This is a genomic window from Streptomyces sp. ID05-26A (assembly GCF_033794685.1).
GTDB lineage: Bacteria > Actinomycetota > Actinomycetes > Mycobacteriales > Pseudonocardiaceae > Lentzea.
Genome location: NZ_JARAYZ010000005.1, coordinates 224,723 through 338,028 on the forward strand (window position 1 = coordinate 224,723; position 113,306 = coordinate 338,028).

Annotated in this window: 109 protein-coding genes and 1 tRNA gene (2 of these 110 running past the window's edge); 58 read left to right on the top strand and 52 right to left on the bottom strand. The window is 69.0% G+C overall.

Translation table 11 applies throughout. From position 1 onward, the window contains the following. Positions 1–1,030 carry the 3' portion of a non-hydrolyzing UDP-N-acetylglucosamine 2-epimerase gene (gene wecB / locus PV646_RS35730; protein WP_500346727.1) on the top strand. Its footprint begins 143 nt before the window's first position, so 1,030 of the gene's 1,173 nt are visible here — the last part of the coding sequence; the start codon falls outside the window, past its left edge; it ends in the stop codon at positions 1,028–1,030. 122 nt (positions 1,031–1,152) lie between these two features. Beyond that, positions 1,153–1,821 carry a hypothetical protein gene (locus PV646_RS35735; RefSeq protein ID WP_500346728.1) on the top strand — a complete coding sequence of 223 codons (669 nt, stop codon included), beginning with the start codon at positions 1,153–1,155 and terminating at the stop codon, positions 1,819–1,821. Between the two features lie 4 nt (positions 1,822–1,825). Here the strand turns inward: PV646_RS35735 and PV646_RS35740 are convergent, their stop codons facing one another. Then, positions 1,826–2,365 (bottom strand): isochorismatase family protein, encoded by a 540-nt coding sequence (locus tag PV646_RS35740; RefSeq protein ID WP_500346729.1) that lies wholly within the window; start codon positions 2,363–2,365, stop codon positions 1,826–1,828. A gap of 1 nt (position 2,366) precedes the next feature. Then, entirely contained in the window at positions 2,367–3,650 is a 1,284-nt protein-coding gene (locus PV646_RS35745) for a nicotinate phosphoribosyltransferase (RefSeq protein WP_500346730.1), read from the bottom strand. A gap of 70 nt (positions 3,651–3,720) precedes the next feature. On the opposite strand from PV646_RS35745, the gene clpS reads away from it, so the two are divergent. From clpS to PV646_RS35760, 3 genes are read left to right on the top strand one after another with little or no spacing between them, the layout of a single operon-like run. Further along, on the top strand, positions 3,721–4,029 hold the full coding sequence (clpS, locus tag PV646_RS35750) for an ATP-dependent Clp protease adapter ClpS (protein ID WP_500347067.1): 309 nt from the start codon (positions 3,721–3,723) through the stop codon (positions 4,027–4,029). Beyond that, positions 4,026–4,583: a DUF2017 domain-containing protein gene (locus tag PV646_RS35755; RefSeq protein ID WP_500346731.1), complete on the top strand. Its 558-nt coding sequence runs from the start codon at positions 4,026–4,028 to the stop codon at positions 4,581–4,583. The genes clpS and PV646_RS35755 overlap by 4 nt, the downstream gene beginning before the upstream one ends. After that, positions 4,580–5,491: a P1 family peptidase gene (locus PV646_RS35760; protein WP_500346732.1), complete on the top strand. Its 912-nt coding sequence runs from the start codon at positions 4,580–4,582 to the stop codon at positions 5,489–5,491. The genes PV646_RS35755 and PV646_RS35760 overlap by 4 nt, the downstream gene beginning before the upstream one ends. A 46-nt stretch (positions 5,492–5,537) precedes the next feature. Here PV646_RS35760 and PV646_RS35765 read toward each other — a convergent pair whose 3' ends face one another. After that, the gene (locus PV646_RS35765) at positions 5,538–5,957 is read right to left on the bottom strand and encodes an SRPBCC family protein (RefSeq protein WP_500346733.1); all 420 of its coding nucleotides are present in this window, start codon (positions 5,955–5,957) and stop codon (positions 5,538–5,540) included. A gap of 78 nt (positions 5,958–6,035) precedes the next feature. Between PV646_RS35765 and PV646_RS35770 the strand changes: the two genes are divergently transcribed. The 3 genes from PV646_RS35770 to PV646_RS35780 are packed head-to-tail and all read left to right on the top strand — an operon-like array spanning position 6,036 to position 7,709. Then, positions 6,036–6,446 (top strand): M67 family metallopeptidase, encoded by a 411-nt coding sequence (locus PV646_RS35770; protein ID WP_268241277.1) that lies wholly within the window; start codon positions 6,036–6,038, stop codon positions 6,444–6,446. Between the two features lie 31 nt (positions 6,447–6,477). Further along, positions 6,478–6,750, top strand: a complete 273-nt coding sequence (locus PV646_RS35775) for a MoaD/ThiS family protein (RefSeq protein ID WP_500346734.1) — start codon at positions 6,478–6,480, stop codon at positions 6,748–6,750. Between the two features lie 8 nt (positions 6,751–6,758). Beyond that, positions 6,759–7,709 (top strand): PLP-dependent cysteine synthase family protein, encoded by a 951-nt coding sequence (locus PV646_RS35780; protein WP_500346735.1) that lies wholly within the window; start codon positions 6,759–6,761, stop codon positions 7,707–7,709. 152 nt (positions 7,710–7,861) lie between these two features. Here PV646_RS35780 and PV646_RS35785 read toward each other — a convergent pair whose 3' ends face one another. Further along, positions 7,862–8,722, bottom strand: a complete 861-nt coding sequence (locus tag PV646_RS35785) for an SMP-30/gluconolactonase/LRE family protein (protein ID WP_500346736.1) — start codon at positions 8,720–8,722, stop codon at positions 7,862–7,864. A 33-nt stretch (positions 8,723–8,755) separates the two neighbouring features. Here PV646_RS35785 and PV646_RS35790 point away from each other — a divergent pair, with 33 nt between their 5' ends. From PV646_RS35790 to PV646_RS35805, 4 genes are read left to right on the top strand one after another with little or no spacing between them, the layout of a single operon-like run. After that, positions 8,756–9,367 (top strand): rhomboid family intramembrane serine protease, encoded by a 612-nt coding sequence (locus tag PV646_RS35790; RefSeq protein ID WP_500346737.1) that lies wholly within the window; start codon positions 8,756–8,758, stop codon positions 9,365–9,367. After that, positions 9,364–10,131 carry a glutamate racemase gene (murI, locus tag PV646_RS35795; RefSeq protein WP_500346738.1) on the top strand — a complete coding sequence of 256 codons (768 nt, stop codon included), beginning with the start codon at positions 9,364–9,366 and terminating at the stop codon, positions 10,129–10,131. The genes PV646_RS35790 and murI overlap by 4 nt, the downstream gene beginning before the upstream one ends. Position 10,132: 1 nt before the next feature. Then, positions 10,133–10,900 (top strand): MBL fold metallo-hydrolase, encoded by a 768-nt coding sequence (locus PV646_RS35800; protein ID WP_500346739.1) that lies wholly within the window; start codon positions 10,133–10,135, stop codon positions 10,898–10,900. Beyond that, positions 10,897–11,313 (top strand): OsmC family protein, encoded by a 417-nt coding sequence (locus PV646_RS35805; RefSeq protein ID WP_500346740.1) that lies wholly within the window; start codon positions 10,897–10,899, stop codon positions 11,311–11,313. Before PV646_RS35800 ends, PV646_RS35805 begins: the two co-directional genes overlap by 4 nt. Here PV646_RS35805 and PV646_RS35810 read toward each other — a convergent pair. Continuing rightward, complete coding sequence (locus PV646_RS35810; RefSeq protein ID WP_500346741.1) at positions 11,271–11,765, bottom strand: DUF2231 domain-containing protein; 495 nt, start codon at positions 11,763–11,765, stop codon at positions 11,271–11,273. The two genes, PV646_RS35805 and PV646_RS35810, sit on opposite strands and share 43 nt — an antisense overlap. Positions 11,766–11,814: 49 nt before the next feature. Here PV646_RS35810 and rph point away from each other — a divergent pair, with 49 nt between their 5' ends. Next, positions 11,815–12,579, top strand: a complete 765-nt coding sequence (gene rph / locus PV646_RS35815) for a ribonuclease PH (protein WP_500346742.1) — start codon at positions 11,815–11,817, stop codon at positions 12,577–12,579. Then, positions 12,576–13,175 (top strand): RdgB/HAM1 family non-canonical purine NTP pyrophosphatase, encoded by a 600-nt coding sequence (gene rdgB, locus PV646_RS35820; protein ID WP_500346743.1) that lies wholly within the window; start codon positions 12,576–12,578, stop codon positions 13,173–13,175. Before rph ends, rdgB begins: the two co-directional genes overlap by 4 nt. Before the next feature lie 54 nt (positions 13,176–13,229). On the opposite strand, the gene PV646_RS35825 is transcribed toward rdgB, so the two are convergent. The 5 genes from PV646_RS35825 to PV646_RS35845 form a co-directional block, all read right to left on the bottom strand. Continuing rightward, positions 13,230–13,568, bottom strand: coding sequence for a DMT family transporter (locus tag PV646_RS35825; RefSeq protein WP_500346744.1), 339 nt, complete (start codon positions 13,566–13,568; stop codon positions 13,230–13,232). Positions 13,569–13,850: 282 nt separating this feature from the next. Beyond that, a complete protein-coding gene (gene bcp, locus PV646_RS35830; protein ID WP_360040176.1) occupies positions 13,851–14,318 on the bottom strand; it encodes a thioredoxin-dependent thiol peroxidase in 468 nt (155 codons plus the stop codon). Between the two features lie 21 nt (positions 14,319–14,339). Further along, positions 14,340–14,867 carry a hypothetical protein gene (locus PV646_RS35835; protein WP_500346745.1) on the bottom strand — a complete coding sequence of 176 codons (528 nt, stop codon included), beginning with the start codon at positions 14,865–14,867 and terminating at the stop codon, positions 14,340–14,342. A 337-nt stretch (positions 14,868–15,204) separates the two neighbouring features. After that, the gene (locus PV646_RS35840; RefSeq protein ID WP_500346746.1) at positions 15,205–16,233 is read right to left on the bottom strand and encodes an LLM class flavin-dependent oxidoreductase; all 1,029 of its coding nucleotides are present in this window, start codon (positions 16,231–16,233) and stop codon (positions 15,205–15,207) included. Positions 16,234–16,240: 7 nt separating this feature from the next. Beyond that, positions 16,241–16,993 carry a hypothetical protein gene (locus tag PV646_RS35845; RefSeq protein WP_500346747.1) on the bottom strand — a complete coding sequence of 251 codons (753 nt, stop codon included), beginning with the start codon at positions 16,991–16,993 and terminating at the stop codon, positions 16,241–16,243. Positions 16,994–17,087: 94 nt separating this feature from the next. Here PV646_RS35845 and PV646_RS35850 point away from each other — a divergent pair, with 94 nt between their 5' ends. Next, positions 17,088–18,134, top strand: a complete 1,047-nt coding sequence (locus tag PV646_RS35850; protein WP_500346748.1) for an FAD-dependent oxidoreductase — start codon at positions 17,088–17,090, stop codon at positions 18,132–18,134. 792 nt (positions 18,135–18,926) lie between these two features. Here PV646_RS35850 and PV646_RS35855 read toward each other — a convergent pair. Beyond that, on the bottom strand, positions 18,927–19,541 hold the full coding sequence (locus PV646_RS35855) for a DedA family protein (protein WP_500346749.1): 615 nt from the start codon (positions 19,539–19,541) through the stop codon (positions 18,927–18,929). Between the two features lie 349 nt (positions 19,542–19,890). Here PV646_RS35855 and PV646_RS35860 point away from each other — a divergent pair, with 349 nt between their 5' ends. Then, a complete protein-coding gene (locus tag PV646_RS35860) occupies positions 19,891–20,979 on the top strand; it encodes an ATP-binding protein (RefSeq protein ID WP_500346750.1) in 1,089 nt (362 codons plus the stop codon). Positions 20,980–20,990: 11 nt separating this feature from the next. Here the strand turns inward: PV646_RS35860 and PV646_RS35865 are convergent. Next, a tRNA-Leu gene (locus tag PV646_RS35865) sits at positions 20,991–21,064 on the bottom strand. Between the two features lie 109 nt (positions 21,065–21,173). Here PV646_RS35865 and PV646_RS35870 point away from each other — a divergent pair. After that, positions 21,174–21,395, top strand: a complete 222-nt coding sequence (locus PV646_RS35870; RefSeq protein ID WP_030469566.1) for a DUF3618 domain-containing protein — start codon at positions 21,174–21,176, stop codon at positions 21,393–21,395. Here the strand turns inward: PV646_RS35870 and PV646_RS35875 are convergent. Further along, positions 21,392–22,006, bottom strand: a complete 615-nt coding sequence (locus PV646_RS35875) for a TetR/AcrR family transcriptional regulator (protein ID WP_500346751.1) — start codon at positions 22,004–22,006, stop codon at positions 21,392–21,394. The two genes, PV646_RS35870 and PV646_RS35875, sit on opposite strands and share 4 nt — an antisense overlap. A 321-nt stretch (positions 22,007–22,327) precedes the next feature. Here PV646_RS35875 and PV646_RS35880 point away from each other — a divergent pair, with 321 nt between their 5' ends. Beyond that, positions 22,328–22,888 carry a hypothetical protein gene (locus tag PV646_RS35880; RefSeq protein WP_500346752.1) on the top strand — a complete coding sequence of 187 codons (561 nt, stop codon included), beginning with the start codon at positions 22,328–22,330 and terminating at the stop codon, positions 22,886–22,888. On the opposite strand, the gene PV646_RS35885 is transcribed toward PV646_RS35880, so the two are convergent. Then, positions 22,860–23,618 carry a class I SAM-dependent methyltransferase gene (locus PV646_RS35885; protein WP_500346753.1) on the bottom strand — a complete coding sequence of 253 codons (759 nt, stop codon included), beginning with the start codon at positions 23,616–23,618 and terminating at the stop codon, positions 22,860–22,862. The genes PV646_RS35880 and PV646_RS35885 overlap by 29 nt on opposite strands. After that, on the bottom strand, positions 23,615–24,751 hold the full coding sequence (locus PV646_RS35890) for a carboxylesterase family protein (protein ID WP_500346754.1): 1,137 nt from the start codon (positions 24,749–24,751) through the stop codon (positions 23,615–23,617). The genes PV646_RS35885 and PV646_RS35890 overlap by 4 nt, the downstream gene beginning before the upstream one ends. A gap of 110 nt (positions 24,752–24,861) precedes the next feature. On the opposite strand from PV646_RS35890, the gene PV646_RS35895 reads away from it, so the two are divergent. Then, positions 24,862–25,896 carry a zinc-dependent alcohol dehydrogenase family protein gene (locus tag PV646_RS35895; RefSeq protein WP_500346755.1) on the top strand — a complete coding sequence of 345 codons (1,035 nt, stop codon included), beginning with the start codon at positions 24,862–24,864 and terminating at the stop codon, positions 25,894–25,896. Here the strand turns inward: PV646_RS35895 and PV646_RS35900 are convergent. After that, positions 25,880–27,349, bottom strand: coding sequence for a flavin-containing monooxygenase (locus PV646_RS35900; protein WP_500346756.1), 1,470 nt, complete (start codon positions 27,347–27,349; stop codon positions 25,880–25,882). The genes PV646_RS35895 and PV646_RS35900 overlap by 17 nt on opposite strands. Positions 27,350–27,425: 76 nt before the next feature. On the opposite strand from PV646_RS35900, the gene PV646_RS35905 reads away from it, so the two are divergent. Then, entirely contained in the window at positions 27,426–28,040 is a 615-nt protein-coding gene (locus PV646_RS35905; protein WP_500346757.1) for a TetR/AcrR family transcriptional regulator, read from the top strand. On the opposite strand, the gene PV646_RS35910 is transcribed toward PV646_RS35905, so the two are convergent. The 4 genes from PV646_RS35910 to PV646_RS35925 form a co-directional block, all read right to left on the bottom strand. Next, positions 28,006–28,713: a type 1 glutamine amidotransferase gene (locus tag PV646_RS35910; protein ID WP_500346758.1), complete on the bottom strand. Its 708-nt coding sequence runs from the start codon at positions 28,711–28,713 to the stop codon at positions 28,006–28,008. The genes PV646_RS35905 and PV646_RS35910 overlap by 35 nt on opposite strands. After that, positions 28,706–29,953, bottom strand: a complete 1,248-nt coding sequence (locus PV646_RS35915) for a MurT ligase domain-containing protein (protein ID WP_500346759.1) — start codon at positions 29,951–29,953, stop codon at positions 28,706–28,708. The genes PV646_RS35910 and PV646_RS35915 overlap by 8 nt, the downstream gene beginning before the upstream one ends. A 179-nt stretch (positions 29,954–30,132) precedes the next feature. Next, the gene (locus PV646_RS35920) at positions 30,133–30,618 is read right to left on the bottom strand and encodes a helix-turn-helix domain-containing protein (protein ID WP_500346760.1); all 486 of its coding nucleotides are present in this window, start codon (positions 30,616–30,618) and stop codon (positions 30,133–30,135) included. Positions 30,619–30,733: 115 nt separating this feature from the next. Further along, positions 30,734–32,605 carry an LCP family protein gene (locus tag PV646_RS35925; protein WP_500346761.1) on the bottom strand — a complete coding sequence of 624 codons (1,872 nt, stop codon included), beginning with the start codon at positions 32,603–32,605 and terminating at the stop codon, positions 30,734–30,736. Between the two features lie 152 nt (positions 32,606–32,757). On the opposite strand from PV646_RS35925, the gene PV646_RS35930 reads away from it, so the two are divergent. Continuing rightward, positions 32,758–35,688, top strand: coding sequence for a glycine--tRNA ligase (locus PV646_RS35930; protein ID WP_500347068.1), 2,931 nt, complete (start codon positions 32,758–32,760; stop codon positions 35,686–35,688). A 57-nt stretch (positions 35,689–35,745) separates the two neighbouring features. Here PV646_RS35930 and PV646_RS35935 read toward each other — a convergent pair whose 3' ends face one another. The 6 genes from PV646_RS35935 to PV646_RS35960 form a co-directional block, all read right to left on the bottom strand. Continuing rightward, positions 35,746–36,516 (bottom strand): chitosanase, encoded by a 771-nt coding sequence (locus PV646_RS35935; RefSeq protein ID WP_500347069.1) that lies wholly within the window; start codon positions 36,514–36,516, stop codon positions 35,746–35,748. 247 nt (positions 36,517–36,763) lie between these two features. After that, positions 36,764–37,618, bottom strand: a complete 855-nt coding sequence (locus tag PV646_RS35940; RefSeq protein WP_500346762.1) for a chitosanase — start codon at positions 37,616–37,618, stop codon at positions 36,764–36,766. A 109-nt stretch (positions 37,619–37,727) separates the two neighbouring features. After that, entirely contained in the window at positions 37,728–38,513 is a 786-nt protein-coding gene (locus PV646_RS35945) for a chitosanase (protein WP_500346763.1), read from the bottom strand. A gap of 111 nt (positions 38,514–38,624) precedes the next feature. Further along, a complete protein-coding gene (locus tag PV646_RS35950) occupies positions 38,625–40,085 on the bottom strand; it encodes an alpha/beta hydrolase (protein WP_500346764.1) in 1,461 nt (486 codons plus the stop codon). Between the two features lie 55 nt (positions 40,086–40,140). Beyond that, positions 40,141–40,857 carry a helix-turn-helix domain-containing protein gene (locus PV646_RS35955; RefSeq protein WP_500346765.1) on the bottom strand — a complete coding sequence of 239 codons (717 nt, stop codon included), beginning with the start codon at positions 40,855–40,857 and terminating at the stop codon, positions 40,141–40,143. A 168-nt stretch (positions 40,858–41,025) separates the two neighbouring features. Then, positions 41,026–42,750 (bottom strand): S8 family serine peptidase, encoded by a 1,725-nt coding sequence (locus PV646_RS35960; protein WP_500346766.1) that lies wholly within the window; start codon positions 42,748–42,750, stop codon positions 41,026–41,028. Between the two features lie 223 nt (positions 42,751–42,973). Between PV646_RS35960 and PV646_RS35965 the strand changes: the two genes are divergently transcribed. Continuing rightward, the gene (locus PV646_RS35965) at positions 42,974–44,056 is read left to right on the top strand and encodes a sugar ABC transporter substrate-binding protein (protein ID WP_500346767.1); all 1,083 of its coding nucleotides are present in this window, start codon (positions 42,974–42,976) and stop codon (positions 44,054–44,056) included. A gap of 7 nt (positions 44,057–44,063) precedes the next feature. Here PV646_RS35965 and PV646_RS35970 read toward each other — a convergent pair whose 3' ends face one another. Beyond that, positions 44,064–44,768 (bottom strand): hypothetical protein, encoded by a 705-nt coding sequence (locus tag PV646_RS35970; protein ID WP_500346768.1) that lies wholly within the window; start codon positions 44,766–44,768, stop codon positions 44,064–44,066. A 75-nt stretch (positions 44,769–44,843) separates the two neighbouring features. Next, on the bottom strand, positions 44,844–45,104 hold the full coding sequence (locus PV646_RS35975) for a hypothetical protein (protein WP_500346769.1): 261 nt from the start codon (positions 45,102–45,104) through the stop codon (positions 44,844–44,846). A 204-nt stretch (positions 45,105–45,308) separates the two neighbouring features. Between PV646_RS35975 and PV646_RS35980 the strand changes: the two genes are divergently transcribed. The 5 genes from PV646_RS35980 to PV646_RS36000 all read left to right on the top strand — a co-directional run bounded on the left by PV646_RS35980 (position 45,309) and on the right by PV646_RS36000 (position 48,762). Further along, entirely contained in the window at positions 45,309–45,515 is a 207-nt protein-coding gene (locus PV646_RS35980; RefSeq protein ID WP_030479190.1) for a cold-shock protein, read from the top strand. Positions 45,516–45,625: 110 nt separating this feature from the next. Continuing rightward, complete coding sequence (locus tag PV646_RS35985) at positions 45,626–46,504, top strand: glutamate ABC transporter substrate-binding protein (protein WP_500346770.1); 879 nt, start codon at positions 45,626–45,628, stop codon at positions 46,502–46,504. Beyond that, positions 46,501–47,115: an amino acid ABC transporter permease gene (locus PV646_RS35990; RefSeq protein WP_500346771.1), complete on the top strand. Its 615-nt coding sequence runs from the start codon at positions 46,501–46,503 to the stop codon at positions 47,113–47,115. Before PV646_RS35985 ends, PV646_RS35990 begins: the two co-directional genes overlap by 4 nt. After that, the gene (locus tag PV646_RS35995) at positions 47,115–47,882 is read left to right on the top strand and encodes an amino acid ABC transporter permease (protein WP_500346772.1); all 768 of its coding nucleotides are present in this window, start codon (positions 47,115–47,117) and stop codon (positions 47,880–47,882) included. Before PV646_RS35990 ends, PV646_RS35995 begins: the two co-directional genes overlap by 1 nt. Next, positions 47,863–48,762, top strand: coding sequence for an asparaginase (locus tag PV646_RS36000; RefSeq protein WP_500346773.1), 900 nt, complete (start codon positions 47,863–47,865; stop codon positions 48,760–48,762). Before PV646_RS35995 ends, PV646_RS36000 begins: the two co-directional genes overlap by 20 nt. Here the strand turns inward: PV646_RS36000 and PV646_RS36005 are convergent. Next, complete coding sequence (locus PV646_RS36005) at positions 48,759–49,199, bottom strand: ester cyclase (RefSeq protein ID WP_500346774.1); 441 nt, start codon at positions 49,197–49,199, stop codon at positions 48,759–48,761. The two genes, PV646_RS36000 and PV646_RS36005, sit on opposite strands and share 4 nt — an antisense overlap. Positions 49,200–49,267: 68 nt before the next feature. Between PV646_RS36005 and PV646_RS36010 the strand changes: the two genes are divergently transcribed. After that, the gene (locus tag PV646_RS36010; RefSeq protein WP_500346775.1) at positions 49,268–49,897 is read left to right on the top strand and encodes a TetR/AcrR family transcriptional regulator; all 630 of its coding nucleotides are present in this window, start codon (positions 49,268–49,270) and stop codon (positions 49,895–49,897) included. Here the strand turns inward: PV646_RS36010 and PV646_RS36015 are convergent. After that, a complete protein-coding gene (locus tag PV646_RS36015) occupies positions 49,894–51,582 on the bottom strand; it encodes an acyl-CoA dehydrogenase family protein (protein WP_500346776.1) in 1,689 nt (562 codons plus the stop codon). The two genes, PV646_RS36010 and PV646_RS36015, sit on opposite strands and share 4 nt — an antisense overlap. A 149-nt stretch (positions 51,583–51,731) precedes the next feature. Between PV646_RS36015 and PV646_RS36020 the strand changes: the two genes are divergently transcribed. Both PV646_RS36020 and PV646_RS36025 read left to right on the top strand, forming a co-directional pair. Further along, positions 51,732–52,811: a WD40/YVTN/BNR-like repeat-containing protein gene (locus PV646_RS36020; protein ID WP_500346777.1), complete on the top strand. Its 1,080-nt coding sequence runs from the start codon at positions 51,732–51,734 to the stop codon at positions 52,809–52,811. Further along, positions 52,808–53,092 carry a MoaD/ThiS family protein gene (locus PV646_RS36025; protein ID WP_500346778.1) on the top strand — a complete coding sequence of 95 codons (285 nt, stop codon included), beginning with the start codon at positions 52,808–52,810 and terminating at the stop codon, positions 53,090–53,092. Before PV646_RS36020 ends, PV646_RS36025 begins: the two co-directional genes overlap by 4 nt. Positions 53,093–53,637: 545 nt before the next feature. On the opposite strand, the gene PV646_RS36030 is transcribed toward PV646_RS36025, so the two are convergent. Both PV646_RS36030 and PV646_RS36035 read right to left on the bottom strand, forming a co-directional pair. Beyond that, entirely contained in the window at positions 53,638–54,597 is a 960-nt protein-coding gene (locus PV646_RS36030) for a zinc-binding dehydrogenase (RefSeq protein WP_500346779.1), read from the bottom strand. Between the two features lie 77 nt (positions 54,598–54,674). Further along, the gene (locus PV646_RS36035) at positions 54,675–56,141 is read right to left on the bottom strand and encodes an aromatic amino acid ammonia-lyase (protein ID WP_500346780.1); all 1,467 of its coding nucleotides are present in this window, start codon (positions 56,139–56,141) and stop codon (positions 54,675–54,677) included. 30 nt (positions 56,142–56,171) lie between these two features. Between PV646_RS36035 and PV646_RS36040 the strand changes: the two genes are divergently transcribed. Beyond that, positions 56,172–59,150, top strand: a complete 2,979-nt coding sequence (locus tag PV646_RS36040) for a DEAD/DEAH box helicase (RefSeq protein WP_500346781.1) — start codon at positions 56,172–56,174, stop codon at positions 59,148–59,150. After that, entirely contained in the window at positions 59,143–59,970 is an 828-nt protein-coding gene (locus PV646_RS36045) for an SWIM zinc finger family protein (RefSeq protein WP_500346782.1), read from the top strand. The genes PV646_RS36040 and PV646_RS36045 overlap by 8 nt, the downstream gene beginning before the upstream one ends. Positions 59,971–60,577: 607 nt before the next feature. Here the strand turns inward: PV646_RS36045 and PV646_RS36050 are convergent. From PV646_RS36050 to PV646_RS36060, 3 genes are all read right to left on the bottom strand, one after another. Further along, a complete protein-coding gene (locus tag PV646_RS36050) occupies positions 60,578–60,850 on the bottom strand; it encodes a GlsB/YeaQ/YmgE family stress response membrane protein (RefSeq protein ID WP_500346783.1) in 273 nt (90 codons plus the stop codon). A gap of 63 nt (positions 60,851–60,913) precedes the next feature. Further along, on the bottom strand, positions 60,914–61,396 hold the full coding sequence (locus PV646_RS36055) for a hypothetical protein (RefSeq protein WP_500346784.1): 483 nt from the start codon (positions 61,394–61,396) through the stop codon (positions 60,914–60,916). A gap of 111 nt (positions 61,397–61,507) precedes the next feature. Continuing rightward, positions 61,508–62,572, bottom strand: a complete 1,065-nt coding sequence (locus PV646_RS36060; RefSeq protein ID WP_500346785.1) for a DUF2786 domain-containing protein — start codon at positions 62,570–62,572, stop codon at positions 61,508–61,510. Between the two features lie 116 nt (positions 62,573–62,688). Here PV646_RS36060 and folP point away from each other — a divergent pair, with 116 nt between their 5' ends. The 3 genes from folP to PV646_RS36075 are packed head-to-tail and all read left to right on the top strand — an operon-like array spanning position 62,689 to position 64,745. Next, on the top strand, positions 62,689–63,459 hold the full coding sequence (folP, locus tag PV646_RS36065) for a dihydropteroate synthase (RefSeq protein WP_500347070.1): 771 nt from the start codon (positions 62,689–62,691) through the stop codon (positions 63,457–63,459). Positions 63,460–63,473: 14 nt separating this feature from the next. Beyond that, positions 63,474–64,412, top strand: a complete 939-nt coding sequence (locus PV646_RS36070; protein ID WP_500346786.1) for a hypothetical protein — start codon at positions 63,474–63,476, stop codon at positions 64,410–64,412. Between the two features lie 48 nt (positions 64,413–64,460). Beyond that, positions 64,461–64,745 (top strand): hypothetical protein, encoded by a 285-nt coding sequence (locus PV646_RS36075; protein ID WP_084401906.1) that lies wholly within the window; start codon positions 64,461–64,463, stop codon positions 64,743–64,745. Here PV646_RS36075 and PV646_RS36080 read toward each other — a convergent pair. After that, the gene (locus PV646_RS36080) at positions 64,702–65,754 is read right to left on the bottom strand and encodes a cytochrome P450 family protein (protein WP_500346787.1); all 1,053 of its coding nucleotides are present in this window, start codon (positions 65,752–65,754) and stop codon (positions 64,702–64,704) included. The genes PV646_RS36075 and PV646_RS36080 overlap by 44 nt on opposite strands. 84 nt (positions 65,755–65,838) lie before the next feature. Between PV646_RS36080 and PV646_RS36085 the strand changes: the two genes are divergently transcribed. Together PV646_RS36085 and PV646_RS36090 are read left to right on the top strand one after the other, a co-directional pair. After that, positions 65,839–68,121: a LuxR C-terminal-related transcriptional regulator gene (locus PV646_RS36085; protein WP_500346788.1), complete on the top strand. Its 2,283-nt coding sequence runs from the start codon at positions 65,839–65,841 to the stop codon at positions 68,119–68,121. 32 nt (positions 68,122–68,153) lie between these two features. Then, positions 68,154–69,302: an exonuclease domain-containing protein gene (locus tag PV646_RS36090; protein ID WP_500346789.1), complete on the top strand. Its 1,149-nt coding sequence runs from the start codon at positions 68,154–68,156 to the stop codon at positions 69,300–69,302. Between the two features lie 20 nt (positions 69,303–69,322). Here the strand turns inward: PV646_RS36090 and PV646_RS36095 are convergent, their stop codons facing one another. The 9 genes from PV646_RS36095 to PV646_RS36135 all read right to left on the bottom strand — a co-directional run bounded on the left by PV646_RS36095 (position 69,323) and on the right by PV646_RS36135 (position 82,697). Continuing rightward, positions 69,323–73,096: a TIGR02680 family protein gene (locus tag PV646_RS36095; RefSeq protein ID WP_500346790.1), complete on the bottom strand. Its 3,774-nt coding sequence runs from the start codon at positions 73,094–73,096 to the stop codon at positions 69,323–69,325. Further along, a complete protein-coding gene (locus tag PV646_RS36100) occupies positions 73,089–74,162 on the bottom strand; it encodes a TIGR02678 family protein (protein WP_500346791.1) in 1,074 nt (357 codons plus the stop codon). The genes PV646_RS36095 and PV646_RS36100 overlap by 8 nt, the downstream gene beginning before the upstream one ends. Next, complete coding sequence (locus PV646_RS36105; protein ID WP_500346792.1) at positions 74,159–75,565, bottom strand: TIGR02677 family protein; 1,407 nt, start codon at positions 75,563–75,565, stop codon at positions 74,159–74,161. The genes PV646_RS36100 and PV646_RS36105 overlap by 4 nt, the downstream gene beginning before the upstream one ends. Before the next feature lie 79 nt (positions 75,566–75,644). Then, a complete protein-coding gene (locus tag PV646_RS36110) occupies positions 75,645–77,534 on the bottom strand; it encodes a DNA/RNA helicase domain-containing protein (protein WP_500346793.1) in 1,890 nt (629 codons plus the stop codon). A gap of 124 nt (positions 77,535–77,658) precedes the next feature. Continuing rightward, complete coding sequence (locus PV646_RS36115) at positions 77,659–79,527, bottom strand: DNA/RNA helicase domain-containing protein (RefSeq protein WP_500346794.1); 1,869 nt, start codon at positions 79,525–79,527, stop codon at positions 77,659–77,661. Between the two features lie 164 nt (positions 79,528–79,691). Next, positions 79,692–80,630, bottom strand: coding sequence for a DUF6346 domain-containing protein (locus PV646_RS36120; protein ID WP_500346795.1), 939 nt, complete (start codon positions 80,628–80,630; stop codon positions 79,692–79,694). After that, positions 80,627–81,946 carry a WXG100 family type VII secretion target gene (locus PV646_RS36125; RefSeq protein WP_500346796.1) on the bottom strand — a complete coding sequence of 440 codons (1,320 nt, stop codon included), beginning with the start codon at positions 81,944–81,946 and terminating at the stop codon, positions 80,627–80,629. Before PV646_RS36125 ends, PV646_RS36120 begins: the two co-directional genes overlap by 4 nt. After that, on the bottom strand, positions 81,943–82,251 hold the full coding sequence (locus PV646_RS36130; protein WP_500346797.1) for a hypothetical protein: 309 nt from the start codon (positions 82,249–82,251) through the stop codon (positions 81,943–81,945). Before PV646_RS36130 ends, PV646_RS36125 begins: the two co-directional genes overlap by 4 nt. Continuing rightward, complete coding sequence (locus tag PV646_RS36135) at positions 82,248–82,697, bottom strand: YbaB/EbfC family nucleoid-associated protein (RefSeq protein ID WP_500346798.1); 450 nt, start codon at positions 82,695–82,697, stop codon at positions 82,248–82,250. The genes PV646_RS36130 and PV646_RS36135 overlap by 4 nt, the downstream gene beginning before the upstream one ends. Positions 82,698–82,825: 128 nt before the next feature. On the opposite strand from PV646_RS36135, the gene PV646_RS36140 reads away from it, so the two are divergent. The 6 genes from PV646_RS36140 (at position 82,826) to PV646_RS36165 (ending at position 89,575) form a co-directional block, all read left to right on the top strand. Further along, entirely contained in the window at positions 82,826–83,314 is a 489-nt protein-coding gene (locus PV646_RS36140; RefSeq protein ID WP_500346799.1) for a hypothetical protein, read from the top strand. An 83-nt stretch (positions 83,315–83,397) separates the two neighbouring features. Next, on the top strand, positions 83,398–84,009 hold the full coding sequence (locus PV646_RS36145) for a hypothetical protein (RefSeq protein WP_500346800.1): 612 nt from the start codon (positions 83,398–83,400) through the stop codon (positions 84,007–84,009). Between the two features lie 184 nt (positions 84,010–84,193). After that, the gene (locus PV646_RS36150) at positions 84,194–85,444 is read left to right on the top strand and encodes a purine-cytosine permease family protein (RefSeq protein WP_500346801.1); all 1,251 of its coding nucleotides are present in this window, start codon (positions 84,194–84,196) and stop codon (positions 85,442–85,444) included. A gap of 9 nt (positions 85,445–85,453) precedes the next feature. Then, positions 85,454–86,983 (top strand): hydantoinase/oxoprolinase N-terminal domain-containing protein, encoded by a 1,530-nt coding sequence (locus PV646_RS36155; RefSeq protein WP_500346802.1) that lies wholly within the window; start codon positions 85,454–85,456, stop codon positions 86,981–86,983. A gap of 10 nt (positions 86,984–86,993) precedes the next feature. Continuing rightward, complete coding sequence (locus PV646_RS36160; RefSeq protein WP_500346803.1) at positions 86,994–88,055, top strand: S-methyl thiohydantoin desulfurase family protein; 1,062 nt, start codon at positions 86,994–86,996, stop codon at positions 88,053–88,055. Next, entirely contained in the window at positions 88,052–89,575 is a 1,524-nt protein-coding gene (locus PV646_RS36165) for a helix-turn-helix domain-containing protein (RefSeq protein ID WP_500346804.1), read from the top strand. The genes PV646_RS36160 and PV646_RS36165 overlap by 4 nt, the downstream gene beginning before the upstream one ends. Here the strand turns inward: PV646_RS36165 and PV646_RS36170 are convergent. The 4 genes from PV646_RS36170 to PV646_RS36185 form a co-directional block, all read right to left on the bottom strand. Continuing rightward, entirely contained in the window at positions 89,536–91,635 is a 2,100-nt protein-coding gene (locus PV646_RS36170; protein WP_500346805.1) for an NACHT domain-containing protein, read from the bottom strand. The two genes, PV646_RS36165 and PV646_RS36170, sit on opposite strands and share 40 nt — an antisense overlap. Before the next feature lie 69 nt (positions 91,636–91,704). After that, positions 91,705–92,451: a sensor histidine kinase gene (locus PV646_RS36175; protein WP_500346806.1), complete on the bottom strand. Its 747-nt coding sequence runs from the start codon at positions 92,449–92,451 to the stop codon at positions 91,705–91,707. Between the two features lie 116 nt (positions 92,452–92,567). Then, the gene (locus tag PV646_RS36180) at positions 92,568–93,254 is read right to left on the bottom strand and encodes a class I SAM-dependent methyltransferase (protein WP_500346807.1); all 687 of its coding nucleotides are present in this window, start codon (positions 93,252–93,254) and stop codon (positions 92,568–92,570) included. A gap of 46 nt (positions 93,255–93,300) precedes the next feature. Continuing rightward, positions 93,301–94,257 (bottom strand): hypothetical protein, encoded by a 957-nt coding sequence (locus PV646_RS36185; protein ID WP_500346808.1) that lies wholly within the window; start codon positions 94,255–94,257, stop codon positions 93,301–93,303. A 125-nt stretch (positions 94,258–94,382) separates the two neighbouring features. Between PV646_RS36185 and PV646_RS36190 the strand changes: the two genes are divergently transcribed. The 14 genes from PV646_RS36190 (at position 94,383) to PV646_RS36255 (ending at position 108,545) form a co-directional block, all read left to right on the top strand. Further along, positions 94,383–95,516: an ROK family transcriptional regulator gene (locus tag PV646_RS36190; RefSeq protein WP_500346809.1), complete on the top strand. Its 1,134-nt coding sequence runs from the start codon at positions 94,383–94,385 to the stop codon at positions 95,514–95,516. 61 nt (positions 95,517–95,577) lie between these two features. Then, positions 95,578–97,164 carry an endo-1,4-beta-xylanase gene (locus PV646_RS36195; RefSeq protein WP_500346810.1) on the top strand — a complete coding sequence of 529 codons (1,587 nt, stop codon included), beginning with the start codon at positions 95,578–95,580 and terminating at the stop codon, positions 97,162–97,164. Between the two features lie 110 nt (positions 97,165–97,274). Next, the gene (locus PV646_RS36200; protein WP_500347071.1) at positions 97,275–97,712 is read left to right on the top strand and encodes a MarR family winged helix-turn-helix transcriptional regulator; all 438 of its coding nucleotides are present in this window, start codon (positions 97,275–97,277) and stop codon (positions 97,710–97,712) included. A gap of 118 nt (positions 97,713–97,830) precedes the next feature. Continuing rightward, positions 97,831–100,044, top strand: coding sequence for a xanthine dehydrogenase family protein molybdopterin-binding subunit (locus PV646_RS36205; RefSeq protein WP_500346811.1), 2,214 nt, complete (start codon positions 97,831–97,833; stop codon positions 100,042–100,044). A 28-nt stretch (positions 100,045–100,072) separates the two neighbouring features. Continuing rightward, complete coding sequence (locus PV646_RS36210; RefSeq protein ID WP_500347072.1) at positions 100,073–100,516, top strand: (2Fe-2S)-binding protein; 444 nt, start codon at positions 100,073–100,075, stop codon at positions 100,514–100,516. A 31-nt stretch (positions 100,517–100,547) separates the two neighbouring features. Then, the gene (locus PV646_RS36215) at positions 100,548–101,789 is read left to right on the top strand and encodes an SLC13 family permease (RefSeq protein WP_500346812.1); all 1,242 of its coding nucleotides are present in this window, start codon (positions 100,548–100,550) and stop codon (positions 101,787–101,789) included. 2 nt (positions 101,790–101,791) lie between these two features. Next, positions 101,792–102,217: a universal stress protein gene (locus PV646_RS36220; RefSeq protein ID WP_500346813.1), complete on the top strand. Its 426-nt coding sequence runs from the start codon at positions 101,792–101,794 to the stop codon at positions 102,215–102,217. A 53-nt stretch (positions 102,218–102,270) separates the two neighbouring features. Continuing rightward, a complete protein-coding gene (locus tag PV646_RS36225; protein WP_500346814.1) occupies positions 102,271–103,257 on the top strand; it encodes a glycoside hydrolase family 113 protein in 987 nt (328 codons plus the stop codon). A gap of 43 nt (positions 103,258–103,300) precedes the next feature. After that, positions 103,301–104,086, top strand: a complete 786-nt coding sequence (locus PV646_RS36230; protein WP_500346815.1) for a TIGR02452 family protein — start codon at positions 103,301–103,303, stop codon at positions 104,084–104,086. 89 nt (positions 104,087–104,175) lie between these two features. Beyond that, complete coding sequence (locus PV646_RS36235; protein ID WP_500346816.1) at positions 104,176–104,697, top strand: ribbon-helix-helix protein, CopG family; 522 nt, start codon at positions 104,176–104,178, stop codon at positions 104,695–104,697. Between the two features lie 68 nt (positions 104,698–104,765). Beyond that, on the top strand, positions 104,766–105,608 hold the full coding sequence (locus PV646_RS36240) for a DUF4097 family beta strand repeat-containing protein (protein ID WP_500346817.1): 843 nt from the start codon (positions 104,766–104,768) through the stop codon (positions 105,606–105,608). A 10-nt stretch (positions 105,609–105,618) separates the two neighbouring features. After that, a complete protein-coding gene (locus PV646_RS36245) occupies positions 105,619–106,554 on the top strand; it encodes an ATP-binding cassette domain-containing protein (RefSeq protein ID WP_500346818.1) in 936 nt (311 codons plus the stop codon). Beyond that, a complete protein-coding gene (locus PV646_RS36250) occupies positions 106,551–107,333 on the top strand; it encodes an ABC transporter permease (RefSeq protein ID WP_500346819.1) in 783 nt (260 codons plus the stop codon). The genes PV646_RS36245 and PV646_RS36250 overlap by 4 nt, the downstream gene beginning before the upstream one ends. A 15-nt stretch (positions 107,334–107,348) precedes the next feature. Next, positions 107,349–108,545: a cytochrome P450 gene (locus PV646_RS36255; protein WP_500346820.1), complete on the top strand. Its 1,197-nt coding sequence runs from the start codon at positions 107,349–107,351 to the stop codon at positions 108,543–108,545. A 3-nt stretch (positions 108,546–108,548) separates the two neighbouring features. Here PV646_RS36255 and PV646_RS36260 read toward each other — a convergent pair whose 3' ends face one another. Genes PV646_RS36260 through PV646_RS36270 form a run of 3 tightly spaced genes read right to left on the bottom strand, consistent with a single transcriptional unit; the run spans position 108,549 to position 112,213 of the window. Beyond that, positions 108,549–109,250 carry a 3-oxoacyl-ACP reductase family protein gene (locus PV646_RS36260; RefSeq protein WP_500346821.1) on the bottom strand — a complete coding sequence of 234 codons (702 nt, stop codon included), beginning with the start codon at positions 109,248–109,250 and terminating at the stop codon, positions 108,549–108,551. A gap of 51 nt (positions 109,251–109,301) precedes the next feature. After that, complete coding sequence (locus tag PV646_RS36265) at positions 109,302–111,158, bottom strand: hypothetical protein (protein ID WP_500346822.1); 1,857 nt, start codon at positions 111,156–111,158, stop codon at positions 109,302–109,304. A gap of 50 nt (positions 111,159–111,208) precedes the next feature. Then, entirely contained in the window at positions 111,209–112,213 is a 1,005-nt protein-coding gene (locus PV646_RS36270; protein ID WP_500346823.1) for a fatty acid desaturase family protein, read from the bottom strand. Positions 112,214–112,419: 206 nt separating this feature from the next. On the opposite strand from PV646_RS36270, the gene PV646_RS36275 reads away from it, so the two are divergent. Then, positions 112,420–113,306: the 5' portion of a 4-hydroxybenzoate 3-monooxygenase gene (locus PV646_RS36275; RefSeq protein WP_500346824.1), read on the top strand. Its footprint extends 262 nt past the window's final position; 887 of the gene's 1,149 nt are visible here — the first part of the coding sequence; its start codon is at positions 112,420–112,422; the stop codon falls past the right edge of the window.

Genomic DNA, 113,306 nt, shown 5'->3' on the forward strand with positions numbered 1-113,306 from the left:
CCTCGCGGCCTTCGACCTGGTGCCGGACCTGCGGCTGGACGTCCCCCGCACCACCGGTACGCAGGCCGAACTGGTCTCCCGGTTGCTGCCCGAGTTCGACGCCGTGCTGGAGGAGCGCGCCCCGGCGGTCACCCTCGTGCAGGGCGACACCACGACGACCCTGGCCGCGGCGCTCGCCTCGTTCTGGCGCGGCATCCCCGTGGCGCACCTCGAAGCCGGTCTGCGGACCGGTGACCTGTACGGCCCGTTCCCCGAGGAGGGGAACCGGCAGATGATCTCCCGCATCACCTCGCTGCACCTCGCGCCGACCGACGACGCCGCGAACGCGCTGAACTCCGAGTCGTTGCCGGACAGCCACATCGTCGTCACCGGCAACACCGTCGTCGACGCCGTGCAGCGCGTCGCGGCGGCCAACCTGCCCGCGTCCAGCCCGGACGTCGTGGCCCTCGAACGGACCCTGGACGCCACCGGCGGCCGGCTCATGCTCGTCACCGTGCACCGCCGTGAGTCGTGGGGCAGGCCTTTGATGCGCGTGCTCAACGCCGTGCGCTCCATCGCCGACCGCCACCCCGACCTGCACGTGCTGATCCCCGCGCACCCGAACCCCGGTGTGCGCGAACAGGTCGTGTCGCTGCTGGGCGGCCACGAACGCGTCGTCATCACCGACCCGCTCGACTACCCGGACCTGGTGCGCGTGCTGCGGCGCTCGTCCCTCGTGCTGACCGACTCCGGTGGCATCCAGGAGGAGGCGCCCACGTTCGGCGTGCCGGTCCTGGTGCTGCGCGAGACCACCGAACGCATGCTCGCCGTCGACGCCGGGTGCGCCTGGCTCGTCGGCACCGACACCACCCGCATCCTCGCCGAGGCGGGCTGGGTGCTCGGCTCCCGGCTGCGGCTTCCCCTGGGGCGCAACCCGTTCGGCGACGGGCGTGCCGCCGTGCGGGTGTGCACCGCACTGGAAAGGCTGGCCGGCCTGCCCACTGCCCTGCCGCGCCGGGAGCCGTTCGCCACGCTCGCCGGGGTGCGCTGACGAAGTCCCGTCACTCGGTCGGGTAATTGCGTTCACGAACGGGTGACATGAGGCGCCGAGCCGTTATCAGCGCCGCGCATCACAACCATTATCGGGCGGTGGGAATCCAGGCAATGCGAAAAATGCGCAATATCTCGATCGCAGGCGCTGTGGTCGCGTTGACGTTCGCGACCGCGGCCCCCGCACTCGCGGCCAATCCGCCCGGCACCGCGTCGTCGGGAGCCGCGGACTTCGCGAAGGCGGGCCAGACGTTCAAGGTCGCGCCGCTCGCGGTGTGCGACGTGAACCCGGACGTGGCGGGCACCGTCACCGGCTCCAGCCCGGCCGTGAGCCGGACCGGGCTGAAGATCGGCGAGACCAGCTCCGCCTGCACGACCGAGGCGGTGAACCCGGCCGAGTTCCTCACCAGGACGAAGTCGGTCGCGAAGGGCACGGGCTTCGACCTGTCCGCGCTCGCCGGCCTGTCCGGTGGGCAGAAGGGACCGCGGCTCAAGATCGCCTCGTGGTCGATCAACTGCGACGCCGACGAGAAGGGCACGTCGGCCGGCTGGGAGCTCAAGGGCATGTCCGGGTGGACCGGGCTGCCGCAGGACATCCCGTCCGGCTACGTGCACGACGTCAAGGCGAGCAACGGAAACGTGCTCGCCAAGGTCAAGTTCACCGACACGGTGTTCCCGGTGCCGAACGACGGCAGCATCGCGATGACGCTGTTGAAGATCACCTTCGAACCGTCGTCCGGCTACACCGGCAGCATCACCGTCGGCACGGTGGCCTGCTCACCGACCCCGTAGGCCCTCAGGAGACGACGACACCCGCGGCGAGCAGCTCTTCAACGGCGGCGTCGCGGGTCGTCTGCGCCACGGCGGCGGTGAGGTCGACGAGCACCCTCGTGCGGAAGCCGTTGCGGTGCGCGTCGAGGGCCGTGGCGCGCACGCAGTGGTCCGTCGCGATGCCGACGACGTCCACTTCGGTCACACCCTTGCCGGTCAGCCAGCCCGCGAGGTCGTTCTCGGCCTCGAAACCCGAGTAGGCGGCGGCGAAGCGGCCCTTCGAGAAGACCTGCTCGATCCCCGACACGTCGAGCTCCGGGTGGAACGACGCCCCGGGCGAGCCCGCCACGCAGTGCACGGGCCACGAGTCGATGAAGTCCGGCGTCAGCGAGAAGTGCTCGCCGGGGTCCACGTGGTAGTCCCGCGTCGCCACGACGTGGTCGTACGCCGAGGTGGCGATGTGCTGCGAGATGGCCGCGGCGACGGCCGCGCCACCGGCGACGGCCAGCGAGCCGCCCTCGCAGAAGTCGTTCTGGACGTCGACGACGATCAGTGCCTTGGTCATGTCAGCTCTCCAGGTAGATCGTCGGGATCGCGGGCTCGCCGCGCGAGAGCTTGAGGCCCTCCCACGGCACGCTCACCAGCGCCGCACGCAGGCGTTCGCGGTTCTGCTCCAGCGTGGGTACCTCGTCGGTGACCTTGCCACTCCGCATCAGCGGGATCTGCACGAGCCTGTCGTGCGGGCCGAGTTCGGGCTGCGCCGAGGCCTGGAACACGACCTCCTCCAGCGCCGTGCCCGTGTCCTTGTGGCGCCGCAACGCCTTCTTCCAGCCGCCGCGCGACTGCTTCGACGTGCTGCGCTTCTCGACGTGCCTGCCGTCGACCTCGACCAGCTTGTAAACCATGCCCGCGGTCGGTGAGCCGGACCCGACCACGACCGACGTGCCGACGCCGTACGCGTCCACCGGCTCGGCGCGCAGGGCGGCGATCGAGTACTCGTCCAGGTCGCCGGACACGACGATCCGGGTGGTGCGGGCGCCCAGCGAGTCGAGCTGGTCGCGGGCCTGGCGGGCGAGCACACCCAGGTCGCCCGAGTCGATCCGGATCGCGCCGAGGTCGGGGCCGGCGACCTTGACGGCCGTCTTGATGCCCTCGGTGATGTCGTAGGTGTCGACCAGCAACGTCGTGCCGGCGCCGAGTGCCTCGACCTGGCTGCGGAACGCCTCTTCCTCGGTGTCGTGCAGCAACGTGAACGCGTGCGCGCACGTGCCGGCCGTGGGGATGCCGTGCCTGCGCCCGGCTTCCAGGTTGGACGTCGCCGTGAAGCCCGCCAGATAAGACGCACGGGCGCACGCCACGGCGGCTTCCTCGTGCGTGCGGCGCGAGCCCATCTCGATCATGCGACGGCCGTTCGCGGCGGTCACCATGCGAGCGGCGGCGGACGCGATCGCGCTGTCGTGGTTGAGGATCGAGAGCGCGAGCGTCTCCAGCACGACGCCCTCGGCGAACGACGCGCGGACCGTCAGCACCGGCGAACCGGGGAAGTACAGCTCGCCCTCGGGGTAGCCGTCGATCTCCCCGGAGAAGCGGTAGTCCGCCAGCCATTCCAAGGTGGAATCGTCGACCACGGCGTTGCGGCGCAGCTGGTCGATCTCCTCCTCACCGAAGCGGAAGTCCGCGATCGCGTCGAGCAGCCGGTTCGTTCCCGCGACGACGCCGTAGCGCCGTTCGTTGGGCAACCGGCGCGCGAAGAGTTCGAACACGCACGGACGGTCACCAGTACCGTCACGCAGCGCGGCCGCGAGCATGGTGAGCTCGTAGTGGTCCGTCAGCAACGCCGTCGAGTTCATGGTCGCCAACCCTAAGGTCGCATCCGGTTTACCCGCACGCGGTCTCCGTCACTGCGGCGAACATGACACCATTGGCGGTATGACCACGCCCGTCGAACAGGAACGGACGCAGCCGGAGGCCGTCGGTGAGGAAGTCGCCGCCGAGGACCGACCCTGGCAGACCGTGGTCTGGAACGACCCGGTAAACCTGATGTCCTACGTGACGTACGTGTTCCAGAAGCTGTTCGGGTTCAGCAGGGACCATGCGACCAAGCTGATGCTCGACGTGCACCACAAGGGCAAGGCGATCGTGACATCGGGCACCAAGGACAAGGTGGAGGCCGACGTGGCGAAACTCCACGCGGCAGGGCTCTGGGCGACCATGCAGCGGGCCTCGTGAAGAGGTGGATCCGCGACGGCGACGTCGTCGTCGGCAGGCTTGATCGGCAGGAGGCCGCGGTCGTCCGCGGTCTGGTCAGCCAGATCCAGGACATGCTGCTGGCGCGCGCCGAGGAAGCACCCCAGGACGAGTTGGCGGAGCTGACCGGCATCAGGACGGGCTCGTCGGAGGCTCCTGACGATCCGATCCTCGGCAGGCTGCTGCCCGACTTCCACCGCCTCGACGACGACGCGCCCGACCCGGACGAGGTCAACTCGGCGGCGGCGCTGCGCTCGTTGCACGAGCCGGAGCTTCTGGACCACAAGACGGGCGCGGCCGAGACCGTGCTGCAGACGTGCTCGCCCGACGGCGGTGAGATCCGGCTGACCATCGCGCAGGCCGAGGCCTGGATGGCGTCGCTCAACGACGTGCGTCTGGCCCTCGGGACGGCGCTGGACGTCACCGAGGACATGCCGGACGAGCTGCCGCCGGAGGACCCGAGGTCACCGCACCTCGGCGTCTACCACTGGCTGACCTGGGTGCAGGACACCCTGGTCGAGGCGATGCTGCCGTGATTCCCGGTGTCCTCGTCGGCCACCACCACCGCGTCGAACCGGGCTGGGCGACGGGCACGACCGTCGTGCTGGTGCCCACGGGCGCGGTCGGTGCCGTCGACGGACGCGGTGGTGCGCCCGGCACTCGCGAGACCGACCTGCTGGACCCGTCGAACCTGGTCCAGCAGGTGCACGCGATCTGCCTGTCCGGCGGGTCGGCGTACGGGCTCGCGGCCGCCGACGGCGTCATGAGCTGGCTCTCGGAACGCTCGATCGGCTTCCGGGTCGGCGCGCAACCGCACCACGTCGTGCCGATCGTTCCCGGCGCGGTGATCTTCGACCTGCCGATGTCGGAGTGGGGCAACCGGCCGGACGCCTCGTTCGGCCGCGCGGCCTGCGAGGCTGCCTCGGAGACCTTCGACCTGGGCTGCGTCGGTGCGGGCGCCGGTGCGCGGGTCGGTTCTCTGAAGGGTGGCATCGGTGCCGCGTCGGCCACGGTCGGTGCGCACCGGATCGGCGCGCTCGCCGTGGTGAACGCGTCCGGCGAGGTCGTCGACCGCGCGTCCGGTCTGCCGTGGCTGCCGTCGCTCGGGACGTCCCCGGTGGCGCTGCCCGAAGCCAAGCCCCAGGGCCTCAACACCACGATCGGCGTGGTCGCGGTGGACGCGGAGCTGTCCAAAGCGGAGTGTCAGCGGCTCGCGATGGCCGCGCAGGACGGCCTGGCGCGCGCCGTGCGTCCCGCGCACTCGATGTTCGACGGCGACACGGTGTTCGCGCTGGCCACGGGTGCCGTGCCGCTCGCGGAACCGCGTGCGTTCGCTTTGGACGCGTTGTGCACCGCCGCCGCCGAGATGTTCGCCGAGGCCGTGGTGTCCGGTGTGCGCGAGGCGACGACGTCGAACGGCGTGACGGCGTTCCGCGACCTCTGAGTCGGGTGTCCGGCTGACATGGCCGATGGCACCGTCGTGGTGGTGCTCAGCCGGCGTCGATGAACGCCTTGAAGTTGCCGACGTTGCGTTCGACCTGCTCGCGCAGTGACTTCTCCAGCACCCTGCGGCCGAGCCTGAGCAGGCCGGACAGCTGGAACTCGTTCTCGCACACCAGGAGAGTGCGCCGGTCGTCGAGCACCGAGTAGCGGTTGGCGATCGTGTGGACCATGCCGCGCGTCTCGTAGCGGGAGATCCGTTCGTAGGCGTTCGCGGTCAGCACGGTCTCTTCGAGCTTGAACCTGCGGTAGGTCAGCGTCGCCGTGGAGCCCGCCGCGCCCGGCGTCTGGCCGTGCTGGGTGATGCTGACCAGGTCCGGCTGCCAGCGGTGCAGGTGGGCGGGGTCGGACGTGAGCACCCGCACCCGTTCGATCGGCTGGTCGAGCACGATCTCCTTCGTGAAGCGCATCCGGCCAGGTTAAACCAGGTACACCTGCTGTTATCTCGCATACCGAGACAACTTTCGCCAGCCCGTAGGATTGAGCGCGTGCTGGTGATTCGCCGTGACCTGGTGGACGCGATGGTGGCCCACGCGCGCCGCGACCATCCCGACGAGGCGTGCGGGGTGATCGCCGGGCCGTACGGGTCCGATCGCCCTGAGCGCTTCATCGAGATGGAGAACGCGGAGCGGTCGCCGACGTTCTACCGGTTCGACGCGGCCGAGCAGCTCAAGGTGTGGCGCGGGATGGACGCGAACGACGAGGTGCCGGTGGTCATCTACCACTCGCACACCGCGACGGAGGCGTACCCGTCCCGCACCGACATCTCGTTCGCGGGCGAGCCGGAAGCCCATTACGTGCTGGTCTCCACGCGTGACCCGATCGAGCACGAGCTGCGGTCGTACCGCATCGTCGACGGTGTCGTGACCGAGGAACCGGTCAAGATCATCGAATCCTGAGTTGCACCCGTTTCCCGGAGGTAGAACCACCATGGCAGTCACCGTGTCGATCCCGACCATCCTGCGCACCCACACCGGGGGCGAGAAGTCGGTGTCCGCTGCCGGTACGACGCTCGCCGAGGTCATCGACGACCTGGAGAACAACCACGGCGGCCTCAAGGCCCGCCTGGTCAAGGAGGGTGTGCTGCACCGCTTCGTCAACGTCTACGTCAACGACGAGGACGTGCGCTTCTCCGGTGGCCTCGAGTCGGCGGTCAAGGACGGCGACAACGTCACCATCCTCCCGGCCGTCGCGGGCGGCTGATCTTCCCCATGGCCCGCTACGACTCGCTCCTGGACGCGCTCGGCGGCACGCCGCTGGTGGGCCTGCCCCGCCTGGCGCCGTCCGAGAACGTGCGCATCTGGGCGAAGCTCGAGGACCGCAACCCGACCGGCTCGATCAAGGACCGGCCCGCGCTGGCCATGATCGAGGCGGCGGAGCGGGACGGGATCCTTCGTCCCGGCGCGACGATCCTGGAGCCGACGTCCGGCAACACCGGCATCTCCCTGGCGATGGCCGCGAAGCTCAAGGGCTACGGCCTGGTGTGCGTGATGCCCGAGAACACCTCGACCGAGCGCAAGCAGCTGCTGCAGGCGTACGGCGCGCGCATCGTGTTCTCCCCGGCAGCCGGCGGGTCGAACCAGGCCGTCGCCACGGCCAAGGAACTGGCCAAGCAGAACCCGGACTGGATCATGCTCTACCAGTACGGCAACCCGGCGAACGCCGAGGCGCACTTCCGCGGCACCGGCCCGGAGATCCTGGCCGACCTGCCCACCATCACGCACTTCGTCGCCGGGCTCGGCACGACGGGCACGCTGGTGGGCGTCGGCCGGTTCCTGCGGGAGGCCAAGCCGGACGTGCAGATCATCGCCGCCGAACCCCGGTACGGCGAGCTGGTCTACGGCCTGCGGAACCTCGACGAGGGCTTCGTGCCCGAGCTGTACGACGAGTCGGTGCTGACCGGGCGGTACTCGGTCGGCTCGTACGACGCGTTGCGCCGCACCCGGCAGCTGCTCGAGACCGAGGGCATCTTCGCCGGCATCTCGACGGGGGCGATCCTGCACGCCGCGCTGGCCGTGGCGACCAAGGCCGAGGTGGCGGGGAAGTCCGCGGACATCGTGTTCGTGGTGGCGGACGCGGGCTGGAAGTACCTGTCCACCGGTGCTTACGCCGGGACGCTGGACGAGGCGGCGGCCAGGCTCGACGGCCACCTCTGGGCGTGAGTCAGCCCGCCGATCTTGTCGGTGGTGCCGAGTAGGTTGTGACGCAGGGGTTCCCAGCTCGGGGGGACGCCTGCGTCAGCCTGTCTCAGCAGGTTCCGGACCCGCTCCGGCTCTCGTGCCGGACCCGCCTCAGCCCTCGTCGCACACCCGGTTCAGCCGTTGAACGCGACGCTCGGCACGCCCTGGCCGACGCCCGGCAGCACCAGCACGGAGCCGTTCAACTGCCGCTCCATCAACGCCTGGTCGGACAACCCGACACGCGCGGACGTCACGTAGAGGTCCGTGAAGTCCGAACCGCCGAAGCAACACGCGGTCGGGTTGTCCACCGGCAGCTTGATCTCGCGGTCCAGCTCCCCGGCCGGCGTGTAGCGGCGCACCGCGTGCCCGCCCCACAGCGCGACCCAGATGCAGCCGTCGGCGTCCACGGTGAGTCCGTCCGGCCAGCCGTCGGTGTGGCCGACGTGGGTGAGCGGGCGGCGGTTCGCGACGGTGCCGGTGGCGTTGTCGAAGTCGAGGACGTCGATGCGGCGGGTCGGCGTGTCGATGAAGTACATGAGCTTCGCGTCCGGGCTCCAGCCGACGCCGTTGCTCGTGTTCACCTTGTCCACCATGACCTTCGCGGACCCGTCGCCGGTGATCCTGGCGAGCCAGCCCTCGTCCGCGGCCTGGTCGTAGCGCATCGTGCCGGCCCACAACCGGCCCGACGGGTCGATGCCCGCGTCGTTGCCGCGCACACCCTCGCGAGCCCAGTAGACGAGCCAGCTCTTGGCGCCGTCGCGGTCGATCAGCGCGATGCCGTCCCGCAGGTTGCAGACGATGCCGCCCTGCGCGCGCGGCTTGGCGGCGCCCACGTGCTGGGGCACCGGGAGCACCGCGTCGTCGTCGCGCGCGGGTGCGTACCGGTGCACCTCGGAGGCGAGGATGTCCACCCACAGCAACGTGGAACTGCCGTGATCCCACGTGGGGCCCTCGCCCAGTTGGGCTGACGCGCGTACCGCTACTTCGATCGACACCCAACCACCCTAATCTGCACGTACCCTGGACTTGTGGACCGCACCGCGCTCGCGAAACGGGTAATACCGCCGCATCCAGTGCTGTCGTTGCTCGTCGTGGCGGGGTTCGTCGGCTTCCTCTACGCCGTCGAAGCGTTCGACGTGGCGACCGGCGGCTCGCTGGAGGACGACGGCGTGCGGCCGCGTGACTTCGGCGAGTGGGACAACCTGCTCTGGATGCCGATGATCCACGGCGACTGGAGCCACCTCACCGGCAACGCCGTTCCGTTGCTGCTGCTGGGATTCCTCGCGAACTCCGGTGGACTCAAGCAGTTCTTCCAGGTCACCGCCGTCATCTGGCTGTCGTCCGCGCTGGGTGTGTGGGTGTTCGGCAGCCCCGGCAGCCACATCGGCGCGTCCGGACTGGTGTTCGGGTTCCTCGCCTTCCTGCTGGTGCGCGGGGTCTTCGCGCGCTCGTGGCTGCAACTGGTGATCGCGGTCGGCGTGTTCGCGCTCTACGGCGCCGCGCTGTGGGGCGTGCTGCCGGGCCAGCCGGGAGTGTCCTGGGAAGGCCACCTGTTCGGCGCAATCGGCGGCGTTTTGGCTGCGTGGGGTGTTTCCCGCGACAACCGGCGCACTACAACACCGGCTACATTCACGGCGTGACGATCGGGATCATGGATTCGGGCGTCGGCGGCCTCACGGTCGCCCGCGCGATCATGGACCAGTTGCCGGGCGAGTCGATCCACTACATCGGCGACACGGCTCATGGTCCCTACGGGCCGCTGCCGATCGCGCAGGCCCGCAAGCACGCGCTCGAGGTCTGCGACCGGCTCGTGGACGAGGGCGCGAAGATGCTCGTGATCGCGTGCAACACCGCGTCCGCCGCCTGCTTCCGCGACGCCCGTGAGCGGTACGACGTGCCGGTGGTCGAGGTGATCCTCCCAGCGGTGCGGCGGGCGGTGACGACCACCCGGTCCGGCCGCGTCGGTGTGATCGCGACCGTCGGCACGATCAACTCGCACGCCTACCAGGACTCGTTCCAGGCCGCGCGCGACGTGACGGTGACGGCGGCGGCGTGCCCGCGGTTCGTCGACTTCGTGGAGCGCGGCATCACCTCGGGGCGGCAGGTGCTCGGGCTGGCGCAGGCCTACCTGGAACCGTTGCAGCGCGCCGATGTCGACACGGTCGTGCTGGGCTGCACGCACTACCCGTTGCTGACCGGTGTGATCCAGATCGTCATGGGTCAGCACGTGACGCTGGTGTCGAGCGCCGAGGAGACCGTGAAGGACGTCGTGCGGCTGCTGACCGAGCGCGACGAGTTCGCCACCTCCGGCCCGGCCGTGCACCGGGTGACGTGCACCGGCCCGCCGGAACGGTTCGCGAAGCTCGCCTCCCGCTTCCTGCCGACCTTCGAACAGTGGGGCTGATGTGCTGCTGACCGTGCTCGGCTGCTCCGGCAGCATCCCCGGACCCGGCGCGGCGGCGTCGGGATACCTGGTGGAGGCGGAGGGGTTCACGCTCGCGCTGGAGTTCGGCAACGGGGTGCTCTCGCGGTTCCAGGAGGAGCGGGAACTGTTCTCGATGGACGCGCTGGTGCTCTCCCACCTGCACCCGGACCACTGCGTCGACGTGTCTTCCCTTTACGTGGCGCGGAAGTACCACCCGTCGCCGCCTTCTGGCCCGTTGCCGGTGCACGCGCCCGCAGAGGCGCACTCGCGGTTCATCGCGTCCTACGCGCCGAACGCCGCCGAGCGCTCGTCGCTCGACTTCAGCGACGTGTTCTCGTTCCACGGCTTGGGTTCGCGCGTGGAGATCGGACCGTTCACAGTGGACTCCGCCGTGGTGGCTCATCCCTGCGAGGCCTACGGGTTCCGGATCTCCTACGGCGGCGCGACGCTGGTCTACACGGGGGACAGCGGGCCGTGCGCCGCCCTGGACGAGCTGGCCGCGGGCGCCGACGTGCTGCTGAGCGAGGCGAGCTGGACGCACGCCCCGGACCGGCAGCCCGACCTGCACCTGTCCGGACGCGAGGCGGGTGAGCTGGCCGGCAGGGCCGGGGCGGGGCGGCTGCTGATCACGCACGTCCCGCCGTGGACGTCGCGCGAGGACGTGCTGGGGGAGGCCCGGTCGGCGTTCGCCGGGCCCAGTGAGCTGGTCGTGCAGGGCGGCCGGTACGAGGTGGGGGAGCGGACATGATCAACCTGGAGCGCGTCGGCGAGCACGAGTTCGTCGCCACCAACGGGCGCGGTGCGTCGGTGAAGATCGGCCGCAAGGGCCAGGAGGGCTCGTTCAGCCCGGTCGAACTGCTGGTCGCGGCCGCCGCCGGGTGCGCCATGGTCACGTCGGAGACGTTGATCCTGCGCCGGACGGGCAGCGACCGGCTGACAGCCGAGGCGGACGCGGTCCAGTCCGAGAGCGGCAACGAGGTGATCTCCATCCCCGTGACGCTCTCGTACGACCTGTCCGCCGTGGAGGACGTCGAGGCGCTGGAAACCGTCGTCCGGCGTGCCGTGGAGCAGTTCTGCACGGTCACGCGGACGTTGAAGCAGTCGGCGACGGCGCCGCTTCAGCTCCCGACGCCGCTCCAGACGGCACCCGACCCGCTGTGACCGGCGCGCACGGTCTGCACCGTCGTCCCGATCGCGAGCAGCACCACCAGCACCGACACCACGACTGAGATCACCCGCCACGTCTTCGTGGTGGGTGCCTCCGCCTGGCGTTCGCGGTCCGCGAGCCGGCCCGCGACCAGCAGCGCGATCACCGCGACGCCGAACCCGAGCGCGATGGGCAGCAGCATGGTGCCGAGGTCCGCGTGCGTCTGGATGGCGGGGTTCTGCACGCCGTTGCTCGCCAGTGCCGCCTGGAGGTCCTCACCGGCCTGCTTGGCCACCGGAACCGCCGCGACACCGGCCAGCGTGACCCCCAGAACCGGCCACGCGTACTTGCGCCGCCAGCCCGGGACCAGCGCGATCGCCACCGAGCCGAGGGCCGCGAGAGGGAGCAGGACGACCACCGCGTGCACCAGCAACGGGTGGATCGGAATACCGTCGATCGTCAGCATGTCTCTCCCTACGCCATGGCGCTCCGCAGGGTTCATTAGGGTAGGCGCCGTGGTGCGAAGCGACGGCCGAAACGACGACGTGTTGCGTGACATCCGGATCACGCGTGGATATCAGACCTGGCCCGCGGGCTCGGTCCTGATCGAGTTCGGGAACACCCGCGTGCTGTGCGCCGCGAGTGTCACCGAAGGCGTCCCCCGGTGGCGCCAGGGTTCCGGCCTCGGCTGGGTGACCGCTGAGTACGCGATGCTCCCCTCAGCCACGCACAGCCGCAGCGACCGCGAGTCCGTGAAGGGCCGCATCGGCGGCCGGACGCACGAGATCTCGCGCCTGATCGGCCGTTCTCTTCGTGCCTGCATCGACCTCGCGGCTCTGGGTGAGAACACCATCGTCATCGACTGCGACGTCATCCAGGCCGACGGCGGCACCCGCACGGCCGCGATCACCGGCGCCTACGTGGCACTGGCCGACGCGGTGACGTACCTCGGTGCGGCAGGCCGCCTGGCCGACCCGTCGCCGCTGTCGTGCGCGGTCTCCGCCATCTCGGTCGGTGTCGTGGACGGCCGGGTCCGGCTGGACCTGCCCTACGAGGAGGACTCGCGCGCCGAGGTCGACATGAACGTCGTCGCCACCGACGCGGGCACGTTGATCGAGGTCCAGGGCACCGGCGAGGGCGCGACGTTCGCCCGGTCCACTTTGGATCGCATGCTGGACATCGCCCTGCAGGGCTGTGCGGAGCTGAACCGCCTCCAGGCCGAGGCGCTCTCCGCGCCGTATCCCGGCATCCTGCCGGAGCCCAAGGCGAGCAAGCGATGAAGCTGCTCCTGGCTTCCCGCAACGCGAAGAAGCTTCGCGAACTCCAGCGCATCGTGGTGTCGGAATCGCTGGACGGCATCGAGGTGCTGTCGCTCTCGGACGTGCCGGAGTTCCCGGAAGCGCCCGAGACCGCGCCGGACTTCGAAGGCAACGCGCTGGCGAAAGCCCGTGACGCCGCTGCCGCCACCGGTCTGGCGTCGGTCGCCGACGACTCCGGTCTGGCCGTCGACGAGCTGAACGGCATGCCCGGCGTGCTGTCCGCCCGGTGGTCCGGCCGGCACGGGGACGACGACGCGAACCTCGACCTGCTGCTCGGGCAGTTGGGCGACGTGCCGGACGAACGCCGTGGTGCGGCATTCGTCTCGGTGGTCGCTCTGGTGGTGCCCGGTGGCGAAGAGGTCGTCGTGCGCGGCGAGTGGCGTGGCACGTTGTTGCGGGCACGCCGTGGGACCAACGGGTTCGGTTACGACCCGATCTTCGTGCCCGAGGGGTACGAGGTCACTTCGGCGGAGATGACGGCGGAGGAGAAGGACGCGGAGTCCCATCGGGGCCGCGCCCTCAAGCTCCTGGTTCCGCACCTGCGCAAGCTGGTCTAGTTCCACCACTTGATCGCCGCGCCGGGACCGAGGTCATCGGTCCCGGCGCCGCGATCAGACGGCCGCCTGGGCGTGCGAGGCCACCGACACGACGCAGACGCCCGCGGCGATGAGAGCCATGCCGCCGAGCATCGCGAGGTTCAGCGGGTCGGCGAAGAGGACTCGGCTGGTGATGGCCACCAGGGCGATGCCGGCGCCGGCCCAGATGGCGTAGGTGATGGCCACCGGGACGCCCATTCTGATCACCAGTGATTCCAGGTAGAGGGCCGTGAGGAAACCGGCCGCGAGACCGGCTGTCGGCCAGGGTTTTGTGAAGCCGTCGGAGTATTTGAGGCACAGGGTCGCGAAAACTTCCGCGCCCACGGCGAGGGCTAGCAGGATCCACTTGAACATTGAATTTCCCAGCACGAAATGCACGCAGCGCTAGGCGTGCGTGTTGAAGAGAACGGGTGACTTCGGGGCCTGAAGCCCTGGTCAGCCGCCGCGCGTGGGGAAGTGGACTCGCAAGAGGAAATCAGACGGGATGTCGGGGCCGTTAGGTGCCGTCAAACGACACACGGTGTATCACCCTCACCGGAACAGGGGCGGCTTTGTTGCACGCCCTCCGTTCGACCATACCTGAAAAAGAGGCCGCCGTCGCAGTGAAAGCGACGGCGGCCTCGCTCGAGTGAGAAATCAAGCGGGGAGTTCGCGCAGGAGCTTGGCCACGTGGCCGGTGGCGCGGACGTTGTACATGGCCTTGACGATCTTGCCGTCCGGGCCGACGAGGAACGTCGAGCGGATGACGCCCTGGACGGTCCTGCCGTAGTTCTGCTTCTCGCCGAAGGCGCCCCACTCGGTGAGGACCTTCTTGTCCGGGTCGCCGAGGAGCGGGAAGGTCAGGCCTTCGGCGTCGCGGAACTTGGCGAGCTTCTCCTGCTTGTCGGGCGAGATGCCGACGACCTCGTAGCCGGAGTCGGCGAGCACGCCGAGGTTGTCGCGGAAGTCGCAGGCCTGCTTGGTGCAGCCCGGCGTGCTCGCGGCCGGGTAGAAGTACACGACCACGGACTTGCCGAGGTAGTCGGACAGGGACACCGGCTTGCCCTCGCTGTCGGGCAGCGTGAACGCGGGCGCGGTGTCACCAGGTTCGAGACGACTGGTCATGCCCAGAGACTATTCCGGGGGCTAGGCCTGGCCCTCGAAGACGGTGGGCGCGTCCTGGCCCTGTCCGCCCGGCTGGATGGTCAGCTGCATGCGCACCGGTGCCTCGGAGACCGCGAACGCCAGCTGGAGTTGCGTGTCGCGGCCCGGCGGGAGTTCGGCCACGGCCGCGGCGAGGCCGTTGAGGCCCTGCACGGAGTCGACCAGTTCTGCGGCGGGTTCCCCGTCCGCCGTCGCGCGCACGGCGAGCTGAGAGGACTGGTAGGGCGCCTTGGAGCCGTTGTAGACGGTGATCGTGAAGACCGCTGTGCGCGCGGCCTTGGGGATCGCCGTCTCGGACGGTGCGAGGGAGCGTGGGGCGGAGACCACGACGGACAGGCCCGAGGCCCACACGCGTTGCGTGCCGAAGGCGGCGGCACCGGACGCGCTCGGCGTCTCGGCTCGCTGCTCGACCGTCAGGTTCTCGTCGGGGGTGACGGCGACACTGGGGCCCGCACATCCCGCCACGGCCAGCAACAGGCACAGGCCCGCGGCCGTTTTGGCGAACTTCACGAACTCCCCTTTCCCACCCCGGCGGTGGGTGTGAGCGACTCACGTCAACTGTGACGGTGCCGAAGAGGGAAGTGCGAACGAAAGTGGCCTCTGAAGCGGACCTGGTGCCGGGACGTGGCCGACTCGTGATGGGCGGCGTGGGCGGCGCCACAGAGTGCGCCGGCCCCACGCCGTCCGTGCGGCCGAGGCCGCGGGTCACGCTAGGGAGCGCGTCGGGGGGCGTGCGCGCTCACACCGATCATCGCCCACTGTGTGCCCCGCGCTACAAGCGGAGCCGTTTATCACCCGTTCAGAGCAGCGTCAGTCGTACGAAACGTGAAGGTCACGCCTGGCCGACTCACGTATGTGCGGCTGAACGGCCCAGGGAAGGCGTCCGTTCGGCCACTCCGCTGAGGAGTTCGAACGAACGCAGACGGTCATCATGCCCGTGCACGATGGTCGTCACCATGAGTTCGTCGGCGGCCGTCGACTCCATCAACTCGTCCAGCCCGGAGCGGACCGTCGAGGGGGACCCGATGATCTGGCTGGACATGCGGTCCTCGATCACGAGCTCGTCGATCTCGGTGTACGGGTAGTCCGCGGCCTCCTGCGGAGTCGCGAGCGGCTCCGGGCGACCCTGGCGCAGTTTCACGAATGAGAGCGCTCCCGGGCCGGCGATGTAGCGGGCGTGCTCGTCGGTGTCGGCGACGACCACCGAGGCGCACACCATCGCGTAGGGCTGATCGAGCACCTCGGACGGCCGGAAGTGCCGCCGGTACAGCTCCAGCGCCGGCAGTGTGTTCTGCGCGCTGAAGTGGTGGGCGAACGCGAACGGCAGGCCGAGCATGCCCGCCGCCTGCGCGCTGTAGCCCGACGAGCCGAGCAGCCAGATCGGCGGCTTGTTGCCCGCGGCGGGCACGGCGTTGAGCTCGGCGGTGCCCTCGAAGTACTTGATCAGCTCGGTCAGCTCCTGCGGGAAGTTCTCCGCGGACAGACCCGCCTCGGTGCGCCGCAGCGCCCGCGCCGTCTTCTGGTCGGTGCCGGGCGCGCGGCCGATGCCGAGGTCGATGCGGCCGGGGTGCAGGGCCTCGAGCATGCCGAACTGCTCGGCGACCACCAGCGGAGCGTGGTTGGGCAGCATGACGCCGCCCGAACCGACGCGGATCGTCCGGGTCGCGTCCGCGATGTGCCCGATCAGCACAGCGGGCGCGGACGAGGCGATGCCGGGCATGTTGTGGTGCTCGGCGAACCAGTAGCGGTGGTAGCCGAGACGTTCGGCCTGCTGAGCGAGCTCCCGCGAGTTCCGCAGCGCGGTCGTCGCGTCCGAACCCGACGTGATGGGCGCGAGGTCGAGTACGGACAGCGGGATCTCACTCAGACGGCTCATACATCGATCAACACCGATACTTCGTGACTTCTTCCGTGAGCCGGGTAACTCGTTTCCCGGCCTTCTCGTAGCTCGTGCCCTCCGGGTGCAGCGTGAGCACCGCGACGATGCTGAACCAGCACGTCCCGGACGTGTGCAGCGCCGGCGACTTCGTGTCCAGGTCCCACTGGATGCGCGGCCGCGGGCGGTTCACACACGGCGTCGTCGGGTCGCCGAACCCCGACCAGCCCTGCTTGAACGCGGGCTTCCACGTGGCGGACGGCAGCCCGAACGATTGGTCGAACCCGTCCGACGCGCACTTCTCGGCCCGGTGCAGGTGCCCCATGATCGTGTTCCGGACCTTCGGCTTCGCCTTCTCCAGCAGGTACCGGTAGATCTTCACGACGTCCGAGGCACTCACCGCCGTGTAGCCCCACATGCCGCGGTTCTCCGGCGGCCGCGTGTCGTCGAGCTTGAGCCGCTCGGCCGTGCGCACGACGAGCTGCTCCCACCCGTTCTCCACCCACAGCTCACTCGCCGCGTAGTCGTCGCTGACGCGCAGCATGGGTTCGATGCGCGGGTCGTCGCCGCGCGTCTCCAGTTGCTCGATCGCGATCAGGATCTTGACCAGTGAGGCCGATCTGATCGGTTTGTGCACGTCACGGCCGGTCACCTGGTGCGTGATCCGGTCGTAGACCGCGTAGGAGGTCGTCGGTTCGAGGACTGGCGCCGTCGTGGACACGGGGGCCGCGAGCAACGCCATCGTCAGAATTAGGTGCACGCCCCCGGAAGCTAGCGGCAACCTGATCTTTTTGTGCGATGTTTTGTGAGTCACAGGTGAGAAGGACTCGTCGTCTCCTTCCGTTGTTCGTGATGTGACGGATGTGGTGGTGATCGGCGCGGGACAGGCGGGCCTGTCCGCCTCGTACTTCTTGCAGCGGCGCGGTGTCGACCACGTGGTGCTGGACGCGAACACCTCGCCCGGCGGCGCGTGGCTGCACCGCTGGCCGAGCCTGCGCATGCGGACCGTGCACGGCATCCACGAACTCCCGGGCATGCCGTTCGAGCAACCAGCGCCCGACGAACGGGCCAACGAGGCGATCCCGTCCTACTTCGCCCGCTACGAACAGCTCTTCGACCTGCCCGTCGTACGCCCGGTGAACGTCACCCAGGTCGTAGACGACGGCCCGCTGCTCAAGGTCGAGACCACCGACGGGTCCTGGTCCACCCGCGGCCTGATCAACGCGACCGGCACGTGGCGGCGCCCGTTCTGGCCGTACTACCCGGGCCAGGAGACGTTCCAGGGCCGCCAGCTGCACACCGCCGACTACCAGGGCCCCGCCGAGTTCGCAGGCAAGCGCGTCGTGGTCGTGGGCGGCGGCGCCTCGGCCACGCAGTTGTTGATGGAACTAGCTCCTCTCGCAGCGGAGACCCGCTGGGTGACGCGGCATGAACCGGTGTGGCGGGAGGGCCCGTTCACCGAGGACTACGGCCGCTGGGTGGTCGGAATGGTCGAGGAACGCGTCCGCGCCGGCCTGATCCCACGCTCCGTCGTCAGCGTCACCGGGCTGCCGTTGAACGACGAGACGCGCGCCGCCCTGGCTTCCGGCGTGCTGGATCGCAAGCCGATGTTCGAGCGGGTCACGCGGTCCGGTGTCGAGTGGGCTTCCGGGGAGCGCTTCGACGCCGACGTCATCTTGTGGGCCACCGGGTTCCGGCACGACCTGGACCACCTCGCGCCGTTGCACCTTCGGGCTTCGGGTGGGGGGATTCAGGTGGACGGGACTCGGGTGGTGTCTGATCCGCGGATTCATCTTGTGGGGTATGGGCCTTCGGCCAGCACCATCGGGGCCAACCGGGCTGGGCGGAGTGCGGTTCGGGAGTTGATGGGGTACCTGGGCAGGCTTGAGGTCGCGGGCTAGGTGGGACGTTCGGGGCTTGGCGGGACGTTCGGGGGCTGAGTCCGCAGCCGGCATTCGGAGTGGCTGGGGCAGCCGCTGGGGGGCTGGGACGCGGGTAGGGCTGGAACGCGGCTGGCGCTGTCGGGTGTGGCTGAGACGGGCGGCGTGGCTGGGCTGGGGTGAGACGCGGCCGGCGCTCTCAGGTGTGGCTGAGGCCGGCGGGAGCGGCCTGGGGCTGGGGGCGTGGCTGGCCCTGTCGGGTGTGGCTCGGGCTGGCGGGTGTGGCTCGCTTGGGCTGGGACGCGGCTGGGCTGCCGGATCGGGGCCAGCGGTCGGGGCTGGGCTGGTGCTGTCGGGTGTGGCTGACGCTGGGTGGGTTGGGACGTGGCTGGCGTCGGCGGGTGTGGCTGGTGGCTGGCTGGGACGTGGCTGGCCCTGTCGGGCGTGGATCGGCTGGGCTGGGACGCGTCTGGGGCTGCCGGATCGGGGCTAGCGGTCTGGGCTGGCGCTGGCGGGCATGGCTGACGCTGGGTGGGTCGGGACGTGGCTGGCGTCGGCGGGTGTGGTGGGGCTGGATCCGCGGCTGGCGTTGGGGAGTGGCTGCGGCTGGCGCTGGGGGCGTGGACCGCGGTGGCGGTGTGACTGGGGTCGGAGTCAGCTTCAGGGGCGCGGTGCGGATTGGGGCCGTCGCTTCGCCGGGGATGGCGCGGCTTCGGCGGGACGCGCGACGCGGTGCGAGCTGCGCCCCGAACTGTGGGCGGCTGCGTGTGTTCGGCTTCGGCCTAAGCGCTCGCGGGGAGCGGCGGCGGGCGGTTAGACGCCGGAGTTTGTGCGCTTCTTCGACAGGCGGGTTGCCACGAAGATCACGGCGGTCACCACTGCCAGGCCCAGGACCACCTTCGAGCCGATGCCCACGTACTGCTCGACGAGGTGCCAGTTGTCGCCCAGCAGGTAGCCCGCGAGGATCAGCGCCGTGTTCCACAGCAGGCTGCCCGCCGCTGTGTAGGCGAGGAACGGTGCTAATCGCATGCGCTCGACGCCGGCCGGGATCGAGATCAGGCTGCGGAAGACCGGGATCATGCGGCCGAAGAAGACCGCGCGGTAGCCGTTGCGCAGGAACCAGGCCTCTGTCCTGTCCACATCGGACACGCGGACCAGGGGCATGCGGGCGGCGATGCGGCGGACCCGGTCGCGGCCCAGCAGGGCGCCGACCCAGTACAGCAGCAGTGCGCCGACGACCGAGCCCAGCGTGGTCCACGCGATGGCGTCGAGCAGGCCCATCTTGCCCTGGGCCGCGGTGAAGCCGGCCAGGGGCAGGAAGACCTCGCTGGGCAGGGGCGGGAACAGGTTCTCCAGCGCGATCGCCAACGCCGCTCCGGGTGCGCCGGCCGTGTGCATCAGGTCGGTGACCCAGTCGACCAAGTTCATGGGTTCCACGGTACGGAGGGGGCGGGCGGGGGACATTGGGGGAAACCGCAGGATTGGGGTGGGGTAAACCTCACCCTCTACTCGGTGATGACCCTTACGGGCTGTGAAACCCCTGCGCCGGCTTGAGAAGCACTACGGCGGACGCGGACCCGTCACCAGCCAGAACGTGTGGCGTGAGAGTCCTCACCTCACTTCGAAGCAACGTTTTTCCTGATCGTCGCAACGTGCGGTCGTGCGCGCGGATCACGGTATCCAAAGATCAGGCCACAAAGGACTGAAAGGGCCATTGGTCCACAAGGTTCCGGAAAGGCCTTTCCGGTGTGTGGTCGTTTGGCTACGATGGATTTCGATGGCTGACCAGGTGGGGACGTGCGCGAACTGCGGCACCACGACCGCCACCTCCCGGCGCAGGCATGCGCGGTACTGCTCGAACGCCTGCCGGCAGCGGGCTTACCGGCGGCGCGTCAACGAACCCGTTACGGCACTGGACAGTTTCATAGGTCGTGACGCCGAACTGGACCGTCTCGGCGGGATCGCCGGCACGCGCGTGCTCACGCTCGTCGGACCGGCCGGTGTGGGGAAGAGCAGGCTGGTCAAGGAGTTCGCCGGGGATCGGGCGACGTGGGTCGAGCTCGCCTCGGTGACGGACGTGGCGCGGGCGTGCGCGGTGGCGCTCGGCGAGCCCGCGGAGGAGCCCGTGCTGAGCGCTCTGGTGCGCGCGCTGGCGGGGCGCGAGACGGTGCTCGTGCTGGACAACTGCGAGCACGTCGCGGCGGGGTGCGCGGCGTTGCTGGAGCCGTTGCTGCTCGGTTGTCCCGGGCTCACGGTCGTCGCGACCAGCAGGGAACCGCTGCGGGTGCCCGGCGAGGTGTTGTTCGCGGTGCGGCCGTTGTCGATCACGGACGCGGTGGAGCTGTTCGCCGACCGGGCCCGTGCGAACCAGGTGGGGCTCCGGCTGGGCGACCGGGACGCGCTGGCCGCCCTGTGCGCGCGGCTGGACCGCCTCCCGCTGGCCATCGAGCTCGCGGCGAGGCTCGTGACCCTGTTGCCCGTCAAGGAGCTCTTGGCGCGGCTGGACGATCGCCTGGAACTCCTCAACCGCGGCAACCGCACCGCCGCCCGGCGACACCAGAGCCTGCGCGCCGCGATCGGCTGGAGCTACGACCACCTGAGCGCTGACGAACAGCACGTGTTCCGGTGCATCTCGCAGGGGTCCGGCGGCTTCGGGCTCGACGTCGCGGTCCAGGCGTGCGACCTGCCCTCGGACCGGGTGCTGGTGGTGCTGTCCGCGCTCGTGACCAAGTCGCTGCTCACGTTCACCGGAGCCGGCCGGTTCGAGCAACTGGAGTCGGTCCGGCTCTACGGCAGGGAACGGCTCGCGGAGCAGGCCGGGAAGGCGATCCGCCGCGGGGCAGCACCCGCGGCGAGTCACTCATAACCGCTGATCAATGAGGTCGGGGGGACTCGAACCCCCACTGGCTGGGACCTAAACCCAGTGCCTCTGCCAATTGGGCTACGACCCCTCGGGTGGAAGCCTATAGCCCGTCCATGGACTCGCTCTCCCGGGTCGCGCGAAGCCCCGCCACCGCCCGTCCACTACGGTTGCGGGCAGAACCGCTGCTAGGAGGACATGTGGCTCGCGATCCCGACACCATCCAGCGCGAGATCGAGCAGGCTCGCACCGCGTTGGCCGCCACCCTGGACGAGCTCAGCGAGCGCGCCAACCCGCAGAAGCTCGTAGAGCAGGGCAAGTCGTCCGTGCTCGACGTGCTGAGCCAGCCCAAGGTCAAGTACACGTTGATCGCGGTCGGCGCGGTGGTCGGCTTCGCGCTGGTGCGCAAGCTCTTCCGCTAGGAGACCCGCACCAACGGCAGGAGCACCTGCTCGACGACCTTCTCCACGAACGGCTCGTCGAGCGGGTCCCCGGTCAGCATCAGCCGGTAGATCAGGGCTGCGCCCGCGATCTCCACCGCCATGCCGCGCGGGGCGTCGGCCTTGAGCTCGCCCCGTTCGGCGGCCCGGTCCATGATGCCGCGCAGCACGTCGCGCTGCGAGATCAGGAAGGTCTCCCGGAACGCCGCCGCCAGCTCGGGCTCGTGCGGGAGTTCGCCCACGAGTGCCTGAGCGGCCTTGCCGATCGGTCCGGAGAGGAACGCGGCGAACGACGAGAGGAACTCGCGCAGGTCTCCGGCCAGTGAGCCGGTGTCCGGTGCCGCGAGGTTCTGCGTGGCGAGCTGGGTGCACGTGTCGATCACGAGATCGAGCTTCGACTCCCACCGCCGGTAGATCGTCGCCTTGCCCGCTCTCGCACGGGCCGCCACCGCGTCCATGGTGAGGGCCCGGTACCCGACATCGGCCATCACCTCGAGCGCTGCCTGACGTAATGCGTCGTCCCTGCTGGCGTCGCGAGGACGGCCCCGCTGGGGGACCCTGCCCTCGTTGAACGCCGTTGTCGACACGGCCATGCCACCTCCTCGTACCAGGGCACGGCTCGTGCGTGTCCTCCCCGCCCCTTTGGCGGCACATCCTAGGCGTCTTGCCCCTCTTGCAGGGTGAGCAGCACCCGGTTTGTTGCATTGTGTTGCGATTAGTTGAGTCTTGTGCGGGTTGCTCCAGAAGTCCTACCTTTCGGATTGGTCAGGGGTGCCAGTCGGACGAGAAAAGACCGGGAAAAGGACCGGTTCATCGGAGGTCTGGGTATCAGGCTCGCGAACCCCTCTCGGGTCCTCTGAGGACGGCCCGCAGCCAGGTGTAACGCGGGTCACAGGCCGTCCTATATCCCGTGCATGAAGGCAATGCGTCTCCTCCCTGCTCTCGCGGTGGCCGCCGCGGTGGCGTTGGCGCCTGGCCTGGCGCTCGCCGATCCCGGAAACGGCAAGGGAAACGGGATCACGAACAATCCGAAGGTCCCACCTGGACAGTCCAAAAAGGACTCGACCGCGCCGCAGTCGCCTGCGAAGGTGGACCACGGCGCGAACGTCCCCGGCCCGGACGACTCGGTCCGCGACGAGTCGCCGTCGCAGAACGGGAACGGCACGGGCCAGACGAAGGGCACACCGTGCGCCGGCTGCGTCGGCAAGCCTCTCCAGGCGCCGCTGGAGACACCTCCGGCGACCCCGCAGGAGATCATGCAGGTGATCCCGCAGGCGACTCCGCAGCTGCCCGCGCCCACGATTCAGGCAGGCGGGGCCCCACCGGCGCCTCAGGCTCCCGCCGCGGCACCGGAGGTCGCGAAAGGCCTGGCGTTCACCGGCCTCAACCTGCTGCCGCTGGGCCTCGCCGGAATCCTGCTCGTGGGCGGAGGCGGCGCCGCCGTGGTCATGGCCGGTCAGTCCCGGAGACCTTGACCGCCAGGGCGAGCTGGGTCATGTACCGCTTGACGACCCGGCCCTCGTGCCGCGTGTCGATCAACCGCCGGATGTCCGCGATCAACCGGTCGCGGTCCGGCAGCACGATGTGGTTCGAGTACGTCAGCAGCAGGTCCACGTAGGCCTCGGTGTCGTAGGCCCGCTCCCACTCGTACCGGTGGAACTCGGGCTCGCCGAAGAACGAGCTTTCGTCGAACTCACAAGGGATTCCCGACGCGGGGGACTGTCGCCACCCTGGTGTCGTGGTGGGGTCCCAACGCTCGTAGCACTCCTGCGCCTCCGCGAAGAACCGCTCGGTCCCGCCCGCCACGTGGTGCGTCGAGATCACGGCCAGCGAACCGCCCGGCCGCAGCGCCGCGGCACAGCGCGCCATCCGGGTCGCGGGATCGAGCCAGTGGAACGCCGTCGCCGACACCACGAGGTCGAACGGCTCCGCGGGCAACGGCCAGACGTCGAAGTCCGCCACCACCACGTCCGCCGCGGGCGCGTGCGCACGGGCGACCTCGGCCAGAAGCGGACTCAGCTCGACCGCCGTCACCTCTCCCAGAGAGGTCAGCGGCAGCGTCGCCTGGCCGGTACCCGGGCCGATCTCCAGGACGCGTGGGCCGTGCAGCCGTTCGAACAGCTGCGGGGGATACGTGGGACGGGCCCGGTGGTAGCGGGCCGCGTCCTCGCCGAACGTGCTGCGCAAACGCTCGCGGTCGGTCACCCGCCGAATTCAAGCGAGCGGGACGGCAGCGCGTCCATCCCGTTTCGCGCGAATCCGGTCCAGACGCTCCGCAGCGTCTTGGCCAGCACGGGATCCGGCTCCTCGCCGGCGAGGATGCCCGCGCCGAGCCAGCCCTCCGGATCGAACAGGAACGGCAGCTCCATGCAGTGGCACGAGCCCAGCGGGGCCTCGGCGGGCGCCCACGTGAAGCGGTAGGTGGCGACCTGGCCGCCCGCGACCGCCCAGTCCCGCGCCAGCTCACGGGCACCACCGGCGAAGATCAGCTCGGTCACGGCCTCCCAGTGCTCCCGGCTCGGCACGTACGGGCTGCCGTCGTCGGCCGTGTGCCCGACGAGCAACTCGACGCGCGGCGCCACGACGGAGAGGTCCGGCGAGGCCAGTTCCGGAGCGAACGGCATGCCGCCGGACGGTGCGAACTTCGGCCCCACCTCGGCGACGGCGGCGACTTGGGCCGCGAGCACGTCCTCGACGGAGGTGGAGCTGTCGACCGAGACCGCGGCACGCAGCGCGGCCGTCATCTCGGCGCGTTCCGGGCTGCGCGTGCCCAGCGGCGCGCTCTGCAGGATCGCCCGGTGGAACAGGCCTTCCGTGTCGGTGAGCATCAACGCGTACACCGAGTCGGCACCCGCGGACTGCCCGAACGCCGTCACGTTCGCCGGATCACCACCGAACGAGGCGATGTTGTCCCGCACCCACCGCAGCGCCGTGAGCTGGTCGAGCAGTCCCAGGTTGTCGTTCAGGTACCCGAAGACGCCGAGGCGGTAGCTGACGCTGACGACCACGACACCTTCCGAGGCCAGCAGCGAGGTCTCGTACTTCGCCGACTCACCGCTGCCGGTCACGTAGGCGCCACCGTGGAACCACACCATCACCGGCAGGCCGGACGCGCCGGCGGGAGCGGTCACCGAGAGCACCTGGCAGTGCTCGTCGAACGACAGGCCCTCGACGGAGTTGCCGACCAGCGCGGCCAGTGCCGACGGCGGCTGCGGGCAGGCGGGACCGCGTTCGGAGGGGCGCGCACCGTCCCAGGGCAACGGCGTCGGCTCGGCGAAGCGGGAGGCCGTCGCATAACGGATACCGCGTGCCCGTACGAGACCTTCGGCAGTGATCACACCCTCGATACTAAGCATGAGTAACCAATTCCACAGCGTCTCGATTCGGCGGGAACACCGGGACAGGAGGACGCTGTGACGGTTGGGCAACGAGGAAAGAGGAGGCGCCCGTGCGGGCTACGACGATCTACGGCACCCGGGACATCCGCGTCGAGGAGGTGCCGGACGCGTCCGTTCAGGAGGCCACCGACGTCGTCGTCCGGGTCGAGCTCGCGTGCATCTGCGGCAGCGACCTGTGGGCGTACCGCGGGGTGGCCAAGCGTGAGGGCGGGCAGCGGATCGGTCACGAGTTCCTCGGCATCGTCGAGGAGGTCGGCGGGGACGTGAAGAGCGTCCAGGTCGGTGACCGGGTCATCGCGCCGTTCGTGTGGAGCGACGGCACGTGCGCGTACTGCCAGGCCGGGCTGCAGACGTCCTGCCGCAGCGGCGGGTTCTGGGGCAGCAAGGGCAGCGACGGCGGGCAGGGCGAGGCGGTCAGGGTGCCGCAGGCCGACGGCACGCTGGTCAGGGTCCCCGCGGACGCGCCGGCGTCGTTGCTGCCCGCGTTCCTGAGCCTGAGCGACGTCATGGGCACCGGTCACCACGCCGCCATGGGCGCGGGTGTCGGCCCCGGCGCGACGGTCGCGGTCGTCGGTGACGGCGCGGTGGGCCTGTGCGGCGTGCTGGCGGCCAAGCGGCTCGGTGCCGAGCGGATCATCGCGATGGGCCGTCACGAGGACCGGGCGAAGATCGCGACGCTCTTCGGCGCCACGGACCAGGTCTCCGAACGCGGTGAGGCCGCGATCGAGCGCATCAAGGAGATGACCGGCGGCCTCGGCGCGTCCGCGGTGCTGGAGTGCGTGGGCACCGAGCAGTCGTGGGAGACCGCGATGGGCATCGTGCGCGACGGCGGCCGGATCGGGTACGTCGGTGTGCCGCACGAGATGCCGGGGCTGCCGCTGGGCAAGCTGTTCGGCCGCAACATCGCCATCGGGGGCGGTGTCGCTCCGGCGCGGGCGTACCTGCCGGAACTGCTGGCCGACGTGCTCGCCGGGCGGATCGACCCCGGCCCCGTGTTCGACCGGACGGTCTCGCTCGACGACGTCGCGCTGGGCTACCAGGCGATGGACGAGCGGACCGCCTTGAAGGTCATCGTCCAGCCGTGAGCACGTAGTCCTCGGCGCGTACGCGCTTGGTCCGCATCCAGTACCGCCAGGTGAATCCCGGCCACACGGTGCGGTTCACGCCCTGCGCGTCGAGGTACCAGCTCTTGCAGCCGCCCTGGGTCCACACGCCCTTGGTGAGTTTGCGCTGGATCTCGGTGTTGAACTCCTGCTGGGCCTCCAACCGCACGTCCAGCTCCGCTGCGCGGTGTTTGTCGAGGAGCCGGAGGCACTGCGAGATGTACCGGATCTGCGACTCGATCATGAAGACGACCGAGTTGTGGCCGAGTCCGGTGTTGGGGCCCAGCAGGAAGAACAGGTTGGGGAAGCCCGAGACCGTGATGCCGAAGTAGGTCTCGATGCCTTCCTGGCGCCACTGCTTCGCGAGGTCGACGCCGCCCTTGCCCTGGATGTCCAGGTAGTCGAACGAGTCGACGACGTGGAACCCGGTGCCGTAGATGATGACGTCGACCTCGTGCTCGACGCCCGCACTGTCCACGATGGACTTCTCGCGCACCTCGGAGACCTTGTCGGTCACCAGGTCGACGTTCGGGTTGCCCAGCGCGGGGTAGAAGTCGTTGGAGATCAGCACGCGCTTGCAGCCCATGGTGTAGTCGGGCTTGAGCTTGCGCCGCAGCGCCGGGTCCGGCACCTGCTTCTTCAGGTGCCGCAACGCGATGCCCTGCGCGAACTGCATGATCTTCGGGTTCACCGCGAAGCCCAGCGCGGACGACTCGCGCGTCCAGTACACGAAGTTGCGGTAGGCCCGTTGCGCGAGGGGTACTGCCCGGAACAGCTTCTGCTCCCAGCCGTTGATCTCGCGGTCGGCCTTGGGCATGATCCACGGCGGCGTGCGCTGGAAGATCTTCATCGACGCGACCTGGCCGGCGATCTTCGGCACGAACTGGATCGCGGACGCGCCCGTGCCGATGACGGCGACGCGCTTTCCGGTCAGGTCGTAGTCGTGGTCCCACTGCGCGCTGTGGAACGCCTTGCCGCTGAAGTTCTCGATGCCCGGCAGTTCCGGGACGTTCGGGATGTGCAACGCGCCGACGCCCGCGACCAGCGCCTGCGCCGTGTACGTGTCGCCCTGCTCGGTCGTGACGTTCCAGCGCTTGGCCTCGTCGTCCCACTGCGCGCCGGAGACCTTGGTGTTGAAGCGGATGTGCGGCCGCAGCCGGTACTTCTCGGCGACGCGCTGCAGGTAGCCGAAGATCTCGCCCTGCTTCGCGAACATCCGCGACCACTTCGGGTTCATCTCGAACGAGAACGAGTACATGTGCGACGGCACGTCGCAGGCGCAGCCCGGGTAGGAGTTGTCCCGCCAGGTGCCGCCGAGGTCGGCGGCCTTCTCCAGCACCACGAAGTCGTGCTCGCCGCGGCGCTTCAGCTCGATGGCCATGCCGAGGCCGGAGAAGCCGGTGCCGATGACGAGCACTTTCGTCTCTCGGTGCATGGGAAGGTCCCTCCGCTCGCGGTGGCTACTTCGCAGTAGGTTACTGCAAGTAAGTTACGAGCGGTAGACTCCTTTGGTGACTGCTCCGCGGCGCCGCATGCCCAAGGCCCAGCGCATGGCTCAAATGCTCACCGTCGCGGAGGAGATCTTCGCCGAGCAGGGGTATCTGGCCACGTCGATGGACGAGATCGCCGAACGCGTCGGCGTCTCGAAGCCGATGCTCTACGAGTACTTCGGCTCGAAGGAAGGCCTGCTCATCGGCTGCATCCACCGCGCGCGCACGGAACTGCGGGAGAAGACGGCGGCGGCGATCTCGGGTGCGCTGAGCCCGGAGGAGTTCCTCAGACTGGGGCTGCGCGCGTTCTTCGAGTTCATCGACGAGCACCGCAGGTCGTGGGCGCTGCTGCGGCAGGAGGCGGCTGTGGCCGTGCCGTCGGCGCAAGAAGAGGTGGAAGGCATCCGTCAGCAGCAGACGGACATGATCGGGGCCGTGCTGGCGTCGTTCACGCCGGAGATCGACCCGCTGGAGGCGGAGGCGTTCGCGGAGATCGTCGTCGGTGCGACGGAACGGCTCGCGGTGTGGATGGAGCGCAGGCCCTCGGTGGGACCTGCGCTCGCAACCGACTACGTGATGAACGTGATCTGGCCTGGTGTCGCTATGAAGCTGCCCGCACCCGTTCCGCACGCATAGCGGCGACGGCGGGCAGGTCGATCGGCGCGACCTTCGTGCCGGTGACCCACTCGATCAGCATGTCCGCGAGCGCGGGGTTGCGCGGCAGCACCGGGCCGTGCAGGTAGGTGCAGACGATCCGGCCCTGCACCGCGCCCTCGACGCTGCCGTCGTTGCCCGTGCCCACCTTGACGTGCGCGAGCGGACGGGCGGCCGGGCCCAGCGTGGTGCGGCCCTGGTGGTTCTCGAACCCGATCAGCGGACCGGCGAACAGGCCGTCCGCGGGCTCGGCGACGACCTCGCCGATCGCGCGGCTGCCGCCCGCGTGCGAGGACGAGTCGATCAGGCCCATGCCGGGGTGCGTCACGTTGTCGGCGCGGGTGAAGCTCTCGCCGAAGATCTGGATGCCGGCGCACACGCCCAGCACCACGGCGTTCTTCGTGACGGCGCGCTGCAGGCCGGGGTGCTCGCGCAGGTGCTTCACCGCCAGCGTCTGCGCGGTGTCCTCACCTCCGCCGACGACGTAGATGTCGCACGAGTCCGGCACCGGCTGGCCGTAGTTGATCGGCACGATCTCGGCTTTGATCCCGCGCCACGTCATGCGCTTCTCGAGGACCACGGCGTTGCCGAAGTCCCCGTACGTGCCGAGGAGATCCGGCAGCACGAGCGCGATCTGGATTGTCGACTCACTCATCAGCGGCAGCCCTGGCATTCAAGTCGCGGAACGCGGTGTAGTTGGCGATGACCTCGACCGCGCCCTGGGGCATCTGGTCGATGGCCTTCAGGGGGTCGGGCACGATCGTGTGCTGGACCTCGGCGTAGGTCAGGCGGACGGCGAGATCGGTCGCCCGTTCGCCGGACGCGATGACCGTGCGGCCCTGCAGGCGTTCGAAGGGGACGTCCCACAGCCAGCTCAGGTCGCGGCCGTCGGCCTCCTGGGCGTTGATCACCAGGACGGCCGGGTGGTTGGCCTCCTTGACGACCGTGAGGGTCTCGCTCCAGCCCGCCGGGTTCTTGCTGAGCAACAGGCGCGCGCTGCGGCCGTTGCGCTGGATCGTGCGGTACCGGCCGCTCACGTTGGAGACGCTGCGCAGCCGGCGCACCGCCTCGTCCGCGGGGACACCCATCGAGTGGGCGGCGGCGGCCGCCATGACGGCGTTGGCCTGGTTGAACTTGCCCGGCAGCGTGAGCCGCAGTTCGAGCTTCTGGTGCTCCGGCGTGATCATCGCCTCGTCCGCGGTGATCCAGTTCGGGTGCGGCCGGGAGAGGTCGCACCCCGTGCAGTGCCAGTGCTCGCCCTGCCAGCGGATCGGGTTGCCGCAGCGCGGGCAGCTCGCCGAGTCGTGGTGCCAGCCGGTGCCGGTGGCGACCCAGACGACCTTGGAGGCGTTCCAAGCCGCGCTCGTCACCATCACGTCGTCGCAGTTGGCGATGATCGTGCAGTTCTGCAGCTTGTTGACGGCGTCGCGCAGCGACCGCTCGATGGTGCGGACCTCGCCGACGCGGTCGAGCTGGTCGCGGCTCAGGTTCAGGATCACCGCGACGGACGGGTTGCTGGCGCCCGCGACGGCCGGGAAGTAGGCCTCGTCGCACTCCAGCACCGCGTACGGCGCGTCCGGCTGCTTCGAGAGCGCCGTGACGTGGCCGTCGGGCATGTTCGCGCCGCTGTGGTTCGTGGCGACCTCGCCCAGCGCGCCCACGGCCCGCGCCAGCATCATCGTGCTGGTGGTCTTGCCGTTGGTGCCCGTCACGACGGCGACCCTGCGGCCCTGGGTGAGGCGGTTGAGCGCCTGCGGGTCGAGCTTCAGCGCAACCCGGCCGCCGATCATGCCGCCGGCGCCGAGGCCCATCTTCTGGGACAGCGTGGAGCTCAGGTTGCCCAGTTTCACGGCGGCTGCGGTGCGCAGAGGGAGGCGGGCGGGGGAATCGTTCACGTCAGCGATGTTACCGGCGTTGGAATTCGCCCTTTCTGGACGGTCGTTGCGTTGGTGTGAACGGAGTTCGGTACAACTACCGGCTCAGCCCGCGCAGGATCCGGATGAGCTCCACCGTCGGCAGCTGGCAGTCGTTGGAGTCATGTTCTCGGGCCATGCCTGCTTGGGTACCAGTGCTTTCATCGGGAAAGACCACGCAGGATCCGGATGAGCTCCACCGTTGGCAGCTGACACAGCTGTGCCATGTTCTCCAGCGCGGGCAGGTCCAGGTGCACCTCGGGTGAGGCACCCGGCGGCAACGCGTGCAGCCGTCCGGCGGCCCACCGCTTGAGCGGCAGGATCCGGGGGTTGTCCGCGGCCGCGATCGCGGTGAGGCTCAGCGACAGGTGGCCGGCGGGGGTGTCGCCGAAGAAGCGTTCGTGGACCCGCGCGAGCACTTGATGAGCCGGCACGTCGAGAGCGTGACAGATCTCGACGAGACGGACCACGGAGCATTGCCGCGTGCCGAGCTCGTACGTCGCGAGCGTCTGCAGCGAGATCTCGGTCTGCAGCCGCTTGTTCAGTTCCTTGCGGGTCCATCCGCGCTGCTTGCGAAGGCTGCGGATCTCATCACCGAGCACGCGCTGGTACGCCGCTGTGTCGATTTGGCCGTTCGCAGTCTGCACTGGTCCCTCCACCCCGTGAGCGGGTCTCACGGTGATGGAAGGCGCCATTGCTTCGTCGCTTACGCAACTTACTGGGAGAATCCCCCGAACGGGCTATACATCTCTACTCTCAGTATCAGTTTACGCAGCGCACGCCGTCTGCGGAGATGGGCGGAGGGGCCGCGGGGTCAGCCGGTTGCTGACGCGCACCGTCCAGGGCGAGTACTCCGGAACCGGTGAAACCCTGCGCGCCGGGACCCGAGTAGTCCGCCCCGAGGAAGACGCGGACGGTGCCGGCCGGGATGTTGACGTCCTCTTCGGTCTTGATGCCGCCGAGCGTCTCCTGGACCGCGTTGGCGCCCGCCTCGCCGCCCTTGCCGTAGCGGACGACCGACTTCGCGAGCGCGTCGGCGTTGCCCGCCTGACCCTCCTTGAAGCCCTTCGCGACGAGCGACCCGAGCACCTGGCCCGCGAGGCCCGGCTGACCGGAGGCGTTGCGGACGTCGACGGTCACCGCGGACTTGTCGAACTTCGGGTCCGCCGGGTTGGACGTCGCCGGGGCCTTGCCGAGGCCCTTGACGAACGCGCGCACCTCGGACTCGGTCACCTCGACCGCGGAACCGTCCTCCGGCGTCTGCAGGTCGGGGTTGCCGGTCGGGATCGTCTGGAACGTCATGTTGCCGCCCGTCATGTCCTTCATCTGCAGGGCGAACTTGGTGATGTCCCAGCCGTCGTCGAGCACGATCGCGCCGCTGACGGCCTTGATCATGTCGTTGCGCTTGGTGCTGTCGGTGAGCACGCCCGCGGACAGCATCTTCTTGGCGAGACCCGCCATGAAGACCTGCTGGCGCACGACGCGGTCGAGGTCGCCCATCGGCAGGCCGTGGCGCTGGCGGACGAACGCGAGCGCGTTCTTGCCCTCGATCGTCTGCTGGCCCGCCGGGAAGTTCGCGCCGGAGAAGCTGTCGCGGACCTTCGTGTTGAGGCAGACGTCGATGCCGCCGATGGCCTTGGTGATGTCGTAGAAGCCGACCAGGTTGACCTCGGCGTAGTGGTCGATCGTCGCGCCGGTCAGGGTCTGGATGGTCTCGATGAGGTTCTTCGCGCCGGCCTTGCGCGACTCCATCTCGACCTCGGGCCCGGTCTTGCCGCTGCCCTGCAACTTCTCGGCCGCGTCGTTCTTGGCGTACCCGTAGGCCGAGTTGATCTTGTGTCGCCCGTACCCGCCCGCGATCTTCACGTAGGAGTCGCGCGGGAACGAGACGGCGTAGGCCTTGCCGCTGTCGTTCGGGATGTGCAGCAGGATCAGCGTGTCGGTGTTGAACCCGCCGTCGTCGGTGCCGCCCGCCTGCAGTTCGTTGAGGATGTTCTGCGGCAGCGGGTTGCCCTTGGAGTCGGTGCGGCTGTCCATGCCGACGAGCAGGATGTCGATCGCGCCGTCGGCGGGCTTCTCACCCGCGTCGGCCAGGTTCAGGTCCTGCTTCGTCAGACCGTCGGTCAGCGCGGTCAGGTTCTGCCACGCGATGCCGGTGACCAGCAGAATCGTCGCGGACAGCATGCTGATGAAGATCTTGGCGCCGGTGGACGCGCCGCGCTCGGCCTTGCCCGGCCGGCGGGCGGCCGCTGGCCTGGGCCTCGGCCGGGGCGCGGGAGCGGCGGCCTTGGCCTTCGCGGGCGTGGTGCGGACCGTGGGACGGTCGGCGACCGGACGCGGGCGCGGGGCGGACGAGGACGCCCGGCCCGTCTCGCGGCGCGGGGACTCGCTGCGGCTGGGGGACTCCCTGCGCGGAGGTTCACGGCGGGGCGGTTCGCTGCGGCTCGCCGACTCGCGGCGCGGTGGTTCGGAGCGCTTCGGAGGCTCCCTGCGTGGGGGTTCCGCCCGGCGCGGGGGCTCGGAGCCCTTCGGCGGCACCTGGGGGCGGCGGGGCTGGCCCGTCTGGGGACGCGGGGCGGAAGGTCGCCTGGGATTCCCGTTCGGGTCTCCCGGCCGCGGCGGCCGGTTGTCCACACCCACTCCTCTCAGCACATCCGGGTACCCCAAGTAGACGTGCGGGAGGTCCACTCGGTTGTGCACAGGGTGACACAGTGGTGGAGAGCACCCGATCAAGGCCCCCTGACCAGCGGTTTCGTTCGTTTCGTAGACTCTTGGCCGTGTTGACGATGCAGGACGCGCTGCTCGCGCTGACCAAGTACTGGACCGACCGAGGTTGCATCGTGGTGCAGCCGTTCAACACCGAGGTCGGGGCGGGAACGCTGAACCCGGCCACCGTGCTGCGGGTGCTGGGTCCCGAGCCGTGGCGCGTCGCCTACGTGGAGCCGTCCGTGCGGCCCGACGACGCCCGCTACGGCGAGAACCCGAACCGGCTGCAGACCCACACCCAGTTCCAGGTGATCCTCAAGCCCGACCCGGGCGACCCGCAGGAGCTCTACCTCGGTTCGCTCGAGGCGCTGGGCATCGACGTGCGCGGCCACGACGTCCGGTTCGTCGAGGACAACTGGGCCTCGCCGGCACTGGGCGCCTGGGGCCTCGGCTGGGAGGTCTGGCTCGACGGCCTCGAGATCACCCAGTTCACCTACTTCCAGCAGGCCGGCGGCATGACGCTGGACCCGGTGTCGGTGGAGATCACCTACGGCATCGAGCGGATCATGATGGCGCTGCAGGGCGTCGACCACTTCAAGAAGATCGCGTACGCGCCCGGCATCTCCTACGGCGAGGCGTTCGGCCAGGCCGAGTACGAGATGTCGCGGTACTACCTCGACGACGCGGACGTGGAGGCGAACAAGCGCCTCTTCGAGGAGTTCGCGGCCGAGGCGCGGCGCATGCTCGACGCCCGGCTCCCGGTCCCGGCGCACAGCTTCGTGCTGAAGTGCTCGCACATCTTCAACGTGCTGGACGCGCGCGGTTCGATCTCCACGACCGAGCGCGCCCGTGCGTTCGGCCGGATGCGCGGGCTGGCACGTGAGGTCGCCGCGCTGTGGGCGGAGCGTCGCTCCGAACTCGGCCACCCGCTCGGCGTCGCGGAGCTTCCCGCCGCCGTCGAGAAGCCCTCGTCCTTCGCGGACGTCGTCTCGCCGGCGACGCTGCTGTTCGAGATCGGCACCGAGGAACTGCCGCCGCACGAGGTGCTGCGGACCGTCGACGCGGTGCGCTCGGCCGTGTCGGCGAAGCTGGCCGCGACCCGGCTGACCTCCGGCGAGGTGACCGTGCACGGCACGCCGCGCCGGATCGTCGTGCTGGTGCCCGCGGTCTCGCCGCGTGAACCCGATGCCGAACGCACCGTGCGCGGTCCGCGGGTCTCCGCCGCCTTCGACGCCGACGGCAACCCGACGAAGGCCGTGCAGGGCTTCGCGCGCGGCCAGGGCGTCGACGTGTCGGCGCTGGGCCGCGTGGTCGAGAACGACGTCGAGTTCGTGGCCCTGACGAAGTCCGACGCCGGCCGTGGCGCCGTCGAGGTGCTGAGCGGGCTGCTGGCCGAGGTTGTGTCGGACCTGCGGTCCGAGAAGAACATGAAGTGGAACGACCCGAAGCTGTCGTTCACCCGGCCGATCCGCTGGCTGCTCGCGCTGCTGGGGGAGACCCCGGTGCCGGTCGCGGTGTCGTCGCTCGCGTCGGGCACCTCGACGCGCGTGCACCGGACCGCGGCCGAGCCGGTCGTCGCGGTGTCCACTGCGGACGGTTACCTGGAGTTCCTGTCCTCGCACGGCATCCAGGTCGACGCCACCGCCCGTTCGGCCGCGATCGTCGAGGCCGCGCAGGAACTGGCCGCGTCGGTCGGCGGTGTCGTCGAGGTCGACGGGCTGCTCGACGAGGTCACGAACCTCGTCGAATGGCCGACGCCGATCCTCGGCTCGTTCGAGGAGCGGTACCTGGAACTGCCCGCGCAGATCCTCACGACCGTGATGCGCAAGCACCAGCGGTACCTGCCGGTGCGCGCGGCGGACGGCTCGTTGCTGCCGCACTTCGTGGCGGTGGCGAACGGTTCCGTGGACGCCGATCTGGTCCGGGCGGGCAACGAGGCCGTGCTGCGGGCGAGGTACGAGGACGCGGCGTTCTTCTGGCGGGCGGACCTCAAGACGCCGCTGGAGGAGATGAAGGCCGGGCTCGCGAAGCTGACGTTCGCGGACAAGCTCGGCTCGATGGCGGACCGCGCCGGCCGCATCGCCTCGCTCGCCGGTCGGTTCGCCGGCGTGGTGGACGTCGACCGCGAGACGTTGGACCGGGCCGGTGCGCTGGCCAAGTTCGACCTCGGTTCGCAGATGGTGATCGAGCTGTCGTCGCTGGCCGGTGTGATGGCGCGGGAGTACGCGGCACGGGCGGGGGAGACCTCCGAGGTCGCCCTGGCCCTGTGGGAGATGGAACTGCCGCGGTCGGCCGGTGACGCGTTGCCGTCGTCGGTGCCGGGCGCGCTGTTGTCGCTCGCCGACCGGTTCGACCTGCTGGCCGGGCTGTTCGGGATCGGTGCGCAGCCGACCGGCTCGTCCGACCCGTTCGGGCTCCGCCGGGCGGCGCTCGGCGCGGTGACGGTGCTGCGGGCGTTCCCGGACCTGAGGGAGATCACCCTGCCGGTCGCGCTTTCCCTTGCGGCTGAGGGCCTCGAGATCTCCGCGGAGGCGCTGGAGACGGCTCGGGAGTTCGCGGTCCGCCGGTACGAGCAGGCGTTGCTCGACGGCGGGCACGAGCACCGGTTCGTGCAGGCGGTGCTGCCGCTGGCCGACTCGCCGGTGTTGGCCGACGAGACGCTGACGCAGCTGGAGTCGTTGGCGGGCAACGAGTCGTTCGACGCGCTGGCTGCCGCGCTGCAGCGAGTGCGGCGGATCGTGCCCGGTGCGGTCGAGGCTTCGTACGACGCTTCGGTGCTGTCCGAGCCCGCCGAGGTGGCGCTGCACAAGGCGTTCGACGGGGTCTCGCGCGATGTCGTCGGCCTGGCGGCGTTCTTCGCTGCCGCCGAGGGGCTGACCGGGCCCGTCAACACGTTCTTCGACGAGGTGCTGGTGATGGCCGAGGACGAGAAGGTGAAGGCGGCCCGGCTCGGGTTGCTGGCGTCGATCCGCGACTTCGCGGCACCGGTGCTGGACTGGACCCAGCTGTAGGAACGGGGAAGAGGGGCGCCCACTTGAACTGGTGGGCGCCCCTCTTCTGCTGTCCGGTTAGTTGATGCTGAAGCTCTGGCCGTAGACCTTCCACTTCAGCGGTGTGTTCAGGTCGAGGTTGCCGGCCTTGAGCCACACGCGTTGCGCGGTGTCGACACGGGTGGTGTCCTCGTGCGCGGGTTCCTGTTTCATGGTCCACACGCGGGCGTCCATGAAGGCGTTGAGCCACGTGGTCTCGTTACCGCCCTGCGACGGCGGCTTCGCCTTGGCCAGAGCGCGCTTGCGGATGCCGGAGAAGTCCAGGCTGCCCCAGCCGTCACCGTGCATGACGATCGCGTCGTAGTAGGCGAACTGGCCCAGGGCGCGCACGCCGTCGGCCTTGGCCTGCCTCAACGCCGGGTTGAAGTAGACGCGGTCGCGTTCCGACTCCTGCGCGGCCTTGAAGACGGAGTCCTTCGCCGCGGTCTTCCAGTCCTTGGTGTAGTTGGGGTCGAGGCCCGAGTGCGAGTCCGACCCGTTCACCCTGCGCAGCGCGGGCAGGTACTTCTCCAGCACGTTGCCGGGCTTGCGCTTCTTGTAGAGCTCGACGAGGTCGAGCATGTCGCCGGTGCCGCTGCAGAAGCCGATGATGCCGGCGGTGTAGCCGCGGCCGTCGTTGATGTCCTCGATGTAGCCGAACTGGGCCTTCCAGTTCGTCGAGGAGTTCTCCGCGCTGGACACGATCTGCATCGCGATGTCCTTCATGCGCGGGTCGTTCAGGTCGGCCGCCTGCGCGATGCCGACGGTGGTGGCGATGAGCGCGACGCACGTCAGAAGCGTGGCCGCCAGGCGGCCCGTGATCTTCACGTATGTCCTCCGGGTTGTCCCGGGCGGCAGTGGAGCCAACGGTAAGGGGTCTGCACCTCTATCGGCAAGAGTGTTTACCAAACTGCGGGCAGTGTGCCGTCTGCGGTGCTGCAAAACGCCTAAAGTGTTGCTCCACAAGGATGTTTATAGGCAAGTGGTGTTACCGGATCGTCGTTCTGACATGCGAAAAGAGGGCGCCCCCAGGGGGACGCCCTCCTCGACGGTGCGACTAGCTGATGGAGAAGCTGTCGCCGTAGACCTTCCACTTGAGCGGCGTCTTCAGGTCGAAGTTGCCGGCCTTGAGCCACACGCGCTGCGCGGTCTCGATGCGCGACACGTCCTCGTGCGCCGCTTCCTGCTTCATGGCCCACACGCGGGCGTCCATGAAGGCGTTGAGCCACGTGGTCTCGTTGCCGCCCTGCGACGGGGGCTTCGCCTTGCCGAGCGCGCGCTTGCGGATGTTGCTGAAGCTCGTCTTGTCGCCGCCGTCACCGTGCACGACGATCGCGTCGTAGTACGCGAACTGACCCAGCGCGCGCACGCCGTCGGCCTTGCCCTGCGTCACCGCGGGGTTGAAGTAGACGCGGTCGCGCTCGGACTCCTGTGCCGCCTTGAAAACGGAGTCCTTGGCGGCGGTCTTCCAGTCCTTGGTGAAGTTGGGGTCGAGGCCCGAGTGGGAGTCGGTGCCGTTCACCTTGCGCAGCGCGGGGAGGTACTTCTCCAGCACGTTGCCGGACTTCTTGGTCTTGTAGAGCTCGACGAGGTCGAGCATGTCGCCGGTGCCGCTGCAGAAGCCGATGATGCCGGCGGTGTAGCCGCGGCCGTCGTCGATGTCCTCGATGTAGCCGAACTGCGCTTTCCAGTTCGTGGAAGAGTTTTCCGCGCTGGACACGATCTGCATCGCGATGTCCTTGAGGCGCGGTTCGTCGAGGTTGGCCGCCGAAGCGGTCCCGACGGTGGTGGTGAAGAGGGCGGCGCACGTCAGCAGTGCGGCCGCGATGCGACCAGTGATTTTCACGAAGTTCCCTCCGGGGCAGGGATTGTGGGGGCCCGGGCGGCGTGAGAACCACGGTAAGCGGTCCATACCTTTATTGGCAAGAGTCTTTACTAATTCGCGAAACGGACAATTGTCCTCAGTCGACGCAATCCGGCGGAAACGCTTGTGTCGCAGACGTTCCCGCCGGACTGTCAGCTCACCTGATGTCGAACTGCTGGCCGTAGACGTGCCACTGGAGAGGCGTTTCGAGGTTCAACTTGCCCTCGTCGAGGAAACGGCGCTGGGCCGTGTCGACGCGGCTGGTGTTCTCGTGTGCCGGCTCCTGCTTCATCGCCCACACGCGGGCGTCCAGGAACGCGTGCAGCCACTGCGTTTCGTCGCCACCCTGGGCCGGCGGACGGGCTCCGGTGTCCAGGGCGCGCCGGCGAATGCTCGAAAAGTCCAGTTCACCCCATCCATCACCATGCATCACGATCGCGTCGTAGTAAGCGAACTGGCCGAGTGCCTGCACGCCGTCCTGCTTCGCGCGGTTCACGGCCGGGTCGAAGTAGACGCGGTCGCGTTCGTGTTCCTGCGCGCCCTGGAACGTGCCGTCCCGCGCCGCGGATTCCCAGTCGCCCTGGAAGTTCGGGTCGAGGCCGTCGTGCGACGGAGAACCGTTGACGCGTTCGAGCGCCGGAAGGTACTTCTCCAGGACGTTGCCGGGCTTCCAGTCGCGGTAGAGCCGGACGAGGTCGAGCATGTCACCGGTGCCGCTGCAAAAGCCGATGATTCCGGCGGTGTAGCCGCGGCCGTCGTCGATGTCCTCGATGTAGCCGAACTGTGCGCGCCAGTCCAAAGAGGAGTTCTCCGCACTGGACACCAGCTGCATCGCGATGTCCTTGAGGCGCGGGTCGTTCAGGTCCGCCGCGTTCGCGGTGCCGGGCGTGACGAGGGCCGCCGCGCACAGAACCGTTGCGGCGAGGCGTGTAAACGTCTTCATGTCGCTCCGTTCCACTGAGGATCGGCGGCGACGTCGTGCGGGGCCAAGCTAGCGTGGGAGCGCTTGCATGACAAGGGCCCGGCTCGTGAACGAGCCGGGCCCCCTCGGTCATCAGCCGTTCTCGGCGGCGCACTTCTGGTCGTTCGGACGCTGTCCGCCGAGCAGGTACTCGGTGACCTTGTTGTTGGCGCACTTGTTCTTGCCGAAGATGTAGGCGCCGTGCCCACCCTGGTCGATCGTGATCATCGCGGCCCTGTCGCCGAACGCGCGGCGCGTCGACTGGGCACCGACCAGCGGCGTCGCGGGGTCGCGCTCGTTCTGCACCAGCAGCACGTTGCGCGGGCCCCGGTCGGACGGCAGGACCTGCTTCTCCACCGGCTTCGGGAAGAAGGCGCACGGCTGGATGTTCGCGGCGCCCGCGCCGAACATCGGGTGGCGGACGCGGTCGATCGCCACGTTGCGCTCGTACGCGCCGACCGACGACGGCCAGGAGGAGTCACCGCACATCACGTTCAGGCGGCCCGCCAGCAGGGCCTGGACGCGCGGGACCTCCGGGTACTCCTGCGGCGGCTGCGGCTGGCCGGTGTCGAAGGCCTTCCAGGAGGCGGCGTGCTTCGCGAACGCCTCGTCACCCGTGGCGTAGAGGGCCGTGAAGTTGAGGAGGCGGAAAATCCTGCCGTCGAAGCCCTCCACCGAAGGCTTCTCGTCGAGCTTCGCGGCCAGTTCGAAGAACTTGGCGCGCACCTGCTGCGGAGTCGTTCCGAGGTTGTACTCGGGGTGCGCCGCCGCCCACTTCGCGAAGTCCGGGAACGTGTCCTCGACGCCGCGGCCCATCAGCCGGCCGCCCTCGACGTCCCAGCCGCCCTTCGGCAGGTTGCTGTCGATCACGACGCGGTCGGAGGTCTTCGGGAACAGCGTGGCGTACACCGAACCCAGGTACGAGCCGTACGAGTACCCGAGGAACGACGCCTTCTTCTCGCCCAGCGCCGCACGGACCGAGTCCATGTCACGCGCGATGTTCTGGGTCGTGTTGTAGGGCAGTGCGCCGGCCGAGGACGACTTGAGGCACTGCTCGGCGATCTTCTTGACCTCTTCGGCGCGCTGGCGCACCTCGGCGGAGTTGTTGGCGTACGGAGGCACACTGCCGTCCGCCATCTGCTCGTCGGTCATGTCGCATGTGGACGGTGAGCTGTAACCGAGGCCGCGCGGGTCCATGCCGATGATGTCGTACGCGTCCTGCACGTCCTGCGGCAGTCCGACCGCCTTCAGCACGGCCGGGAACGTCAGGCCCTCACTGGGCCCGCCGGGGTTGGTCAGCAGGATCCCCTTGCGCTTGCCGGGGTTCTTGCTGGCCAACCGGGTGATCATCACCTCGGTCTTGCGGCCCTCGGGCTTGCGGTAGTCGAGCGGCAGTTGGAGCTTTCCGCACTCCAGAACGGGAAGCGCCACGTCGGTGGGACAGGCGACCCACTGCACCTCGGGCTTCGGCGTGGCGGCGGCCGACACCCCCGGTACCGCCACCAGTGCTGCGGCAGCGGTCACGACCGCGGCCAGCGACAACGTTTTTCGCATTAGCAAATACCTCCCCGACGACGCGCCCGATCGGCGCGCCAAACCAATGGAGACCTCAGCCGTTCATGCGGACGAGAACGTCCAGCTGGGCCTTGTTGTAGAGCTCGACCAAGACCTTCACGACCGTCCGCCGTGCGTGCTCCACGCCGCGCGGCGCGTCGCTCCACAGGCCGGCCGGATCCGGGAACGCGGCTCGCATCTGTGCCATGTACGGCATCTCGCGCATGCCGTCCGCCACGGCCTGCCGAGTCGCCTCGTCCGCGTCCTCCGGCAGGTTGTCGAACGCGATGACCGCCGGATCCCGCGCGTAGTCCTTCAGCGTCCCGGCGTACTTCGCCAGCGTCTCCGGCGAGAGCAACTGGGCCAGCACGACGGTGAACGAGCGGTCCTGCGGCGACAGGTTCGCGTTCTCGATCATCACCGCGACGTCCGGGGGCAGGTCGGTCGGCACCTCCTGGCGCAGCACCAGTGCCAGCTCGGCCCTGATCCGTTGCAGGCGTTCGACCTGCGCCGCCAGTTCGGCGTCGAGTTCCCGCAGCGCCTCACGGGGATGTTCGTCCCCGTCACCGAGTTCCGCGATCTGCGTGAGCGACAGCCCGAGATCGGTGAGACGCTTGATCCTCATCACCCGCACGAGGTGAGGCACGCCGTAGCTCTTGTAGCCGTTGGCGCGGCGTTCCGGCTCGGCGAGCAGACCCACGTCGTGGTAGTGCCGGATCGTGCGCAACGTCGTGCCGGCGAGATCGGCCAGCTGACTGGTGCTCCACGCCACGACGTCCTCCTCCCCGGTTGCTGACAGGACCCAGTTGAAACTATGCCGCTACGGCACGGTCAAGGCAGGACGGATCTTCGCGACTTAGGTGTGGGGGAGAGTCCACTTTCGTCGCACGCAAAAGGCCCCCGGCAAGACACCGGGGGCCTTTTGTCGTCTTACAAGGACTTACAGGAACTGCTTGCCACGGGTGACGGCGCCGTAGGCGTCGACGATGCCGTGACCGTAGAAGCCGTTGAACTTCGCGTCACCCTCACAGGTGGCGTCGAACTCCGGCGTGCGGCCCACGTTGACGTACGACACGGTGCGCGGGTTCGGGCAGGCGCGCTGCGTCGCGGTCTTGTAGAGGACCTTCTCGACCTTGTCCGGGTCGAGGGTCAGGCCGGGGTTCTTCTTGTCCTTCTTGCCGTACTCGCTGACGATCAGCGCGGCGACACCAGCGGCGTGCGGGGCGGCCATCGAGGTGCCCTGCAGGTACTGGTAGTAGCCGACCTTGTCGCCCTGCACGGCCTTCTTCACGCCCGCGGCCTCACCGGCGGGAGTGACGTTGCCGGCCTCGTCGATCGCGCCTTCGGCGAGAGCGACGTTGCGCGGGTAGGTCGACAGGATCAGGTTCTCGTTGGTGCGGTACCACGGCGTGCCGAGGCCGTCGCGGAAGTAACCACCGGGAGCCGAGATCGCGGTCTGCTCAACGCCGTAGTTCGAGTAGTCGGCCTTGTTGGTCGACGGCCCGAGGGACGACACGGAGATGACGTGGTTGCCCTCGGTGGGGAGGTTGAGGCACGTCGCGTTGTCGATCGGACGCGGGCGGTTGTGGCCCGGCGGGTAGTTCGGGCTCACGGTGTCCTGGCGCGGCTTGCCCAGGTCCTCGTGGTTGTTGCCACCGGCGCCGATCAGCGTGACGCCCTTGCGGTGCGCGTAGTTCAGCGCGCGCTGAACGGCCTTGGTGATCGTGCGCTGCTCCAGCTGCTCCTCGGCCGAAGCCGTGGGGTCGTTGGTGCAGTTCATGTACCACGGGTCGACGTAGAACGACATGTTGATGACGTCCAGGCCGATGTCGGCGCCGTAGGTGAGCGCGTCGACGACGGGGTTCAGGAAGAACGAACCCGCGTCCTGGCCGCCGCGGATGTTGACGAGCGAGACGCCGGGCGCGACACCGGAGATGCCGAAACCGTTGGCAGCGGCGCCGATGGTGCCGGCGACGTGCGTGCCGTGGCCGCCGTCGTCCCAGTTCGCCGGGTCGACACAACCGCGGAACTCACACGGGCCGTCGAAGACGCCACCGTCGGAGTCGTTGGGGATGTCGATGGTGAAGTTGCGGGAGAGCTCGTTGTTGAAGTTCGGCGCGATGTCCGGGTGGGAACCGTCCACACCGGTGTCCAGAACGCCGACGTACACGCGCTTGTCGCCGGCCTGCTTGGCCCGCGCGATGTTGGAGCGAACGAGGTTCAGACCCCACAGGTCCCCGTCGAGCGGGTCCATGCCGGCGGTCGACCCCTGCTGGGCGGGAGCCTTGTTCGGCTTCTCGCCCTTGTTCTCCTTCTCGACGTTGTCGCGCTTGGTCTTCTCGGCCTTCTTCGCCGCGGGCGCGTGCCCGATCGGCTTGGACCGAGCGGCACCGACGATCGCGCTCGAAGCGGAAACCTTCTCCGCGAAGCCGTTCGCGGGCGCCTTGACCGTCAGCAGACCGACGGCGTCGTTGCTCCGCACGACCTCGCCGCCCGCCGCTTCCACGGCGTCGATCGCGAAGTCGCGGTTTCCGGGTTCTTCCAGAAGGACGGTGTACTCCGTGGTCGGCCCTGTGGTGGCCGGCGCGGCCCCCGCCGCCGAAGTACCCGCTGCGATCAGCGACACCGTTGCCGCCACCGCCATCACGGTTCTGCGCGTTCTCACCTAGCTGTCTCCTCACACCCGGTCAGGGCTGGATCCAACAACACGGTGCGGCCCCCGATTGCCGCCCAAGTTGGACACACTGACACGAAATTCGGCCGCGCATCAGCGCCTTTCGTACGGAATCGAACTGTAGCCGATCGGAAGCGGAGCGTGATGTTATGAGAAGAAATCTTGACTTAACAAGATTCAAGGACTGGACTCCGCGTTTATGCGAAGACGGGTAATGGCATCGTCGGCGTGCCTGCTCTTTCTCCTCTCTGCCTGTGGTGACGCTGGTCAGGGTGCTCCGACGCTGCCCACGCGCGGTCCCAAACCAATCGTCGGGGTAATCCTTCCCGACCGAACGACATCCGCGCGTTGGGAAGAGCAGGATCGTCCACTGCTCACACAGGCGTTCAACTACGCCGACATCGAACCGTTCATGGAGAACGCCGAGGGCGATGAGGGGAAGTTCGCGCAGATCGCAGACGAGATGATCCGCCGCAAGGTGAAGGTCATGATGATCACGCCGCTGTCCGCGGCGGGCGGACTCGCGGTGCAGAAGAAGGCGAAGGCCGCGGGCATCCCGGTCATCGACTACGACCGCGTCACCCTCGGCGGCCAGGCGGAGTACCACGTCGGTTTCGACAGCGTGAACGTCGGCCAGCTGCAGGCGGACGGTCTGCTGGGCTGCCTCGGGGAGAAGCCGGGCGCCAACATCATCGAGATCGAGGGCGCTCCGACCGACCACAACGCCACGCTGTTCACCCAGGGCCAGAAGTCGCGGCTCGCGCCGAAGTACGACAGCGGCGCGCTCAAACTCGTCAAGTCGCAACCCGTCGACGACTGGGACAACGAGCTCGGCGGGAAGCTGTTCGAGCAGATCCTGAACGACAACGGCGGCAAGGTCGACGGCGTGGTCGCGGCCAACGACGGCCTGGCCGGCGCGGTCATCGCGGTGCTCAAGAAGAAGAACCTGAAGGTCCCGGTCACCGGTCAGGACGCCACTGTGGACGGTCTGCGGGCCGTGCTGGGCGGCGACCAGTGCGTCACCGTCTACAAGCCGGTGCGCGACGAGGCCGAGGCCGCGGCCAGGCTGGCGATCGCCGTCGCCCGCGGAGACCTCTCGGGTGCCGATGACCTCGCCACCGGAAACCTGAGGGACCCCGTGTCGCGGCGCGACATGAAGTCGGTGCTGCTCGGCGCGACGCTGATCAAGAAGGAGAACGTCCGGACGCTGGTCACCGAGGGCATCATCAAGCCGGCGGAGCTGTGCGCCGGTGCCCTGGCCCCGGCCTGTGCCCAGCAGGACATCCTCGGAGGGTGAAGCCCCGTCACGACCTGTCGTGATCCGGCAGGTCGTGACGTCCCGAGATGAACTCCTGCACGGCGATCTTCGCCTTGATGATCGGCTGCCGGATCCTCGCCTCCCGGCGGTACGCGCGGGTCAGCTTGCGCGAGCCCTCCAGGTAACGCCAGCGCGCCCACGGTGAGCCGGGCCGTGCCAGCCGCACGGCGCCCACGGCGGGCACCACCGGCACGAGCAGGCCGAGCAGCCCGGTCCAGATCTTGCCCTTGAGCAGCGCCACGATGGCGAAGCACAGGTTCACGCCGATGGCGATCACCCTCAGCGTGAACGTGGACGCCGGCGTCGTCTCCGGGTTGAGCTGCAGCACCTCGTCGTAGCCGAACGGGCGGGCGCCCAGCAGGAACGTCCCGGTCAGGCCGACGGCGAGGAACACCGCGTCGACGGACAGCCGGCCCGCCTTCGTCCAGTAGACGTCCCTCAGGTGCAGGATCAGCGCGAACTCGTCCAGCACCAGGGCCGCGCCCACCCCGAGCACGGCTGAGGCGGCGAGTCTCGCGCCGTGCATGTCGTCCGGGATGACGAGACTCGTGACGCTGGACAACAGCAGCAGCACGGTGCCGAACACGACGTGGTGCACGTGCGTGTCGCCGTGCACGATGTTGCCCGGCCACCAGCGCACCTTCGCCCTGATCATGCGCACGCTGATGCGGATGAACACGAATGTGGTCACCAAACCGATGAAGAAGAAGAGCAGTCGTTCGCTGCCGGTCAAAGCCACGGCCCCCTGGGTCAACGACCCTCCAGGCTACCGGCCGTCCGGCGACTTCATGTTGTGGATGGTGCCGACCTGGAACACGATGCCGTTGACGCGACCGTCCAGCTTGTTCGAGATGGTCGGGCGGCTCTTGCGGCGCTCCTCGCGCCGGGCCTCGGCAAGGGTGTCCGCGAGGTGCTCCGCGGCGAGCTCGGCGAGGCCACCGGAGGCCTGGGGCCCGACGGAGACCTTGATCGACATCGCCGTCTGCTCCGACACGAGGACCTCCGCGGGACTCACCTGTGATCTCACGGTAGCAGCGAAATCGACGTCTCGACTGAGCGCGAAAGGCATGGTTGACTGTGTTCGGTCGTACGTTTCGTGTTCGTGGATTACCCCGCTCGCGGAACGAGGTCGCGAGTGCGCGGGTTCTCCAGGTTCCGGAGAAGACGCCGCTGTGGCTTGACCCGGTGGTCGCGAGCGCGATCCGGCACCTGTTAGAGGAGAAGTAGCAAGATGGCAGTACAGGGCACCGTCAAGTGGTTCAACGCGGAGAAGGGCTTCGGCTTCATCTCCCCCGACAACGGTGGCGCCGACGTGTTCGTCCACTACTCGGAGATCCAGGGGAACGGCTACAAGTCCCTCGACGAGAACCAGCGGGTCGAGTTCGAGATCGGTCAGGGCCAGAAGGGCCCGCAGGCCCAGGGTGTTCGCGCCGTCTGAGTCTGATCGGTCAGCACAGCTGATCTGAGGCCAAAGCCGCTTGTCCTGTATCGGACAGGCGGCTTTGCTGCGTCTTGTGCCGGTTCGATCGTGATCAGTAGCTTCGGGGCATGGGGAGACTGTTCGTAGCCGCTCTGTTGCTCTTCGTGGCCGGGTGCTCCGGCGGTTCGGACGCCGTGCCGGGCGGTTCCAAGATCGACGCCCTGCTGGCCAAGGCGCCTGTTTACGCAGGTCAGGTGACTCCTGGCTCTGCTGTCGACCGCATCAAGAAGCGCGGCGAGCTGCTCATCGGCGGCTCCCAGGACGCTCCGCTGCTGTCCCAGCTCGATCCGATCAGCGGCGAACTCACGGGCTTCGACGCCTACCTGGGCAAGCTGCTCGCGCACTACGTCGTCGGCAAGCCCTCGACCGAGCTGCTCTCCGCCACTTCGGAGACCCGCGAACCGTTGCTGGCCAACGGGACCGTCGACGTGATCATCCAGACCTACACGATCACGCCCGCCCGTCAGGAGCGCGTGTCGTTCGCCGGTCCGTACTACCGGTCGGGGCAGTCGATCGCGGTGCGCAAGGGCACCTCCGGCATCACGAAACCCGCTGATCTGGCTGGTAAGACGGTCGTCGTCGGCGCGAACACCCCCGGGGTGAAGGCGGTCCGGGACGCGGCACCCACCGCGGAGATCGTCGAGTTCGGGTCCGATCCCGAGTGCGTGACGGCGCTGAAGCAGGGCCGCGGCGAGGCCTACGTCCAGGACCAGGCGATCCTGGTGGCCGACGCGTCGAAGGACAGCGAACTGCAGCTCGTCGGCGAGCCGTTCACCGAGGACCTGTACGGCATCGGCATCAGGCACGGGGACGCGGAGTTCACGAGGTTCGTGAACGACTGGCTGCGTGAGATCGGCGAGTCGGGGCTGTGGCAGGAGGTCTGGAAGCAGACGATCGGCACCGTGGTCACCGGCGAGGCACCGGCGCCACCCGCGATCGCCTCGTGAACCTGGTCCTCGAAGGGTTCCTGAACACCGTCGCCCTGACCCTGCTGTCGTTCGCCGGTGCCCTGCTCGTCGGGCTGCTGGTGGCGGTGCTGAGGATCGTGCCGGTGCCGTTGCTGCGAGGTGCCGGCGCCGTCTACGTCGAGGTGTGGCGGAACATCCCGCTGCTCGCGTGGCTGGTGCTGTTCGTGTTCGGGCTGCCGGAGGTGGGCGTGAAGATGCCGTTGTTCTGGACGGCCTTCACGGCGATCGCGCTGTACGAGGCGGCTTTCGTGGCCGAGGCGCTGCGGTCGGGTGTGCGGTCGGTGGCGTCCGGGCAGGGCGAGGCCGCGCGGGCGCTGGGACTCTCGTTCCGGCAGTCGTTGCGGCACGTGATCCTGCCGCAGGCCTTGAAACGTGTGGTGCAGCCGCTGGCGAACATCGCGATCGCGTTGACGATGGCCACGGCACTCGCTGGTGTGGTCGGAGTAGTGGACATGACCCGTGCGGCGCAACGGATCAACCTGGAGCTCGCGCAGCCGTTGCTGGTGTTCACCGGCGTCGGGCTCTGTTATCTGGTGATGGCCGCCGGGATCGGGTTCGGCGCTCGGGCCCTGGAACGGCGGCTGGCCTGATGTTCGACGCTCCCGGCCCCCGGTTCCGCCGCAGGGTCTTCTGGGTCTCCGCGGTGTCCGCCGTGGTGCTGCTCGGGCTTCTGGCCCTGGGGTTGTGGCAGTTCGCCTCGAACGGCCAGCTGGACCCGGTCCGGTGGAGGCCGTATCTGACCTGGCCCGTCTGGCGTTATCTGCTCGGGGGACTGTGGTCGACGGTGGTGGCGGCATGTGCGACGGGTGTGCTGGCGATGGCGGGCGGGCTGCTGCTCGCCCTGCGACCCAACCGGTTCACGCGTGCGTATGCCGAGGTCATGCGTACGGTTCCGGTGCTGCTGCTCGTGTACGTGATGCTGTTCGTGCTGCCGTCGTTCGGCGTGAACCTGCCGCTGTTCTGGAAGCTCGTGGTGCCGCTGGCGTTGTCGCACGCGGCGTCCTACGCGGTGATCTTCCGGGCGGGTGTGGAGTCGGTCGATCCCGGTCAGCGCGAGGCCGGGCTGTCGCTGGGCATGCCGGACGGCGTGGTGACGCGGTTCGTGGTGCTGCCACAGGCCGTTCGGCACATGACACCGTTGCTCGTGACCCAGGCCGTCAGCCTGTTGAAGGACACCTCGCTGGGTTATGTCGTGTCCTACGCGGAGTTGTTGTTCAACGGGCGCGTGCTCGCGAACTACAACGGTCTGCTGATCCAGACCTTCATCGTCGTCGCTCTCGTGTACCTCGTGGTCAACCTGGCACTGTCCAGGCTGGCCCACCGGCTGGAGGCCGCTCGTGCCCGCACTGCTCGCTGAGGTGACCCGCTCGGGATTCGTGGAGAGCCTGCACCACGGCAGCGTCATCGGCCTGCTGCCGTCCGGTGCGGTGGGCGTTTCCGTTGGCGCGGTGGAGGACCCGGTGCTGCCGCGGTCGTGCATGAAGCCGTTCCAGGCGCTGGCGTGCCTGTCCGCCGGAGCACCGCTGGCCGGTCCCGCGCTGGCGATCGCGGCCGGGTCGCACACGGGGGAGAACCGGCACGCGGAGCTCGTGATGCAGCTGCTCGGCGGGTTGCCCGTTGGGTTGTTGCGCTGCCCGCCGTCCTGGCCGGAGGACGAGCCGACGCGGCAGCGGATGACCGAGCCCTCCCGGGTGCGGATGAACTGTTCCGGCAAACACGCGGCGATGCTCGTGGCGTGCCTGGCGGCGCGGTGGCCGACGCAGACCTACCTGGAGACGTCGCATCCGTTGCAGCGAATGGTGATGCGGACGGTGGAGGAACTGTCCGGCGAGTCCGTGGCGCACACCGCGATCGACGGTTGTGGTGCGCCGGTGTACGGATTGTCGTTGCACGGCTTGGCGCGCGCGATGCAGGGGCTGGTGCGCACTCCCGTCGCCGATGCCATGCGCGGGTTTCCCGAGTACGTCGGCGGAACCGGGCACGTGAACACCGTGGTCATGCAGCAGTTGCCGGGAGTGGTGGCCAAGGGCGGCGCGGAGGGCGTGCTGGTGCTGGCGACCGACGCCGGGCACGCCGTCGCGGTCAAGGTGCTCGACGGCAATCCGCGCGCCACCACGGCGATCGGGCTCACCGCGTTGGCAGCGCTGGGGTTCGACGTCTCACCCGCGAAGGAGTCCCTGTCCGTGCCGGTGCTCGGTGGCGGGCAGGTCGTCGGGGAGGTTCGTGTCGTCTTCTAGAACTGCTCGGGCACTTCGAGCATGCCGAGCTGGGCCATGACGGTCGCCGTGTCGCCGTAGACCCGCTGGCAGACGAGGACGTCCTTGTCGAAGAAGAAGAAACCGGCCATCCTGACCTTGAACGACCGTCCGGTAACTTCTTCTCCGGTGAGGCTGCCCAGGTGCGTGCCCTGGAGTTCGAACTCGACGATCACGGCGCTGTCGGCGTGGTGGACGTCGATGACCTTGTTGCGCTGGTCCGGGAAGGCGGCGCGGGTGCGTTGCCAGTAGGCGCGGACGGCGTCGACGCCGTCGAGGACCTGGCCGGACGCCATGATCTCGTAGCGGGGGTGCGGAAACGTGTTCAGAGAGGTGTCGAAGTCGTGGTCGTTCTGCGACTCCATGTGCTCCAAGACGATCGCTTCACGCAGCGCTCTGAGCGCCTTGGACTCGGTCATGCCGGCTGACCCTCCTACGTACGCCGTACGTCGCAGGGAAGTTACTCCACGTCGTGTGGTCTCCGCCAGTGTCCTCGTCACGTGAGCCGCTGACCCGCGCCCGCATCGTGGAGGCGGCCGTGCGGTTGATCGAACACGAGGGTGTCGAGGCCGTCTCGATGCGGCGTCTCGCCGCCGAGCTGGGCGCGGGCACGATGTCGTTGTACAACCACGTGCCGAACAAGGCGGTGCTCGTCGACCTCGCGGCCGAGCGGCTCATGGCCGAGGCCCAGCCCTACGAGGTGGACAGCGACGACTGGCGCGACCACATCCGTGCGCACGCCCGCGCGGTGCGGGCGATGGCGCGCCGGCACCCCCGCGCGTTCGTGATGCTGGCGACGCGGAGGCTGAGCGGCGAGGCGGGGTTCCGGACGATCGAGGCGGCGCTGCTGAACTTCGACCGCGCGGGGTTCCGCGGCAGGATCGCCGTCGGGATGATGCGCGCGATGGTGTCGTACCTGCTGGGCACGTTGATGCGGGAGGTCGCGACCTCGCCCGAGCTCGGCGGGATCGCGTTGTCGCCGTACGGGGACGTGGATGTGACGGCGTTCCCGTTGTCCGCCGGGGTGATCGACGAGCTGGGCATCTACGACCACGATCACGAGTTCGAGTTCGGACTCGAACTCATGATCGCGGCGTTGGAGCGGTATCGGGACTAGGGGCGCATCTCGTACTGGCCGGAGAGCGCTTCCACCTGCTGCCACACGGCGTTGAAGCGGTCCTGGTCGGCGTGCGGCTTGCGGATCTGCCCGATCGCCCACTGCTGCTGGGCCTCGGTGCTGCTCGCCTTGCCGTGCAGGGCGGTCGCGTAGCCGGCGAAGTCGCGGACCAGGACGTCGAAGATCTGGTCGAGGACGCTGTCGTCCGTTCCGCTGATCTTCGCCTGCTCCAGGACCAGCTGGCCGTAGACGACCAGGGTGAAGAGGTGGCCGAGGTTCAGCAGGAAGTCGAGGTCCTTCTGCTGGGCCTCGTCCGGTGCCGCGGTGGCGAGGAGGGTCTTGATGGCGCTCGCCTGCTCGTGGAACAGCCGCACGTTGGGCAGGTGGGCGTGCTCGCGGTAGATCGGCTCCCAGTCGTGGAACTGGATCTTGCCGAGCCCGCGTGCGGGGCCCTGGTGCCAGAAGAAGTCGTCGTCCGTCGCGTCGTGGCGGGTCGGGACCTCGTCGTAGCTCTTCGGGTTGAAGAGGTAGTTCGGCATGAACTTGAGCACCAGGGCCAGGTTCACGTGCACGGTGCCCTCGAGCTTGGGCAGCGCGCGGATGTCGGCCGTGGCGCGGGTGAAGTAGGTGTCCTTCTCGAAGCCCTTGGCGGCGATGACGTCCCAGAGCAGGTCGATGACCTGCTCGCCCTCGCTCGTCACCTTCATCTTGGTGATGGGGTTGAAGAGGAGGTAGCGGCGGTCGTTCTCGTTGGCGCTGCGGAAGTAGTCGACGCTGCGGTCCGCGAAGAGCTTCATCGCGGTGAGTCGCGCGTAGGCGTCGACGAAGTTCTGGCGCACGTGCGGGAAGTCCGTGACCGGGTTGCCGTAGAGGATCCGGTTGTGGGCGTGGGTGATCGCCTCGTGGAACGAGTGCTCGCAGATGCCGATGCTGGCCGTGCAGAGGTTGAACTTGCCGACGTTGACGGTGTTGAGCGCGGCGGAGAAGGCGTCGGGGCCGCGGTGCAGGACGTCGGCGTCGGTGAGCGGGTACTCCTCGAGGCGGAACTCGCTGACGAACATCTGGCTGTCGACGACGTTCTTGACCAGGTGGAAGTTCTCGTGGCGGCTGTCGACGGCGAAGAAGACGTACTCGTCGGAGTCGGCGAGCTTGCCGAAGACGCTGACCATGCCGGCGACGTTGCCGTTGCCGATGTAGTACTTGCCGCCGGTGGCCGTGTAGCCGTTCTCGGTGGGCGTGACGATCATGTCGGTGCTGTAGACGTCGGCGCCGTGCTCCTTCTCGGAGAGGCCGAACGCGAAGACCGCGCCGCTGTCGAGGAGGGTGGCCGCCTTCTGCTTGGCCTCCTCGTTGCCGCTCATCCAGATCGGGCCGAGGCCGAGGACCGTGACCTGCCAGGCGTACCAGTACTGCAGGCCGTAGAAGCCGAGCACCTCGCTGAACGCGGCGTTGCGGGCGGCGTCCCAGCGCTTGGTGCCGTCGACGCTGCTCGGCGTGCAGAAGGTGGCGAAGAGCTTCTCCTGCTTCACGAAGTCGAGGAACTCCGTGTACCAGACCTTGTCCTGCGCGTCCGCGATGAGCTGCCGCTTGCCGCGGGCCTCGAACCAGTCGACGGTCGCCCTGAGCAGGCGGCGGGTCTCGTCGTCGAGGTGGGCCGGGTCGTAGTGGTTCGGGTCGAGCAGCACTGTGCGCCTCCTTGCGTCTCTGCGTTCGGACGCTACCAGTGAGTAACTTGTGGGTCTACGTGGGGTTTCCCTCCTGCCCAGAAATTGTCAGACCCCCGGCGTAACGTGCTCCGCATCACATCTCCCCGGCTTTTGGAGGTTGCGTTGCGATGACGGTGGTCCTGGCGATCGGTACGCGCAAGGGGCTGTGGCTGGCCCGCAGTGAGGACCGTGTCTCGTGGCAGGTCGACGGCCCGCACCACGCGATGCAGGAGGTGTACGCGGTCGCGTTCGACGCGCGTTCGGGCCTTCGTCTACTGGCGGGCGTGGCCTCACCGCACTTCGGCCCCGGTGTGTCCATCTCGGACGACCTCGGGGTGAGCTGGGAGGAGTCCTCCACGCCCCCGATCGCGTTCCCGGTGGACGACGCGGCCCTGGAGCGCGTCTGGCAGTTGCAGCCCGCCCCGGCCTCGCAGCCGGGCGTGGTGTGGGCGGGCACCCAGCCGTCGGCGCTGTTCAAGTCCACTGACGGCGGCCGCTCGTTCGAGTTCGTCGAGGGCCTCTGGAACCACCCGCACCGCCCGGAGTGGGAGGCGGGCTTCGGCGGCCAGGCCGTCCACACGATCGTGCCCGACCCGGTCGACCCGGACCGGATGCTGGTCGCGATGTCCACCGGCGGCGTCTACCGCACCGCCGACGGAGGCAAGTCCTGGGAAGCCCGCAACAAGGGCATCAAGGCGTACTTCTTCCCAGACCCGTGGCCGGAGTTCGGCCAGTGCGTCCACAAGGTCGCGCAACACCCGGCCTCTCCGTCGCGCTTCTACGCCCAGAACCACCACGGCGTCTACCGCAGCGACGACGGAGGCGACACCTGGCAGTCCATCGCCGACGGCCTCCCCACGGACTTCGGCTTCGCGATGGTCGTCCACCCCCACGACCCGGACACGATCTTCACGTTCCCGATCGAGGCCGACGGCCGCCGCTTCCCACCGGAAGGCAAGTGCCGCGTCTACCGCTCCCAGGACGCCGGCGCCACCTGGCAGGCCCTGAGCACAGGCCTGCCCGACGCCTTCTGGACAGCGGTGATGCGCGACGCCATGTGCACCGACAACGCCGAGGTCCCCGGCGTCTACTTCGGCTCCCGCTCGGGCGAGGTCTACGCCAGCCCGGACGAGGGCGAGACCTGGCACCGCGTGGCAGCCCACCTCCCGGACGTGATGTCGGTCCGAGCAGCGGTGATCCCGACGTGAAGGTCAAGGTCCTGATCCCAGGAGTCCTCCGCACGGCCACCGAGGGCGCGGCCCACCTGGACGTGGAGGTGCCGGACCCAGCCACCCTGGGAGCGGCCCTCGACGTCCTGGCAGACACCTACCCACTCCTGGACCGCCGCTTACGCGACGAGCGCGCCACCCTCCGCCGCTACGTGAACTTCTACGTCAACGGCGAGGAGTGCCGCCGCCTGGCGGGCCCGGCCACGCCGCTGCCGGCGGGCGCCGAGATCCAGATCCTGCCGAGCGTGGCCGGGGGCTGACGGCCGCCGCGGTGCCGGGCCGCGCCGACCGGGGATGGCGGCGCACCCCGGCACCGCGGCGATCAGCGTGCCGCGGCACGTCGGTGACCTGGCAGCGCGGGTGAAGCGGGTTGAACTGCCAGCCGGTCAGCCGCACGCGCCGGCCGACCCGCTTGAGCTCGCCTGCCAGCTCGCCGACCCGCCTGTTCGCCGACCCGCGTTCCCGCCGACCCGCCCGCCTGCCTGCCAGTCAGCCGTGCGAACCCGCCGATCCGCTTGCCCGCCGACCCGCCGACCCGCCTGCCGACCCCGCCTGCCGACCGACCGACCCGTCTGCCGACCGACCGACCCGTCTGCCGACCGACCGACCCGCCGGCCACCTTGCCCGCCGGCCACCTTGCCCGCCGGCCACCTTGCCCGCCGGCCACCTTGCCTGCCCGCCCGCCGCCTGCCACCCTTCAGCCCGGCCACTCCCTCACCCGCACCTGCCGGCCCACCGCACACTCCCTGCGCAAGCTGCCTCGCCACGTGCCCGCACGCCACCAGCGCCCACGCCGGGCCACCGGTCACACCACCAGGAGCGACTTGCCCAGGGTGGCGCGCTCTTCGAGCGACCGATGCGCCTTCTCCGCCTCCGCCAACGGATAGGTCGCACTGATCACCGGCCGGATCCGCCCCTGCGCGGCGAGCGAGAGCGCCTCCGTGAGCAGGTCCCGCACCACCGCCGGGTCGGGCGGACCGGCGGCCAGCACGTTGTCCACGTGCACTTGGCGCCGTGCCGCCTCCTCCGGATCGATGTCGGTCAACCCGTCCGAGGAGCCGTAGGTGACGAAGCGGCCGCCTGCGGACACCGCCTCGAACGTGGCCTTGCCGAGCGGTCCACCTGCGCCGTCGAAGGCGAGGCCGACGCCGCCGGTGGCTTCGCGGACCTGGTGTTGCCAGCCGTCGCGTGAGTAGTCGACGGTGAGTTCGGCGCCCAGTTCGCGGGTCAGTGCCAGCTTGTGTTCACCTCGGGCTGCGGCGATGACCCGTGCGCCGGCGTCGCGCAAGAGCTGTACCAGCACGGAGCCCGCGCCGCCCGCTGCTGCCGCGACCAGGACCCAGTCGCCCTTCTTGATCTCCGTTCGGCGGGCCAGCAGTAGCGCGGTGGCGCCGTCGTGCAGCATGGCCGCGGCCTTGCTCGAGCTCAGGGTGTCCGGGATCGGGACGATGTCCTCGGCCGGGAAGACGATCTGCTCGGCGTAGCCGCCGGCGCCTCGGGCGATGACGCGCCTGCCCCGCCAGGCCGGGTCCACGCCTTCCCCTGTGGAGAGCACGTGGCCCGCGCCTCCTCCACCGGGCACGTACGGAGGTGTCAGCGGGAAGTACTCGCCGCCCCAACCGCTGCGCAGCAACGTGTCGAGGAAGATCACGTCGGCTACTTCCAGGCTCACCACCACCTGTCCCGGGCCCGCCACCGGATCAGGGATCACCTCGTTGCGGAGCACCTCGGGTCCGCCGAACTCGTGCACTCGGATGGCACGCATCCCCACCACATCCCCCACCTCGAACGAACTGGTCGCGTCCCACCGTAAAAGCTCCAGTTTGGTGGAGATCAAGACCGTCAGCAGGAGGCGAAGTCGTCCAGCAGTGCCGAGGCGACCTCGACGTCGGGGCTGAGCTGGCGGTCGGACATGTCCGGGTTGAGCTTCGACTCGGCCGCCTCGAAGGCGGCGCGCAGCGACGGTGTTCCGGGGGTGATGCCGCGCAGCCGGAGGGCGCGGACAGCCGCCACGACCTCGCAGGCCAGGACCAGCCGGAACGCGGTCAGGGAGCGCAGGGCCTGGGACGCGGACTGGAACGCGAAACTCGAGTTCTCCTCCTGGCCGCGGGACACGACGGCGTTGCCGATGCTCGCGGGCTCGGCGAGGGTGCGGACCTCGGCCAGCGCGGAGTTGGCGCTGTACTCGAGGATCATCACGCCCGAGCTGCCGGGCACGCCCTCGGCGAGGAACGGGCGCAGACCGGTGAAGTTCGGTTCGACGAGGGTCGCGAGGCGGGCGGTCGAGATGTGGCCGGTGTGCAGCATCGAGAGCCTCAGCCGGTCGAGCGCCTGGCCCAGGTACGCGCTGTGGAAGGCGCCGTGGTGGTAGGCGGCGTCGTCCTCCGGCCCGAAGTGGTCGGCGACGATCAGCGGGTTCTCGGCGGCCGCGTTGAACTCGACGTCGAGGACTCGGGCCAGGTCGGTGGCGGCGTCGACGGCCGGGCCGTGGATCTGCGGGAAGCAGCGGTAGCCGAACGGGTCCTGGATGCGCGCGGCTGGGCGCGGGGGTTCGCCGATCAAGCGGCGCATCTCGGTGGCGACCGCGACCTGACCGGGGTGCGGGCGTCCCAGGTGGACTCGTTCGTCGTAGGCCTCGACGGCTCCGTCCACGGCGAGGAACGACAGCGCGGCGACCACCTGGGTGGCCTTCAGGAGCTGGTGCGCGTCCTGCCAGGCGAGACCGGCCATGCCGATGGTGAGGGCGTTGCTGCTGATCAACGCCAGCGCGTCGCCCGAGTCGAGTTCGATCGGGTCGGGGGTCTGGGTGGAGCCGAGCCAGTAGCGCTCGCCGAGCAGGGTCAGGCCGGTCTCGGCCAGCGCGGTGAGGTCGCCAGTGCCGATGGCGCCGTACTCGTGGACGCCGGGGTAGCAGCTGCTGTTGAGGGCCGCGAGCAGGGCGTCGGCCACGGCTCTGCGCACGCCGGCACCGCCCGCGAGGAGCTGGTTGAGGCGCACGACCATCATGGCGCGCACCTGTTCCTCGGGGAGCATGCCGCCGAGTCCGCCCGCATGGCTGCGCAGCAGGCGCAGACCGTGCTCGGCCCATCCCTCCGTGCTGATGATCTGGTCGCGGTTCGCTCCGACGCCGGTCGTACGGCCGTAGACCTGTCGTCGCACCACGAGACGCTGGCTGGCGCCCCACGACGCTTCGAGGCGTGCGAGGCCGTCAGCGTGGAGGGTCACCGGCGAGTGATACCGCGCGACGCGCACCACGTCGTCGGCGCTGAGCGACTGACCGTCCAGCACGACAGGGGAGTCTTCGACCATGGCACCAATGTGAGCACATAGGGTTCAAAGGTGCTCGTACTGCATGGCCTGTGCACGACCGATGGCGTCCTCGCGCTGTGGGCCGAGGATTCCGGGCTGCCCGCACGCAGCGAGAGCACCCGTCGGGACGCTCCGCATCCGTTCGCGGCGTCGGCCGAGTCACTGGCTGCCGCGCTCGGTCAAGAACCGCGCAAAACGACAACGCGGGCGTTGCTGCTGCCGTCCTTCTCTTCGGGGCCGATGGCCTCGCCCGAACTGGTGCGCGACCCGCTGACGGCGGGACGGGCACCGCGCGGCAAGGTGACGCTGCGGCAATGGGGCGTGTCCACGATCCGCCTCGACGGTGCTCCGGAACGCGGTGCCGAGGTGCGGCTGAGCGACTCCGCGCGGTTCGTGTTCGACGTGGCCGCGTTCGCCGCGGACCTGGTCGACCGCGGCCGCGTGCTGCCCTCGGTCGCGCCGGACCAGCCCGTCGCGCGGTGGGTGCCGGTGCTCTCTGGGACGGACTCGGCGCGATTCGCGGCGCTGCAGACCGCGATGCCGCCCGCCTGCCGGTGCGAGGAGATTGTCAGCGACCCGGCCGCACTAGTGCGCGCGGCGCTGACGACCGCGGTCGACGAGCAGGTGCGCGGTCGGCTGAACGGCACGGCGCTCGCCCCGCCGCGACGGGGCCGCGTGACGACGGCAGAGGCGTGGCTCGACGCACTCACCGGTGAGCCCGCGTTCGACGCGGATCCCGTCGAACTCTACGAACTGCGCGAGCAACTGGACCGCTGGCGCGACAGCGCGGGCAACGAGAGCCCCGTGCGCACCTGCTTCCGGCTGCGCTCGCCCGAGCAGCGCGACGAGGACGAGTGGGCGGTCGAGTTCCTGCTCCAGGCCGTCGACGAGCCGAGTGTTCTCGTTCCCGCGCAACAGGTCTGGTTCGCGGACGACGGCGTGCTGCGGCGGTGGATCCCCGCACCGCAGGAGCATCTGCTGGCTGACCTCGGCCGTGCGAGCAAGCTGCACCCCGACCTGGACGAGGCGTTGCGCGGCTCGCACCCCGCCGAGATGGAGGTCGACGCGGAGGGCGCGTACCGGTTCCTGACCGCCGCGCCCGTGCTGGCGCAGGCCGGGTTCGGCGTGCTGCTGCCGTCGTGGTGGCAGCAGACGACGAAGCTCGGCCTGAAGCTCACGACGAAGAGCCGCGGCACCGCCGGAACCGTCGCCAAGGAGAGCGAGATCGGCCTGAAGTCCATCGTGGACTACAAGTGGGAGCTCGCTCTCGGCGAGGACACGCTGACCGACGCCGAGCTCGCCGAACTGGCGAGGGCCAAGGTTCCGCTGGTCAAGGTGCGCGGCCAGTGGGTGCAGGTCGACCAGAAACGGCTCGCCGCGGGTCTCGCGTTCCTCAAACGCGGCGGTGGGCAGATGACCGCGGCCGAGGTAATGCTCCACAGTGGACTCACGGAGGAGGACGAGAGCCTCCCGCTCCCGCTGACGTCCGTCGAGGCCGACGGCTGGCTCGGCGACCTGTTGTCCGGCAAGGCCGACGAGCAGCTCGAACCCGTCGAGCCCCCGCAGAACTTCCTCGCGCAGCTGCGTCCGTACCAGCAGCGCGGCCTGGCGTGGCTCGCGTTCCTCGACAAGATCGGTCTGGGCGCGTGCCTGGCCGACGACATGGGCCTCGGCAAAACCGTTCAGCTGCTGGCGTTGGAGGCGTTGAACCGCTCGCACGGCGACAGGCCGCCCACGTTGCTGATCTGCCCGATGTCGGTCGTCGGCAACTGGCAGCGCGAAGCGGCGCGGTTCACGCCGGAACTGAAGGTGCACGTGCACCACGGCGCGGACCGCCTGAACGGCGACGCGTTGCGCGAAGCCGTGGAGAGCAACGACCTCGTGCTCACCACCTACGCACTGGCCGCGCGCGACGCCGACGCGTTGAGCGACCTCACCTTCGACCGCGTGGTGCTCGACGAGGCGCAGAACATCAAGAACAGCGCCACCCGCCAGTCCCAGGCCGTGCGGCAGCTCAAGGCACGCCACCGCGTCGCGCTGACCGGCACGCCCGTCGAGAACCGCCTCGCCGAACTCTGGTCGATCATGGACTTCGCCAACCCCGGCGTGCTCGGCAGCGTCAACACGTTCCGCGCCCGCTTCGCCGTCCCGGTGGAACGCCACAACGACCAGGACGCCGCCGCCCGCCTGCGCAAGATCACGAACCCGTTCGTGCTGCGCCGCGTGAAGACCGACCCGCGCATCATCAGCGACCTGCCCGACAAGGTCGAGATGCGTCAGCTCTGCAACCTCACCACCGAGCAGGCCTCGCTCTACCAGGCCGTCGTCAACGACATGCTGGAGAGGATCGAGGAAGCGGAGGAGGGCATCGGTCGCAAGGGCCTCGTGCTCGCGACCATGTCGAAGCTCAAGCAGGTCTGCAACCACCCGGCCCACTTCCTCAGCGACGGTTCTCGTGTCGCCGGCCGCTCCGGCAAGCTCGCGCGCCTCGAAGAGGTCCTCGAGGAAGTGCTCGCCGAGGGCGACAAGGCGTTGTGCTTCACGCAGTTCACCGAGTTCGGCAGCATGCTCGTGCCGTACCTGGCCGCGCGCTTCGACACCGAGGTGATGTTCCTGCACGGCGGCACCAGCAAGGCGGCCCGCGACCGCATGGTCGAGCGCTTCCAGGACAGCAAGGGACCGTCGCTGTTCCTGTTGTCGCTCAAGGCAGGCGGCACCGGCCTCAACCTCACCGCCGCCAACCACGTGATCCACCTGGACCGCTGGTGGAACCCGGCGGTCGAGGACCAGGCGACCGACCGCGCGTTCCGGATCGGCCAGCGCCGCAACGTGCAGGTGCGCAAGTTCGTCTGCATCGGCACGCTGGAGGAACGCATCGACACCATGATCGAGGAGAAGCGCGCCCTCGCCCAGCTGGTGGTCGGTGCCGGCGAGAACTGGCTCACCGAACTGTCCACCGCGCAGCTGCGCGACCTGCTGACGTTGTCCGGGGAGGCCATCGGTGAGTGAGCACTGGTCCGGCGAACGCTCCCGTTACGGCAAGACCATCAAGGTGGACAACGGCATCAAGGCGGTGAGCAAGCGCGGCGACATCGGCGCCACCTGGTGGTCGCGTCGGTTCATCGAGGTGCTGGAGTCGTTCGGCATGGGCGGTCGGCTGACCCGCGGCCGCACCTACGCGCGGCAGGGCCAGGTGCTGTCGTTGTCGCTGTCCACGAGCATGGTGATCGCGCTGGTGCAAGGCTCGCGCCCCACGCCGTACAAGACGCGGATCGCCATCAAGTCGTTCACGGGCCAGGAGTGGCAGCGCATCGAGCACGCGCTGGCCGGCAAAGCCCTGTACGCCGCCAAACTGCTCGCCGGCGAGATGCCTTCGGACATCGAGACGCTGTTCGCCTCGCTGGGACTGCAGCTCTTCCCCGCGACGCAGCGCGAGTTGACGATGGACTGCAGCTGCCCGGACTGGGAGGTGCCGTGCAAGCACCTCGCCGCGACCTGTTACCTCCTCGCCGAGTCGTTCGACAAAGACCCGTTCGAGATCCTCGCCTGGCGTGGCCGCAGCCGTGAGGACCTGCTGGAACGCCTCCGCATGCTGCGCGGTACGACGCGCGCCGCCGTGGTCCGCGAGGAGGCACCGCCGTTGACGAGGTGCCTGGACACCTTCTGGCAGAAGCAGACCACGTCGACCCTCAGCTTCGGCGACCCCACGGCCGTGGTGCGGACGGACGCGGTGCTCGACCAGCTCGACGGCGTGCCCATCACCGTGGGCCGGACGTCGCTGGCCGAGGTGCTGCGCCCGGCCTACCTGTCGTTGAAGCCCGCCGACTGAGCCGGGCAGGGGTGCCGCCCCAGCGGATCCGGCTGAGGATTGGGAACACCGACTCGCCCGCCTTGGGAGCGGGTGGTTGGGCCTGTGCTTGGAGAGCTGCGGTGCTGGGGAACGAGGACAGTGCTGGGGGTGGGCCTCCTTTACGGCAGGTTCGCTTGGCCGTTCGGCCCCGTTCGGCCCGTTCGGCCCGTTCGGCCCGTTCGGCCCGTTCGGCCCGTCGGGTGTGGGCGAGGTTGTGCCTCGATGACCGGACATGGGGTCCCGCAGGCATGGTCGGCGGCCGCCCGACCCGTCGAGGAACGGAACGAGTGGGTGCGTGGGCTGCCGTTTTCGTGAGGATTCGGGGTGGATGAGCGTGTCGACGGCCACCGGATCCGTTGGGGCGCTGGGGTTCGGGCGCGGTTGAGCGCGCGAGGCAACGTGACTTGGATCGGTGAACAGTGGCGGGTCGGCCTCAATCGCCGGTGTGGTGCGGCAGCGAAACGAGTCGCTGCCCGCGGTGGTGGCCGCCGGACCCGTTGGGTGCCGAGCGGTCCGGGCGCGGTGGCTTGGGTGCGCTCGGAGGGCTGGCGGGCTCGGGTCGGCGGCGGGGTGCTCCGCGGTGGGGTCAGTGCGGGAGTTTCTGCTTGGAGCGGTTGGCCAGGAGGGTCACGCCGGCGCCGGCGAGGCCTACCTGGAGAGCCAGTTCGATCCAGTCGATGCCTGAGGTGTCGGCCACGCCCAGGACTGTGGCTGCCGCGGTGCCCACGAGGGCGGCTGCGATGCCCACGAGGATGGTCGCCAGCAGTGAGATGTGTTGCCTGCCCGGGATCACCATGCGGCCCAGGCCGCCGATGACGGCTCCGAAGAGCAGTGCGGTGAACAAGCCGCCGATTTCCACTGGGTGCCCCCTGAGACTCTGGTGTGTGCTACTCCAGGATCTGCTGGGCTCGGGACGTGCGAATCAGGTCTTTCCCTGAGTGGGCCCTGACTTTCCCCCTAGCAGCACGGCGGCTGTCTCGGACAGTTCGCGGCCCGGTACGTCCGGATCGCAGCCCACCCGCGCCAGCCGGGCCCGGATGGCGGTGGGGGAGCGTTCCATCTCGTCGGCCAGGGCCCTGATCAGTGCCGGCGAGTCGTGGACAGTTGGCGTCAGCCAGGCGGTGCGCAGGTCGGCGTCGAGCGCTTCGGTCCAGGGCTGGTTGGCGTTCGCGTGGCGGGCCGGGCGGGAGCGCAGGCGCGTGTGAGCGCTCAGGACTCGCGCGAGGAGCTTGCCGATCGTGACGCCGCCCTCTACCGGCAGGCGGAGGCGACCGTCCGCGATCACCTCGCCCGACTCGAGTGAGCCGAGCAGGTCGAGCACCATCGATTCGTCGGAGTCGGTCGTCGCGCTCAGCCGGTAGTGGACCTCGCCGAGCTTGATCTCGTTGTGGAAGGTGGATGTCATGGGATGGACGTTAGGGAGGGGGTCTGACGGTTTTTCCGGGTTGGCGGCCTGGAGGACGTTGTGATGCGGGGAGTTCACTCGAAGGGGTGGCCCTGCCGAGGTGTCCAGGGGCTAGCCCGAGGTGACGGCGCTCCGGCCCGTGCCGATGTCGGCCTTGTCCGCGGCCCTGCGGCCCGCACCCCACCCGGCGGCCGAACGCACCGTCACGCGGGAGGTCTTCGTGCGCGTGAACATCTCCTCGAACAACGTGTCCACGGCCTTCTTGCGGTCCGCCAGCACCGGCAGCAACCGCTCGTCCGACACGATGGGGTCGTCCGGCGGAACGGGCACGGCGGCCATGGCCTCCAGCCGCTCCCCGATCCGCGACGCGTAGGCCACCAGGAACGACTTCCGGAACGGCCGTGAGCGTGCCTCGCTGCCCTTGCCGGCCTTTCCGCCGATGGCGACCATCGCCCGTGTCGCCTGCACGAGCAGAGACGTCGACAGCAGCTCCACGCTCTCCAGGTCCACCTCGTCACCCACCAGCGCGACGAACCCGAACCCGTCGTAGGCCACCGCACGCGACCGGAACGCCTCCGACACGACGTGCACGAGCTGCGCCTTCTCCTTGAAGTAGCTCTTGTCGAGCCACAGCCGCCGCGACGTCGCCTCGGCCGGCAGGTCCGCGTCGAGCATCGCCCGCTCCAGCGCGTGCCGGTTCATCAGCTCCTGCGCCTTGGCCGACAGCGCCTCCGCCTCCTCGGGGAACGCCGTCGACTCGGCCTTCGCCAGCAGGCCCCGCACGCGGTTGAGCACCTTCGGGTCCAGGCCCGCGCGCACGGCCGCCATCAGCACGTCGCCCGGCAACGGCAGGATCTGCGGCACCGACGGCATCCGCCCGAGGAACTTCAGCAGGTCGGCGGCCGTGCGGTTCGCATACGACAGCGTCTCGATGTGCCGCGTCGCCCACGCCTCCAGCAACGGTCCCTCCCACCACACGGAGGCGCCGATCTCGTCCAGCTGTCCCTTCCACCGCGGATGCACCGTCTCCGGGGCATGCGGCGAACAGGACAAAGCGATCACGTCCACCACGAGAGAGACGGCCGACTCATCGAGCGATCGCGCCACCATCTCGCGCACGTCGTACGGCAGCCAGCCGCGCTGCCAGAGCGCGTCGACCGCTTTCACCAGTTCCACGCCACGCAGTATGAGACGTCCGCCATGTGCACAGGTCGGGGACCACCTGGTAGACACGGGATGTGATCGAGCTCCAGTTCCGCGGCCGGACCGTAGTCCGTGAGCACGCGCTGGTGATGGCGATCATCAACCGCACCCCCGACTCGTTCTACGACAAGGGCGCCACCTACGCCGAGGACGTGGCCATGGAGGCCGTGCACCGCGTCGTGGACGAGGGCGCGGACATCGTGGACATCGGCGGTGTGAAGGCCGGTCCGGGTGACCTGGTCGACTCCGGCGAGGAGGTGCGCCGCGTCGTGCCGTTCATCGCCCGCGTGCGTGACGCCTACCCGGAGCTGATCATCAGCAGCGACACCTGGCGCGCGGACGTCGGCCGGCTCGTCTGCGAGGCCGGTGCCGACCTGCTCAACGACACGTGGGCGGGCGCGGACCCGCAGCTGGCCGAGGTCGCCGCGGAGTACGGCGCCGGCTACGTCTGCTCGCACACGGGCGGTGCGGTGCCGCGCACGCGTCCGCATAGGGTTAGTTACCCGAACCTCGTCGCGGACGTCATCGCGGAGACGACGACGCGCGCGGAGAGGGTGGTCGCACTCGGTGTGCCTCGCAAGAGCGTGCTGATCGACCCCACACACGACTTCGGCAAGAACACATGGCACAGCCTCGCGCTGGTGCGGCACACGGACGAGCTGGTGGCGACCGGGTGGCCGGTGCTGATGGCTCTGTCCAACAAGGACTTCGTCGGGGAGACCCTCGGCGTGGAACTGCACGAGCGCGTCGAAGGCACGCTCGTGGCAACCGCGATCGCGGCGTTGGCGGGCGCCGCGGTCTTTCGTGCGCACGAGGTCGCGCGCACCAGACGAGTACTCGAGTCCGTCGCTCGACTCTGAGCTGGAGGTATCAGGTGGACGACGTCTTCGCCCGGTTTTCGGATGACCGGTGGGACGACTTCCTCGACGAACTCGACAAGATCCGCGTGAGCGTGGTGGATCCCGCGGAACGGCAGCAGATGAAGGCGACCGCGCGCCGTGACGCACGAGAAGCAGGCACTCAGCCGTTGCTCGTGCGGATGGCCCTCGCGGACCACTACCTGAACCTGCTCGCCATCGGCGTGTGGGCGGGCGACGAGAGCTGGCGTGCCGATCTGAGGGACCTGGTCGTCTCTCTCGTGCCCGAGGACGACGAGACGCGGGACGACGCCCTGCTGAGCTCCGTCATCGCCGTGGTGCTCGCACAGCTGCTGCAGGACGCACGGCTGCGCGGGGGTTCCGAGGCCGACGTCATCGCACGGTCGGCGTGGGAGAAGGCCCAGGAGTGGGCGGCCTACGCGGAGGACCGTCACGTGGAACGGCTCCTGCAGCACTCCACGGAAGCCGGTGCGCGCGTCGTGACGGCCTCGGAGGTGCAGGAGGTCGTAGAGCTCGCCACAGCCGCAGCGGACGACCAGCACGCCGAGACGATCGCAGCGCTGGAGACGGAAGGCTTCACCGCCGAGTTCATGAACGGCGTGTGGGTCGTGGAGGGCGAGTTCCGCAACGCGGTGAGGGCTGCCGCGCGCGCGATCACGCTCACGGGCCATGGTTGCGTCCTCGCGCGCAACATCCGGTCGTCCGCCGTGATGCTGTGGCAGGACAACACGCTCGCGATGGCCGACTCGAAGGTGCCGCGCTGGCGCATCTACCCGATCCTGGCCCCCGTTACGCCGCAATCGAAGTTTTCCGGCGGTGAAGGCCTGCCGTTCACCCGCGAGACACACCCGTTGGCACCCGCTCCGGAAGTCGTGCGCCGGTTGGCGGACGCCGTTGGTGTCAACGTGTCCCATCTGCTGGCGGCATTGCGGTGAAAGGGTGATCTTTGACTTTCCGCAACCTCGACTCGTTATCTTGGTGTCATGCCCAGATTTGCCGAGTTCGATGTGGAAGGCCTGCGTAAATCCAGCGCCGTAGCGGACTTTCCCTGGTCAGAGACGTGGGTCACGTTGATCCGCGTCGATGCCAAGGGAGTTGTCCGGCAAGCCAAGTCGTTGACGGAGAAAGTTTCTTTGCTGACGGTTGCGTCGGACAAGGACCTCGTCATCGCGTCCTGTCCCGAGATTTACGCGGTCGACGACCTGTCGGCCGCCCGTGCCGCCGTCAGGGCTTCGGTCGCACGCGAAATGATCCCAAGCCTCGGATGAATGACTCCCTCCACTCGGGCTCAGCGGCGAGCGCGAGTTCCGGGAATCGTCGAAGGAGTGTTCCGAACGCGATCTCACCCTCGATGCGAGCCAGCCGCGCCCCCACGCAGTAGTGGATCCCGTGACCGAACGCGACGTGTGGGTCCCGGCCCAGCTGCAGCACGTCCGGCTCGGAATACCGGGACGGATCCCGGTTCGCCGCTCCTAGTGAGACGATGACCTGCGAAGATCGCGGAATCGTGACCCCTCCGATCACCACGTCGGATGCGGCGACACGACTCACCCCCAGTGCCAGCGGCCCGTCGAGGCGCAGGAACTCCTCGACGGCCTCCGGGATCATGAGTGGATCGTCCGCCAGCGCCCGCTTCAGGCCGGGATCGCGGAGCAGGGCAAGCAGACCGTTGCCGATGAGCTGCACGGTCGTCTCGTGGCCCGCTGTGATGAGCAACACAAGGTTCATCACGAGGTTCGGTTCGTCCCTGAGCTCGGTGATGACGTCGTCACCGGGCTTCTTCGTCGCCACGAGCCGCTCGACGTACGCGGCGAACCTGCCGAAGGCCTCGGCCATGGTCGCGGGTGAGACCAGCTCGGAGGACAGCTTCCGGATCTCGTCCCTGTCCTCTTCGGGCACACCTAGGAGTTCACAGATGACGGTGATCGGAAGCGGATAGGCGAACGTCTCGATGACGTCCACCTCCTCCGCGCCCTGCCACGCCTCGAGCAGCTCGTTGGCGATCTCCTCGACGCGCGGCCGTAGCGCTTCCATGCGTCGTGTGGAGAACGCACGCGCGATGGGCTTGCGTAACTGCGTGTGCTCCGGCGCGTCCGTGTGGTTGAGCATGCCGCCGGGGATGATGGCGCTGCTGAGGCCGGGGTGGCCGAGCGCCTGGACGACGTCGTAGTAGCGGCTGATCATCCACGACCTCTGGCCGTCCGGGGTCTCGACCAGCGCGGGCCCCTGAGTGCGCCACTCGTCGAAGTACGGGGTCGGATCCGTGTAGAAGCTCATGCCGTCATCGTGGTGTTCGCGCTGCTCAGAGGCATGAGTGAGGCATCACCCATCTTCGCGGCGCCGATCACCTAGCCTGACGGCATGGGGTGGCCGTTCGTGGGGAGGGACGCCGAGCTCACCGCGGTCCAGCGTGCGGTGCGCGGGGTCGGGCTGATCGTGGCGGGCCCTGCGGGCGTGGGCAAGACACGGCTGTTGGACGAGGTCGAGTGCGACGTCCGGTTGCGTGCCACGGCGGCGATGTCGGAGATTCCACTCGGCGTGATGGCGCCCTTCTTGCCGTCGGTCGATCCCTCGCCGTTGGCGATGCTGACCGCCGCACGGGTCGCGTTGCGCGGTCGCGTCGCAGTCGTCGACGACGTTCACCTGCTCGACGACGCGTCGGCCGGCCTGCTGCACCAGCTCGTCCAGCACCGGGAAGCCGTTGTGGTGGCGACGCTGCGTTCGGGCGAACGCGCGCCCGAGCCGGTGGTGGCGCTCTGGAAGGACGAACTGCTTCCGCGCATCGAACTCGAGCCGCTCGGACGCGCGGCGGTGGTCGAGGTGCTGGAGACCGTGCTCGGCGGTGTGCTGGAGAGCGCGACGGCCGATCGGCTGTGGACGGCGTCTGCCGGAAACATGTTGCTGCTGCGAGAGATGCACTTTGCCGCGCGGTGGGTGTCGCACGACGGTGTGTGGTCGTTGGACGGTCCACTGCCGTTGTCGTCTCGGCTGGTGGAACTGATCGAGGCGCACCTTGCCGCCGTGCCCGCCGAGGAACGCCGTGTGCTGGAGCTGCTCGCGTTCGGTGAGCCGCTGGACCTGGCCGCGTCGGAGGCGTTGGACGGGCTCGTGATCGTGACCGGCGAGGGACTGCGGCTCGGGCATCCGCTGTACGGCGAGGTGTTGCGCGCGCAGTGCCCTCCTCTGCGCAAGCGCAACCATCAGCGGTATCTGGCTTCCGTGCTCGACGATCCGTTGCGAGTGGCGGTGTTGCGGCTCGACAGCGGTACGGCAGACGACCCCGAGTTGTTGTTGAAGGCCGCGAATCTCGCCAGTGCAACGGGTGGTGTCGTTCTCGCGGAACGACTCGCACGCGCCGCATGGTCGATCGGCGGCGGAGTGGAGGCTGCACGGCTGCTGGCCCAGGTGCTGCTGTTCACCGATCGTCCGGTGGAGGCCGAAGAGGTCTTCGCGATGATCGCCACCGACGACGACTCGGTCGAGCAGCGCACGATGCGCGCCCTGAACCTGGGCTGGGGCCTGGGGCGCCAGGAGGAAGCAGCGGCGATGCTGGAGGACGACCTCGCGCGGGCCGTGCTCCTGTTCCACGCGGGCAAGTACGACGAGGTCCGCGCGTTGCTCTCCTACGCCGAACCCGCCGAAGCCGCGGTCCTCGCGATGGTCGACGTGGTGCAGGGACGGTACGTGGGCCCGTTCCCGGTCGTCCCGCCGAACCCGGAGGCCGGGCTGGGCGCGGAGACCACGGTGTTCGCCGAGGCGTTCGTGCACGCCACGCACGGCGACCTGGCGCGAGCGGAAAGCCTTGCCCTGCACGCGCATCAGGAGAAGGCCGAGTGGGACTCGATGCGGTCGACCTGGGCGGTGTCGCTGGCCGGGATGGCGATCGCCGGCGGGCGGCTGAGGGAGGCGCGGAGGCTGTTGCGGGAGGCGCGGCCCGCGCAGCCGTTCGTCCGGTTGTGCCTGCTCGCGCAGGTGGAGGCATTGCTGGGCAACGACGGGCGCTCGATGCTCGCCGAGGCGGAAGAGCTGGTGCCGCAGGGCATGCGGCCGTACCTCTTCGGGTTGTGGATGGCCCGGATCTGGGCCGGTGGTGTGTCGCCCTTCGACGCAGTCGCCGACGTGCGCGCGTACGAGGAACACGCCGCAGAGGCGATGCTTCTGCACGAGGCCGTGCGTCTCGGCCACGCCTCCGATGCTCTTGAACGGTTGCGGGAGCTCGCCGCCACCACGACCGGACTGCTTGTCCCGGTGTACGCCGCGCACGCGGAGGCGTTGGTGCACAACGACTCGAAGGCGCTGGAAGAGGTGGCCGCGCGGTTCGAGGAGGCCGGGTACGTGCTGTTCGCCGCCGAAGCCGCCGCCGCATCGGGCAACCGCGCGCTGGCCACCCGGTTGATCGGTCTGTGCGAGGGCGCGCGAACGCCCGCGCTGGCACAGCTGACGTTGGAACCGCTCACTCGCCGCGAGAGAGAAGTCGCCGTGCTGGCCGCACGGGGCCTCACGAACAAGGAGATCGCCGAGACACTGGTGATCTCGGTGCGGACCGTCGACAACCACCTGTCGAGCACGTACGCGAAGCTCGGCATCACGACCCGCCGCGACCTCGCGTTGGTCCTTACGGATGACCTCGGCGGCCGGGGATAACACTCGGCACGGGTCTGGACGACAGGCCCGGCATGAGCAACGGTTACGCGGTCGTAGACGTTGAGACCACCGGGCTTTCGCCAGGTCAGCACCACCGGGTGATCGAGGTCGCCGTCGTGCACCTCGACGCGTCCGGCCGCCGGACCGACGAGTGGTGCACGCTCGTCAACCCGCGCCGTGACCTCGGCGCCCAGCACGTGCACGGCATCAGCGCGGCCGACGCCCGGCGCGCACCCGAGTTCGCCGGAGTCGCCGGTGAACTCGCCGCGAGGCTGTCGGGACGGGTGCTCGTCGCGCACAACCTGTCGTTCGACCTGCGGTTCCTCCAGGCCGAGTTCGCACGGCTCGGCCACGAACTCTCCGCGACGACAGGCCTGTGCACGATGGACCTCGCAGGCCGCTACCTCGGCGCATCATCGCGTTCGCTCGCCGCGTGCTGTGAGGTCGCCGGCATCCCGATGGGCACCGCACATTCCGCACTGCACGACGCGCGCGCGTCTGCGGGACTGCTCGCACGCTGCTTGGACCGCATCGGGCACGTGGAGCCCGTGCAACTCGCGGTGCCGCGCACTGTCAACGCATTCGCCGTGCAACGCAGCCACGCGCACGGAGCCGAACAGCACTTCCTGGCGAAGCTCGTCCGGCTGCTGCCCCGCGTGGAGACGTTTTCGGGCGACGAGTACCTCGACGTGCTCGACCGCGCGTTGGTCGACCGGCACCTGTCGTTGGCGGAGCAGGAAGAGCTGCTCGAGGTGGCGCGATCGCTCGACCTCGGCCTGCCGCAGGTGATGGAGCTGCACCGCGGCTACCTCGCCGCCCTGGCCGACGCCGCCTGGGAGGACGGTCGCGTGACCGCCGACGAGGAGGCCGACCTGCGGCTGGTCGCGTCGTTGCTCGGCGTGGAGGTCGCCGGTGCGCTGCGCAGGCCGGTCCGGCTGTCGCTGGGCGACCTCGTGGTGTTCACCGGCGAGATGCGCGAGGGCCGTGACGTGTGGGAGAGCCGCGCGCTGTCCGCCGGGCTCACGGTGAAGGCGGGCGTGACGAAGAAGACCGCGGTGGTGATCGCGGCGGACCCGGACTCCATGTCGGGCAAGGCGGACAAGGCGCGGACGTACGGGATCCCGATCGTGTCCGAGGATCTGTTCGCCGGGTTGCTCGGGCAGTTGAGCGGGTCGGCGTGAGCGCCGTCGACCGGGTGTAGTTAGTCATCAGCCGTGAGGCTGTGTCCGTCCCACGTGAAGCGCACGGTCGTAACGGCGTCATCCCCATCCGTGCCCGTGGTGAGCTGGTGAATGGCGATGCCGGTCAGCTCCCGGTAGTCGCACCACTCGTGGTCCGACGTGAGCACCAGGTCGAGGTCGAAGTTGACCAGCAACTCCAGCAACTGGCCGCGGTTGGTCGCGTCGACGCCGACGAAGACCTCGTCCAGCAGGATGAGCCGGGGTGCGGTGGGTGTGGCGTGGTAGTGCGCGGCCGCTGCTGCGAACAGCGGGAGGTGCAGCACGATGGCCTTCTCGCCGCCGGACAACGCGCCGTGCACGCGTTTGGTGACGGGGACCCAGCCTTCGCCTCTGTCTACCTTCACGACGAACTGGTGCCACGTCGTGTAGTCGAGCACCTGGGCTAGTTGTTGTTCCCAGCCCGTTGCCGAGTCGTGCGCGCGTGCTTCTTCTACGCGCTCGCGGAAGAACTGGTGCAGCAACGCGCGTTCGTCGTCGTCCAGGTCTGTGCGCAGCAGGAGGTCGCGGGCTTCTCGGGTGCCCGGTGGCAGTTGAGGGTCGACCTGCCAGTCGAGTTGCACGCGGATGCCCGACGCCGTCTGGACGCGTTCCAGGCGCTGGTTCATGGTGCCGACCAGTTCGGTGGCGCCCTGGATGCGCTGGGCGATGTGCCTGCGGGTGTCGCCGGTCAGGGTTTGGTCGAAGAGGTCGCGTTCGCCGTCCGTGATGTGCGTGCGCATGCGGTCGCGTTCGGCCTGCAGTGTGTGTAGCAGGGCGTGTGCACCCATGCGCGCGCCGTCCAGCGTCGCGGTCAGCACGGTGACGTCGTCGTCGGGGTCGAGCGACAGGTCGATGCGGCCTGCCAGTTGCTGCTGGGCCTCGTGCACCGCGGCGCCGAGACGGGACTCGGAGTCGCGGATCAGGCGTGGGTCCACCGGTCCGTCGGGCACCTCGCCGGCGTCGGCAGGGAGATGACCGCTGGTCAGGTGCTTGTAGCGGGCTTCGGCCGCCTCGTGCACGACGGCGGCTTCCGCAGCGCGTGCGGTGTCGACCTTGCGCTTCTCCTCCAACGTGCCGAGGGTGCGCGCCAGGCCCGTTTGCTTGTCCTGCAGCAGTTCGCGTTCCTCGGCTAGTGCGAGTGCTTTGGCGCGCAACGTGATGAGCTGCTGGTCCAGGGCGTGGAACTCGGAGCCCGCAGAACGTTCGACGGTCTCCAGCGTGATGGCGAGATCAGCCGCCTCCTGCTGACGGGCGGCCGTCGTCTCCTCCGCCTCGTCGGCCAGCGCGCTGCTCGTCGACGCACGACTGCCGGCGTCGACCGACAGCGACTCGGAGGCGAACGCGTCGTAGCGGTCGTCCAGCCAGCGGTGGGCCGCCGTGCCGAACGCCGTCAGCGCGTCCGCGTCCGGGACCTCGGCCGGCGCGGTGTGCCGGGCCACGGCGGACTCGGCCTCGGCCACCCGCTGGGTCGCGGCCGCGACGGCGTCCTTCCGTGCCGCACAACGCAACTGGGCCTTCGTCCGCTGTTCCTCGGCGATCTCGATCGGGTCGTTCGAGGGCTGCCGGGCCAGCTCACCGGCCAGCGTCGCGCGGCGCACCGCGATCTGGTTCAGCGCGGCGTCCACACCGGACAGGTCGGTGGCGAGCTGCTCGATCAGGCCGGTCAGCTCGGCGATCCGGCCCGCGCGAGCGCGTTTGCGGGAGTCCGCGCCGATGTAGGTGGGGAACTCCTTGGTCCAGCGGCCGTGCGCGTTGGCCAGGCGCCACGTGCCGTCCGCGCCGATCGCGATGGCGTGCCCGGTCGCCGTGTCGCCGAACGCGACACCGTCCAGGAACCGTTGGCAGCGCTCGTCCTCCGTGACGAGCACCTCCGACAGCGTGTAGCCGGGAGCCGGGGGAGCCAGCGACGGTTCCACGAAGCGGTCCCGTTCGGACATCCCGTACGAGTTCTCCGGCGTGAGCCACGCGTCGAGCAGGCCCGACGCCTCCAGAGCCGCCTCGACCGCGCCCTGCACGGCCGGCGGGGTGCCGGGGCGGAAGTCGACCAGACGCCACAGAGGGGCACCCACGGCGTGGAAGCGGTACTCGCCGTCACGCGTGTACGGCGCGGGCGGCGGCACGTCGACCTGGTTGGCGAGCTTCTCGCGGATGGAGTTGTACTGCGAGAGCTGACCGTTCAGCGCCGTGCGCGTCTCCTCGAGGCGTGCCTCGATGCGGCTGAACTCCTCGCGTGCGCGCGCGGCGGCCTCCACGACTTCGCCGTGCTCGGCCACGTTCAGCTCGGAACAACCGTGCGCCCACGTGTCGAAGTCCGCGCGGAACTTCGCAAACGCTTGCTCGAACGCCTGCTGCGCCGTGGTCTCCGCTTCCGTGGCGAGGTCGAGCTCGTCACGGGTTTCCTCGAGCCGTTGGCGTGCGGCGTTGCGTGCGTCGACAGCTCTCCCGTGGGCGGCCACGGCACGCATGATCGAGTTGATCTCGCTGAGCCGGGACTCGACGGCGGCGGTGAGGAGCTGGCGACCCGACCGTGCGTCGGCGCCCGACTCGATCTCCTCGAACACCGACGGCATGCCCGCGTGTTCGGCGGCTTCCTTTGCGATCACGGCGGAACGGCGCAGCTCATCGGCGCGTGCGGCGGCGTCGGTCTTCGCCTGCCCCGCCAATTCATCATCAGCAACGGCCCGTGCGCGCAGCTTCACGGCGTGCGCGGACGCCTCCGACGCACGCAGGTTCGCGGCAGAAAGCTGCTGCCGCAACAGGTCGAGCTGCTTGCCCTCCTGGTACGCGGGCAGGTCGGAGATGCCGGAGATCTCCGCGTCGACCGCGCTCGCCTCGCGTCCCAGCGCCGCGAGCTGGTCGAACGCCTCGTCGGTGAGCGTGATCTGACGCTCGTAGCGCCGGTCGCTCATCCGCGCGGCCCTGGTCAGGTCCTCGAGCTGCTCGGTCGAGGTCTCCAACGCCCACGAGGCCACGCCCAGAACGCGCTGGGCGTAGACGCGCTGAACGCCCGCTAGCCGCTCGGCGGTGATGATCTCCTCGTCGAGCCGCCGCAGTTCCTCACGCCGGCGGTCGAGCCGTTCGAAACCCTCGGCGATCTCGGTCAGATCGGACTGGTCGAGCGGCGGAAGTGCCTTGGACAGCAACGAGGACAGCACGCTCGGATCGAGCCGCTCGGACAGCTTCGGCGTGCGGAGTTGCAGTAGTGCGGTGATCAGCGAGTCGTACCGTTGCTCGCTCACGCCGGGGAACAACGTCGTCCGTACCGTGTGCCGGTAATCGGCCGGTGAGGTGTGCACGACGCCGTGTTCGCCGATCGCCGCGGCGAGGTCGGTCGTGGTCAACGGGCGGCCGGCCTCGTTCACCAGTGCCAGATCGCCGATCCTCTGCGACGTCGTGAAGTACGTGGCGGAGACGTTCGCCGTGTTCGTGGTGGCCTGGAGCCGCGCACCGCACGTGAACCACTCTTCGCCGTGCTGGAACTCCAGCCACACATACCCGACGCGCGTGCTGCCCTGGTTGCCCTCGCCCATGAGGTTCCAGTGCATCGTGCGGTCCGCACTGCCGAACGTCGACAAACGGTGCGGACGCAGGTTCGCGTCGAACAGGTACGGCAGCAGCAGTTCGAGGGCTTTCGACTTGCCCGTGCCGTTGGGGCCCCTGAGCAGCAGTCTGCCCTGGTAGAACGAGAAGATCTCGTCGTAGTAGCGCCAGACGTTGATGATGCCGGCGCGGCTCGGTTGCCACCGCTCAGTCATTGAGCTCCTCGACCGCGTACCTGGCTGCGGCGGGCAGCCTGTGAACGGTGCCGTTCTCCGTGCGTGCGAGTCCGAACGCCTCGAGCAGTTCGAGCGCGTCCGCCGCGAGTCTGCCCGCGCCACCGTCCGACTGGTAGGCCTTGGCCCACGTGCGGAACTTCGTGAGCAGTTCGCGTGACTCCTCGGCCAGGTCCTCCGTGGTGGCAGGACCCTGTGCCAACCGGTCGAGCAACAACAACGCGGCGACCTTCGCGTGGTTGTCGTCGTCCGGAAACCTCGTGTCCGTGGCGATCGCGTCGGCGTCGACCACGAGATACCCCTCGGCGCGTTCCTCCAGCGTGCAGCCGGCGAGCCTGATGCCCGTCTGCACGACCTTGCGCCCGGCGGGAGACGTCAGGAACGAGAGCTGGCTCGCGTTCAGATCTTCCTTGTAGAGCACGGGATCGTCGATCAGCCTGCGCATCACGGAGTGTCGTTGCCACAGGCTGCGGTGCGCGTTGTCGTACCGCGTCTCGCGGGTGAGGCCGGCGATCGTGTCCACTGTGGAGGGCGGCACCGGTGCGGCCAGCAGGCGCGTGATCAGCGTCGGGTCCGCGCGGACGTGCTCGCCCGCCTCGACGGCGCCCATCTCCTCCAGGAACGTCAGGACGTCGTTGAACGCGTTGCGGTCGCTGCGCCGGGCCGGGTCGAACCCGATGCCGTCCTCGGCTGCGGCCTGCTTCGTGCGGGTGTTCAGCTCGTCGAGCGTGGTCGTGGGTGTGCTCAGCAGTTCCGCGCACACGAGACACAGCAGTGTGTAGCGCCGCCGGTCGAACGCCGGACGCGTGCGGTCGGGCCGTTGCGTCACCTTGAACAGACGCGCGTATCCGGCCCGTGGCTCGACGATCACCCGCCAGCCGCAGTAGTAGTCGAACCACTTCGTGATGGGCTCACGGCGCCGTCTGATGAGGTCGAAACCGTCGTGGTCCTGTGCTGCGGTCAGCAACGGCCGTGCGAGCAGCATCCGGACACCACGCGCCACCTCTTCGCTTTCCAGCCGTGCGAGCTGGTTTCCCGTGCGGCTCATCGGCTCTGCACGTCGATCACGTAGTCGGGCCCGCTCAGCGTGCCCTTCTGGGTGGTCATGGTCGCCCAGCCGCGCGCGTTGCGCAGGTTGATCTGCATCCGCCCGTCACTCGTGCCGGCCGTGCGCGTGCCGGTGCTGTCCGGGTCGCTGCCCAGGGCCCTGCCGACCAGGTCGATCAGCCGGTGGAACGTGTCGTGGTCGAGGTTCGTGAGCGTGGAGATCCGGATCGCGCCGTCGGTCTGGATCAACGACCAGGCGTGTTCGAGCTCCGCGCGTTCCTTCTCGGCCTGCTCACGGCGGTTGCGGCGCACCTCGTCGACGTTGCGGACCTTGCCGGTGGCACCGATGTGCTCCTGCTTCCCGGTGGCGCGCAGCTGCGGCGACACGGGCACCGGCGGCGTGTTGTGCCAGGCCTCGCCACTGGGCAGCAGCTCACCGTCGGCGTGCGCGAGGTGCGCGTGCCGGGCCGGCCACATGCCGAACGCGGCGTTGAACAGCTCGTGCGCCTCGTCCTCGGTCTCGGTGCGCGCGAACCACTGGGCGAGCGCTCGGAAGTCGGCCGCGGTGTTCGTGGGCTTCTTGCGCTGCTCGCTGATCCGGTCGAGCACGCGCAGCAGCTGCACGATCGCCTTGCGCGACACGTCCTGCAGCTCCTCGACGCGCGGCGGGTTGTCGCTGAACCAGGCCTGGAGGTCGCGCCACCGCTCTTTTCGCTGCTGCAGCCACAGTTCGTCGCCCTGGTGGAGGCCGGCGCCGTTGCGGGCGCGTTCGTGCAGCTCAGCGGGGTTGAGGGAGAGGACGGCCTCGCGGATCTTCTGCTTGCGCGCGTCCAACTCGGCGATGAAGTCGCGCAGGTACGTGACCGTGGTGCGCTTGACGTCCTGGAACGTGGCCAGGTCGGCCTGGTCGTCCCTCAGGAGCCTCTGCAGGTCGGCGTTGAACCGGGTCGTGCCCGCTTGGAAGGCCTCCAAGTGGCCTTCGAGCTGGGTGAGCTTGGTGAACGCGTGGACGTCGTCGAGCGGCTCTTGCAGCTCTTCCAAGTGGGCCGCGATGGCGTCGAGGACCGCGGTCTGCAACGAGCCGGTGCTCGTCATCGTGCTCATCGCGTGCTGGATGCCGGCGTACGCGGCCTCGCCTGGTTTCGTCAGGCCGTACCGGTGCTGCGCCGCGTCCAGCAGGCCCCATCCACGGAGCGCAGTCAGGGACGCGCTGAGCTCGTCGTCCGTCACCTGCTCGGACCAGCCGACGCTGCGCAGTCGTTGCTGCACGTCATCGGGGGTGAGGACGGTCTGCAGGCGCTCGTTCGCCACCCCGAACACACGCATCACTGCGGTGTGCAGCTCCGCCTGGTCGGTCGTGGTGAAGCGGAACAGGTCCGCGGGCACCGGTGGAAACGTCGTCACCTGTGCCACCGTAGCTGGCGTTGTAGGGCTTTCGGGTGACAGGGCGGGCGCTGAAGCCGGCGGCGGAACCTGGCGCGCCTCAGCCGGACATGGTGCGCAGGTACTCCTGCGTCTCGGGATCCTCGGAGAAGACGCAGACCCCGCGCATGCCTCGCGTGAGCAGCACCTTGTAGGTGTTGCGGATCAGCCGGCCGAAGTGCAGCCCGTCCGCCTTCTTCACGGCCGGGTCGTGCGAGTGCTGGGGACGCGGCTCCCAGTGATCGTCCCGCCACACGTAGTCGTTTCCGAAGATCACACCTGCCCAGTCGTACTCGAAACCCTGGGCCGTGTAGACGCAGCCGACCTGACCGAACCCGCGCTCGTCGCTGGCCCAGAAGTGAGAGGCGGGCGCGTCGGGGACCCGGTGATCCGGTTTCGCGTTCCACGGACGTTCCCAGTCGCCGATCCGCACGTCCGGTACCAGCACTTTCGTCCCGCTCTCGGTAACGGGATCGCTCCACCGCCAGCAGTACCCGGCCGCGATGCGCGCGGTGCCGCCGTACTTGGCCTGCCGGTCCAGCAGCCAGGCCTCCATCTCCCGAGGCGATTCCGCGCTGCGGACCACGAACTCGTCGTCGGTGCGGGTGACGAGGGTGGACCACGCCGTGGGCTTCCCCTTGATGCCGAGCAGCTTGGCGACCCAGGCGTCGAAGAACTCCGACCCGCCGCAGCGGAACTGACCGCCGAGCTCCACCACCTCCACCGCGCACCCCGCGGCCGCCGCGGCAGCCTCGATCTCCGATCGCGATCCCATTTCGCCGGGCCGCACCGTCTGGTCTTCGTCGAGGAGGAAGACCGGTACCCAGGCGGCGTCGATCAGTTCCTCGATCTGCCTGCGCGCCTTGTCCCTGACCTCCCGCTTTGTGTACCGGTTGACGCTGGTCTCCCTGATCCGGTGGGCTTCGTCGCAGATCAACACGTGGAGGCCGCGCGGCTCGGCTTCGACGAAGTTGTTGAAGTACTTGAACATCTTCTGAACTCGTGGATTGCGGTGACCCGCGTGCCTGCGCATGGTGCTGGTGAACGAGCTGGAACCGGTCGCGTGGTAGACCTCCCTGCCCTGGCGCGCGAGTTCGCCGAGCAGGCTCAACGCGATGACGCTCTTCCCGGAGCCTGGGCCGCCGAGCACGATCACCACGGTCTGGGTCCGCGAGGCTCGAGCCTTGTCCACAGCCATCGTCACGAGGCGGTAGGCGACCTGCTGCTGGTCCAGGAGCAGGAACTGTTCTCGATCCTGGATCTCCTTGGCCGCCGCGGCGAGCAGGGGCTTCGACGGGGCGTGGCGCATGCCGAGGAACTCGTCCGCGGCCTGGCGGGCCCCGTCCCGTGTCGCCGAGTCGCGGTCGAGCAGCGCGCGAAGCCGGTCGATCAGCTTGCTCTTGCTGTCGAGGGTGTACAGCTCACCGAACTCGTCGACCGCGTACTGCGAGATGCGCCAGACCCCTGCTGCACGCGCGTTGTGCAGGTACGCCACCCCGTGCACTCGATCCGGCTGTTCGGCGAGCGCCGGCGTCGAGTCCACGAGGTACTCGCAGTACCGGCGGACCTGTTCGACCGGATGCAACACAGGTTGGGTGTAGTGGTCGATCCGCACCAGATCCTCGCCGTAGGGCTCGGCCTTGGACCACTGCTTGAGCTCGACCAGCACGTAGGACGGCGCACCATGTCCGGGGTGCTGACCGCACAACACCACGTCCACGCGCATCGGGCTGTGGGGCAGCTTGTGCTCCAACAGCACCTCGACGTGGCCCAGGCCGGCGTCCACGAGATCAGAGAGGAACGCGGGCAGGCTGTTGCGCCAGGACCGCACCTCGCCGTTGCCGACACCGGCCTCGAACTGGATCCGAGCCTGCTCCGCGAGCACGGTGTGCAGCCGGTCGGCCAGGGCATCGGCGAGCAGTGCCTCGGCGCTTTGGCGGACGAGAGCCACGGATGTTCCCCCACTCGAGCATGCGGAATCCACACGCGGGTGGGGACAGCGACGAGGTGCCTGGAACAGTCACACCCGGTGTCCGTCGGGCCGCACAGCCGAGGTTAGTCGATCTCCAGTGGTCTCAGCCCGCCATCGCTCGAAGGTGCTCCTGTGTCTCCTGGTCCACCGAGAACATGGTGACGCCGCGCATTCCTCTCGTCAGCAGGACCCGATATGCGTTGCGCACCAGCTCGGGAAACCGTGCGGAGTCTCCGCGCACGCCCGGGTCGTAGGACTTGTCCGACTGGGGCACCCACCTGTTCCGTCGCCAGACCAGGTCCTCGCCGAAGATCACGCCCGCCCAGTCGTACTCGAAGCCCTGCGCGGTGTAGATGCAGCCGACCTGCCACACGCCGGTGGGATCAGTCGCCCAGTACGTGTGCTCGGGGCCGTGCGCGTTGGCGACCTTGTAGTTCCACCACCAACCCCACGTCCCGATCCTGACGTCGGGCTTCGGTGCGCGTGCCCCCTTCGGCCACGGCCAGCAGAAGCCGGCCGTCAGGCGACCGGTCTCCTCGGGTCCACGGCGTTCCTTGATCCATCGCTGCATGTCGAACGGGTCGTCCGCGACGTGCACCTGGAACTGCTCGGCGCAGTTCAGGCTCGACCACTTCTCGGGTGTCTGGGAGGTGATCCCGAGCAGGCAGTCGACCCATCGGTCGTACGCGTCGGATCCACCGCAGCGGAACTGGCCGCGCAGATCGATCTGCTCGACCTCACAGCCGAGTTCCCCGGCGATCCTGCTGATCTCCTCCACGGTCCCGACCTCGTAGGTGCGCAGGCGCTGGTTCTCGTCGAGCAGGAACACGGGCACGCGAGCCGCCAGGATGAGCTCCTTGATCTGCGGTTCGCTGTTCTTCTTCGCGTGCCTCGACGCTCCGGACGGGGTGCTCGACTCTCGTAGCCGTTGTGCCTCGTCGCTGATGATGATGTCCAGGCCGTGTCGCTTGTCCGCGCTGAAATTGTTGTTGTACCTGAACATGTCGGCCACACGCGGAGCATCTGGATCAACGTACTTGCGCAGGGTCTCGGTGAAGGCCCTGGAACCGGTCGAGTGGTAACCCTTCATGCCAAGGCCTTTGAGACTGCCGAGAAGCGACAACGCGATGGCGCTCTTTCCCGAGCCCGGACCGCCGACCACGACGACGACCTTCTTGCGGCTGCCTTCGTCGGCGTCGACCAGCACGTTCTTCACCGCCTCGAAGGCGGCCTGCTGCTGATCGACGAGTGGCATGAGGGTGCGACTCACGATGGAGTCGTGTGCGATCTCGAGGAGCTGTGCCGATGGCCGGGTCTGATACCCGAGAAACTTCTCGGCCATTACCGCGTTCTCGTGGTGAGGCCGACTGGAGTCGAGCAGCCCTTTCAGCCGCGTCAGGAACTTCGAACGCTCGTCGATCGTGTACGTCCGGCCCCAATGATCTGCCGTGTGTCCGAGGAGTGGCAGCACATTCGCGCGGTGGGCGTTGTGCAGGTAGGCGACTCCGCTGACGAGTTCCTTCTGCTCTGCCAACGACGGCACCGCGTGATGGACGAAATGGCAGTAGCCGCGAACCTGGTCCGACGGGTGCGGGCGCAGCTGGTCCTTCTCGTGCTGCCGAACCAGCCGCCCCTCCTTCGCGAACACGCGGCTCCACTGCTTCAACTCGACGAACACGTAGGACGGCTGTCCGTTGTCCGGGTTGTGGCCGCACACGATGGCGTCGACACGCAGTGAGGAACGCGGAAGCGAGTGCTCGAGCAGAACCTCGGATTCTCCGAGGCCCGCGTCGACCAACGCCTGGAGCAACTCCTTCAGGCTGTGCTGCCAGGATCTCGACTCGCGTTCGTCGGCCTTGCGGAAGTGGGCGTTGAAGTACGCCCTCTCGAGTCGGCTGTGCAGTACCTCGCTGAGCGCTTCTTCGAGCAGACTCCGGGCACGTCCATGTGCGAGTGGCACCAGTTCCCCCACTGTTGCTCCTCGTGACTGTCGTCACTCGATCAGGTTATACCCAAACGAGTGATGAGCCGGGGGCAACTGCGGCAACAAACGGGGGCCTGAACAGCAAGCAGGAACAGGGCGGCCTTGATCACGTGCGAGTCGAGCCGACCTGGCCGGCGCTCACTGCGTCTTGATCACCGCAGGAAGTTTCGGTTCAGCGAGTCGCGCGCGGGATTGCTGTTCTCGAGACGCTGGGCGATCTGCAGGTTGGACAGCGGCTTGGCGATCACCGTGCCCACCAGGATCAGCATGATCATCGCTGCCCTGGCGAACTTGCTCTCGTACGGCTGGTCGACTGCCTCCCACTCGCCGTGCAGCAGGGTCACCGCCTTCGCCTTGCCGATGTCGTCCGGGGTGAACTGGGACTGGCTCAGGGTAGAGGTGACGCCAGGGCCGAACCGAGGTGATACCTCCACCGCGCATCGCCAGACGACGCCGAGGTAACGCCAGTCCCGTCCGCATGACTGGGCAGTACCGCTGCCCAGCGTCGGCAGCGCGACGATTCCGTCGTCGTTGATGTGCGCCACGACGAAGACGCCGTGCACGAAGTACGCGCCGTACAAAGCCAGCGCGCCGATGGCCAGGTTCCACGGCCACTGGGCGCGCAGGCGGCGAGCCAACGCTCGTCGCCGCTCGGGGTCGGCCGGGTAACCGAGCCGATCGCGTGGCCAGAGGAAAAAGGCACCGGCGAAAGCGGCGATGCCGAACGCGAACATCCCGATCTGGTTCCACGGCATCGGGGTGAAAGAGGCCCGCGCCGGGCTGAAAGACGGCGGTGCGTCTCTGTACGTGAACTTCTCCATCGGCACGTCGGTCCCGATGTCCGCGGGGGTCAGCACGGAGGAGTCGTTGGTGTAGCGGTACTGCTTCCCGTCCGAGTCCGTCACGATCGCCGTGCAGCTCCACCGGGTGCCGAGCAGCAGCCAGTTGCGCGAACACTGGACGTCGTTCGCTGTCGCCACCGCCTTGCCGCCGTCGCCGGCGTCTGCCCAGAAAGCGCCGATGAAGGCCGCGATGTACAAGGACAACAGCAACCAGGCCACAGCGAAGCCACGCTTGCGGTACTTCGTCACTCGCGGTCCTTCTCTTCCCACTTCTGCTCATCGGTGGCGACGAAGGAGTTGTTGTACTCCTTCAAGCCCTCCTTGGTGGGTGAGACCAGATCACCCCAGTTCGGTTTGAGGTGGCTGATGTCCAGGCTGGACACGGCGCGGACCCAGTTCTGGCCGTCGAGCACTCCCTTGCTCAGGGGCGCGTCGATGCTGTCGCCGGCGCGCTGTGACGCCGTGTTCGGATCGGGCATGTCCTTGTTGCGAGCGGACAGCGGAGGTTGGTTCATGTGCTCGTAGTAGTCCTCGACCGCCTTCTTCCTCGCCGGACCGTTCTCCTTCACGCTCGAGGCCCAGTCATCGACCTTCTGACTCGTGCGCTGCGCCCAGTCGTCCACTTTGGTCATCGCGTTGTCCACCGCCTCGCGAGTGCGCGTACTCGCGTTGGCGAGGTTGTCGCCGAGCTTGTCCAGGCCGTCGGCACGAGACGTGCGAGTAGCCGCGTCGTGTGCCAGTTCCGCGGCTTGCTGGTTGCCGTGCCGGGAGTTCGGCATCGACTTGCTCAACGACGCCAGCTCGTCCGCCTGCTTGCGCATGGCGTTGCCCGCGGACTTGGCCAGGCCGCTGAGCTTGTCCAGCGCCTTGAACAGCCTGGAGAGGAAGCTCATGATCTTGGTGCCGATGGAGATCGCCTTCGTCACCGCGCGGGTGATGAACGCCGCGATCGACGCACCCGCTGTCGGGATGGCCGCCGCAGCGGCCGGAATTCCCCATGCCAGCAGGGTGCCCGCGAGTTCGGCGATCAGGTCGCGGATCAACGTGCGCGTGGCCGCGACACAGACACCCGCGATCTTGACCTTGTTCGCGACGGATGCGGCTGCGCCCGACGACTGGTTGAGCTTGTCGATCAGGTCCGTGCAGCGCTGCTTGTAGGCGTCCGCCGCAGGGCCTGTCCACCCGGCCAGCGAGGAGAGCCTGTCCTGGTAGCCCTCCTTCTCCTCGCTCAGACGCTTGGAAATGTTCTCCCAGGTCGTTGCCGCGGCCTCGATGGCCGGCGGGTCACCCGCCAGCTTGTCGAAGGGTTCTCGGACGAAGTCGACGTTCTCGATGATCCAGCCCACGACCGAAGCGGCAAGGGTGCCCAGTGGGTCGGCCAGGAGGCCCGCCACGTCCATCACCGACGCCGCGCCGTCGATCCCCAGTGCCGCGGCGTCGAGTTCCTTGTCCGGACGCGCGGCCAGGCCGAGGTTGCGGCCCACGTCCTCCAGGGAGTCGAATGGGCCGGCTCCGGTGAAGACCTTCGAGTTCTCCTGGGGCTTCGCGATCAACGGCTCGTTCATCGGCTCAGCCCTTCGAGGGAAGCCGCGTTGCCGGTGTCGATGCTGTCGTAGAGCTCGGCGGTGCGCACGAGTTGGTCGCCGGTCGCCTCCACGGCGGCCGGGAGTTTGCTGACGAGGTCCTTCGCGGTGTCCAGTTCCTCGTTGAAGATGCCCGCGTACATCTGGCAGATCTCGCCCATCACGTTCGCTCCCAGGCTGATCCGGGAAGCCGTGACCACCTCCTGCAACGAAGGTGCGACGGCGGTGAGGAGCTGCTTGCCGTGGGCCGCTATCGCCTCTGATTCGGCGGCGAACTTCCCGCTCATCGCAGCACCGAGCTTCCGCCGAAGTCCTCGTCGTCGCCCTGCGCCGGTCGCGGGGGCCCTGCGGAGGGTGGCGGCTCCACCGTGCCCGCCGGGTCGATCACGGCGATGCCCTGCTCTACCTGTTCACGCAGGAAGGCCATGCCCTCGCCGTCGCCGAGGATCGGGCGCACCGTGTCCTCGATCTTGCGGGCGGCTTCGACCTGAGCGCGACGGATCGTGTCCATGATCGTGCGCCCCAGGGCGGTATGACCGAGGTCATCGGCGCGTGGGGTGAGCTGGAGCGATTCGAGGCGGCCACCGGAACCCACGGTGACGAGGACCGAGCCGTCGGGGCTCTGGGCGTCGGTGCGGGACTCGCGGAACGCGGTCTGGATGGCGTTCGCCTGCTCCTGCGCCTGGTGCAGGCGCTGCTCGAAGCCGGCGAGGTACTGGTGCGGATCGATCACGACCCGATGGTCCCATTCAGTCGCACTCTCCGCGCACGGTTGGGCACAATGCGTGCATGGTCAAGCCGCTCATCACTCGGGAGCTGAGGGAACGCGCTCGGCGTGTCCCCAACAACTGGCTGCACGTCGTGGACCCTGCCTACGACGACGTGTCCGGTGTTCCCGCAGATGCGGTGATGGGCCGGTACCTCGTCGACGCCAGGGGCGAGATCACCGACCAGTACGTGGTCAACCCTCGATATCAGGCGCGTGAGATCTCCTTTGAGAACGATCTCGAGGCGGTCATGTACCTGGTGCGTTGCGGGCACGACAACAAACAGGCGCTAGTGGACGCGGTGCTGGCGGCGGAACTGGTGCTCCCTGCCGATCCTGCTCGCGAGCCGCGCGAGCATCTGGTCGTGCGCGGGGACGTGGTCGACGTCTTCGCTTCGGAGCAGGCCCAGCCGCCTGACTGGCCACCGCACTGGCATCGCTTCCGGGGAGTGGAACTGGCGGTGGTCCTTGATGCGCTGGAGCGGCCCGTCACGGTGCTGTTGACCGCGCAAGGTGGGGTGCAGTTCGAGATTCCGGGGGAGTCTCTCGTGGACGGACTGCGCTCGGTGATCACGATGGGGTGATCCGCGTGGTGGCGTTGATCGGCTAGCGGCCCGCGTTGGGCCGATCGGCCTAATCTCCCGCCATGCGGACGAGGCTGACCCCCATGCAGCAGGCGGTGGTGGATGCCGGGCGGCCGTTGCCGCAGTTGACGGATCCGTTGGAGGTCGAGCTCCAGGTCAGCGCGTTCGTCGGGCCCTTCGCGGACAACGAGGAGTTGTGGGAGGTCGTTGTCCGGCACCTGCAGGAGGTGCCCAGTCGGCGTAGTGCGGCGCTGCTGACGGCGTTGGGGCATCTGCTTCCTGGGCGGCCTGGGGTGTGGGCGCAGAAGGCGGCTCGGCATCAGCCTGGGCCCCGGTGGGATCTGGGAGCGCTTTCATTCGGACCGTGCTGGATCGGTGATCGGTCGATCGACGCCGGATATCTGGCACTGCTGTGCAGTTATTCGTACGGCGATGCGCCTCACGCCATGGTTTTCATGATCGACGAAATCAGCGGGAGCTTGACGCGGCACGCGTTTCTGACTCGGCAGGTCGAGGAGGCGCTCGACCGGCTCAGGGACGAGATGCGGTTGGAGCTGATCACACCTGAGGCGGCTCATTGGCTGCTCAGCCGCAGTTACGACCGGTTCGAGCGGCGGCCTGGGCTCGGGGTGAGCATGGACGTGCACCACACGAGGTTGGTCGCGCGCAGGCGGATTACGTTGGCGATGAATTGAGTCGCCTGTGCGTTTCGCAACGTGATGATTCATCCGACTGTGCACATTGTCTGTAGCTCGATCGTGAGTGGCCTATTACTGTCCGGGTTGTCGATCACAGGGCGGAGGGATGGTCGTGGCCGCTCTTCCCGGGAGTGATGATCAGGCCCTCAGTCGTGTCCCTGACCAGGCGCGGCACCCGTGGTTGTCAGTCGCGTCCCAGCGCTTCGGGCAGACGACCGCGCTGAGTCAGTTGCTGCTGGGCGCGACACTGGGTTTCGGCATGACGTTCTGGGGTGCGTTCCTCGCTCTCACGATCGGGGCCGTGCTGCTCAACGTCGTGGCGATCGCGGTGGGGGTCATCGGGCAGCGGGAGGGGCTGTCGACCTCGTTCCTCGGCCGGTGGACCGGGTTCGGGCACGCCGGGTCGGCGATGCTCGGGCTGATCATCGCTCTGGCGTGCACCGGGTGGTTCGGGGTGCAGACTGGGCTGGCCGGTGCCGTGCTCGCCGGTGTCTCCGGGATGTTGTCGGCGCCGGTGTGGTCGTTGCTCCTCGGGGTCCTCATCGTGGTCATCGCGGTCTATGGCGTGCGGTGGATGGCGTGGACGTCGTACGTGGCTGTGCCCGCGTTTCTGCTGTTGCTCGGTTACCTCGTGCTGCGCGATGTCAACGATGTCGGGGTCGTTGTCAGCAGCCCCGCGCCGGGGGTGCCGATCGGGATGCTGACGGCGATCACGCTGGTCACGGGCAGTTTCATCGTCGGGGCGGTGACCTCGCCGGACCTCACGCGCTTCCACCGCACCGAACGGGACGTCGTCAAGCAGACGGTCTTGGGGATCACGGCCGGTGAGTGGGTCATCGGGCTCGCCGGCGTCGTTCTCGCGCACGGGCTCGGCACCGCGGACGTCACGGGCGTCATCAGTGCGTCCGGCGGGTGGATCGGTGCGCTGATCGTCGTCACGGTGGTGCTGAAGATCAACGACTGGCACCTCGGCACGGCCTCGCTCGGGATCGTGAACTTCTTCGACGCCGTGTTCGCGGTCCGGATCAGCCGGGCGCAGGTGATCGTCGTGGTCGGGTGCGCGGGCACCTTCCTCGCGGCCGCCGGGATCGTGCACCAGTTCAGCCACTTCCTGGTGCTGCTGGCGGTGGTGTTCCCGCCCGTCGCCGGGATCATGGCCGCCGAGTACTTCGTCGTGCGGCAGTGGCGCAACGAGATCATCTCCACCCGGCCGCACGTGCCGCGTTCGGCGCCCTCGTGGGTGCCCGCGACGGTCGTCATCTGGCCTGCTTCGGCCTTCCTGGGCGAGTTGCTGCCGTTCGGACAGTCCAGTGTGAACTCTCTCGTGCTCGCGTTCGGGCTGTACGTCTCCGCCGGTCGGCTGGACCTCTTGAGGATGCGGACGCGCAGGGCCACCAACCGTAAGGTGGTCGAGGAAGCTCAGGCCGCCTGAGGGGTGGACATGCACATCGGTATCGACGTCGGCGGCACGAACACCGACGCCGTTCTCGTCGAGGGCCGGCGTGTCCTGACCGCGTGCAAGGCGACCACGACGGCCGACGTGACCACCGGGATCATCGACGCGGTCAGTGGGCTGCGGCACGCGTTCGAACCGGCGTCGATCACCGCCGTCATGATCGGGACGACGCACTTCGTCAACGCCGTCGTGGAGGGCAGGGGGCTCGCGCGGACGGCGGCCGTCCGGCTTGGACTTCCCGCCACAGCGGCACTTCCGCCGTTCGTCGACTGGCCTGAGGAGCTGCGGAACGCCATCGGCGGGCACGCCTACCTCTGCCACGGTGGCCACGAGTACGACGGCCGGGTCATCTCGCCGCTACGAGAGGACGAGCTGCGCGCGGTCGCCGCCGACATCGCGGGGAAAGGCGTGCGGTCGGTCGCCATCTCGTCGGTGTTCTCGTTGGTCAGCAGCGAGTTCGAACGCCGGGCCGCCGAGATCCTCACGGCCGAGGTGCCGGGTCTGCTGGTGAGCTTCTCGCACGAGATCGGGCGGCTCGGCCTGCTGGAGCGGGAGAACGCGACGATCATCAACGCCGCACTGCGCGTGCTCGCCGAGCAGATCGCCGACGGACTCTCGGAATCCCTGACGGCACAGGGCATCGACGCGCCCCTGTACCTCAGCCAGAACGACGGCACGCTGATGGACCTGGAGTACGCCCGCTGCTACCCGGTCGCCACGTTCTCCTCGGGCCCTACGAACTCGATGCGCGGTGGTGCGTTCCTGGCCGGTCTGGACGACTGCGCGGTGATCGACGTCGGCGGCACCACGACCGACATCGGCGTGCTGCACCACGGTTTCCCGCGCGAGGCGTCGTCCGAGGTGCTGATCAGCGGCGTCCGCACGAACTTCCGGATGCCCGACGTCCGCTCGATCGGCCTCGGCGGGGGCAGCGTCGTCAGGCGGTCACCCGAGGTCCAGGTAGGACCGGAGAGCGTCGGATTCCGTTTGGCGCAAAGAGCCTTGGTGTTCGGTGGCGACACGCTGACGGCGACGGACGTGGCGGTCGCGGCGGGTCTCGCCGACATCGGCGACAGGAGCCTCGTCGAGAACCTGGACCGGACGCTCGTGCGGGCGGTGCTCGACCACGTCGGCGACCGGATCGCCGTCCAGGTCGACCGCACGCGCACGAGCCCCGCACCGGTGCCCGTCGTGCTGGTCGGCGGCGGGAGCGTCCTCGTGCCGGACGGGATCAAGGGTGTGAGGCCCCCGCACCACGCCTTCGCGGGTGCCATCGGTGCCGCGATCGCGCAGGTCGGCGGTGAGGTCGACCGGGTGTTCACGATGGAGCCGGCGCGCCGGGACGAGGTGCTCGACGCGGCCCGGCAGGAGGCCGTGGACAGGGCGGTGGCGGCGGGGGCGGACGCGGGCAGCGTGCGGATCGTCGAGATCGAGGAGATCCCGCTCGCCTACCTGCCGGGAAACGCGAGCCGCGTGCGAGCGCGTGCGGTGGGTGATCTGCTGCTCGGCCACTAGGGTCCTGCTCATGCACCTGCTGCGGCCCGACGAGGTGGACCGGCTCGCCCTGGGCGTGGTCATGCTCGGCAGCGGTGGCGGGGGTGGCGAGCAGGAGACCCACGCGTTCGCCGCGATGCTGCGGCACGAGATGCGGCAGAGCGGTCCTGTCACGGTCCTCGACGCGGCCGAGGCCGATCCGGACGGGTACGGCGCACGGGTCGGGCTGCTCGGCGCACCGACCGTCATGATCGAGAAGCTGCCGTCCGGCCGGGAGGCCGAGGAGGCGCTCAAAGCGTTGCAGGCGCACGACTCCACGCCCGCGACGGCCGTCATCGGCTGGGAGATCGGCGGGTGCAACGGCCTGTTGCCGCTGCTCCTCGCCGCACGGCTGGGCCTGCCGTACGTCGACGTAGACGGGATGGGGAGAGCGTTCCCGCGGATCGACCAGACGACCTACGACGCGGCCGGGCTGCCCACGACCCCGCTGGCCATCACCGAACCCAGCGGCAACCGCGCGGTGCTCGACTCGACCGGCATCGAGAAGCTCGCCCGCACGGTGATGGTCGACTTCGGAGGCTGGGCGATGATGGTCGCGAAGCCGTTGAAGCTCGCGGACGCGGTCGCGGCGGGCATCACGGGCTCGCTCGCGCGTGCTCTCGAACTGGGCGAGATCTGGTCGCGGCGCGCGGACTCCGTCGCCGAACGGGCCAAGGCCTCCGGCGGTTTCCTCGTGGCACGGGGAAAAGTCGTCGAGGTGTGGCGTGAATCGATCGGGGACTTCCCGCGCGGAACGGTGGCGCTGCGACGGCTGGACGCCGACGATGCGTACGTGCGCCTGGAGATGCAGGGGGAGTACCTCGTCGCGCTCGCGGACGGCGAGGCGCTCGTGACGACGCCGGACCTGCTGTGCTGCCTGGACGCCGAGACCGGCCACCCGTTGTCGGCCGAACGGCTCGGGTTCGGCGCGGTCGTGGACGTGGTAGCGCTCCCATCACCACCGCAGTGGGTGCGCCCGGGGCTGCTCGGCCGGGTCGACCCGAGGGCCTTCGGCTACGACCTCGACTACCTGCCGTTCCGGGACGCCGAGTGATCGACGACGCCGACTCCCTGACCGTGCGCGATCTCCTGGAGATCGGCGTGCTCGGCGACGTGACGCTGCTGGCGGGCGAACGCGGCGTCGGCACCGAGGTCGCGGACGTGCGGCTGGCGGCGGACATCACGGCCGTCGAGGCGTGCTCGGCGGGTGACCTGGTGATCCTCACCGGGCACCAGCCGTACCTCGTCGAGGTGGCGCTGCGCCGGGCGTACAGCGCCGACGTGCGGGCCGTCGTGCTGGTGCGTCCGTCGACCGGCGGCTACCAGGCCCCCTCGACCGCGACGATCTCGTTCGCGAACCGGCTCGGCGTGCCGTTGCTGCAGGCCGACGCGGACGACCCGCTGCTGGTCGCGGACGCGTTGCGCACGGCGGTGCGGCGTCCCGAGGTCGCGGCGGCCAGGCTGCTCAACGCCGTCACCGCACGGCTGGGGCGCAGCAGGCCCGATCCGCGGTCGGTGATCACGATCCTGGCCGGTGAGCTGCACGTGACGTGTGCCGTGATCAGCGCGGACGGCACCGCGATCGAGGGCGTGTCCCCGCCCGGACTGCCGCCGGACCTGCTGGCCGGCTCCGTCGCCGCCACCGTCGAGATGGCCGAGGGCTTCGCCGTGGCCGTGCCGGTGGAGACCGACCGCACCGGGCACGTCCACCTGTGGCTCGTCTCGCACGCGCGGGGCAGCAACAAGCGCTGGGCCGAGACGGTCGCGCAGATCAGCCAGGTCGCGTCGTGGGCGCTGGGCAGCTGGGTCGCCGCCGAACGCCTGGAGACCGAGCGCCGTGCCCGTTCCCGAGGCTCGCTGCTGTCCGAACTGCTCGCGTCCGGTGACGACGTGCCACCACAACTGGTGCAGCAGGCCGTGCTCGCCGGGTGGCGGCTCGACGGCTGGCACACGGGCGTCTACGTCGTGCCGTCGAGCGTGGCCGACACCGCGAGCGCCGAACGGCTGCGCGTCGACCTGTCCCGCCGCGGTCTGCACGGCCAGCTGGTCGAGGGAGCGGAGGGCTGGTCGTTCTGGCTCACCAACGACTCCGAGCCGCCGCAGTCGCAGCACCGCGAGCTGACCGCGAAGATCGCCCAGGTGCTGGGCGACTGCCCGCTCGTGGCCGGCATCGGACGCCCGCACCCCGGCGTCACGGGGGTGGGCAGGACGCTCGCCGAGGCCCGCGAGGCCGCCTCGATGACCGGCTCGGCGAAGGTCGTGCACGTCGACGAACTGGGCGTGCGACGCCTGCTGTCGATGGCGGCCGAGACCCCGGCGCTGGTCGACCAGGCCGCACGGCTGCTGGCACCGCTGGCGGGTGTGGAGGACGGGCAGTTGTTGCGCACCCTGGCCGTCTACCTCGACGAGGAGTCGGTGACGTCGTCCGCGGCCGTGCGCCTGAAGGTGCACCGGAACACGGTGTCGCAGCGGATCAACCGGGTCGAGCAACTGCTCGGGGTCAGCCTGCTCAACCCGGACGAACGGCTCGCAGTTCACTTGGCGTGCCGGGCGGTGCGTGCCTCCGACGACTGAGCGGCGAGGTGGCTCTGCAGCGTGCGGTGCAGGAACGCGTGGCCGTCGAGTCTGCGTCTGGTGATGATGCGCTCTTCGGTGTGCGCCAAGAAGCTCGCCATGTCGCGCGGCAGCATTCCGTCCCTCCGGATCAGGCGCAACGCGGTGCGGTAGCTCCACCAGCCTTGTAACGACATCGCGATCCCTGGAAGCCACACTCCTAGGGCGGTGCCGATCACCAGCGACATCCCCTCCGGCTTCAGCGATGGTTCGGTGAGGTGGTCGACCGACAACAACGCGATCAGGGGCAGCAGAGAAACGAGGCATGACGTCAGACGCACTTGCAGCGTGCGGCGGGTGGCGGACACCTCGCGGCCCAACACGAGAGGTTGGTCGACCGCTTGGTCCGGTAGCACGAGGATCGCCGCCATCAGCCCGCCGACGATGCCGGCGAACTGTCCGACCAGGAGGGCGTGGAAGCCGTCGAACCACCCCACTGCGTCGCCGACCGCACCGACGATCATGCCGATCGTCAAACCTGTCGCAGTCATGGACGCAGCGATCTTGCCCGCTGAAGTCCAGTCCAGGGTCCAATGGATGGACATGAAGTCCGTGTCGTTGTTGTGAAGCGCGATGTAGACGATTGCGCCCAACAAGGAAACGACCAAGCCCGCCGCTCCGATCTTCTGCCACGCGAGGCTGGTCGCGATCGCGGACAGCAGCGCGGTGAACCCTACGTTGAACACAGCGATTCCCGGCCAGGCACGCCTTTGACGGTCGACCCACGCCAGACTCAGCGCGTCCATGCGGAAGGTGTCGCGCCCCGCTCTTTCCAGCAGAACCGCCAGGCTGCGCGCATAGTGCAGCGTGTCCTCGTAGTTGTACGTGACAGTGCTGGTCAGGCTGCGCTTCCTTGGTAGAACCTCGCGCAGATAGGCCGACCACAGATGGTCGAGCTGGTTCGCGGTCAGTTCACGCACTGCTTCCTGGTCCACCAGCTTGCCGCGATAGGTCAAGACCGCCACGGTCAGCGTGAGCGGGGTGTCCAGCAAGGTCGCCAGGGCCGGGTTCCGTTGGCACGCGGTGCGCAAGGACGCCAATTCCGCACCCGCGTCAACCAAGTATCCGTCCACGTCCTTCGGGCTCAGCGACATGATCTCCGCCGCGACTCCGAAGGCGAGTTTGCGGTTGGCTTCGAAGTACTCGGTGGTCCTGCTGCACACCACCAGGCCCGTGTTCAGCCGGGATCGCAGCAAGGACAAAGCTTCCAAGCACCTGCCTCGGTCCCTCGCATCGCGGATCTCGTCGAGTCCATCCAGCAGCAGTACGACCGGGCTGCGATCGGCCCACAACCAGTGCTCGACGTGTGCGGGAGGAAGTTGGTAGAGCCGGCCGATCTCGAAGGCGAGCCATTTGACGGTCCTGGCGACGATGAGTTCGTCCTGGTCCAAGCCGGTTTCTCTGCGGATCCACGACAGTGCCGGTGTTCTGGGCGATTCGACCCGCCAACTGCTGCCGGACAAGGGCACCACGATCGGAACGAGGCCTTCGGGGTCGCTCAACAAATGATCTGCGAGGCGCAGGAGCTGAGTGGTCTTTCCTGATCCTGGCGCGCCGAGTACGAGCAGCCTGCGGGCGGTGTTCGGATCGGCGAAGATTCCGGCGATCCCCGCGTTCAGGTCCGGGGTACCGATGACTCGCAGTGGACTTGTGATCGCATCATGCCGTTCTGCGAAGCCGAGCTTCGCTGGCACGATCCTTTCGAGTGAGCGAGTCAGGAACTGATCGATCCAGATGGCTTTCATGCGCTTGCGGAGGTCGTCGAGATGGCCGTCGGCGCCGGGGTCGAATGCCTGGCGTGAAGGCGGCGAGGCATGTTCCCGTTGTTGCCACGCGAGCGCGCCTGCCGCCAACAACACGAGGGCGAACGTGACCATCGCAGTACCCGTGTGGTTCTTCATCCACTCCTGGCCGGGCAGCGGGTTGGCTGCTACCCAGTCGCCCAGCGGTGCGAAGTAGGCGGCAGCGAGCGCGGAGACGGTCAGCGCGAGTGCCGCAGGCACCCAATCGCGTTTCTTCACTGCCCCCACCTCCCGTGCTGTGTCGTCCAGGAGGCGCTGAGCGTTTCAGCGCGGCCGATCAGGACGAGGTCACGTAGGGACGAACGCGGGCAGCACGGCGTCCACCTCGAAGCCGCCGTCGTCCGTCGGGCCGGCGGTCAGCGTTCCCCCGACCATCTCCACCCTGCCGCGCAGGCCGAGCAGACCGCTGCCCGCACCGGGGAGTGCCAGGACCGGGGAGACCGGTCTCGTGTTGCGGATGACCGCGCGCACGATGCTCGGTCCACAGTGGATCGTGATCTCGGTGCGGGCGCCGGGCGCGTGCTTGTGCACGTTGGTCAGGGACTCCTGGACGACCCGGTACACCGTGCGGCGCATGGCGGGGGAGATGGTGTCCGCGTCGCCGTGTTCGGTGAGGGTGATCGCGAGGCCGGTGCCGGAGTCGGCGACCAGGCGGGAGAGGTGGTCGGGCAGCACGTCGGGGATGCGGGTGGTCCGGCCGGAGCGCAGCACGCCGACCAGGTCACGCAGTTCGTCCAGCGCCTGGCAGCCCGCGGTGCGCAGTTCGCCCGCCGCCTCGCGGACGCCGTCGTCGTGCGCGGCGATCCGCAACGCGCCGGCGTGCAGCACCATCAGGTTCAGCCGGTGCGTGACCACGTCGTGCATCTCGGCGGCGAGTCTCGTGCGTTCGTCGGCTCGGGCCTGCTCGGCCAGCAGTTCACGTTCCCGCTCGGCCAGAGCCCGCGTGAGGCTGCGCCGCGTGCCGAGGTAGAGGCCCGCGAGCGCGGCTGCCACGAGTACGAGCAGCACGAGTGCCAGGTCTCCGGCCTGCGTCACGCCGGTGACGATACTGCCGGTTTTGTGCCTTGGATCACCTACTGGAGCAGGGGGTTGACCCTACTTTCGCAGGTGGCGACACCCGACTTTTCCGCCTGCCGAACGCCGGCGTCCGGTCACTGCACTCGGCGCGTGAACAGGGCCGTCCAGAGGAACGACTTCCCGAACCGCGGCGAGTCCGGCGGCTCCTCCGACATCCGGCGCAGTTCCACCTCGGTGAGGTCCTGGAAGATCCACCGCAGCTCCTCCGGGGTGTGGCCGACGCCGCCCGCGAGCCCGGTCCGGTACAGCTCCGCGTCCGGGACGGCGGTGCCCTCCTCGTCGGTGAAGCAGGTGAGCGCGAAGTGGCCGCCGGGGACCAGCGCGCGGTCGAGCAGCGCGAGGTAGCTGACGCGGCGGTGCGGTGGCAGGTGGTGGAAGCAGCCGGAGTCGTAGATCAGGTCGTACGAGCCCTCGGTCGCGAACGCGTCCCCGTGCCGGAAGCGGATGTCGAGGCCTTCGGCGCGTTCGGCAGCCCATCTGATCGCGGTCGCCGAGATGTCCACCGCGTCGACCTGGAAACCGTTGCGCGCCAAGAAGATCGCGTTGCGGCCGGGACCGCAGCCGACGTCCAGGGCGCGGCCTGGCCGGAGCAGGCCGCGTTCCACGAGGCCGGCCAGGTTCTCGTCGGGCTTGGCCACGAAGAACGGGATTTCGCGCGAGCGGTCCGCGTAGAAGCGGTCCCACCAGTCGCCCTCGGGCGAGGCGGCCAACCCGTCCAGAAGAGCCATGACGTCGTCGATCGTGCGCACGGTCCGTTGCACTCAAACCCCCAGGTAGACGCCCTGCAAGTCTACCTGGGGGAGTGGGTTACAGGCCGCCTTCGCTCAGGCGTTTGCGGTAGCCGCGAGCACCTTCGGAGCCCACGTTCTCGTGGAAGTCGATGCCGCCCGGGTTGGTCTGCACGTGGTAGTAGCAGGCACCCCACAGGCTGGACGCGACCGAGTCGTCGAAGTGGATGAGGCTCCCGTACTTGTAGCCCTTGTTGTAAGGCGTGACGCGGGTCGTCCGCATCGAGTACTCGGTGGCGATCACCGGCTTGCCGGGCCACTTGGACGCGCACCGCGACAGGGTTTCCGAGTAGGTGAGCTCGTTCCACCCGCCCTGCGCGGCGAAGTTGCCGTCGTCGGCGTTGCTGTAGAAGTGGACGCCCACGAAGTCGCACTTCTTGATGGCGTTGACGAAGTTCGGGTTGGCGTACCAGGTGTCCGGGTTCGTGGTCTTGTTCGGCGACAGCGCGGTGCCGCAGATCTTGGCTCCGGGGAACGTCTCCCGGATGCGGTCGATCGTCACGCTGAGGTTGTAGCCGTACGCCCACGGGTCGGCGACGCGGATGTTCGGTTCGTTGCCGAGTTCGATGATGCACTTGTCGGCGCCCGAGCGGATCCTCTTGAACTCGAAGAAGCGCGAGTCGCGGATCTCGGCGACGGCCTGGTTCGGGTCGATCATCTTGTCCGTGTCGCCGGTGACGGTGCGGACGATGAGGAAGTTCGTCGCGCCCGCCGCGGTCCAGACGTGGTCGGGGAAGTTCTGCCACGGGCCGGAGCCCGGCATGCCCCAGCCCGTCACGACCTTCGCGAGGTCGGCGCCCTGGTTGTTGATCGCGTCGATCCACGTCTGGTAGCCGTCGGTGAGCAACGGGCCGTGCGCGCGGTAGTGCGGCGCGGCCGACGCCTGGCCCGGCAACGACGCCATGCCCGCCGCCGCGACGGCGCCTGCCGCCAGCTTGCCGATCGCACGGCGGCTGTACTGCCTCTCGCCGGACATCGCCGGTCTCCCTTCGTCGAGAACGACGCCAGACAACATCGGCCGGGTATGAGGTCAGGTATGTGATCGGTATGTGAAGGGGTGAACCTGGACACCGGTAACGGCTCGTTACTACTTTGGCGGGCATGACTGGAGCCGTGACCGGGGCGCACGTGCGGGACACCAATCTCCAGGCCGTGTACCGGGCGATCCGCCGGGAACACCCGGTCACCCGTGCGCAACTCTCGCGGGACCTCGGGATGTCCAAACCCACCGCGAACAGGGCGATCGACGCGCTGCTCGCGGCCGGGCTCGTCGAGGAGGTGCCCCGGCCGCCGGACGCGGCGGGGTACGACGCGGTGTACTTCGGGCCGCGGGCGCGGGCGGCCACGGTGCTGGCCCTCGACCTCGGCAGCCGGTACCTGCGCGGCATGATCGCCGACCTCGACGGGGAGGTGCTCGCGCGGCTCGACCAGCCGGTGACGAGCAACGAGCCGGCCCACGTGCTGGAGGTGGCGCTGAGGCTGAGGGACGCGCTCGTCGACACGGCGGGGTCGCTGCCCGAGGTCGCCACGATCGGCATCGGTGGCGTGATCGACCCGCGCACCGGGATCGTCCACGACGCCAACCAGCACGCGTTGGAGGGGTTCGCCGCCAAGGCCGAACTCACCGCCGCACTGGACCTGCCGGTGATCGTGGAGAACGACGTCAACCTCGCCGCGGTCGGCGAGGGCTGGCGGGGCGCCGGTGCGGGAGTGCGCGACTTCGCGTTCCTGTCGATCGGCAGCGGTGTCGGTGCCGGGCTGGTGCTCGGCGGCGGTCTGCACCGCGGTGTGAACGGCGCCGCGGGTGAGATCGACCAGGTGCCGCCCGGCCAGCGGTTCCGGACCGACAGCCCGGCCGCGGACGCGTTCCTCGCGCACGTCTGGCAGCACTCCGACTTCGCCACCTGCGAGGACGTCATGACCGCCGCTCGGGCACGCGACGACCGCGCGCGGCGGCTCGTCGCCTGGGAGGCCGACCGGATCGCCGAGCACGCCGCCAGGATCGTGTCGGTCGTGGACGTCTCGTTGATCGTGCTGGGAGGTGGCATCGGGTTGAACGGTGATCTGCTCGCCGAGCCCGTGCGCACCTCACTGGCCGCGCTGTCCCCTTACAAGCCACCCGCCGTGGAGACCTCACGGCTGGGCGAGGCCGCCATCCTCACCGGCGCCGTCGCCACCGGGCTCGGCACCGTGCTCACGAACCTGGTCACCACCAGGGTTTCTGCCGCCCACTGACACTCCCCGCCAGGCTTCGCCGCCACCTGTGCGGTCCACACCCATCACAGGAGAAGGCTCGATGCTGCCCATTTTCGCTGCTCTGCTACTCGTGGCGGGCACGCCACCGGTCGTGCCGCAGGCCGAGGCCGACCTGCTCACCGGCCAGGACTGGGGTCACTTCGCGGGCGCCACGCAGACCCCGGACGGCGTGCGGATCCGCCCGCTCGACCGCTGGATCGTCGGCACCGACGGCCGGCGCTCGCAACCCAACCCGCCGGTGAACCTGCTCGGCCCGCGCCTGGTCGTGAACGGGACGTTCCAGGTCGACGCGGGCATGTCCGGCTCCGGCTCGTTGCAGCTCTACGGCGCGCCGCCGGTGATCTACGACGAGTGGCGCCAGGAACCGCCGAGCGTCCGGGTCGGCGTCTCCGGCGGGAGGCTGGACGTCGCCGTGTGGAACGGCAAGGCGGACAAACCCGTGCAGAGCAAGAAGTTCGGCTCCGGACTGACCGGTGACGTGTCGGTGCGCGTCAGGCGTTCCGGTTCGACGCTCGAGTTCTCGGCCAACGGCAAGCAACTCGGCACCCTGCCGGAGTCGGGCGCCTTCTCGTCCGGGCAGATCTGGTTCGGCGCGGACGGCGCGTGGACCCTGCGGTCCCTCACCGCCTCCGGTGGTGTGCAGGTGCGCAAGGCCCCGGCCTGGAAGCAGAAGACGGTGCCCGGCTCGCTCCGGTCTCGCGCGGAAGCGTTGCCGCGCAAGGTGGGTGTCGGCAGCGCGCTGGCGATCGGGCCGCTGGTGGCCGACGACCTGTACCGCGCGACGGCGGGGGAGCAGTTCAACCTGATCACCCCCGAGAACGACATGAAGCCCCAGTTCGTGCAGCCGGCGCGCGGGGTGTTCGCGTTCGAGGAGGCCGATGCGATCGTCGACTTCGCCGAGGCCAACAACATCGCGGTGCACGCGCACACGCTGGTGTGGTTCGAGGCGCTGCCGACGTGGATGCGGTCCGCCCCGGACAAGAAGACCGTGATGACCGAGCACGTCAAGGCGGTCGCCGGGCACTTCAAGGGCCGCGTCACCGAGTGGGACGTCGTCAACGAGCCGATCAACGAGGACAACTCCGACGGCCTCGAACACAACCTCTGGTACGAGGCCATGGGCGCCGACTACATCGCGCAGGCCTTCCGGGCTGCACGCGCGGCGGACCCGAACGCCGTGCTGTACCTCAACGAGTACGGAGCCGAGGCGGACGGGGCGCGGTGGAACGCCCTGCTCGCGCTGGTGAAGAAGCTCAAGCAGAACGGCGTTCCCATCGACGGCGTCGGCCTGCAGAGCCACGAGTACGACGCGTCGGACCGCGTGCCCGCCGAGACGTTCCGCAGGCACGTGCGCACGCTCGCCGCGCTCGGGCTCAAGGTCCGGGTGTCCGAAATGGACGTCACGACCCCGGACCAGACCCTGCAGGCCAAGCAGTTCGGTGAACGGCTCGCGGTCTGCCGTCAGGAAGCCTCGTGCACCGGCTTCACGTCGTGGGGCTTCACCGACAGGTACGGCTCGACCGCCAACTTGGACAAGTACCCGCCGGTGCCGGGCAACGCGCTGCCGTGGACGGCGTCGATCACCCCGAAGAAGGCGCAGACCTCGATGGCCGACGCCCTGAAGTGAGTCCTCGGCCCCGGTGAGGTGGTGAGGGGAAGAACGTCGATTGGGCCCGTACTCACAACCACAGTTGTACAACCGTGGTTGGCAATGCCAGGATTCGCGCTGTGGACCTGATGGACATCGACCTCGGGACGCTCGCCTACCTCGCGGGCCGCTCCGCGAACGACGCGATCCTCAAGCAGCTGCACGAGATGGGGCACAAGGGCGTGCGGATGTCGCACGGCTACGTGATCCAGCAGCTCGTCGACGGCGAACCCAAGGTGGGCGAGCTGGGCGAGCTGCTCGGCGTCACCCAGCAGGCGGCGTCGAAGCAGTTGGTGGAGCTGGAAAGCCTGGGGTACGTCAAGCGAGTGCCGGACCGCGTGGACGGCCGGATCCGGCGCGCCCAGCTGACCAGCAGGGGCAGGCGTCTGGTCGAGGACAGCCAACGGCTCCGGCGCGAGCTGGACGTGCACGGCAACGACGAGGTCAAACGCGCGCTGGTGAGCGTCCTGGTCGCGACCGGCGGCGCCGAACCGGTGCTGAAACACCGGCTCGCGCCGAGCGACTAGGACGCACGTACGGCGGATCTTCACCAGCAACGTCGCAGGTGCGGCGGTGCGCCGTTCGGTCGTGCACCCATTCGGCTGACGGACGTACCCGGGTCCACCGGATGTCGTTGACGAGTACATGACCTGTGACAACGAAGTCCCGGTCCCTGCAGCCGGGGCCCCGGTTCGTCGTCGGCAGTTCCTCACGTTCCTCGTGGCCGCGCCGGTGCTCACCGTCGCGGTTCCCGGTACGGCCGAGGCCGTCATCCCGACGCTGCCGCAACCGGCCGAGATCCTCGATCTCGGCGATGTTCTGATCCTGGCCGGTACTCCGACCGCGGGCGCGCTCGCCGTGCTCAGCGTCGGGGAGGACGGCGTCGTCACCCTCGACCTGCCCCGCGCCGAGGTCGGTCAGGGCATCACCACGGCCTGCGCGATGCTCGTCGCGGAGGAACTCGACCTGCCGCTCGGCAAGGTGCGCGTCACGCTCGCGGACGCGCGGCCCGAGTTGCTGATGAACCAGCTCACGGGCGGTTCCAACACGATGCGGTCGGTGTACGGCCCGGTCCGTCAGGCGGCGGCGGCCGCACGGGCCCGGCTGCTCGCGGCGGCGGCGGAGCAGCACGGCGTGGCGGTCGAACGACTGTCCACGAGGGACGGTGCGGTGATCCTGCCGGACGGGCGCCCGATCCTGTACGGGCTGCTGACGTCGGCCGCGGCCCAGCTGACCGGAGTCTTCGCGGCACAACCGAAACCGGCGAGCGAACACCGGCTGATCGGCACTCCGCAGTCGCGCATCGACGCCCGCGCGATGGTCACCGGGCAGTTCAAGTACACGCTCGACCACGACGTGCCGGGTGCGATGCCGACGGTCGTGCGCCGGCCGCCGACCATCAACGGCTCGGTGAAGTCCGTCGACTCCACGGCCGCGAAGGCGATGCCCGGTGTGCTCGCGATCGGGATCGTGCCGACGGGGGTCGCCGTCGTCGCGGAGACGTTCGGGCAGGCCATGGCCGCGCGGGACGCGGTGAAGGTCACCTGGAACGCCGGCACGATCGACGCGTTGTCGGACAAGGAGATCCGGGCCAAGCTGAAGGCCGCCACGCTGCCGTTCGTGGTGCCGCCGCTGCTGACCCAGCACGTGGACATGGAGTTCGAGTTCGCGTTCGTCAGCCACGCGCCGATGGAGACGAACTCGGCGATCGCGGACGTCCGGGACGACCGTGCCGAGATCTGGGCGGGGCTGAAGTCGCCGATCGTGGCGCGGCAGACCATCGCGGCGGCCATCGGGCTACCCGAGTCGGCGGTGAAGGTGCACGTGATGCAGGGCGGCGGCTCGTTCGGTCGCAGGCTCTTCTTCGACGCCGCGATCGAGGCCGCGCAGATCTCCAAAGCGTTGCGGCGCCCGGTGAAGCTCATGTGGGATCGCAAGGACGACATGCGTCACGGCCGGGCGCGCGCCGCCAGCCACCACAAGCTGCGGGCGACGTTCGCGCTCGGCAACGTGCTGACGTTCGAGCACCGCGTGGCGTCCGTCGAGACCGACTTCCGGCACGGCCTGGGCGAGATCCTCACCGCCACGGCCGCGTCGCTGCCGGTCGCGGGCAACCTGTCGTTCGCGCAGACGGTGTTCCTCACGACGTGCAAGGTGCCGTACAACTTCGGCGTGGTGACCTCGCTGCTCAACGAGGTGCCGCTGCGCATGCACACCGGCTCGTGGCGGTCGGTGTACTCGGCGAACACCCGTGGCGCGGAGGAGGTCCTGGTCGACCAGCTCGCGAAGAAGATGGGCAAGGACCCCGTCGCGTTCCGCCGCGAGTACCTCAAGACCGCTCGCCAACGAGCTGTGCTCAACAAGGTCGTCGAGGAAGGCCAGTGGGGCAAGGTGATGCCCAAGGGCTTCGCGCAGGGCATCGCGTTCCACGACGAGTACAAGTCGTGCACCGCCTGCCTGGTCGAGATCGACGCCCGTGACCCGAAGAACCCGCGCGTGGTCAAGGCGACGATCGCGGTCGACGTCGGCCGCCCGATCAACCCGCGCGGCCTCGAGGCGCAGATGCTCGGCGGCCTGACCGACGCCATCTCCACCACGTTGCGCGCCGGTCTGCACATCGACAAGGGCCTGCCGCTGGAGGGTTCGTACTCGCAGTTCCACTACGCCCGCCAGAAGGACGCGCCGCTCGACGTGAAGATCCACGTGATGCCGGCGACCGGCGAACCGGGCGGTGCGGGGGAGTTGGGCGTGCCGGCCGCGGTCGGAGCGATCGCCAACGCCTACGCGCGGGCGACCGGTGTGGTGCCGACGAGCTTCCCGATCATCTTCCCGGTCGACTTCGAGCCGTTCCCGCGCTGAAGGAGCGTCAGCTGTGCCTACCTACACCATGATCGTCAACGGGAAGCCGGTCACCGTCGAGGCCCCCGCCGACATGGCCCTGCTCTGGGTGCTGCGCGACAAGCTCGGGGTGCGCGGCCCGAAGTTCGGCTGCGGCATCGGTGTCTGCCGAGCCTGCACGTCCCACCTGAACGGCGCGGAGATCCAGCCGTGCGTCACCCCGGTCGCGGAGTGCTCGGGCCAGGAGGTGACCACGATCGAGGGGCTGGCCTCCGGTGACGACCTGCACCCGGTCCAGGAGGCCTGGCTGGAGCAGGACGTCGCGCAGTGCGGCTACTGCCAGCCGGGCCAGATCATGGCCGCGGCGGCGTTGCTCCGGACGAAGAAGGAGCTTTCGGACGAGGACATCGACCGGATCGCGAACGTGTGCCGTTGCGGTACCTACTTCCGCATCAGGCAGGCCATAAAGTCGGCGGCGGCCAAGATGAGTTAGAGCCGGAGCACCGCCGGCGCAGGAGGATCCCGTGCTGGCGCTGTCCGTCGTGCTGCTGGTCGCCGTGCTGGTCTGCGCGGTCGTCCGACCGTGGGGCTGGCCCGAGGCGGTGGTGGCGGTCCCGGCGGCCGCCGTCGTCGTACTGGCCGGGGCGTTGCCGCTCGACCACGTCGTGGACGAGGCGGTGCGGCTGGGGCCCGTGATCGGGTTCCTGGCCGCGATCCTCGTGCTCGCCCAGCTCTGCGACGACGACGGGCTGTTCCACGCCTGCGGCACCTGGATGGCACGTGCGTCCGGCGGCAGACCGCGGACGTTGCTGGGCGGGGTGTTCGTCACGGCTTCGGTGACGACGGCGGTGCTGAGTCTCGACGCGACGGTCGTGCTGCTGACGCCAGTGGTGTTCGCGACGGCCGCGCAGCTCGGCGTCCGGCCGAAGCCGCACGTCTACGCGTGCACGCACCTGTCCAACAGCGCGTCGCTGCTGCTGCCCGTGTCGAACCTGACGAACCTGCTCGCGTTCGCGTCGAGCGGGCTGAGCTTCACCCGGTTCGCGGCGCTGATGGCGTTGCCGTGGGTCGTGGCGATCGGCGTGGAGTACCTGGTGTTCCGGCGGTTCTTCCGCACCGACCTCGACGCGCCCGTGCACGCGCCGGCCGTGCAGCCGCCGCAGGAGCTGCCGATGTTCGCGCTGGCCACCGTCGGGCTGACGCTCGTCGGGTTCGCGGTCGCGTCCGCCACCGGCGTCGACCCGGCGTGGGCGGCCTGCGCGGGTGCGGTCGCGATGGCCGTGCGGGCGCTCGTCCGGCGCCGCACCTCGCTGGTCAAGGTCGTGCGGTCGGCGTCGCTGCCGTTCCTCGCGTTCGTGCTGGGCCTGGGCGTCGTGGTCCGGGCGGTGGTCGACAACGGGCTGGACGACGTGCTGAAGCTCGCGATCCCGACCGGCACCGGCCTGCTGGCGCTGCTCGGGGTGGCCGCGGTCGCCGCCGTGCTCGCCAACGTGATCAACAACCTGCCCGCGGTGCTCGTGCTGCTGCCGCTGGTCGCGCCGATGGGACCGGGCGTGGTGCTGGCGGTGCTGCTGGGTGTGAACCTCGGCCCGAACCTCACCTACGCCGGATCACTCGCGACGTTGCTGTGGCGGCGGATCGTGCACGACCACGACACCGAGGTGAACCTGCCGGAGTTCACGAAGCTCGGTCTGCTCGCCGTGCCTGCCACCCTGGTCGGCGCGGTCGTGGCACTGTGGGCGTCCCTGCAGCTGATCGGAGGATGACCATGACGGTGGTCGTGTGGATCGCCGACGACACCTGGCAGGACTGCGTCGACGCGGCCCGCGCCTACGACGGGGACTTCCTGCTGCTGCACGTCAGCGACGTCGCCGGCACCGCTCACGGCGCGTTCGCCGGGTTGTTCGGCCGCCACCCCTCGCTCGACCCCGGCACCCGCCTGGACGGGCTCGCCGCAGACCACGCGACGCGGCTCCTGGACGCGGCCGCCGAACGCCTCGGGCGCCCGTGTGCGAAGGAGGCACGCGTCGGCAGGGTCGAGCACGAAGTCGTTGCGGCGGTACGGGACGCGTCGTTGCTCGTCCTGTGCCGCGACGGCGACGTGAGCCACGCCGGTCCGCGCAGCCTCGGCCCGGCGACCCGGTTCGTGGTCGACCACGCGACCTGTCCGGTGTTGCTCGTCTGGCCGACCTGACTGCTCGCACGCAAACTTGCGTGCACGCACTTTTCTCGCCTAGTCTTCGGGCCATGCGAGCCAAAGGCATCGCGTACGACACCGGTTTCGTGCGCCACGGGGACATTTCGCTGGAGAAGTTCGACCTCGACGAGGTCCGGCGGGATCTGACCGTCATCAGGAACGACCTGCACTGCAACGCCGTCCACCTCGTCGGAGGTGATCCGGAGCGGCTCGAGCGGGCCGCCGAGATCGCCGCCGAACTGGGGCTGGAGATCTGGTTCTCGCCCTATCCGCTGGAACTCACGCCGCCCGAGATCCTCGCCCTGTTCACCGACTGCGCGCGCCGCGCCGAACGCGTCCGGCTCGGAGGTGCCGAGGTCGTGTTCGTGACGGGCGTCGAGCTCAGCATCATGAATTCCGGCTTCCTGCCCGGCGACGACGTGCCGCAGCGCCTCGGCCGGTTGCTGGAACGGCCCGAACGGATGCGGGAGGCCGGAGCGAGGCTCAACGCGTTCCTCGCCGAGGCCGTCGGCGTGGTGCGGCAACACTTCCGCGGCAAGCTCACCTACGCCTGCATCCCGTTCGAGAACCCGGACTGGACGCTGTTCGACGTCAAGTCGTTCGAGCTGATCAGATCCGCCGAGGTCGCTGACGTGTACGCCTCGAGCATCAGGAACGTGGTGGCGCAAGGGATGCCGGTCGCCATCACGGGCTTCGGCACGGCGGCCTGGCGCGGTTCGGGGGCCGTCGCGCCGCGCAGCATGGAGATCGTCGAGCACGACGAGTCCGGGCGGGCCGTCCGCGTGAAGGACGGCTACGTCCGTGACGAGGAGGAACAGGCCACGTACCTGCGCGAGGTGCTGGAGACCTTCGAGGCCGAGGGTGTCGACGCGGCGTTCGTCTACATGTTCGCGCTGGCCGGCTACACGCACCGGCCGGACGAGCCGGAACGCGACCTCGACATGGCTGGCCCCGGCATCGTGAAGGTCCACGAGGACGGCAGCTGGGAGCCCAAAGCCGCGTTCGGAGCCGTCGCCGAGGTGTACGCGCGGATTTAACCGCTTGGCGCGTGCCTCGGGTGCCAGCCAGACTCGGGGCATCATGAGCGCAAGGCTGCGAGCGATCGCCCACGACACCGTCGCCATCGCGGAGCGCGGTTCCTACTCCACTCCGGCGGGCGAGGTCACCATCGCCGTCACCCCCGCCGTCGAGGGGACCCGGCTGCACCTGCCGGACGAGGTGCTGCCGCTGCGCCCGGAGGTCGGCGGTGCCCGGATCGACGTCACCAACGAGTCCACTTTGGACGCCACGCGCCGCCTCGGCGGTGACGTCGCGGCGCTGAACTTCGCCTCCGCGCGCAACGCCGGTGGTGGGTTCCTCAACGGCGCGCAGGCCCAGGAGGAGAGCATCGCCCGCGGCTCGGCGATCTACCCCTGCCTGCGCGCCGCCGGTGAGTTCTACGCGTACCACCGCGCGCACGAGGACCTCGTCTACAGCGACCGCGTGATCTACTCGCCGCGCGTGCCGGTGTTCAAGGACGACAAGGGAGCCCTGCTGCCGCAGCCGTACGAGGTCTCGTTCCTCACGGTCGCGGCGCCGAACCTGTCCGCGATCCTGCGCAACCAGCCCGGCCGCGCCGACGCTGTTCCGCTCGCGTTGCTGGGGCGTGCCATCCGCGTGCTGCACGTCGCCGCGTCGCACGGTCATCGCCGGCTCGTGCTGGGTGCCTGGGGTTGCGGGGTGTTCGGCAACGACCCCGCCACCGTCGCGCGGATCTTCGGGCTCGCGTTGCGGGACAACCGGTTCTTCGAGCACGTCGTCTTCGCGGTGCTGGACCGGCAGAAGGGCACGCCGACGTTCGCCGCGTTCACCGACGCACTGGGCTGACACCGCCTCTGACTGGCACTGAGCCAAAGTGGCACCACTTTGAGCCAGAATTGCTTGCCGGTGGTGCCACCGTGTGCCATAGTGATGCCATGGATCTGACCCCGTATGTGGCTTCCCTCGGCCGCGAGCTGCTGACCGCCGTCGAGACCGGCGGCGACGAAGCGAGCGCGCTGGTCGAGCGGTTGACCGTGACGATGGAGTCGGCGATCCGGCTGGCACTGCTCGAAGCGTTGTCCGCCGCCGCCGACGAGATCACCGCGGACCTGGCACCGGACTCGGTGCAGGTGCTGCTGCGGGGCCGTGACCCGAAGTTCGTCGTGACGCGCCGGGCACCCGAGCCGGCCGCCGTCGCACCGGAGCCCGCGCCCGCCGCACCCGCCGAGGACGTGGCGGCCGGCTTCGACGACGGCACCACCGTGCGGATCAACGTCCGTCTGCCCGAACCGCTCAAGGCCGCGATCGACGAGGCCGCCGCCAAGGAGGGCCGCTCGGTCAACGCCTGGCTCGTGCGCGCCGCGTCCGCCCAGCTGAGCCCGAAGCGCGAGACCCTCGCCGAGTCGATCGAGAACAGCATCACCGGCTCGCAGCGTTTCGTCGGCTGGGTCCGCTAACCACAGCCTTTCCCCACATCGCCCCGACCTGCGGGGATGTTCCACCGACACCTTCTGAGGGGACAGCCATGCCTTCTTACGACACGCCGGAACCGATTTCCGTACTGCTCGACGTCTACGCGGGCCACGTCCAGATCGTCGCGACGGACCGCACCACCACCTCGGTCGACGTGCGGCCGTCCGACTCGTCCGACTCCTCGGACAACGAGGCCGCGCAGAAGACCAGGGTCGACTACAGCGACGGCACGCTGATGGTGCGCGGTCCGAAGCGGACGTTCGACTTCTCCAAGAAGACCAGGTCCGTCGACGTCGTGATCGAGCTGCCGGCCGGGTCCAGGGCGGACGTCGACGTGACGGCGGGCAGCGTCCGGACCAGCGGTGTGCTCGGCCAGACCGAGGTCGACATGTCCGCGGGCAACATCCACCTCGACCGCACCGGCCCGCTGAAGGCCGACACCGGCGCCGGCCAGGTCAAGATCGGCACGGTCACGGGCAACGCCGAGGTCAAGACCGGCAGCGGGCACATCCGCGTCGGCAGGGTGGACGGCGCGCTGGTCGTCAAGAACTCCAACGGCCACATCGACGTCGGCACGGTCGAGGGCGAGCTGCGGGCCCGTTCGGCCAACGGTGACATCAACGTCGAACGCGCCGCGGCGGTGGTCGAGGCCAGGACCGCGATGGGCTCCATCGAGGTCGGCGAGGTCGTCAGCGACACCGTCACGCTGAACACCGCCATGGGCGGCATCGAGGTCGGGATCGCCAGGGGCACCGCCGCGTGGATCGACGCCAAGACCTCGTTCGGCCGCGTCTCCAACACGCTCGACGGGAGCGACGGCCCCGGAAACTCCGCGCAGACCGTCAAGGTCACCGCTCACACGTCCTTCGGCGACATCTCCGTCCGCCGTGCCTGAGGGGAACTCCATGAACGCGATCAAGGCAACCGGCCTGCGCCGCTCCTACGGCGACAACGAGGTGCTCAAAGGCGTCGACCTGAACGTCCAGCGCGGCACCGTCTTCTCGTTGCTCGGCGCGAACGGCGCCGGCAAGACCACCACCGTGAAGATCCTGTCCACGCTGATCAGAGCGGACGGGGGCAGCGCGTCCGTCGCCGGTCACGACGTGGCGGGCGACCCCGACGCAGTCCGTGCCGCGATCGGTGTCACGGGCCAGTTCTCCGCCGTCGACAACCTGATGACGGGCCGCGAGAACCTGAAGCTCATGGCCGACCTGCACCACCTCGGCAAGGCCGACGGCAGGCGCAAGGTCGAGCAGCTGCTGGAGCAGTTCGACCTGGTGGACGCGGCCGACAAGTCCGCGTCGACCTACTCCGGCGGCATGCGGCGCCGGCTCGACCTCGCGATGACGCTGGTCGGGTCGCCGCAGGTGATCTTCCTGGACGAGCCGACCACCGGCCTCGACCCGCGCAGCCGCCGCACCATGTGGCAGATCGTGCGGGACCTGGTGGCGAGCGGCGTCACGATCTTCCTGACGACCCAGTACCTGGAGGAGGCCGACGAGCTCGCCGACCGGATCGCGGTGCTGGACCACGGCAGGATCGTCGCCGAGGGCACCGCGGACGAGCTCAAGCGCCGCATGCCCGGCGGCCACGTCCTGTTGCAGTTCACCGAACTGCGCGACCTGGAGTCGGCCACGCGGATCATCGGCGAGGCCTCGCGCGACGGTGACGCGCTCGCCCTGCGGGTGCCGAGCGACGGCAGCGTCCGTTCGCTCAAGGCACTGCTCGACCGGCTCGACGAGAACGCCGTCGCCGTCGAGTCGCTCAGCACGCACACCCCCGACCTCGACGACGTCTTCCTCGCCCTCACGGGCAACCCCGAAAAGGTGAGCCAGTCATGACGTACGCCCTGACCGACTCGGCGACGATGGTGCGCCGCAACCTCAAGCGGATGATCCGCTACCCGTCGCTGACGTTCCAGCTCCTGATCATGCCGGTCGTCTTCCTGCTGCTGTTCGTCTACGTCTTCGGCGGCACCCTGGGCGCCGGGCTCGGCGGTCCGTCCGGCGGCAGAGCCGAGTACCTCAACTACGTGACACCGACGATCATCCTGATGTCGATCACCGCCGCGGTGCAGGGCACGAGCATCTCCATCGCGATGGACATGACCGAGGGCATCGTCGACCGCTTCCGCACCATGGCGATCGCCCGCGTGTCCGTCCTGACAGGACACGTCGTCGGCAGCCTGGTCCAGACGGTCCTCGCCATGTCGGTCGTCTTCGGGGTCGCCGTCGCGATCGGCTTCCGGCCGCAGGCGAGCGCACTCGACTGGCTCGCGCTGGCCGGTCTGCTGATCGCCATGTCGTTCGCGATGATCTGGCTGTCCGCCGCGCTGGGCCTCGCGAGCAAGTCCGTCGAGTCGTCGAGCAACGTCGGCCTGCCGCTGATCCTGCTCCCGTTCTTCGGCAACGGTTTCGTGCCGACCGACTCGATGCCGGCGGTGTTGCGCTGGTTCGCCGAATATCAGCCGTTCACGCCGTTCATCAGCGCCCTGCGTGGTCTGCTGATGGGCACGCCGATCGGCAACAGCGGCTACATCGCCTTCGCCTGGTGCGCTGTCATCGGGTTCGGCGGCTACTTCTGGTCCAAGAAGCTCTTCAACCGCGAATCCACCCGCTGAAGGAGATACCTCATCATGTTGCACGGCTTACCCATGGACCGCGACGTCACCCCGTTCGACCCGCCCGGTGAGATCACCAGGGTGCGCGAGACCCGACCGGTCAGCCCGATGCTCTTCCCCGACGGCCACGAGGGGTGGCTGATCACCGGGTACGAGGCGGTCCGGCAGGCGTTGGCGGACACCAGGTTCAGCAGCCGGCAGGACCTCGGCATCATCCACGTGCCGTTCCCGACGCCCGGCATGCCGGAGATGACCGAGCCGGTCCCGCAGACGCCCGGCCTGTTCATCAGCATGGACCCGCCGGACCACACCCGGTTGCGCCGCAAGCTCACCGGAGCGTTCACGGTCAAGCGGATGAAGGCTCTCGAAGAGGGCATCATCGCGATCACCGAACGGCAGCTGGACGAGCTCGCGAAGCTCACGCCACCGGTCGACCTCGTCAAGGAGTTCGCGCTGCCGGTGCCGTCGCTGGTGATCTGCGAGATTCTCGGCGTTCCGTACGAGGACAGGGACACGTTCCAGCACAACTCCTCCAAGTTCATGGAGAGGCAGGTGAACCTGGAGGACAAGATGGCCGCGTACATGGCGATGAACACGTACCTGTACGAGCTGGTCACGAGCAAGCGCGCCGAACCGGGTGACGACCTGCTGTCGGACCTGGCCAGCGACGAGGACCTGAGCCTCGAGGAACTCACCGGCATGGCGTTCCTGCTGCTACTCGCCGGCCACGAGACGACGGCGAACATGTTGTCGTTGGGCACCTTCGCCCTGCTGGAGCACCCGGACCAGCTGGCGGCACTGCGCGCGAACCCGGAGCTGGTCCCCGACGCCGTCGAGGAACTGCTGCGCTACCTGGCCGTCGCCGACATCTTCTTCCGTTACGCGGCAGAGGACGTCGAGTTCTTCGGCGAGACGATCCGCGAGGGTTCGATGGTCGTGTTGTCGTTGCTGGCGGGCAACCACGACCCGGAGCGTTACGAGCACGCCGACTCACTCGACGTGCACCGCAACGCCCGCGGGCACCTGGCGTTCGGGCACGGCGTGCACCAGTGCCTCGGTCAGCAGCTTGCCCGGATCGAGATGCGGGCCGGGTTCGAGGGACTGCTGCGCCGCTTCCCCGCACTGGAACTCGCCGTTCCGGCCAGGGAAGTGAAGCTCAGGACCGACATGAACATCTACGGCGTGCACGCCCTGCCGGTCACCTGGGCGTAGCCGTCAGACGGTGAACCCACCGTCTGCGTTGATGCTGGCACCGGTGACGTACGCACCGGCCTCGCCGGCCAGAGCCGCGACGAGCTCGGCGATCTCCGCCGGCTGTCCGTAGCGCCCCAACGCGGTCAGTCCGCGAATCGTGTCCGACATCGGCCCGTCGGCCGGGTTCATGTCGGTGTCCGTAGGTCCTGGGTTGACCACGTTCGCCGTGATGCCCAACGGACCCAGCTCGCGCGCAAGGCCCTTCGTCATCCCGATCAGGGCTGTCTTGCTGGCCGAGTACAACGCGAAGCCCGGAAACGGCGCGTACACGGCGACATTGCTGCCAATGCTGATGATTCGTCCGCCGTCGTGCATGTGCCGTGCTGCTGCACGGGACGCGAGGAACGGCGCCCGCACGTTCACAGCCATGGTGTGGTCGAACTCTTCGCGGCCGAGTTCCTCCAGGGGGCCGACCTGGAAGACACCGGCGTTGTTCACCAGCACGTCGAGCCGTCCGAAGTGGACCGCGGTCTCCTCGACCGCGGCCACCACGGCGTCCGGGTCGGCGCTGTCGGCCCGGATGGCGAAACCGTTGTCCGGCTTGGTGTTCTGGTACGTGACGGCGACGCGGGCGCCGAGAGCGGTGAGCTTCTCGGCGATCGCGGCCCCGATGCCGCGGCTCCCGCCGGTGACGAGAGCCGCTTTTCCTGCAAGTGATCCCATGCCGTTCAGCCTGCTGGAATCACGCGCGGGGTTCTGGCGGGAATCGGACCGTCAGTTGGCGCCCCGGACGTACGCCCAGGCGGTGCGGTTGAGGGAGTCCTCGATCCCGGTGAAGCCTTCGTTGGGGTTGAGGACGTCCTCGTGGAAGTCGACGTCGACGTCGTCCGCGGTGCCACCGATGGCGTCCGGGCCCACGCCGAACATGCCCTTCGGGTTGCCGCCCTGGTCCATGATGGCGTCCAGCGCGTTGAACTGGTCCTGGTGCCAGCTGCCCGACATGTGCCCGGCCTCGTGCGCGGTGATGTTGCCGATCGCGCGGCCGATGAACGTGACCTTGTCGCTGGCCGGGGTGATGTAGCGGTTCAGCGACGTGCCCGTCTGGGCGGCGGGAGCGCTGAGGATGTCGAGCAGCACCAGCGCGGTCTCCTCCTTGCCGAAGTTGCCCGCGTCGATCGACTGCGCGATGCCGACGGTCTGGATGCCGGCCTCGGCGATCGAGCCACCGATGACCACGCGGCTGACGTTCTTCTGGCCCCACGGGTCGGCGTGGTCGCGGCTGTTCAGGATCCGCACGGCGAACCGCTTGTTGGTGCCCTTCGCCGCGAGGTCCTTCTCGATGTTCTCGCGCGTGGTCGCGACCACGCCGTCGATCACGGCGTTCTCGTCGGCGGCGGAGAGACCCCAGCCGGGCAGGAACTTCCTGAGCGGCGAGAGGTCCTTGTTGCCCGCGCTGGGATCGGAGCCGAAGATCCGCGTGTTGACCCGGGCGCCGTCGAAGTCCAGGAAGATCGTCAGCACCTCGGGCCTCTGGTTGAGCTCCGACCCGGGACGGTAGGCCTCGACCGTGACGTCGTAGCGCCCGTCACCGTTCTCGGCACCGACGGTGTAGCGGCCGTCCTTCGGCGCCACGAAGTCCGCGACGGCGTTGCCACCGGCGGGCATCGGGGAGTTCACCGCGTACAGGAAGCTGAAGTCCTGTGACGAACCGAAGACCTCGCGTCCGGCCGGATCGTGGACGACCACCCTGGTCGCCTTGCCCGCCGCCGACGCGCCGAGCACGTCACCGGCCACCAGGTCGACGGAGAAGTAGTCCTTGTCGTTGCCGCCGGAAGAGACGGTCAGGTCGTAGTCGCCCTCGGTCAGGACGCGCTTGCCGGTGCCCGGCTTCAGCGGGTCGGCCGGGATGCCACCGGGCCCGGCCGCGGCGACCATGACGTACACGTCCTGACCCGCGGGCAGGAAGACCTGCAGCCTGCTGTCGGTGGTGCCCGCGAGGTTGTCGTGCTGTCCCAGGAGCGACCCGGTCGAGTCGAACGCGGCGAGCAGCGTGTCGAGGTCGCCCGCCGGGGTGTCCGTCGTGACGACGACGTACTTGCCTTCCGGGCCGCCGGTCAGCCGGTAGAAGTCGTGGTCGCCGGTGCCGTCACCGGTGCTGCCGTACGGGCCGTCACCGATCGTCCCGCTGGTCCGCACGGGCGTGGTGATGCCGCTCGCGTGCGGGATGGCGTCGTTCATCTCGGCGAACGGCGGCACCACGGGGATCGTGGGATCACCCGCGAGGTCGCCGGTGAGCGTGAGCTTCGGGTTCTTGCCCCTGCCGGTCCCGAACCCGGTCACGTGCTCGGCCTTCGAGGGCGCGTCGTTGGCGCCCTGCCCGGTCTCCTTCTCGGTGTAGGTCAACGGCTGGCCGGCGCTCTTCGCGGCCACGCGTGACTGCTCCCGGTCCTGCTTGCGGGCCTCCCGGCCGCGGTGCACCGCCGCCCAGTCGACCTGTGCCTCCGCGGGCAGGAAAGCGAGCATCGGATCGGGCTGGATCAGCCCTCCCACCGGCTCGGCCGCCGACTGTCCGCCGGCGACCAGAGCCAGTGCCACACCTGCCGTGAGCACGCCGAATAGCCTTTTGCGCATGTGAACTCCCCAGTTCGACTCTCGAACCGAGGAAATCAGCGCCGTGCGGGTCAGGCGAGCGTTTTGGCGGACCTCTGTCCACTTTCGGACAACGAGGCCGCGACCTCGTGCAGGTGTTCCAGCACGTAGCCGTACGAGCGGAACAGGCCGCATTGCGCGTACGAGATCCCGCGCTGCTCGCAGAAGGCGCGGACGATGGACTGCGCGTGCTTCAGGTTCGGCCGCGGCATGCTCGGGAACAGGTGGTGCTCGATCTGGTAGTTCAGCCCGCCGAGCAGGATGTCGGTGAACCAGCCGCCCCGGATGTTGCGGGACGTCAGCACCTGCTTGCGCAGGAAGTCGAGGGTGTGCCCGGCGGACAGCACCGGCATCCCCTTGTGGTTGGGGGCGAACGAACATCCCATGTAGAAGCCCCACAGCGCCTGGTGGACCAGGATGAACGCGATCGCGTACACGGGCGAGAGCACCCAGAAGACGATCGCGAGGTACACCACGACGTTCGCGATCATCACGGTCCGCTCGCGGCCGGAGTACCGGATCGAGTGCCAGTGCAGCGCGAAGCCTTCGAGAAGCAGCAACGGGAAGAACAACACCGCCTGGCGCGAGGCGATCCACCGCAGCGCGCCGCGCTTGGCGACTCCCTGCCGTTGTGTGAACGCCAGCACCGAGATGTCGACGTCCGGGTCCTCGTCCTCGTGGTTCGGGTTGGCGTGGTGGCGGTTGTGCTTGCCGACCCACCAGTCGTAGCTCACACCGACCAGGCCGCTGTGGACGTAGCCGGTGATCTCGTTCCACCTCCTCGAAGCGAAGATCTGCTTGTGGCCGGCGTCATGCCCGATGAACGCGAGTTGCGTGCTCATCGCGGCCAGGACCACCGCCACCGCGAGCTGCCACCACGAGTCGCCCAGCAGCGCGAACGCCACCCAGGCCGCGGCGTAGACCACGAGGTTCACGCCGATCCGGGTGAAGTAGTAACCGCGCCGCCGGGAAAGCAGGCCAGCCTGCTTGATCTCGGCGGCCAACTGGGCGAAGTCGCTCGCCTGCCGGGATGCCATTTGCGCAGAATGCCTGATCGCGGCGACTAAGTCATGCACGGCCCATGAAGTCGTTACCAACCACACGGGTCACGCCGGCGCCGACACGATGGAGTGGACATGATCATCATCCTCGGCGAGCCGCTGGTCCCCGCCCTCGTCGTTGCTGTCCAGTGCTGCGGCACAGGGCCCGGCACGGGCTCGACCGGTAGAGAGGATCAGAAGGCGTGGTCGACCACACCACCGTGCTCATCGCGGGCGCGGGGCCGGCAGGACTTGTCTTAGGAAACCTGCTGCGGGCGGAGGGGATCGACACCCTCGTCCTCGAGCGGGCGAACTGGGAGCAGGTGCGGACCAGGGCGAGGGCGGGATTCCTCGGCCCGAACAGCGCCAGGGTGCTGACCGAGCACGGCCTCGGCGCCGGCATGCTCCACAAAGGACGGCAGCACGGCGTCTGCGCCTTCCGCGGTGAGGACGGGGAGTTCGAACTCGACTACTCCCGGCTCGGGCGGGGCGAGGTGCACACGGTGTACCCGCAGCAGGACCTCGTCGCGGACCTGGTCGCCGAATACCTGGACCGTGGCGGCGAGATCCGCTTCGGTGCCACCGTCACCGGTGTCGATTCCGGTACGGCGACGATCCGTTATCGCGACGAGCAGGGAGAAAGCGTCGTCACCGGCCGGTTCCTGGCGGGCTGCGACGGCAACAACGGGGTGACGCGGCAGGCCGTGCCCGGCCGGCGCATCACCCAGGACCACGGCGTCAGCTGGCTCGCCGTGCTCGCCGAGGCACCGCAGAGCATGACGGCGGTCACCTACGCGATCCACGACGACGGCTTCGCGGGCCACATGGCGCGCAGCCCCGAGGTGACGCGCTACTACCTCCAGGTCCCTCCCGGCGACGACCCCGAGGAGTGGACCGACGAACGGATCTGGGCGGCGCTGGACACCCGCCTGCGCGTCGACGAGTTCGGGCAGCTCAAACAGGGCCCGATCATCGAACGGCGGATCGTGCGGCTGCGTTCCGACGTCGCCGAGGAGATCCAGCACGACCGGTTGTTCCTCGTCGGCGACGCCGCCGGTCTGATCAGCCCGTCAGCGGCCAAGGGCGCCAA

Coding starts and splice junctions, on each gene's coding strand:
- rdgB (WP_500346743.1), top strand. CDS start 12,576: ATGAAGCTGCTCCTGGCTTCCCGCAACGCGAAGAAGCTTCGCGAACTC.
- PV646_RS35945 (WP_500346763.1), bottom strand. CDS start 38,513: ATGAAGACGTTTACACGCCTCGCCGCAACGGTTCTGTGCGCGGCGGCC.
- PV646_RS36075 (WP_084401906.1), top strand. CDS start 64,461: ATGCCCAGATTTGCCGAGTTCGATGTGGAAGGCCTGCGTAAATCCAGC.
- PV646_RS36190 (WP_500346809.1), top strand. CDS start 94,383: ATGACTGGAGCCGTGACCGGGGCGCACGTGCGGGACACCAATCTCCAG.
- PV646_RS35950 (WP_500346764.1), bottom strand. CDS start 40,085: ATGCGAAAAACGTTGTCGCTGGCCGCGGTCGTGACCGCTGCCGCAGCA.
- PV646_RS36235 (WP_500346816.1), top strand. CDS start 104,176: ATGGATCTGACCCCGTATGTGGCTTCCCTCGGCCGCGAGCTGCTGACC.
- PV646_RS35965 (WP_500346767.1), top strand. CDS start 42,974: ATGGCATCGTCGGCGTGCCTGCTCTTTCTCCTCTCTGCCTGTGGTGAC.
- PV646_RS36240 (WP_500346817.1), top strand. CDS start 104,766: ATGCCTTCTTACGACACGCCGGAACCGATTTCCGTACTGCTCGACGTC.
- PV646_RS35745 (WP_500346730.1), bottom strand. CDS start 3,650: ATGAACTCGACGGCGTTGCTGACGGACCACTACGAGCTCACCATGCTC.
- PV646_RS35910 (WP_500346758.1), bottom strand. CDS start 28,713: ATGAGTGAGTCGACAATCCAGATCGCGCTCGTGCTGCCGGATCTCCTC.
- PV646_RS36095 (WP_500346790.1), bottom strand. CDS start 73,096: ATGACTGAGCGGTGGCAACCGAGCCGCGCCGGCATCATCAACGTCTGG.
- PV646_RS36160 (WP_500346803.1), top strand. CDS start 86,994: ATGCACCTGCTGCGGCCCGACGAGGTGGACCGGCTCGCCCTGGGCGTG.
- PV646_RS36085 (WP_500346788.1), top strand. CDS start 65,839: ATGGGGTGGCCGTTCGTGGGGAGGGACGCCGAGCTCACCGCGGTCCAG.
- PV646_RS36210 (WP_500347072.1), top strand. CDS start 100,073: ATGATCGTCAACGGGAAGCCGGTCACCGTCGAGGCCCCCGCCGACATG.
- PV646_RS36185 (WP_500346808.1), bottom strand. CDS start 94,257: ATGTCCGGCGAGAGGCAGTACAGCCGCCGTGCGATCGGCAAGCTGGCG.
- PV646_RS35875 (WP_500346751.1), bottom strand. CDS start 22,006: ATGGCCGTGTCGACAACGGCGTTCAACGAGGGCAGGGTCCCCCAGCGG.
- PV646_RS35880 (WP_500346752.1), top strand. CDS start 22,328: ATGAAGGCAATGCGTCTCCTCCCTGCTCTCGCGGTGGCCGCCGCGGTG.
- PV646_RS36200 (WP_500347071.1), top strand. CDS start 97,275: ATGGACATCGACCTCGGGACGCTCGCCTACCTCGCGGGCCGCTCCGCG.
- PV646_RS36080 (WP_500346787.1), bottom strand. CDS start 65,754: ATGAGCTTCTACACGGATCCGACCCCGTACTTCGACGAGTGGCGCACT.
- PV646_RS36035 (WP_500346780.1), bottom strand. CDS start 56,141: ATGGTCGAAGACTCCCCTGTCGTGCTGGACGGTCAGTCGCTCAGCGCC.
- PV646_RS35775 (WP_500346734.1), top strand. CDS start 6,478: ATGGCAGTCACCGTGTCGATCCCGACCATCCTGCGCACCCACACCGGG.
- PV646_RS36130 (WP_500346797.1), bottom strand. CDS start 82,251: ATGAGCGGGAAGTTCGCCGCCGAATCAGAGGCGATAGCGGCCCACGGC.
- PV646_RS36005 (WP_500346774.1), bottom strand. CDS start 49,199: ATGACCGAGTCCAAGGCGCTCAGAGCGCTGCGTGAAGCGATCGTCTTG.
- PV646_RS35765 (WP_500346733.1), bottom strand. CDS start 5,957: ATGCGCTTCACGAAGGAGATCGTGCTCGACCAGCCGATCGAACGGGTG.
- PV646_RS36090 (WP_500346789.1), top strand. CDS start 68,154: ATGAGCAACGGTTACGCGGTCGTAGACGTTGAGACCACCGGGCTTTCG.
- PV646_RS35740 (WP_500346729.1), bottom strand. CDS start 2,365: ATGACCAAGGCACTGATCGTCGTCGACGTCCAGAACGACTTCTGCGAG.
- PV646_RS36220 (WP_500346813.1), top strand. CDS start 101,792: ATGACGGTGGTCGTGTGGATCGCCGACGACACCTGGCAGGACTGCGTC.
- PV646_RS35810 (WP_500346741.1), bottom strand. CDS start 11,765: ATGCTGACGATCGACGGTATTCCGATCCACCCGTTGCTGGTGCACGCG.
- PV646_RS35980 (WP_030479190.1), top strand. CDS start 45,309: ATGGCAGTACAGGGCACCGTCAAGTGGTTCAACGCGGAGAAGGGCTTC.
- PV646_RS36030 (WP_500346779.1), bottom strand. CDS start 54,597: ATGCGTGCCATCCGAGTGCACGAGTTCGGCGGACCCGAGGTGCTCCGC.
- PV646_RS36265 (WP_500346822.1), bottom strand. CDS start 111,158: ATGCGCAAAAGGCTATTCGGCGTGCTCACGGCAGGTGTGGCACTGGCT.
- PV646_RS36155 (WP_500346802.1), top strand. CDS start 85,454: ATGCACATCGGTATCGACGTCGGCGGCACGAACACCGACGCCGTTCTC.
- PV646_RS35735 (WP_500346728.1), top strand. CDS start 1,153: ATGCGCAATATCTCGATCGCAGGCGCTGTGGTCGCGTTGACGTTCGCG.
- bcp (WP_360040176.1), bottom strand. CDS start 14,318: ATGACCAGTCGTCTCGAACCTGGTGACACCGCGCCCGCGTTCACGCTG.
- PV646_RS35985 (WP_500346770.1), top strand. CDS start 45,626: ATGGGGAGACTGTTCGTAGCCGCTCTGTTGCTCTTCGTGGCCGGGTGC.
- PV646_RS35860 (WP_500346750.1), top strand. CDS start 19,891: ATGGCTGACCAGGTGGGGACGTGCGCGAACTGCGGCACCACGACCGCC.
- PV646_RS36125 (WP_500346796.1), bottom strand. CDS start 81,946: ATGAACGAGCCGTTGATCGCGAAGCCCCAGGAGAACTCGAAGGTCTTC.
- PV646_RS36260 (WP_500346821.1), bottom strand. CDS start 109,250: ATGGGATCACTTGCAGGAAAAGCGGCTCTCGTCACCGGCGGGAGCCGC.
- PV646_RS36270 (WP_500346823.1), bottom strand. CDS start 112,213: ATGGCATCCCGGCAGGCGAGCGACTTCGCCCAGTTGGCCGCCGAGATC.
- PV646_RS36020 (WP_500346777.1), top strand. CDS start 51,732: ATGACGGTGGTCCTGGCGATCGGTACGCGCAAGGGGCTGTGGCTGGCC.
- PV646_RS35840 (WP_500346746.1), bottom strand. CDS start 16,233: ATGAGCCGTCTGAGTGAGATCCCGCTGTCCGTACTCGACCTCGCGCCC.
- PV646_RS36145 (WP_500346800.1), top strand. CDS start 83,398: ATGCAGCAGGCGGTGGTGGATGCCGGGCGGCCGTTGCCGCAGTTGACG.
- PV646_RS35825 (WP_500346744.1), bottom strand. CDS start 13,568: ATGTTCAAGTGGATCCTGCTAGCCCTCGCCGTGGGCGCGGAAGTTTTC.
- PV646_RS36230 (WP_500346815.1), top strand. CDS start 103,301: ATGAGCGCAAGGCTGCGAGCGATCGCCCACGACACCGTCGCCATCGCG.
- PV646_RS36255 (WP_500346820.1), top strand. CDS start 107,349: ATGTTGCACGGCTTACCCATGGACCGCGACGTCACCCCGTTCGACCCG.
- PV646_RS35995 (WP_500346772.1), top strand. CDS start 47,115: ATGTTCGACGCTCCCGGCCCCCGGTTCCGCCGCAGGGTCTTCTGGGTC.
- PV646_RS35900 (WP_500346756.1), bottom strand. CDS start 27,349: ATGCACCGAGAGACGAAAGTGCTCGTCATCGGCACCGGCTTCTCCGGC.
- PV646_RS35940 (WP_500346762.1), bottom strand. CDS start 37,618: ATGGACCGCTTACCGTGGTTCTCACGCCGCCCGGGCCCCCACAATCCC.
- PV646_RS36055 (WP_500346784.1), bottom strand. CDS start 61,396: ATGACATCCACCTTCCACAACGAGATCAAGCTCGGCGAGGTCCACTAC.
- folP (WP_500347070.1), top strand. CDS start 62,689: ATGGCGATCATCAACCGCACCCCCGACTCGTTCTACGACAAGGGCGCC.
- PV646_RS35780 (WP_500346735.1), top strand. CDS start 6,759: ATGGCCCGCTACGACTCGCTCCTGGACGCGCTCGGCGGCACGCCGCTG.
- PV646_RS36225 (WP_500346814.1), top strand. CDS start 102,271: ATGCGAGCCAAAGGCATCGCGTACGACACCGGTTTCGTGCGCCACGGG.
- PV646_RS35805 (WP_500346740.1), top strand. CDS start 10,897: ATGATCAACCTGGAGCGCGTCGGCGAGCACGAGTTCGTCGCCACCAAC.
- PV646_RS36100 (WP_500346791.1), bottom strand. CDS start 74,162: ATGAGCCGCACGGGAAACCAGCTCGCACGGCTGGAAAGCGAAGAGGTG.
- PV646_RS35855 (WP_500346749.1), bottom strand. CDS start 19,541: ATGAACTTGGTCGACTGGGTCACCGACCTGATGCACACGGCCGGCGCA.
- PV646_RS35930 (WP_500347068.1), top strand. CDS start 32,758: ATGCAGGACGCGCTGCTCGCGCTGACCAAGTACTGGACCGACCGAGGT.
- PV646_RS36205 (WP_500346811.1), top strand. CDS start 97,831: ATGACCTGTGACAACGAAGTCCCGGTCCCTGCAGCCGGGGCCCCGGTT.
- PV646_RS36195 (WP_500346810.1), top strand. CDS start 95,578: ATGCTGCCCATTTTCGCTGCTCTGCTACTCGTGGCGGGCACGCCACCG.
- PV646_RS36250 (WP_500346819.1), top strand. CDS start 106,551: ATGACGTACGCCCTGACCGACTCGGCGACGATGGTGCGCCGCAACCTC.
- PV646_RS36245 (WP_500346818.1), top strand. CDS start 105,619: ATGAACGCGATCAAGGCAACCGGCCTGCGCCGCTCCTACGGCGACAAC.